78 protein-coding genes and 1 pseudogene are annotated in these 89983 nt (G+C 33.6%); 37 read left to right on the top strand and 42 right to left on the bottom strand.

Going from position 1 to position 89983, the window contains the following annotated elements; genetic code table 11:
- The 5 genes from secA to B3C18_RS08805 form a co-directional block, all read right to left on the bottom strand.
- A partial coding sequence (gene secA, locus B3C18_RS08825) for a preprotein translocase subunit SecA (RefSeq protein ID WP_291145532.1) occupies window positions 1–2387 on the bottom strand: 2387 nt, incomplete at its 3' end.
- A gap of 87 nt (window positions 2388–2474) precedes the next feature.
- Entirely contained in the window at window positions 2475–2696 is a 222-nt protein-coding gene (locus tag B3C18_RS08820) for a DUF2795 domain-containing protein (protein ID WP_007138072.1), read from the bottom strand.
- A 262-nt stretch (window positions 2697–2958) separates the two neighbouring features.
- Complete coding sequence (locus B3C18_RS08815) at window positions 2959–3528, bottom strand: cob(I)yrinic acid a,c-diamide adenosyltransferase (protein WP_056201758.1); 570 nt, start codon at window positions 3526–3528, stop codon at window positions 2959–2961.
- Between the two features lie 149 nt (window positions 3529–3677).
- Entirely contained in the window at window positions 3678–4211 is a 534-nt protein-coding gene (locus B3C18_RS08810) for a hypothetical protein (protein WP_291145525.1), read from the bottom strand.
- Between the two features lie 33 nt (window positions 4212–4244).
- A complete protein-coding gene (locus B3C18_RS08805) occupies window positions 4245–4931 on the bottom strand; it encodes an ABC transporter ATP-binding protein (RefSeq protein ID WP_291145522.1) in 687 nt (228 codons plus the stop codon).
- A gap of 290 nt (window positions 4932–5221) precedes the next feature.
- Between B3C18_RS08805 and B3C18_RS08800 the strand changes: the two genes are divergently transcribed.
- Window positions 5222–5881, top strand: coding sequence for a DUF6565 domain-containing protein (locus tag B3C18_RS08800; RefSeq protein ID WP_291145519.1), 660 nt, complete (start codon window positions 5222–5224; stop codon window positions 5879–5881).
- Between the two features lie 300 nt (window positions 5882–6181).
- Here B3C18_RS08800 and B3C18_RS08795 read toward each other — a convergent pair whose 3' ends face one another.
- The 10 genes from B3C18_RS08795 to B3C18_RS08755 all read right to left on the bottom strand — a co-directional run bounded on the left by B3C18_RS08795 (window position 6182) and on the right by B3C18_RS08755 (window position 13401).
- A complete protein-coding gene (locus tag B3C18_RS08795; RefSeq protein ID WP_291145516.1) occupies window positions 6182–6583 on the bottom strand; it encodes an XRE family transcriptional regulator in 402 nt (133 codons plus the stop codon).
- Between the two features lie 127 nt (window positions 6584–6710).
- Window positions 6711–7562, bottom strand: a complete 852-nt coding sequence (locus B3C18_RS08790; RefSeq protein ID WP_291145514.1) for an alpha/beta fold hydrolase — start codon at window positions 7560–7562, stop codon at window positions 6711–6713.
- A gap of 50 nt (window positions 7563–7612) precedes the next feature.
- Window positions 7613–8392, bottom strand: coding sequence for a class I SAM-dependent methyltransferase (locus B3C18_RS08785; RefSeq protein ID WP_291145511.1), 780 nt, complete (start codon window positions 8390–8392; stop codon window positions 7613–7615).
- A gap of 20 nt (window positions 8393–8412) precedes the next feature.
- The gene (locus B3C18_RS08780) at window positions 8413–8898 is read right to left on the bottom strand and encodes an FKBP-type peptidyl-prolyl cis-trans isomerase (protein WP_291145508.1); all 486 of its coding nucleotides are present in this window, start codon (window positions 8896–8898) and stop codon (window positions 8413–8415) included.
- A 121-nt stretch (window positions 8899–9019) separates the two neighbouring features.
- On the bottom strand, window positions 9020–10882 hold the full coding sequence (locus B3C18_RS08775; RefSeq protein ID WP_291145505.1) for an ABC-F family ATP-binding cassette domain-containing protein: 1863 nt from the start codon (window positions 10880–10882) through the stop codon (window positions 9020–9022).
- A gap of 222 nt (window positions 10883–11104) precedes the next feature.
- A complete protein-coding gene (locus B3C18_RS26020; protein WP_414655345.1) occupies window positions 11105–11323 on the bottom strand; it encodes a hypothetical protein in 219 nt (72 codons plus the stop codon).
- A gap of 35 nt (window positions 11324–11358) precedes the next feature.
- Complete coding sequence (locus tag B3C18_RS08770; protein ID WP_291145502.1) at window positions 11359–11550, bottom strand: hypothetical protein; 192 nt, start codon at window positions 11548–11550, stop codon at window positions 11359–11361.
- Between the two features lie 52 nt (window positions 11551–11602).
- Window positions 11603–12079, bottom strand: coding sequence for a nuclear transport factor 2 family protein (locus B3C18_RS08765; protein ID WP_291145499.1), 477 nt, complete (start codon window positions 12077–12079; stop codon window positions 11603–11605).
- A gap of 74 nt (window positions 12080–12153) precedes the next feature.
- Complete coding sequence (locus B3C18_RS08760; RefSeq protein ID WP_291145496.1) at window positions 12154–12963, bottom strand: SDR family oxidoreductase; 810 nt, start codon at window positions 12961–12963, stop codon at window positions 12154–12156.
- A 30-nt stretch (window positions 12964–12993) separates the two neighbouring features.
- Window positions 12994–13401, bottom strand: a complete 408-nt coding sequence (locus B3C18_RS08755) for a GlcG/HbpS family heme-binding protein (protein WP_291145493.1) — start codon at window positions 13399–13401, stop codon at window positions 12994–12996.
- A gap of 157 nt (window positions 13402–13558) precedes the next feature.
- Between B3C18_RS08755 and B3C18_RS08750 the strand changes: the two genes are divergently transcribed.
- From B3C18_RS08750 to B3C18_RS08730, 5 genes are all read left to right on the top strand, one after another.
- Window positions 13559–14467, top strand: coding sequence for a helix-turn-helix domain-containing protein (locus B3C18_RS08750; protein WP_291145490.1), 909 nt, complete (start codon window positions 13559–13561; stop codon window positions 14465–14467).
- 121 nt (window positions 14468–14588) lie between these two features.
- Window positions 14589–15020, top strand: a complete 432-nt coding sequence (locus B3C18_RS08745) for a DUF6326 family protein (protein ID WP_291145487.1) — start codon at window positions 14589–14591, stop codon at window positions 15018–15020.
- Between the two features lie 16 nt (window positions 15021–15036).
- The gene (locus tag B3C18_RS08740; protein ID WP_291145484.1) at window positions 15037–15732 is read left to right on the top strand and encodes a DUF4386 domain-containing protein; all 696 of its coding nucleotides are present in this window, start codon (window positions 15037–15039) and stop codon (window positions 15730–15732) included.
- Window positions 15733–15775: 43 nt separating this feature from the next.
- Window positions 15776–16918: a helix-turn-helix domain-containing protein gene (locus tag B3C18_RS08735; RefSeq protein ID WP_291145481.1), complete on the top strand. Its 1143-nt coding sequence runs from the start codon at window positions 15776–15778 to the stop codon at window positions 16916–16918.
- Between the two features lie 60 nt (window positions 16919–16978).
- Window positions 16979–17815, top strand: a complete 837-nt coding sequence (locus B3C18_RS08730; protein WP_291145478.1) for an alpha/beta fold hydrolase — start codon at window positions 16979–16981, stop codon at window positions 17813–17815.
- 63 nt (window positions 17816–17878) lie between these two features.
- On the opposite strand, the gene B3C18_RS08725 is transcribed toward B3C18_RS08730, so the two are convergent.
- Window positions 17879–18844, bottom strand: coding sequence for a T9SS C-terminal target domain-containing protein (locus B3C18_RS08725; protein WP_291145476.1), 966 nt, complete (start codon window positions 18842–18844; stop codon window positions 17879–17881).
- Between the two features lie 26 nt (window positions 18845–18870).
- Window positions 18871–19608, bottom strand: a complete 738-nt coding sequence (locus B3C18_RS08720) for a tyrosine-protein phosphatase (protein ID WP_291145473.1) — start codon at window positions 19606–19608, stop codon at window positions 18871–18873.
- Between the two features lie 128 nt (window positions 19609–19736).
- Here B3C18_RS08720 and B3C18_RS08715 point away from each other — a divergent pair, with 128 nt between their 5' ends.
- Window positions 19737–20924, top strand: a complete 1188-nt coding sequence (locus tag B3C18_RS08715) for a DUF5009 domain-containing protein (RefSeq protein ID WP_291145470.1) — start codon at window positions 19737–19739, stop codon at window positions 20922–20924.
- Window positions 20925–21175: 251 nt separating this feature from the next.
- On the opposite strand, the gene B3C18_RS08710 is transcribed toward B3C18_RS08715, so the two are convergent.
- The gene (locus tag B3C18_RS08710) at window positions 21176–21574 is read right to left on the bottom strand and encodes a hypothetical protein (RefSeq protein ID WP_291145467.1); all 399 of its coding nucleotides are present in this window, start codon (window positions 21572–21574) and stop codon (window positions 21176–21178) included.
- Between the two features lie 5 nt (window positions 21575–21579).
- Window positions 21580–22164, bottom strand: coding sequence for a hypothetical protein (locus B3C18_RS08705; protein ID WP_291145464.1), 585 nt, complete (start codon window positions 22162–22164; stop codon window positions 21580–21582).
- A gap of 120 nt (window positions 22165–22284) precedes the next feature.
- On the opposite strand from B3C18_RS08705, the gene B3C18_RS08700 reads away from it, so the two are divergent.
- From B3C18_RS08700 to B3C18_RS08645, 12 genes are all read left to right on the top strand, one after another.
- Entirely contained in the window at window positions 22285–23466 is a 1182-nt protein-coding gene (locus tag B3C18_RS08700; RefSeq protein ID WP_291145461.1) for a hypothetical protein, read from the top strand.
- A 30-nt stretch (window positions 23467–23496) separates the two neighbouring features.
- The gene (locus B3C18_RS08695; RefSeq protein WP_291145458.1) at window positions 23497–24660 is read left to right on the top strand and encodes a glycosyltransferase family 2 protein; all 1164 of its coding nucleotides are present in this window, start codon (window positions 23497–23499) and stop codon (window positions 24658–24660) included.
- 83 nt (window positions 24661–24743) lie between these two features.
- Window positions 24744–26102, top strand: coding sequence for a dihydrolipoamide acetyltransferase family protein (locus tag B3C18_RS08690; RefSeq protein ID WP_291145455.1), 1359 nt, complete (start codon window positions 24744–24746; stop codon window positions 26100–26102).
- 206 nt (window positions 26103–26308) lie between these two features.
- Complete coding sequence (locus tag B3C18_RS08685; protein WP_053473803.1) at window positions 26309–27079, top strand: 3'-5' exonuclease; 771 nt, start codon at window positions 26309–26311, stop codon at window positions 27077–27079.
- 92 nt (window positions 27080–27171) lie between these two features.
- Window positions 27172–27783 (top strand): fumarylacetoacetate hydrolase family protein, encoded by a 612-nt coding sequence (locus B3C18_RS08680; RefSeq protein WP_053473804.1) that lies wholly within the window; start codon window positions 27172–27174, stop codon window positions 27781–27783.
- The gene (locus B3C18_RS08675) at window positions 27783–28127 is read left to right on the top strand and encodes an Hpt domain-containing protein (RefSeq protein ID WP_053473805.1); all 345 of its coding nucleotides are present in this window, start codon (window positions 27783–27785) and stop codon (window positions 28125–28127) included. The genes B3C18_RS08680 and B3C18_RS08675 overlap by 1 nt, the downstream gene beginning before the upstream one ends.
- 195 nt (window positions 28128–28322) lie before the next feature.
- Window positions 28323–29576 (top strand): competence/damage-inducible protein A, encoded by a 1254-nt coding sequence (locus tag B3C18_RS08670; protein WP_291145449.1) that lies wholly within the window; start codon window positions 28323–28325, stop codon window positions 29574–29576.
- A gap of 71 nt (window positions 29577–29647) precedes the next feature.
- The gene (gene rpmB, locus B3C18_RS08665) at window positions 29648–29884 is read left to right on the top strand and encodes a 50S ribosomal protein L28 (protein ID WP_008468080.1); all 237 of its coding nucleotides are present in this window, start codon (window positions 29648–29650) and stop codon (window positions 29882–29884) included.
- Window positions 29885–29911: 27 nt separating this feature from the next.
- Window positions 29912–30094 (top strand): 50S ribosomal protein L33, encoded by a 183-nt coding sequence (gene rpmG / locus B3C18_RS08660; RefSeq protein ID WP_008253902.1) that lies wholly within the window; start codon window positions 29912–29914, stop codon window positions 30092–30094.
- Window positions 30095–30168: 74 nt separating this feature from the next.
- Window positions 30169–30321, top strand: coding sequence for a DUF4295 domain-containing protein (locus B3C18_RS08655; RefSeq protein ID WP_008468081.1), 153 nt, complete (start codon window positions 30169–30171; stop codon window positions 30319–30321).
- 263 nt (window positions 30322–30584) lie between these two features.
- Window positions 30585–31538: a signal recognition particle-docking protein FtsY gene (gene ftsY, locus B3C18_RS08650; RefSeq protein ID WP_291145444.1), complete on the top strand. Its 954-nt coding sequence runs from the start codon at window positions 30585–30587 to the stop codon at window positions 31536–31538.
- A 207-nt stretch (window positions 31539–31745) separates the two neighbouring features.
- Window positions 31746–32339, top strand: a complete 594-nt coding sequence (locus B3C18_RS08645; protein WP_291145441.1) for a Zn-dependent protease — start codon at window positions 31746–31748, stop codon at window positions 32337–32339.
- Between the two features lie 16 nt (window positions 32340–32355).
- Here B3C18_RS08645 and B3C18_RS08640 read toward each other — a convergent pair whose 3' ends face one another.
- Window positions 32356–33426 (bottom strand): serine hydrolase domain-containing protein, encoded by a 1071-nt coding sequence (locus B3C18_RS08640; RefSeq protein WP_291145438.1) that lies wholly within the window; start codon window positions 33424–33426, stop codon window positions 32356–32358.
- A gap of 93 nt (window positions 33427–33519) precedes the next feature.
- The gene (locus B3C18_RS08635) at window positions 33520–34038 is read right to left on the bottom strand and encodes a hypothetical protein (RefSeq protein ID WP_291145435.1); all 519 of its coding nucleotides are present in this window, start codon (window positions 34036–34038) and stop codon (window positions 33520–33522) included.
- A 377-nt stretch (window positions 34039–34415) separates the two neighbouring features.
- On the opposite strand from B3C18_RS08635, the gene B3C18_RS08630 reads away from it, so the two are divergent.
- The 3 genes from B3C18_RS08630 (at window position 34416) to B3C18_RS08620 (ending at window position 35989) form a co-directional block, all read left to right on the top strand.
- Window positions 34416–34856 carry a hypothetical protein gene (locus tag B3C18_RS08630; protein WP_291145432.1) on the top strand — a complete coding sequence of 147 codons (441 nt, stop codon included), beginning with the start codon at window positions 34416–34418 and terminating at the stop codon, window positions 34854–34856.
- Window positions 34837–35133: a DUF721 domain-containing protein gene (locus B3C18_RS08625; RefSeq protein WP_291145430.1), complete on the top strand. Its 297-nt coding sequence runs from the start codon at window positions 34837–34839 to the stop codon at window positions 35131–35133. Before B3C18_RS08630 ends, B3C18_RS08625 begins: the two co-directional genes overlap by 20 nt.
- Window positions 35134–35272: 139 nt before the next feature.
- Window positions 35273–35989, top strand: a complete 717-nt coding sequence (locus B3C18_RS08620) for a hypothetical protein (RefSeq protein WP_291145427.1) — start codon at window positions 35273–35275, stop codon at window positions 35987–35989.
- 100 nt (window positions 35990–36089) lie between these two features.
- On the opposite strand, the gene B3C18_RS08615 is transcribed toward B3C18_RS08620, so the two are convergent.
- The 3 genes from B3C18_RS08615 to bshC form a co-directional block, all read right to left on the bottom strand.
- Complete coding sequence (locus B3C18_RS08615) at window positions 36090–36509, bottom strand: nucleoside-diphosphate kinase (RefSeq protein WP_026984871.1); 420 nt, start codon at window positions 36507–36509, stop codon at window positions 36090–36092.
- A gap of 220 nt (window positions 36510–36729) precedes the next feature.
- Window positions 36730–38001, bottom strand: a complete 1272-nt coding sequence (locus B3C18_RS08610) for an acyltransferase family protein (protein WP_291145420.1) — start codon at window positions 37999–38001, stop codon at window positions 36730–36732.
- A gap of 202 nt (window positions 38002–38203) precedes the next feature.
- Window positions 38204–39793, bottom strand: coding sequence for a bacillithiol biosynthesis cysteine-adding enzyme BshC (gene bshC / locus B3C18_RS08605; RefSeq protein WP_291145417.1), 1590 nt, complete (start codon window positions 39791–39793; stop codon window positions 38204–38206).
- A 271-nt stretch (window positions 39794–40064) separates the two neighbouring features.
- On the opposite strand from bshC, the gene B3C18_RS08600 reads away from it, so the two are divergent.
- Complete coding sequence (locus B3C18_RS08600; protein WP_291145414.1) at window positions 40065–41342, top strand: MFS transporter; 1278 nt, start codon at window positions 40065–40067, stop codon at window positions 41340–41342.
- Between the two features lie 72 nt (window positions 41343–41414).
- Here the strand turns inward: B3C18_RS08600 and B3C18_RS08595 are convergent, their stop codons facing one another.
- Window positions 41415–48476: a T9SS type B sorting domain-containing protein gene (locus B3C18_RS08595; protein WP_291145411.1), complete on the bottom strand. Its 7062-nt coding sequence runs from the start codon at window positions 48474–48476 to the stop codon at window positions 41415–41417.
- A 316-nt stretch (window positions 48477–48792) separates the two neighbouring features.
- Here B3C18_RS08595 and B3C18_RS08590 point away from each other — a divergent pair.
- Window positions 48793–51013: pseudogene (locus B3C18_RS08590) on the top strand (B12-binding domain-containing radical SAM protein).
- Window positions 51014–51026: 13 nt separating this feature from the next.
- On the opposite strand, the gene B3C18_RS08585 reads toward B3C18_RS08590, so the two are convergent.
- The 4 genes from B3C18_RS08585 to B3C18_RS08570 all read right to left on the bottom strand — a co-directional run bounded on the left by B3C18_RS08585 (window position 51027) and on the right by B3C18_RS08570 (window position 54471).
- Window positions 51027–51551 (bottom strand): hypothetical protein, encoded by a 525-nt coding sequence (locus B3C18_RS08585; RefSeq protein ID WP_291145408.1) that lies wholly within the window; start codon window positions 51549–51551, stop codon window positions 51027–51029.
- 99 nt (window positions 51552–51650) lie between these two features.
- Window positions 51651–52415 (bottom strand): MBL fold metallo-hydrolase, encoded by a 765-nt coding sequence (locus B3C18_RS08580; RefSeq protein ID WP_291145405.1) that lies wholly within the window; start codon window positions 52413–52415, stop codon window positions 51651–51653.
- A 107-nt stretch (window positions 52416–52522) separates the two neighbouring features.
- Window positions 52523–53209 carry a response regulator transcription factor gene (locus tag B3C18_RS08575; protein ID WP_291145402.1) on the bottom strand — a complete coding sequence of 229 codons (687 nt, stop codon included), beginning with the start codon at window positions 53207–53209 and terminating at the stop codon, window positions 52523–52525.
- On the bottom strand, window positions 53206–54471 hold the full coding sequence (locus B3C18_RS08570) for a sensor histidine kinase (RefSeq protein ID WP_291145399.1): 1266 nt from the start codon (window positions 54469–54471) through the stop codon (window positions 53206–53208). The genes B3C18_RS08575 and B3C18_RS08570 overlap by 4 nt, the downstream gene beginning before the upstream one ends.
- A 163-nt stretch (window positions 54472–54634) precedes the next feature.
- Here B3C18_RS08570 and B3C18_RS08565 point away from each other — a divergent pair, with 163 nt between their 5' ends.
- On the top strand, window positions 54635–55048 hold the full coding sequence (locus tag B3C18_RS08565; RefSeq protein WP_256635762.1) for a DUF1573 domain-containing protein: 414 nt from the start codon (window positions 54635–54637) through the stop codon (window positions 55046–55048).
- Between the two features lie 57 nt (window positions 55049–55105).
- Here the strand turns inward: B3C18_RS08565 and B3C18_RS08560 are convergent, their stop codons facing one another.
- A complete protein-coding gene (locus tag B3C18_RS08560; RefSeq protein WP_291145394.1) occupies window positions 55106–55606 on the bottom strand; it encodes a C40 family peptidase in 501 nt (166 codons plus the stop codon).
- Window positions 55607–55800: 194 nt separating this feature from the next.
- Between B3C18_RS08560 and B3C18_RS08555 the strand changes: the two genes are divergently transcribed.
- The 4 genes from B3C18_RS08555 (at window position 55801) to B3C18_RS08540 (ending at window position 62022) form a co-directional block, all read left to right on the top strand.
- Entirely contained in the window at window positions 55801–56892 is a 1092-nt protein-coding gene (locus tag B3C18_RS08555) for an SGNH/GDSL hydrolase family protein (RefSeq protein ID WP_291145391.1), read from the top strand.
- A complete protein-coding gene (locus B3C18_RS08550) occupies window positions 56882–58261 on the top strand; it encodes a sialate O-acetylesterase (RefSeq protein WP_291145388.1) in 1380 nt (459 codons plus the stop codon). Before B3C18_RS08555 ends, B3C18_RS08550 begins: the two co-directional genes overlap by 11 nt.
- Window positions 58262–58450: 189 nt before the next feature.
- Window positions 58451–60748, top strand: a complete 2298-nt coding sequence (gene bglX / locus B3C18_RS08545) for a beta-glucosidase BglX (protein WP_291145385.1) — start codon at window positions 58451–58453, stop codon at window positions 60746–60748.
- Window positions 60749–61065: 317 nt separating this feature from the next.
- Complete coding sequence (locus B3C18_RS08540) at window positions 61066–62022, top strand: aldo/keto reductase (RefSeq protein ID WP_291145382.1); 957 nt, start codon at window positions 61066–61068, stop codon at window positions 62020–62022.
- Between the two features lie 322 nt (window positions 62023–62344).
- Here B3C18_RS08540 and B3C18_RS08535 read toward each other — a convergent pair whose 3' ends face one another.
- The 7 genes from B3C18_RS08535 to B3C18_RS08505 all read right to left on the bottom strand — a co-directional run bounded on the left by B3C18_RS08535 (window position 62345) and on the right by B3C18_RS08505 (window position 70919).
- Complete coding sequence (locus B3C18_RS08535; protein ID WP_291145379.1) at window positions 62345–63631, bottom strand: glycoside hydrolase 5 family protein; 1287 nt, start codon at window positions 63629–63631, stop codon at window positions 62345–62347.
- A 150-nt stretch (window positions 63632–63781) separates the two neighbouring features.
- On the bottom strand, window positions 63782–65017 hold the full coding sequence (locus B3C18_RS08530; RefSeq protein WP_291145376.1) for a glycoside hydrolase family 26 protein: 1236 nt from the start codon (window positions 65015–65017) through the stop codon (window positions 63782–63784).
- Between the two features lie 3 nt (window positions 65018–65020).
- On the bottom strand, window positions 65021–65575 hold the full coding sequence (locus B3C18_RS08525) for a hypothetical protein (RefSeq protein WP_291145373.1): 555 nt from the start codon (window positions 65573–65575) through the stop codon (window positions 65021–65023).
- Between the two features lie 242 nt (window positions 65576–65817).
- Window positions 65818–67008 carry an AGE family epimerase/isomerase gene (locus B3C18_RS08520; RefSeq protein ID WP_291145371.1) on the bottom strand — a complete coding sequence of 397 codons (1191 nt, stop codon included), beginning with the start codon at window positions 67006–67008 and terminating at the stop codon, window positions 65818–65820.
- 5 nt (window positions 67009–67013) lie between these two features.
- Window positions 67014–68204, bottom strand: a complete 1191-nt coding sequence (locus B3C18_RS08515) for a glycosidase (RefSeq protein ID WP_291145368.1) — start codon at window positions 68202–68204, stop codon at window positions 67014–67016.
- 25 nt (window positions 68205–68229) lie between these two features.
- On the bottom strand, window positions 68230–69621 hold the full coding sequence (locus tag B3C18_RS08510) for an MFS transporter (protein ID WP_291145365.1): 1392 nt from the start codon (window positions 69619–69621) through the stop codon (window positions 68230–68232).
- Between the two features lie 161 nt (window positions 69622–69782).
- On the bottom strand, window positions 69783–70919 hold the full coding sequence (locus B3C18_RS08505; protein WP_291145362.1) for a glycoside hydrolase family 26 protein: 1137 nt from the start codon (window positions 70917–70919) through the stop codon (window positions 69783–69785).
- Window positions 70920–71224: 305 nt separating this feature from the next.
- Here B3C18_RS08505 and B3C18_RS08500 point away from each other — a divergent pair, with 305 nt between their 5' ends.
- The 7 genes from B3C18_RS08500 to B3C18_RS08470 all read left to right on the top strand — a co-directional run bounded on the left by B3C18_RS08500 (window position 71225) and on the right by B3C18_RS08470 (window position 82283).
- Window positions 71225–72103 (top strand): helix-turn-helix domain-containing protein, encoded by an 879-nt coding sequence (locus B3C18_RS08500; protein WP_053473839.1) that lies wholly within the window; start codon window positions 71225–71227, stop codon window positions 72101–72103.
- A 309-nt stretch (window positions 72104–72412) separates the two neighbouring features.
- Window positions 72413–75610, top strand: coding sequence for a SusC/RagA family TonB-linked outer membrane protein (locus B3C18_RS08495; RefSeq protein WP_291145359.1), 3198 nt, complete (start codon window positions 72413–72415; stop codon window positions 75608–75610).
- A 12-nt stretch (window positions 75611–75622) separates the two neighbouring features.
- Complete coding sequence (locus B3C18_RS08490) at window positions 75623–77221, top strand: RagB/SusD family nutrient uptake outer membrane protein (RefSeq protein WP_291145356.1); 1599 nt, start codon at window positions 75623–75625, stop codon at window positions 77219–77221.
- Window positions 77222–77238: 17 nt separating this feature from the next.
- Complete coding sequence (locus B3C18_RS08485) at window positions 77239–78297, top strand: hypothetical protein (RefSeq protein WP_291145353.1); 1059 nt, start codon at window positions 77239–77241, stop codon at window positions 78295–78297.
- Window positions 78298–78388: 91 nt separating this feature from the next.
- The gene (locus B3C18_RS08480; RefSeq protein WP_291145349.1) at window positions 78389–79621 is read left to right on the top strand and encodes a glycoside hydrolase family 27 protein; all 1233 of its coding nucleotides are present in this window, start codon (window positions 78389–78391) and stop codon (window positions 79619–79621) included.
- A gap of 11 nt (window positions 79622–79632) precedes the next feature.
- A complete protein-coding gene (locus B3C18_RS08475) occupies window positions 79633–80598 on the top strand; it encodes a glycoside hydrolase family 5 protein (protein ID WP_291145347.1) in 966 nt (321 codons plus the stop codon).
- Window positions 80599–81191: 593 nt separating this feature from the next.
- Window positions 81192–82283, top strand: coding sequence for an outer membrane beta-barrel protein (locus tag B3C18_RS08470; protein ID WP_291145344.1), 1092 nt, complete (start codon window positions 81192–81194; stop codon window positions 82281–82283).
- Window positions 82284–82717: 434 nt separating this feature from the next.
- Here the strand turns inward: B3C18_RS08470 and B3C18_RS08465 are convergent, their stop codons facing one another.
- From B3C18_RS08465 to B3C18_RS08445, 5 genes are all read right to left on the bottom strand, one after another.
- Complete coding sequence (locus B3C18_RS08465) at window positions 82718–83623, bottom strand: N-acetylmuramoyl-L-alanine amidase (RefSeq protein ID WP_291145341.1); 906 nt, start codon at window positions 83621–83623, stop codon at window positions 82718–82720.
- 33 nt (window positions 83624–83656) lie between these two features.
- Entirely contained in the window at window positions 83657–84211 is a 555-nt protein-coding gene (locus B3C18_RS08460; protein WP_291145338.1) for a hypothetical protein, read from the bottom strand.
- A 42-nt stretch (window positions 84212–84253) separates the two neighbouring features.
- A complete protein-coding gene (rimO, locus tag B3C18_RS08455; RefSeq protein ID WP_053473847.1) occupies window positions 84254–85564 on the bottom strand; it encodes a 30S ribosomal protein S12 methylthiotransferase RimO in 1311 nt (436 codons plus the stop codon).
- Between the two features lie 164 nt (window positions 85565–85728).
- Window positions 85729–87249, bottom strand: a complete 1521-nt coding sequence (locus B3C18_RS08450) for an OmpP1/FadL family transporter (protein ID WP_291145332.1) — start codon at window positions 87247–87249, stop codon at window positions 85729–85731.
- A 50-nt stretch (window positions 87250–87299) separates the two neighbouring features.
- Window positions 87300–88301, bottom strand: a complete 1002-nt coding sequence (locus B3C18_RS08445) for a hypothetical protein (RefSeq protein ID WP_291145329.1) — start codon at window positions 88299–88301, stop codon at window positions 87300–87302.
- Window positions 88302–88402: 101 nt separating this feature from the next.
- Between B3C18_RS08445 and proS the strand changes: the two genes are divergently transcribed.
- Complete coding sequence (gene proS / locus B3C18_RS08440; protein WP_291145326.1) at window positions 88403–89881, top strand: proline--tRNA ligase; 1479 nt, start codon at window positions 88403–88405, stop codon at window positions 89879–89881.
- Window positions 89882–89983: the final 102 nt, after the last annotated feature.

Below are 89983 nucleotides of genomic sequence, written 5' to 3'. Positions count from 1 at the left end.
AAACGTTTACGAACACCAAAGTTATTTTCTTCTACTTTTTTCTGAGCACGTTCGATAGATTTAGTCATCATAGAATGCTGAATAACTTCACCTTCTTTCAATCCCATTCTGTCCATCACTTTCGCAACTCTTTCAGAACCAAATAAACGCATTAGGTTATCTTCAAGAGAAACATAAAATTGAGAACTTCCCGGATCTCCCTGACGACCAGAACGACCACGTAACTGTCTGTCAACACGACGAGAATCATGACGCTCTGTACCCACGATTGCTAAACCTCCGGCAGCTTTTACTTCTGGAGATAATTTAATATCGGTACCACGACCTGCCATGTTTGTTGCAATAGTTACAACTCCGGCTTTACCAGCTTCTTCAACGATTTGTGCTTCTTGCTTGTGCATTTTAGCATTCAATACGTTATGCGTGATTCCTCTCATTTTAAGCATACGGCTTAATAATTCTGAAATCTCTACAGAAGTTGTTCCAATCAATACTGGTCTTCCAGCTTGTGATAATTCAGTAACATCTTCAATAACAGCGTTGAATTTCTCACGTGTTGTTTTGTAGATATAATCTTCTTTATCTTGTCTCAACATACCACGGTTAGTTGGGATTTCAACAACATCTAATTTGTAGATCTGCCATAACTCTCCAGCTTCTGTAACCGCTGTACCAGTCATACCGCCTAATTTGCTGTACATTCTGAAATAATTCTGTAATGTAACTGTAGCAAATGTCTGTGTTGCAGCTTCGATCTTTACGTTTTCTTTAGCTTCGATCGCTTGGTGTAAACCGTCAGAATAACGACGACCATCCATGATACGACCTGTTTGCTCATCGACAATCATAATTTTGTTGTCCATGATAACGTATTCTACATCTTTTTCAAAAAGAGCATACGCTTTTAAAAGCTGTGTAAGAGTGTGAATACGCTCGCTTTTTACTCCAAAATCCTGGAATAATCTTTCTTTAGCTTCAGCTTCACCGTCTTTGTCCAGTTTTTGTTTTTCGATAGCAGCGATTTCAGTTCCAATATCCGGAAGTACGAAAAAGTCAGCATCTGTATCTCCTGAAAGGTATTGAATACCGTTATCAGTCAATTCTACCTGATTATTTTTTTCTTCAATTACAAAATACAAAGCTTCATCCACTTTATGCATTTCGCGATTGTTATCCTGCATGTATTGATTTTCAGTTTTTTGAAGCAATTGTTTAATTCCTTCTTCACTTAAAAATTTAATTAATGCTTTATTTTTAGGTAAACTTCTGTAAGCTCTTAATAATAAGAAACCACCTTCTTTAGTATTTCCTTCTTTGATTAATTTTTTAGCTTCTGCCAAGAAACCATTCGCCAACTGACGTTGTTGTGCAACTAAGTTTTCGATTTTTGGTTTCAATTCATTAAATTCATGACGATCTCCCTGCGGAACTGGTCCTGAAATAATAAGCGGTGTTCTTGCATCATCAATTAATACAGAATCGACCTCGTCGACAATAGCATAATTGTGTTTTCTTTGAACTAAATCGCTAGGCGAGTGTGCCATGTTATCTCTTAAGTAGTCAAAACCAAACTCATTGTTAGTTCCGTAAGTGATATCAGCATCGTAAGCTTTTTTTCTTTGTTCTGTACTTGGCTGGTGATTATCGATACAGTCTACAGATAAACCGTGAAATTCGAATAAAGGTGCTTTCCATGTGCTGTCACGTTTTGCTAAGTAGTCATTTACCGTTACTAAGTGAACTCCGTTACCAGTCAAAGCATTTAAGTATAATGGAAGTGTAGCTACTAAAGTTTTACCTTCACCCGTTTGCATTTCGGCAACTTTACCTTCGTGCAAAACCATTCCACCAATCAACTGAACATCATAGTGAATCATGTCCCAAGTGATGTCTTTTCCGGCAGCATTCCATTTGTTAGCCCAGATAGATTTTTCACCATCAATAACAATATATGGTTTTGTTGCAGAGAATTCGCGGTCTTTTGCAGTTGCAGTAACCTCGATATGAGAGTTTTCTTTAAAACGACGAGCCGTTTCTTTTACTACAGAAAACGCTTCTGGAAGAATTTCCAATAAAGTTTTTTCAGAGATTTCATAAGCTTCTTTTTCAAGAGCGTCTATTGCATCATAAATATCTTCTCTTTTGTCGATATCCTCAATATTTTCAACTTCAGCTTTTAGAGAAGCGATTTTAGCATCTTTATCTGCCCTTGCTTCTTTAATTTTTTCTTTAAAATAAGCGGTTCTCGCTCTTAGTTCGTCATGAGATAAACTCATTAAACTAGTTTCGAAAGTCTTAATTTTGTTTAAGTAAGGTTGTAAAGCTTTGACATCTTTTTGAGATTTATCACCTACAAAGACCTTAATGATGCTATTTATGAAACTCATAATTTATTTGTATTTCTTTATTATATAATATGTATTTGAACCAAAAAAAAAGCCTCTATGATGAGACTTTTTCCTTTGGTTTATTTTTTAATATTCATCCTCATTCCAAAGATAATCTTCGTCTGTTGGATAATCAGGCCAAATTTCTTCCATTGATTCATATATCTCGCCTTCGTCTTCTATTGACTGAAGGTTTTCTACTACTTCTAATGGAGCACCAGCTCTAATAGCGTAGTCAATAAGTTCGTCTTTGTTAGCAGGCCATGGCGCATCACTTAAATAAGATGCTAATTCTAATGTCCAATACATCTGTTATCTGTTTAGTTTGTGCAAAAATAAATTTTTTACTGAAAAAGACAAGTAAAATTTGATTTATTTTAATAAAATTTAAGAACGTCCCTTGTTAAATTCCAATATTTAAATTTCAAATTCCAAAAAAGGCGTTTAAAAATCAATATTTAAATTCCAAATCCCAATGTTGGAAGGTTATTTTTGTATGTTTCTAAATTCAAAAGAATTTAATTTTTTCTTTGGAATTTGGGATTTCAAAAATTTGGAATTTGCAGAAAATTTATTTTCTGGGTATCCATTTCACTTCCTCCGCTTTAAGGTCTGAGGACAACTTTCGTGCCAAGACAAAAAGGTAGTCAGAAAGTCGGTTTAAGTACATAATTGCGATTTCGGGAACGTGTTCATTATGACTTAAATGTACTGCCAAACGCTCTGCGCGGCGGCATATACAGCGGGCAATATGACAATGTGACACGGTTGGATGACCGCCCGGTAAAACAAAATGAGTCATTTGCGGAAGACTTTCTTCCATTTTATCTATTTCGTTTTCGAGTAATTCGATATCCGAGTCAATTATTCCGAGATTTTTTAAGCGGAGTTCTCCGTTTTTTAAAACTTCTTTTTCCTGCGGAGTTGCCAAAATGGCGCCTACAGTAAAAAGACGATCCTGAATTTCTATTAAAATAGTTTTATAACTCGAATCGATTTCCTGATCGCGAATTAATCCGATATAGGAATTTAATTCATCAACAGTTCCGTAACTGTCAATTCTGATATGATCTTTAGGAACACGCGTGCCTCCAAAAAGAGCTGTTGTTCCTTTATCGCCTGTTTTGGTGTATACTTTCATTTTTTTAAAAGATGCTAAGGTTCTGAGATGCTAAGATTCTAAGTTTTTCTTCTCTTTGGGTTAATCTTGTTTCTTTAGATTCTATCCCGATAGTTATAGAGACTAAGTTTGCGATGTGAATTATATAAAGGTGTTACTTGCAATTTTTATTAGTTTTCCCATTCGCCATCTTCTTCTGCTTTTTTCTTTATTCCATCAATTAATGATTTCTCATCAATTATTATTTTTTCGCCTTTATTTTTCTTGAACTCTATAAATATCATGTATAGTGTGAAATTATTCCAATTGTATAATTTGTTCACTACAATTTTTTTCTTTGTGTTTTTAAAAACTAAAGTGTATCCTTTTACATATCCTGTCTTTGATACGCTAACCTTAATTTGGATGTTTACTGTTTTAATATCAAAGGTTTCAATCCAATCATTATTGAAATTGCTCCCGAAAATATTTAATTTTTCATTATCAAATTCTATTTTATATACAAAAACTTTTGATTCATTATAGATTAAGTATAATGTCACAAATAAAAAAAAGAGAATAAAAAGTATAGAAATAATATTAAATCCAGCTTTATTTATTGGGATCAATGTAAATATTAGAAAAACTAAAATTTTAATTTTTATATCTTTTCCAAACCTTTTCCTAAATGGAATTTTTTCAGTTTCAAATGTAATTTTTTCCACAGATTTATTCGATTTACAAAAAAAAACGAATAATTATTTCGTCGTGTCACTTTCAATTAAACCATCACGCAAACGAATAACTCTGTGTGCGTAGGCAGCGATATCTTCTTCGTGAGTTACTAAAATTACAGTATTTCCTTGTGCATGAATATCTCCAAAAAGCTTCATGATTTCTACAGAAGTTTTGCTGTCTAAGTTTCCTGTTGGTTCATCGGCCAGAATAATCGAAGGTTTATTGACCAAAGCTCGGGCAATGGCAACACGCTGGCGTTGTCCTCCAGATAACTGATTTGGCTGGTGATCCATTCTGTCGGCTAGATTTACTTGTTTTAAAACCTCAGTTGCTCTCGCATTTCTGTCTGATTTTGAATATCCGGCATAAATCATCGGTAAAGCAACATTGTCTAAAGCCGTAGTTCTTGGTAAAAGATTAAAAGTTTGAAAAACAAATCCGATTTCGGTATTGCGAATTCCGGCTAGTTCATCATCACGCATTTGGCTGACATCTTTTCCGTTTAAAACATAACGTCCGGAAGTTGGTGTATCCAAACAACCTAATAAATTCATTAAAGTTGATTTTCCAGATCCCGAAGGTCCCATTAAAGCGACATATTCGCCTTTGTTGATTTCTAAATTAATTCCTTTTAAAACATAGACGATTTCATTACCAAGTACAAAATCTCGTCTTATGTCAGTTATTTTAATTAATGGATTTGCCATTTCGTTTTACAATTTTGGATTTAAAAGTACAAAACACTTTTCATAAAAATGATAAGTAGTTTAGAAATGGATTTTGTTACAAAAGCTTTTTAATAGATATGTATTAAAATAAATATGCTTTTTAAAGCAGAAACGGTTATATCATTTCCGATTGATTTTGCATAATTGTCATTATTTTATGAATTTTATAGTATTAAAATGTTTTTAAATTTTCAAACATGACAATAATGTAATTTGTTTGCTTAGCTATTTGGTAAATTTGATTATAATTAATTAAAACAATCAGTATTATGAAAAATATTCAAATGGTATTAGGAATCGCATTAATTGCATTAAGCTTTACATCGTGTAAAGATGAAAAACAAGAACAAGCTCAGAAAAAAGTTGACGCTTATGTAGCTTACGTCGATTCAGTTAAAAATGTTTCAGCAGAAAATTTAAAAGCAGACTGGAAAGCAGTTGATGCTGAATATGACAGAAGATCTCAGGAAGCTCAGGCAGCGTTAGCAGATTTAAAAGATAATTCGGCTGCGACCGAAAAAATAAATGCGAGCAAAGTTAAATATGAAGAGTTTAAAAATGAGATGACCACCGTTTTTGCCCCTCCAGCTCCAAGTCCGAAACAACAATTAAGAAACGCCTTATTTGGTGAAGGAAAAATTGGCGATGATATGAATTTTGACTGGGTAAATGCTAAAAATATTCACAGTGTTTATCAACAATTTGTTCACACTGTTGAAGATAACAAAGATAAATATTCAAGAGAAGACTGGGATGAAGTTAAACTAATGTATGAAGCACTTGACAGCCGTAAAAATACAGTTGAAAAAGAAGGACTTACATCTGAAGATAACAGAAAAATTGCCGGTCTAAAAATTAAATTTGCACCAATGTATACTGTTAACAGAATGGGTGCAAAATCTGAAGAAAATAAAGAAGCTAAAAAATAATTGTAAATATTTTGAATTAGTAAAAAATGACAATCAGAAATGGTTGTCATTTTTTTTATGCTTTTAATTTAAACTATTTAATTTAAACTAATACTTGTCACTTTTGATATACGGTTTCATTCCATTAGGAATGTTTCGTAGGTAGAAAGAATAGAGGCTAGACACGATTTACGTTCCGTAGGAACGTTTGATTTTGACATCGCTATTTTAAAATCAGGCATATCAAACGTTCCTACGGAACGTAAAACGATGATGAAAATATAATTTTCTACCGACGAGATGTTCCTACGGAACAAAGAATTATTTTCCAATTAGTTTTTCAAGCTTTGCCATCATTTCATCTTTCTCTTTCAGCATACGCTCATATAATGCAATTTTTTCTTCATGCAATTGAATAATCTTTTCAATTGGATTGTAGTTATTAATTACTAATCCAGTTGCGTGATCATGGGCGTTGAACGTACTTGCAATAACATTTACTGCCTGCTCTTCATCAAAATTTTGAAAAGCTTCAACAGGAATTTTCAAAGAATTAGAGATTTGTCTAAGCAGTTTATCTTCAATTACATCTTTTTGTTCGAGTATAGAAATTTTCTTCTGGTTCCAGTCTTCTCCCAAATCATAAGCCAAAGCTTCCTGTTTGATGCCAAGCATTTCTCTGAAGCGTTTTACGTTTCTTCCCTGATGAATTTTCTGTTCCATAATAAAAGTCTTTTTTCTAAAGGTTCAAAGATAAAGCTATCTGTGCTAAAAGTGTGAATTTCAAAGATAAAAAAACATCTTATAAAACGGCTGTTTTGTCAGATATTATATCCCAATTTAGAAAATCCTAATTCTCGAATTTTCTTAAATCTTGTAAAAAGAGTTCCCAAATGCTTTCTTTAAACTTATTTTTAAAAAAGCCAAAATGCCCAATATCTTTTACGCCAAATTCTTCGGCTTTTAAATGTGTTCTGGTGACTTGAGCGTTTTTAAATTGTGAGGCAATCCAGTTTATTGCAGGAACAGTTGCATAAAAATCATTGTCAATACTATAAGATACGATTTTGCATTTAATTTTATCATAATGCTCTTTTACATTGTCGATACAATCAAAATGATAATTTGGTTTTTTGCACCATTTTGCCCATTCCAGAGCCATTTCTTTTGGTAAATCTTCCATACGGGTAAAATGACTGGAAGGTAAATAATTGAAAATTCTGCAAAATAAAGGTATAGTAACATACCACAAGAATTGCATTTTTAGTCTTTCAAATCCTTTCCAATGAATCCAGCTTCCGGATTGTGAAACGGTCATAATTACACCGTCAAATAAATTATTTGAAGGAACTAAACCTATAAGCTGGCCGCCAATACTGTGTGTTATGATAAATATTTTGCTGTCAGGCTTTTTATTCTTGACATATTGAACCACACTTTCAAAGTCGTTTTGAGCCCAGTTTGTTGCGGTTGTAGAAAACTTTTTTAGAGATTCTGGTTTTGAATCGCCAATTCCGCCATAATCAAAGGTGAAAACAGAATAATTGTTTTTAGATAAAAACTTTGAAAAATTGTGATAATAATTTTGCTTTACTCCTGTGGCAGAAGCAATAATAACACAATTAGCATTTGGATTGTCTGAAAGAAATTCAGTTACAGCTATTGCATATTGTAAAGGTGTATCAATTTTGATTGCATTCATATAAACTTCGTATAGTAACAAATGTAATAAAAATTGTATACTGAAATTTATTAGGCGCGAATCACAAAATGTTCTTTTTCCTGTTCGTATCTAAAAAATACAAAACCCCATTGAAAAGTATCGATCGTAACTTTTACTTTTGGATAATTTTTTATAATCTCCCAGGCTTCTTCCATTTCCGGTGACCAATGTATATCGTCAAAAATCCAAACCGAATCGTTATTTATCGTTTGCAGTAAAATTTCAAAATAAGTTAAAGTTGCTTTTTTTGAATGATTTCCGTCAAAATATATTAGATCGTAACTCTTAGAATTTAGGTTTTCTGAAATTAAAAAAGATTCAAATTCTGAAATTATATTTTCGACATTTTTGCAATCAAATTTGTCTAACTGATTTTGGGCTGTATTTGCCGTATTTGGACAGCCTTCAATTGTAATAACCTTTGCATCAGTATTTCCTAATGCAAGGGCAGCAGTTGCCAAGCCTAGCGAAGTACCAATTTCAAGAATATTTTTTGGCTGAAAATAATTAGTGACGCGAAATAATAATTCAGCGCGTTTTGGAGAAATTCCGGCTGTAGATGCGATTTTAGAAATCTGTCTTCTGTTTGATTTAAAGACTTTAGAGCCTGCGCCAAAATCAGTTACTTCAATAAAATTTTTATTTTCAAGAAGCGATTTTCTATAATTTTTCAGAATCAAATATTCGCGTTTTGGCTTCTTATCATAAAAACATTTGGTAAGCAAACTAAAAACAAAAGGCGAATGAACACCATGTTCGTTTTTAGAATTCCAAAGAAATTTTAAATAAGATTTGATTTGAAAAAGCATGCCGAAATTTTGAAAATATCTTAATTAATTGATTTTAAAGTAATATCAAATACCAAAACAGATCCACCCGGAATTCCGTTGTAATCTCTGCTTCCGTAACCTAAATGCGCGGGAACTAAAAGAACGCCTTTTCCTCCCGGTTTAAAAAGTTTAATTCCTTCTTTCCAGCCTTGAATTACCTGACTTAAACCAAATGCAATACCTTTTTTATCTTCTTCTTTCGGTACGTCTTTGTCGCTTTCATCAAATACATTTCCGTTTGTAAAATAACCTTTGTAAACAACCGTTACATTTGCGTTAGCATCAGGAAATTTTTCGCCTTCCCCTGGCTCATTTATAATATAATATAAACCAGAATCTGTTCTTGTTGCAGTTAAGTTATTTTTAGCCAGGTAATCTTTAATTTCTTGTTCATTCTGAGCGGTATAATCTTTAACTTCATCTTTATCTTTAGAACAAGAAACGAAAAGAGTCAATGCTAATAATGCTGTTAAAAGTTGTTTCATATTTTATTTTTTTGAAATAATTAAATATTTTGTTTCACAGAGATTCACAAAGAAAACGCAAAGATTCACAAAAAATTTCGTGCACCTCTGTGCTTTCTTTGTGAATCTCTGTGTAAGTAGCTTATCCTTCGATTTTAGCCGAAAGTTCGAACCAACGTTCTTCTTTCGCTTCGATTTTATTGATTATGGTTTGAAGTTCATTTGCTTTCTTTTCAATATCAGCATCAGCAACTTTTCCATCAGCAAATAATTGCTCGATTTTAGTTTTTTCGATTTCTAAATCTTTGATTTCTCTTTCGATTTTTTGATATTCTTTTTGCTCATTAAAGCTTAGATTTCCGGTTGGATTATTTTGTTTCCAATCTTTCTTTTCAGCCTTGTTTTCTTCTTTTTGAGCCACATCGGCACTGTCTTCATAAGCACGGAAATCAGAATAGTTTCCTGGGAAATTTTCGATTTCGCCTTGTCCTCTAAAGATAAATAAATGATCAACAATTTTATCCATAAAGTAACGGTCGTGCGAAACAACCAATAAACATCCCGGATAATCTAAAAGAAAACTTTCCAGAACGTTAAGCGTTACAATATCCAAATCGTTTGTTGGCTCATCAAGAATCAAAAAGTTTGGGTTTTGAATTAAAACCGTACATAAATACAAACGTTTTAATTCTCCTCCGCTTAATTTTTCGACATAATCGTATTGTTTTTTCGCATCAAAAAGAAAACGTTCCAATAATTGCGAAGCCGAAATAATTTTCCCTTTTGCAAGCGGAATATATTCTCCGTATTCCTTAATAATATCGATAACACGCTGACCCGGTTTTGGGTTAATTCCAGATTGTGTATAATAACCAATTTTAATCGTATCTCCTTTTACAACTCGGCCGCTGTCTACCGGAATTGTTCCAGTAAGCAGATTTAAAAAAGTAGATTTTCCGGTTCCGTTTTTACCAATAATTCCGATTCTTTCACCACGCTGAAAATCAAAACTAAAGTTATCCAGAATAACACGGTCTTTGAATTTTTTAGAAAGTTTATGAAGCTCAATAATTTTGCTTCCCATTCTTTCCATATTAATTTCAAGCTCAACCTTATTATCTTTTCGTCGGCTTTGTGCTTTTTCTTTAATTACATAAAAGTCATCCTGACGCGATTTAGACTTGGTTGTTCTCGCTTTTGGCTGGCGGCGCATCCATTCTAATTCTTTAACAAATAAGTTTTTAGCTTTGTCAATACTAGAATTTTCAGAAGTAATTCTTTCTTCTTTTTTCTCTAAATAATAAGAGTAATTTCCTTTGTATTGGTATAATTTTCCGTTGTCTAATTCGATAATTTCGTTGCAGACACGCTCTAAAAAGAAACGGTCGTGCGTTACCATAAACAACGTAATATTTTCTTTGGCAAAATAACTTTCAAGCCATTCGATCATTTCAAGATCTAAATGGTTGGTTGGCTCATCCAGAATCAATAAATCAGGACGATTGATTAATATGATCGCCAATGAAAGACGCTTTTTTTGTCCTCCTGAAAGATTTTTTACTTTAAGTTTAAAATCTTCCAGTTTTAATTTGAATAAAATTTGTTTGTACTGCGTTTCAAAATCCCATGCATTATGCTGATCCATTCCGTCAAAAGCTTTTTGATACGCTTCTTCGTCATTTGGGTTTTCAAGCGCTTTCTCGTATGCTTCGATTATTTTAAGCGTTTCATTATCAGATGCAAAAATGCTTTCTTCAATCGTAAGTTCATCCTGCAGATTATTGTCTTGCGAAAGAAACGCCATTCTAATTCCTTTTCTCAAAACAACTTGTCCCGTATCCGGTTCGTCTAAGCCATTAATAATGCTCATAATGGTTGTTTTACCAGAACCATTTTTGGCAATAAAAGCGATTTTTTGGTCTTTGTTGATTCCAAATGAAATGTTGTCAAAAAGGACTCTTTCGCCAAATGACTTCGAAATATTTTCTACAGATAAGTAATTCATTATAATTTATTGCCTAACAAGGCTTTTTATGTTTTTAAAATTAAAGAGGTCTCTAATTAGGTCTCTAATTTTAAATAGGAGTTTAATTACGACGCTGCAAAGATACTCCTTTGAATGAAACAAAAAAAGATAGATAGACTATCTAATATTAAAACTTATGTAAGGTTAATTTAAGCTTCTTATATATTGGTTTATTTGAATAAAATAAGTGTTTCGTATTTTTTATCTCGTTATTAACCAGAGATCAAGGGATAAAGCACCACTGCCGTTGATGACAATAATTAATAATATAGAAAGAAGCATAACAAAATATTCAATTCCTTCGCCTTTTTTGTTTCCTGACCAATTCATTGCCCAGCCATCTGAAGCATGAAAAAATAATGCTCCGGTAAAAATGATAAAATTGACACCAGCGGCAATTCTTCCTAAACAGCCAAGTATTAATAATATACTTCCAATGGATTGGCCAATAATAATTAACCATGCAAGTAAACAGGAATATTTTTCGATTTCATACTGATGATGGTTTCTTTTATACCGACGCCGCCGCCTAAATCATCAAACCAGCCGAAAAGTTTTTGCATGCCGTAGGGAAATATAATAATCCCAGCCACAATTCTTAAGAAAAAATAAACATAATTTGTATCTGTTTGAAGAAGTTCAATCATAGTTATTTCATTTTAAAAGTAAAAATAAGTAATAAAACAACTTTCTTGAATGTTAGTCAGTTTTTATTCTTTTCATAATATCGGCAAATTCAATTCCATCCAGAAAAGCGACAACTTCTGTTATTTTTCCATCTTTCATTTTCATATACCATGAATAAGAAGATAAGTAAGGCTTGCCGTCCAGAGCCGTAGCTTCTCCATCCCACAATGCGATCACCATATCTTTATCTGCAAAAATATTTCGTACGGTAGGTTTTATTTTGACTTTTAATTTTTTGTTTAAAGGAATAATTACCTGATCCAGAAATTCCTGTTTTGAATTGTATGTTTTCGAATAAGGAGTAGAACCTGTGATTTCCCAGTGCATATCATCGGTAAGCAGATCGAAAAAATTAGGAGTTCCGTTGTGCCATTCCTGAAATGCATTTGAAATAATCTCCTTATTTGAAGATTCTTCGTTACTGTAATTTTGTGCATTTACTGCGTTTGAAAATATAATCATGACGAATATTGTTATTAAAAATTTCATTAGAATAGTTTTAAGATTAGTTTTTAACGAAACACAAGCCCGGAATCCCGGGCTTGTGTTTAGAATTTTGGAAATTAGATAGTATTTTCCCAGGCTTTTAACTGATGGTCTTTCAACATATCTTCGATTACTTTAGGTACAACATTTCTGAATTTCCCTTCATCAGAAGGTACAATTTCAATCATACGATCGATCATTTCTGTTGGATCCATTTTTCCTTCAGGGGTTGCGAAGAAATCATCAAAACCTTTGCGTAAATCGGCTCTTTTTGTGAAGTTCACGTCATCATCTAACCAACGGAACGGGTTGTCTGCCATTGTTTCATTATAACCAGTGTAGTATGCTCCAGGGTTAATTGTTTGAATTTTGATGCCGTAAGCTTCAAGTTCCTGCTGCATGGCTTCTGCAAGAGATTCCAAAGCATGTTTTGTCGATACATAAGTTCCCCAATTTGCAGGTGTAAACAATCCGCCCATTGATGAAGTAAATACTACTTTTCCTTTTTTACCTTCTTTTACCCATCTTTGTACAACTCCCTGAGTAAGAATTAATGGTAAAAAGACATTCACTTCATAGTTCTTTCTCACAATATCTACAGGTATTTCCCAAACCGGTCCGGCTTCACCCATTCCTGCATTGTTCCAAAGAATATCAAAATCCCATTTTAAAGCTTGTTTAATATCGTACTGATCTGTAAGATCCAGACGTTCAACTCTTATTTTGTCAGTTAAACCTAATGCAGCAACTTCTTCACGAAGAGGAGTTACCTGCGATGAAACATGAACGGTTGCAATAATGTTGTGTCCGTTTTTAGCCATTCCTATTGCAGCTCCTTTTCCAAATCCTGAACCTGCACCTGTAATTAAAATTGTTTTAGTTTCCATTGTATTAAAATTTTATTTGTTATTGATTAATTATTGAATTTGATTTAAAACTTCTGCTCCGGCTGTTGCGATTTGAAGATCTTCTGGAACTGCCCCGCCTGAAATCCCAATATATCCGATGATTTCGTTATTTTTTAGAATAGGAAGCCCGCCTGCAAAACCTACCAATCCGTCATTTGTAGCAGACATTCCATAAGTACCGGCTTCCGGTTTTAGGTATTGACCCACGTTTTCACTGCTTGTTCTGAACAAACTTGCCGTTTTTGCTTTTTTGATGGCAATGTCCATTGATCCTAAAAAAGCATCGTCCATTCTTTCAAAAGTTTTTAAATGCCCTGCAGTGTCTAAAACTGCAATGTTTGCATTAACATTTAGTTGTATCGCTTTTGCTCTTGCTTGTTGTACAACTTGTCTTGATTCGTTAAGATTGATTTCCATAATGTTATTATTTAATTTTTGTTGTTTCATTTTGATATGACAAAGTTGCGCCAGATTGAGATGGATCTTTATAGGAAAAAAATGCTCGTTTTTATGAAAATCAAACCTTTTTGATGTTGCTGTTTTTTCATAACTTTAAAAAAAATATATCCCAAAAATGAAAACAAGTTTAGACCTTAAAGAAATAGACCATCTTCGCAGTTTTCCGGAACTTACACCTATTTACAGAGAGGCGCATGATTCTAAACAAATCAAAGTGTTTAATAGGGAAGTTGAGGACTGTAGAAATTACCTGTCTGCAAACCGAAGGGATTTTTATAAAATTTTGATGATTACAGGAGGTGACGGAATTTTTACGCTAGGTCTTAATAAATATCGTATTGATAAACCAACTATTATTTTTATCCATCCTAATGATATTATTTCGTGGCAGAAAATCTCAGGTGAATCGGCGGGATATTATCTGTTATTCAAAAAAGATTTCATCAATCATCATCCCATATTGAAAGCTGCAATAGAAAGGCAGCCGCTGTTTAGCGAAAAATCGAAAAGCGTGATTTCTATTGAAGAAAATGACTTGCCTGGATTTACAAGACTTTGGGAAAGCATGTATAAGGAACAGGAAAACCAACTGGGCGATGAAGCAATTCAGGCATATATTCAATTATTAATGATTGAAAGTTCCAGAATGCTAAAATCTCCAATTCCAGAAAGTACAGGAGAAGATTATGATCATATACACCGTTTTTTCGGATTGCTGGAAGATGAGGTTTCAGGTATAAATTTTGAAAAACCTATCAGATTAAGGACAGCGCAGGAATTTGCAGATTCAATGCAGCTTCACCCCAATTATTTAAACAGGATTCTTAAAAAAAGAACAGGACAAAATGTAAGTACCCATATTAAAGGACGACTTCTCGATGAATGCAAAGCTCTTCTTTTACAAACCAGCTGGAGTTTAGAGCAGATAAGCTACGCTGTGGGTTTTTCAGACCAGCCAAATTTCAACTTCTTCTTTAAAAAAAATACTGGTTTTACTCCCAATGCCTTTAGAAGAACAACATAGTTGATTTATCCAGTAACTGGCTTTCTTGCTTTATAAAAGTGAAGTGAATACTTTTTCTTAAAAACAGCTTGTAACATTTTACGACTATCTCCGACATATTTAAAAATTTAATTCCTTAAATATGAGTGAGAAAGAAATAAACACTGGTGGTTTTGAAGATTTTAAAATAAACACAAAAATCAAACTTGCGGCATTGTGGACTTCCGTAATGTTTTGTTATATCTATGGAGATTATTTTTCGCTGTATGTTCCAAAAAAAGTCGAAGATTTTATAAGCGGAGATACATTGCTGGATTCTCCTATGAAATTATTTCTCGCAACACTTTTAATGGCAATTCCGGCCTTAATGATTTTTGCATCGGTAGTTTTAAAACCAAAAATAAACCGCTGGCTTAATCTCATTTTCGGAATTATTTATACCGCAATAATGCTGTTAATAGCGTTTACCACAACTGGAGCCTGGTGGAGTTTCTACATTTTTCTCGCAATAATAGAAAGTATTTTGACTTCAATCATATTTTGGACTGCACTTAAATGGCCAAAACAAGTTTAAATTTAAAGATAAAAACATGAATCAAGAATCAAAACTATCGTTTAGAAATACAGGAAGAGTCGCGGGTTTATTATATTTAGTAGTTGTAATAACCGGAATTTTTAGTTTAGGATATGTTCCTTCAAAATTAATTGTCTGGAGTGATGCTGCTAAAACTTTTACTAATATTGCTAATTCTGAATTTCTTTTCAGACTTGGTATTGTAAGCGGCTTAATTTGTTACACTTTCTTTTTATTTCTGCCTTTGGTTTTGTACAAGTTATTGAAACCAGTTCATAAAACTTACGCTGTATATATGGTTGTTTTAGCGATTGTAAGCGTACCGATTTCTTTTGTAAACATGCAGAATAAATTTGCAGTACTTTCTGTAATTAGTTCAGGCGGAGAAGAAAAGGATTTGGTAATGTTTTATTTAAATCAATATGATTACGGAAATTTAATTGTTCAGATATTTTGGGGACTTTGGCTGTTTCCGTTAGGATATTTAATTTTTAAATCTGCAATAATCCCGAAGTTTTTAGGAATATTATTAATGCTTGGCTGTGTTAGTTATTTAATAAATTTCTTCGGAAATGCATTGTTTTCAAATTATTCTGACCTCGGAATATCTTCGTATGTAAGACTTCCGGCAACTCTTGGAGAAATTGGAACGTGTTTATGGCTTTTAATAATGGGAGCAAAAAATAATTCAGATGCATTTTCTACAGAATAAGACAAATTTAATTATTTAGATTTGCGATTAAATAATTGTCTTTATGTATTCTATACTCAATGCAATAATTTGCGGCGCAGCTTTTTTACTAACATTTATAATTTTTGTAAATCAAAATAAGGTCAATATAAAAGCCAATCGCTGGTTTGGATCTTTTATATTTTGCATTTTTTTAATCTTACTTGAAGATGTTATTATAGATAGCAAAATACTCAGGGAAGATGATATTTTGAATCAATTAATAAATATCTCCAGTTTTGTTGTTGCTCCTATATTTTATTTAAGTGTAAGCTATTATATTGAGCCCGTTAGAAAATGGAAAATAATTGATTATTTTCATTTTTGTTTTGCCTTTCTGATTTTTACTCTGCTCATTCTTTCGTGGATAATAGACAGTAAAGCAGAACCGGAAGATATAAGTCCTGAAATTGAACAGAAAACCATAGCAATATTTAATTTTATTTTCAGTCTGTACGTTTTTATATATTGTTTTCTGGCTTATAAAAAGATTATCAAACATGAAAATACAATTCGCCTTTTAAATTCTGTTTCCGAGAATCTGGATTTAAAATGGCTTAAAAACATTATTGTCGGCGTTATTTTTATCACGATTTTTTGGATTCTGGATATTGTATTTCAAATATCCGAAGGAAACAAAACCTTTGATATTCTAACCAGTTTAATTTACTTTTTATCTATTTTCTATATCACTTATTATTGGCAGAAACAAAAAGAAATCTTCCCGTATAGTTTAGAAGAAAAGAAAGAAATAGAAACTATTATTGTTGAAACTTCTCTGCCGGAAGGCAAACGAAAACAATTATTAAATCATGAAGAATTAGAAGAACACAAAAGCAGATTATTACAATTGATGGATGCCGAAAAACCTTATTTAGACTTTGAGTTAAATTTAGTGAAACTGGCAGCTTCCATGAATATATCCACACACATACTTTCATACGTAATCAATAATGGATTTGGTGAAAACTTCTATCAATTTATAAACCGATATCGAATTGAGGAAGCCAAAAAACTTATGGCAAATTCTGAAATGGATCGTCTTAGTTTATTAGGAATTGGATTTTCTGTAGGCTTTAATTCAAAAACGGTTTTTAATACCACATTTAAAAAAGTAACTGGACAGACTCCTTCAGAATATAAAAAACAAATAGGTTCTACTTTATAAATCAGAACGACCAGCCTTTATTTTTAGGGCATTTTTGCTGAAAATTTTAATCTAAAAAAAATGAAATCAGCAAAAAACATTCTTCTAAAAATTAGCCTAAGTTTATTCTTTATATTCGTTTCGTGCGATAAAGACAGTGATAATAATACTGAAACTTTAAAAGAAACAAAAGTCGATTTAGGAACTCATAAATTGATGACTTATTCGATTATTCACAACTCAAAATATTTGGTAGTTTTAGAATCCGGACTTGGAGACGGGCATTCTGTTTGGGACGAAAAAAAAATACCAATAAAGCTAAACGAAAAATTAGATGTCGTAACGTATGACAGAGCCGGTTATGAAAAATCTGAAAAAGACTCAAAGCCAAGAAATATAAATCAATTGCGAAGCGAGTTAGAAACCGTAATTAATAATTTCTCGAATGGAAGAAAAGTTATTCTTATCGGGCATTCGCTTGGCGGAATGATTATTAGAGATTATGCTGTTAAAAATCCCTCCAAAGTTGCCGGATTATTATTTATAGATCCATCGCACGAATATTATAATCAGCTTTCGCAAGAGGAGGAAGATATGCTTTATAATCTTTGTAAAACTACTTTAGGAGCAGATTCCGGAGCAGCACGCGAAGCCAGAGAATTAATAGAAGATTCTGAATATATGGCCACACTTCCGCATTTGCCAAATATTCCTGTAATTGTAATTTCAAGCTTAAAAGTTGATGCATCTACTTCTGAATCAGATAAACAAAAATGGTTTAAGGCGCATGAATTATTAAAAGACGGAGTTTCTGATTTTACGCATATTACAACAACAAAATCAGGACATTATATTATGAATGATGAGCCAAATCTGGTAATAGATAATTTTAATTTGCTTTTATCTAAAATTAAATAAAAAATGATTTTGTGGGATTTGGTTTTAATATATCTGAGGATAAAATCGAATCCCGCAAAAGTTTTATTTATGAAGATAAGAATTAAGCAAAGCACTCAAATCTAAATAATGAATTTGCTGCGGATTATTTAGAATGGGTTTTCGAATCAAAGATTCATTGGTAATAAAATAATGAAGACCATCTTTTGTCGCAATTCCTTCTATTTGATGGAATGGAAGCTTAAGATCAATTTTTCGTTTATTTCCCGATAAAAAGTCATTGTTTTTGAAATCGTATAAAAGATAAAGAAATGATTTTCCTGTTTTAGAATAACCGCAAAGAGCTATGATTTTCTTTTCTTCAAAATATGTCGCGCCCGTAACTAAACCTTTTGTGTCAAGCGTATTTTTAAATTGTGCGATATGATTTCCGGGTTGATTGGGTAAAACGTAAATGCTGGTTTTAGACGATTTCCATTGTTTGGTAAACAAATAAATACTGTCTTTAGAAACTACAAAAGCCTCACAGTCAAAATCGGTTGAATTTGGTTTTTGTGCTGAAATATCAGTTTGGTCAGCATATTGAAATAAGATTTTTTCGATAATGGGATTTCCTTCTAAAAATGATTTTTTTTCAATTTTCAGGATATTTAAATCCGTTCGGTTTCCGCTATAATTATTTCCAAAATCTCCAATATATAAATACGAACTGTCTTGTGAAATTTCTTCCCAGTCATGATTTATAACCTGATCCAGAATGATTTTCTTTTTGATTTTCCCCAAAGAATCTAATCCGTAAATTGTTTTATCGTGATCGTCATTATGAGTCCACAATAAACCATCAAAAGCAATGAGTCCCGAAGTTTCTTTAATCGAATCGCTTAGTCTAATCGAATATTCAGGTCTTAGTTTTAAACTTTCATAAGTACAGCTTCCATCGTTTTGCACTGCATTTGGATTGTAATTTTTTGAAAGCACATCTGTACAGCCTGAAGTTTGGGCTTTGACTGAAGAAATACACAGAATAAAAAATAGTAGAATCCGTAGCATTTTTTATGCTTTAAATTGAAAAAAAATTAGAATCTAAAAAACTGATTATTGGCGATAACTTCTTTTAAGTTTTCAACCGAATCAATTTTTATTTTTTGATGTAAAGATTCGATATGATTGCTGTGATGCACATCGGTTCCTGAAAAATCATACATTCCTTTCTTTAATAAAAGCGCAGCAGTTTTGGTGATTTCGCTGCCATAATAACCCATAACAGCCAATAAATTTAGCTGAAATAAACAACCTGCTTTCTTTAGCTTTTCATATTCTTCAAAGTTATTATGAAAATATAAATACCGTTCCGGATGCGCCAAAACCGGAATATATCCCGCAAGCTGTACTTCAAAAATAATCTTATATAAGTTTAGCGGCGCACTTAAATACGATATTTCGACCAATACATAATTGTCTTTTAAAGTTAAAAGCTTTTCTGTTTTTACATGATTTTCAAACCAGTCATCCATAAAATATTCTGATGCTGCCTTAAACGGAATATTGATGTTCTGCTCTTTCAATAAAACTTCAGTTTCCTTTTGTCGGTCTAAAATATCCTGTTCAGCATTATCCCAGACAAAATGATTAATGTGCGGTGTAGTAACAAATTGAGAAATTCCCAATTCCTGAAATGCCTTTACAAGTTTTATTGTTTTTTTGAGAGATGATGCGCCATCATCAATTCCCGGAAGCAAATGGGAGTGAATATCAACATAATTGCCCGCCAGAAGGTCTTTTAAAAAAGGTTTTGATTTAAAGAATGATAGCATAAGTGCAAAAGTAAAGAATTGATGTTGTTTTTATTTCTGCTTTAAAGAAATATTGCAAAAGAAAATTTATGTAACAATGTAACCGACATTTTAGAATTATATTATATTTGATAAAAAAGTAATATTTTATGAAAATTAAAGAGAATTTATATAATCAAAGGATTATTTCGATTGACGCTTTACGCGGAATTACCATTTTTGTAATGATATTTGTAAACGAACTCGCAAGTGTCAAAAATGTGCCGCAATGGATGAAACACATGCCCGCTGATGCCGATGCAATGACCTTTGTCGATTTAGTTTTCCCAGCTTTTTTATTTATAGTTGGAATGTCAGTTCCGTTTGCCTTTAATGCCAGATTGATAAAAGGAGATAGTCCAAAAGTAATCTGGACACATACTTTAAAACGTGCTGTAGCCCTAATCATAATTGGTGTTTATATGGTCAATGCCGAATACGGTTATGATGCGACAAAAATGATAATCGCACCTGCTTTTTGGGGACTTCTGGCTTATGCAATGCCAATTCCTATTTGGAATAAATACCCAAAATATTTTTCAGTTTGGTTAAAATACATCCTTCAATATGGCGGAATTCTGGTTTTAATTACGCTCTACTTTTTATACGTTCAGGAAGAAACCGGAAAAACAGGAATCACGCCAAAATGGTGGGGGATTTTAGGCTTAATTGGCTGGGCTTATCTTATTTCGGTAATTTATTATTGGCTCGTTTCAGGTAGATTATGGGCTATGATTGCTTTTCTTGTAGTTTGTGTTGCGGCAAATTCTGCTAATTTGACAAAAGGTTTAATTATGCCGGAATGGCTGCATTTTATTGCCGGACATTTAACACATGTAACTTTAGTAACGGCTGGAATAATAATTTCACTGCTCTTTTTTGACAAGAAAATCGAAAATAAAATCAATTGGCCCGTAATAGGATTCATTGTTTTGTTTTTTGCTGTTGGCTTTTTTCTCCGCCCACATTACGGAATCTCAAAAATACAAGGCACGCCTTCGTGGACATTGATTTCTGCCGGAATTTGCAGCGTTTTGTTTTACTTTTTGTATTGGTTAATGGAAGTTAAAAAACAAACCAAGTGGAGTGAATTTTTCATGCCCGCAGCAGCAAATCCGTTATTGATTTATATTCTGCCAGGCGTTATTTATTATTTTAATCTCGCATTCAAAATTCACATTATACCAGAATATTTCCGTGAAGGAGTTCCGGGAATTATTTGGTCGCTGGTTTTCTCAACAATAATGTTATTCGTAATGAAAATCTTCAACAGGTTTAAAATTCAGCTTCATTTATAGTTTTATTAAAACCGATTTTTGTAACGCAAAGTTCGCAAAGGTTTTTTCGCAAAGTGCACAAAGTTTTTTTCTAAGTGAGTTTTTCAAACTGCAAAGTTCTCAAAGCTTTGTGTTGATAAAGCTTTGAGAACTTCAGCTAATTTTTTAGCTGCAACTTAAAAATCTTTGTGCACTTTGCGAAAAAACCTTTGCGCTCTTTGCGTTAAAAATAATTCATTCAGAGAGAACCTAAAACTTGAAACAAAAATTTCTTATCGAATTCTCTTAAACGCGATCGGCCCATTTCTTTTTTTATTGTCTACAAAAGTTCCTTCAAGTTTGTTTCCATCTTCAGACAATATTAAAGTATGCGTTCCAGCAGTTGCACAGCCTTCAATTGGTAAAGTCACATCGACGGTATACGTAATCGTATCACCTTTTCTAGTGCCAATGCCGCTTTCAACAAACTTTTGTCCCTTCCATTCTAAATAATGCGAAAAAATAACCTTCCCGTTTTGTTCAGAAATAATCGCTACAGCATTTTGAACGCCAGGATTTATATCTTCCCAAACACCATTAATATCTATTTTTTGAAGAACCGGTTTACTTTGGCTAAAGCCAAAAAATGAAAAAAATGCTGTAAAAAGTAAAAAGAAAAATCTTGTTTTCATGTTTTTTAAATTTGAACTATAACTGATTTTATTTCTAATGTCGCACCCGAAACCGGATTGTAATTCACAAAATTGAATTTACAGAGATTATTAATATCTAAAGTCTTTCCGTTTGGATCGCCGTCTTGTTTGAAATCCGTCCACGGAATTTTTATGGTTGTGAATTTTTTAGCAGAAACAGGCAAATCTATTCTTGGATGCGAGCCGCCGTGCACACATCCCGTTCCTTCAGCGTTTCCTTCACGTGCCTGCAATTTTATTAAATGCGATGATTTATACGTAATACTTAGATATTTTGAACTTTCAGACAAATTTGTTGGTTGTCCATCATTCGAATCAGATTCTGTAAGCATCACATTCAGCTCAATTTCTCCAACCGGATTATCTTTTGCTGTAACTTTAATTATGCCTTTTTCTTTTCGGATTTTATTAATTGTTTCTTGATTTTCTTGCGCCGGACCAGCAATGTACCAAGTCGAGGTTTTTACCAAATCTATATTAGAATTCGAAACTTCTTCCGCGGAAGCGAAACTTAAAATTGCAAACATAAAAAAGAGAGAACCAAGTAAAACAACTGCTTTGACTTTCATTGAAAAAGAGATTTTGATTTACTTCAAAAATAGAATTTTCTTTTTATTTATTTCAGAAGAAGCGTATATTCTGAATAAAATTTTAAATTTGTAAGAAGTTGTATCTGAAAAACTTACGTTATGAAAAATGCAAAACTTCTACTAGGTTTCTTTTTCTTTTTTCAAATGCATTTCGGCTATTGCCAAAACGATTCCATTTCAAATAACAACAAAGACATTCTGGATGTTTTGTACAAGCTTTTTAATAAAAATGATTCATTACGAAAAAATCAGGATAAAAAAATAGCCTTTTCATTACTTCCCGTTCCAATCGATGCTAATAAAAATGCCGGTTTGGTAGTTTCATTTTTAACCACTTTTTATCTCGGTGACAGCAACACGACCAAAATGTCGCAGGTTTCATTTTCGCCCTATTTTAGTTTTACCAAACAATATGTTTTTCCCATTCAAACCTATATATATACGAAGGACAATTATTGGAATTTTATTGGTGATTATCGCTATATGATTTATCCTCAGGATACGTACGGTTTGGGCGGACATAATACAGATAAAAAAATGTCAACTCTGGATTATCAGCAATGGCGTTTTTATCAATTTGCAACCCGAAAAATAATCGGAAACTATCGACTTGGACTCGGATTGTTATTTGATAATTACCAGAATATTTCTGAAGAATCATATATAGATGAAGAAACCGATTACTCTAAATATATGAACGGCGATTTTTCTAACGAAAGTTCCTTCGGAATCGCCATTCAAGGACTTTATGATTCCAGAGAAAATAATGTAAATCCTGAACAAGGTTTATATGTGGAAGCAGATTACCGAATTAATACGAGCGGAGTGGAAGGTAAAAAATGGAATTCTATTTATTTTGATGCCCGAAAATACCATTCTTTCCATAAATTTAAACATCGGGTTTTGGCTTACAGAGCTTTTTATTGGTCGACTTTTGGTGGAAAACCGCATTATTTAGATCTGCCAAGCATTGGCTGGGATCGCGACGGAAGAACCGGACGCGGCTTTACCCGAAACAGATTTCGCAGCAATGCGCTGATTTATTTTGAAACTGAATATCGAACTGATATCTCAAAAAACGGTTTTTGGGGCGCTGTATTTTTTACCAATGTTTCCTCCGTTTCAAAGTTAGATACGTATCAATTTAAAAAATGGAATCCTGCCATCGGAACCGGATTACGCATTAAATGGAACAAGAAAAACAACAGCAATTTAGTACTTGATTACGGAATTAGTAAAAACGATTGGTCATTGCGGTTAGGTTTGGCCGAAAATTTCTAACTTTCCCCAAAATCAATTACAAAAAATTCAATGCAATTATCGGTTATCATTCTTAATTATAATGTGCGTTACTTTCTGGAACAATGTGTTTTAAGTGTTCAGGAAGCAATTGCCGGTCTTGATGCCGAAATTATTGTTATCGATAATAATTCATCAGATGACAGTTGTTTGATGATGAAAACCCAATTTCCGGAAGTAAAATTGATTCAAAACCAAGAAAATTTTGGTTTCCCAAAAGGAAATAATATTGGAGTTGAACAAGCCAGCGGAAAATACATCTGCATTTTAAATCCCGACACCGTTGTTGCCGAAGATACTTTTACTAAAATTTTGGCTTTCGCCGAAGAAAAACAAGATTTAGGAATCATTGGCTGTAAATTAATTGACGGAACAGGAAGTTTTCTGCCCGAAAGTAAACGCGGCATTCCATCGCCTTGGGTTGCTTTTACCAAAATCTTTGGTTTGTATAAAGTATTTCCAAAATGGAATCTTTTTAATCAATATTATGCACAGCATTTAAATGAAAATCAAACCGGAAAAGTGGAGATTCTCGTTGGTGCGTTTATGTTTTTAGAAAAAGATTTATACCAAAAGTTAAACGGTTTTGATGAAAACTGTTTTATGTACGCAGATGATATTGATTTGTCTTACAGGGCACTTTTGCTAAAAAAATCCAATTATTATTTTCACGAAACAAGCGTCTTACATTATAAAGGTGAAAGTACCGTTAAAGACGAATTGTATATGAAACGTTTTCAGGATGCAATGAATTTTTTCTACCAAAAGCATTTTAAAAAATCATGGTTTTTTACCTTTTTTATACAAGTTGGAACCTGGTTTTTTTCATTTGTAAAAAAGTTTCAGGGAAAACCTAAAATAAAACCGTTGCCGGAAAGTTATATTTTATACTCCGAAAATGAGAATTTGTCTGAAAAGTTGGCTTCGATTTTAGAAAATAAAGTTAGTTTTTTAGATTTCAAAAAAGAAAAAATGGTAAATTCGTCGCTGATTTTAAAGGGAAAAAAGACAGAGATCATTTTGGATAATCACTATGTTTCATTCAAAAAATGTATCAATATCATAGAAACTCTTAAAGATAAGAACATTACTTTTAAGATTTTCCCTAAAAAGACAGATTTCATTATTGGAAGTAATTCTAGAAATGACAGGGGGCAAATCAGAAAAATTAAGTAAAAATTATATTAAGTGTAATTTATATTTAAAAATTTCAGTAATTTCGCAATCAGAAAATCAAAATCACCCTTTAGAATAATAATATGGCAAGATTTGAATTAAAGCTTCCTAAAATGGGAGAAAGCGTCGCTGAAGCAACCATTACTAACTGGTTGAAAGAAGTGGGAGACAAAATTGAAGCTGATGAAGCTGTACTGGAAATTGCAACGGATAAAGTTGACAGTGAAGTGCCAAGTGAAGTATCTGGAATTTTAGTTGAACAATTATTTGGCAAAGATGATTTAGTTCAGGTAGGGCAGACTATTGCAATTATCGAAACTGAAGGTGGTGATGCGCCGGCTGCAACTCCAGCTGTTGAAGCTGCTGCTCCTGCAGAAGCTGTAGAAATCGAAAAAACAATTGAAGCAGTAAAAGAAGAAGTTGCTGCTCCACAAGATTTTTCAGGATCAGAAAAATTCCTTTCTCCTTTAGTAAAAAATATTGCAAAAGAAGAAGGTGTTTCTCTTGCTGAATTAGATAATATTCAAGGTTCAGGAAAAGACGCCCGCGTAACGAAAGATGATATCTTAAAATATATAGAAGACCGCAAAGCAGGTGTAGTTCAAGCTCCAAAAGTAGTTGAACAAGCACCAAAAGCAGTGGTTGAAACTCCAAAAGCTGCTGTTGAAACTGCGAAAGCACCAGAACCAGTAGTTCAAAAAAGCCAGCAGGCAGTTCCGGTTTCTGTAAATGGCGGTGACGAAATCATCGAAATGGACAGAATGCGTAAACTGATTTCAGGTTACATGGTAGCTTCTGTACAAACTTCGGCTCACGTTCAGTCGTTTATTGAAGTTGACGTAACGAACATTGTAAAATGGAGAGATAAAGTTAAAACGGCTTTTGAAAAGAGAGAAGGCGAGAAGCTGACTTTTACACCAATTATGATGGAAGCGGTTGCAAAAGCTTTAAAAGATTTTCCTGGAATGAATATTTCTGTTGATGGCGAGTATATCATCAAAAAGAAAAATATCAATTTAGGAATGGCAGCTGCGTTACCAAACGGAAATTTAATTGTTCCTGTAATTAAAAATGCAGATCAGTTAAACCTTGTTGGAATGGCAAAAGCGGTTAACGATTTAGGAAACCGTGCAAAAGCAGGAAAACTTAAACCAGACGATACACAAGGCGGAACTTATACGGTTACAAATGTTGGAACTTTTGGTAGTGTTTTTGGAACGCCGATTATCAATCAGCCGCAAGTTGGAATTCTAGCTCTTGGAGCAATTCGTAAAGTTCCTGCGGTTATCGAAACTCCGGAAGGAGACTTTATCGGAATCCGTCAAAAAATGTTCTTGTCGCACTCTTACGATCACAGAGTTGTGGATGGCGCATTAGGAGGAAGTTTTGTAAAAAGAGTAGCAGAATATTTAGAAGCTTTTGATATAGACAGAGATTTCTAATAGATTCATAAATAAAATTTAAAACCCGAAAAATTTAAAAGTTTTTCGGGTTTTTTCGTTTGTAAGAAAAACAGAAAACCGACTTGTTTTGTTTTAATTTTAAACGTAAAATCAACAAAAAAAGCCAATTTTGGTCAAAAAAATAGAAATTTGGGCGGGAACTTTGGCTTTAAAAATTTACATTTGTAATCTTATAAAAATTAAAAATGGAATTAAAACTTAACAAACCAATTTGCTTTTTTGATCTTGAAACAACTGGAATTGACATCGGTAAAGATCGAATAGTAGAAATTTCGATATTTAAAGTTTTCCCAAACGGAAATAAAGAAAGTAAAACCTGGCTGGTTAATCCAACAATTCCAATTCCTCCACAAACTACAGCCGTTCACGGAATTACTGATGAAAAAGTAGCAAACGAACCGACTTTTGCAGAATTGGCACCGCTGGTTCATAATATGATAAAAGACAGCGATTTGGGAGGTTTTAATTCAGATCGTTTTGATATTCCGTTATTAGCAGAAGAATTACTTCGTGCCGGAGTTGATTTTGATATGAAAAATAAAGTTTCTGTAGATGTTCAGACTATTTTTCATAAAATGGAGGAACGTACTTTAAGTGCTGCTTTGAAGTTTTACTGCGGAAAAAGTCTTGAAAACGCACATTCTGCAGAAGCAGATACCATGGCAACTTACGAGATTTTAAAAGCACAGTTAGATCGTTATCCTGAACTGGAAAACGATATGAAATCATTATCTGAATTTACAACTCGTAAAAAAATCGCCGATTTTGCCGGAATGATTGCTTTTGATAAAGACGACGAGGAAATTTTTACTTTCGGAAAACATAAAGGTGCAAAAGTTTTAAAAGTACTGGAAACAGAACCAGGTTATTTTAGCTGGATTCAAAACGCCGATTTTCCTTTGTACACCAAAAAAGTTTTGACAGGAATTAAATTGAGAAAATTAAATACGAAGTAAAGGTGCTGAGTTGCTAAGATTCTAAGACGCTAAGTTTTTTTTTAGTTTTCTCAGAACCTTAGCAACTTAGCAACTTAGAATCTATACAAAGAATGAAAATAATCTGTATCGGTAGAAATTATACCAATCATATTGAAGAGTTAAAAAACGAACGTCCAGACGAACCTGTGGTTTTTATGAAACCGGATTCGGCGGTTTTGTTGAAACAGCATCCGTTTGTAATTCCGGAATTTTCTCAGGAAGTTCATCACGAATTAGAAATAATTGTGAAAATTAATAAGGTTGGAAAATATATTGAGCCTAAGTTTGCACATAAATATTATGATGATATTAGTGTAGGTATCGATTTTACTGCCAGAGATTTACAAGATAAATTAAAAGCAAAAGGACTGCCTTGGGAAAAAGCAAAAGCATTTGACGGTTCAGCAGTAATTGGAGATTTTTTACCAAAAAGTGATTTTGTTTCGCTAGAAAATCTTACGTTTGAGCTCAAAAATAATTCTGAAACAGTTCAAAAAGGAAATACAAGTTTTATGCTTTGGAAAATTGATGAATTGGTTTCTTATGTTTCTCAGTTTTTTACCTTAAAAATTGGAGATATTATTTTTACAGGAACGCCAGCAGGTGTTGCGCCGGTTAAACCAAATGATGTTTTGGAAGGCTTTTTAGAAGATAAAAAATTATTCAGAATACAAGTAAAATAATGGCTTTAAAGTATAATCTTTCGAAAGTGTATGCGCTTTCAGACAATGACCCCGAATTTGTAAACGAAATTCTAAAATTATTTGTTACAGAAGTTCCTGAGGATTTAAAACAAATCAAAGAAGGAATTAAGAAAAAGGATCATAAATACGCTTATTCGTATGCGCATAAAATTAAACCTACATTAGACTTAATGGGGTTAAATGTTGCATTTGAAGAAATCCTGCAAGTCGAAGCGTGGACAAAGGCAGAAGGAAAGAAAAAAGATATTATCGAGACTTTTAAAAGTATAAAAGTGCAGGTAAAAGACGCAATTAAAGAAATCAAAAAAGATTTTGACGTCTAAAATTCATATAATTCCGCTTTTTTAAACTGAAAAGCGGAATCATTTTCTTTATTTTATTTCAATCCATTTTTCTGGGTTTTAACTTTTTATTAAAAGATAAAAGAAATTGTCTTTTAAATTTTTCTGCCTCAAATCATTTCCGCAATCCTACTTCATAAATAAACTTATACCTTTATAAGTAAAACTTTTAATACTATGAAAGCAACAATAGTTACCATTGGAGATGAGATTTTAATTGGTCAAATTGTAGATACAAATTCAAATTTTATAGCCAAAGAACTGGATCGAATAGGTGTCGAAACTTATGAAATGATTTCAATAAGTGATGATAAACAGCATATTTTAAACACTTTTGCGCAGCTGCAAAACAAAGTTGATATTGTAATTATTACCGGAGGTTTAGGGCCGACAAAAGACGATATCACTAAAAAAACTTTCTGTGATTATTTTGACGACCAGCTGGTTGTAAATCCTGAAGTTCTGGCTCATGTAACAGAACTTATCGAAGGATTTTATAAAAGACCCATTTCGCAGTTAAATAAAGATCAGGCTCTTGTTCCGTCAAAATGCACCGTTCTTCATAATAAAATGGGAACTGCGCCGGGAATGTGGATGAAAAAAGAAAATACCGTGTTTGTTTCGCTTCCGGGTGTTCCGTACGAAATGAAATATCTGGTAGAAAATGAGATAATCCCCAAAATTGTAAAAGAATATAAACGTCCTTATATTATTCATAAAACCATTTTAACATACGGTCAGGGCGAAAGTTTAGTCGCAGAACGTATTGAAAACTGGGAAAACAATCTGCCTGAATTTATCAAATTGGCGTATCTGCCAAATCCCGGACGAGTTCGCTTGCGTATGACCGCCCGAGGAACTGATAAAGAAGAATTAGAAAAAGCAATTGAAGAAAATGTTCAGTCATTAGATGCTATAATTCATGATATTATAGTGGGTTACGAAGAAAATGAAACGATTGAAACGGTAGTGGGTAAATTGCTGGCTAAAAATAATAAAACTATTTCGACAGCCGAAAGCTGTACGGGAGGAAAAATTGCTTCGCTTTTGTCATCTGTGCAAGGAGCGTCAAGATATTTTAAAGGAAGTGTGGTTTCGTACGCAACAGAAGCAAAGGTCAATGTTTTGGGTGTTTCGCAGGATTTAATAGACCAATTTTCGGTAGTTAGTGCTGAGGTTGCAGCAGCTATGGCTTTGAATGTGAAAAACATACTAAAAACTGACTATGCAATCGCGACAACCGGGAACGCCGGTCCGTCAAAAGGAGACTCAAAAGCTGAAATTGGTACTGTTTTTATCGCTTTGGCTACACCAGAGGGAGTAATCACAGAAGAATTTAACTTTGGCCAACCACGTGAAAAAGTGATAGATAGAGCAACTATTAAGAGTTTAGAAATATTACAAAAAGAAATTTTAAAAATTGTGCAATAATTTTTTGCTACAATGGTTTATTTTTCTTTTCTTTGCACCCTGATTTTGAATAACGATAAAAGATAAGTATAATGTCAAGAGTTTGTGACCTTACAGGTAAAAGAGCGATGGTAGGAAATAACGTTTCTCACGCTATGAACAAAACTAAGAGAAAGTTTTCTGTAAACTTAGTTAAAAAGCGTTTTTATCTTCCAGAAGAAGATAGATGGATTACTCTTAGAGTAGCAGCATCTACGATAAAAACAATTAATAAAAATGGAATCACTGCTGTTTTGAAAAAAGCACAGTCAGAAGGATTTATCAAATAATCTTTTCCTAAATAAATATATAGCAAGATGGCAAAGAAAGGTAATAGAATCCAAGTAATTTTAGAATGTACTGAGCACAAGACTTCTGGTGTTCCAGGAACTTCTAGATATATTACAACTAAGAACAAAAAAAATACTCCAGACAGATTAGAGATTAAGAAATTTAATCCAATCTTAAAAAGAGTAACTGTTCACAAAGAAATTAAGTAATAATTAGAGATTTTTGTAAATCTCAATGGTTTGGCCATTAGAGTTTTATAAAAGCTTCAAATAACATTTGAATCATGGCAAAGAAAACCGTAGCATCGTTACAAACATCTTCTAAGAGATTATCAAAAGCCATCAAAATGGTAAAATCTCCTAAAACTGGTGCATATACATTCGTAGAATCTATTATGGCTCCTGAAGAAGTTGATGAATTCTTGAAAAAGAAATAATTACAATTACAATATATAGAAAAGCTACTTTCATTCGGAAGTAGCTTTTTTATTTTTTATATTTGTTTAAAATTTTATAGAAACCAATCAATTTGTGTTTTTTTTAAACATTTGTTCCCATCAGAGTCTTTATCTTTACTTGTTTAAAGAAAACAATAGAAGGATCGATGCAGTTGGGATTAAATTAAACAAAAGGCGTTCTATAAACATTAAGATTGTTTCAAAACTCTTAGAAACAGTCTAAAACTAACAATAAATTAAAAATGAGTTTTTTTAAAAAATTATTCTCTACCGAAAAAAAAGAGACTTTAGATAAAGGTCTTGAAAAAACAAAAACTACTTTTTTCTCTAAGTTAAGCAAAGCTGTTGCAGGAAAATCTAAAGTCGATGATGATGTTTTAGATAATCTTGAAGAAGTTCTGGTAGCTTCGGATGTTGGTGTAAATACAACATTGAAAATCATTGAAAGAATCGAAAAACGAGTATCTGAAGATAAATATTTAGGAACAGAAGAATTAAATCAAATTCTTCGTGACGAAATTGGCGGTTTATTATCTGAAACCAATACAGGCGAAGCAACCGAATTTGATATTCCAAAAGATAAAAAACCTTACGTTTTAATGGTTGTTGGAGTAAATGGTGTTGGAAAAACTACAACAATTGGTAAACTGGCTTATCAGTTTAAAAAAGCTGGTTATAAAGTGGTTTTAGGTGCTGCCGATACTTTCCGTGCCGCTGCAATCGATCAGTTACAAGTTTGGGCAGATCGTGTTGGCGTTCCAATCGTAAAACAAAATATGGGAAGTGACCCGGCTTCTGTAGCTTTTGATACTTTGCAGTCTGCTGTGGCTCAAAACGCTGATATTGTTATTATTGATACTGCCGGACGTTTGCATAATAAAATCAATCTGATGAATGAATTGACAAAAGTGAAACGTGTAATGCAAAAAGTGGTTGCCGATGCACCTCACGATGTTCTTTTGGTTTTAGACGGTTCAACTGGTCAAAATGCTTTTGAACAGGCTAAGCAATTTACTGCTGCGACAGAAGTAACTTCATTAGCAGTAACAAAATTAGACGGAACAGCAAAAGGTGGTGTTGTAATTGGTATTTCAGACCAGTTTCAAATTCCGGTTAAATATATTGGTGTTGGCGAAGGAATTGAAGATTTACAAGTCTTTAATAAATATGAATTCGTTGATAGTTTCTTTAAATAATTTATAATGAGTTTTTCTTCTTTTAAAAATATATCGGCTGTTGCTTTTTATTTTGCAAGCGTTATATGTTTTGTTTTAGCAAATGTTTTGAAAGATAATAGTCTTTCTTTTTATTACGTTTTATTAGTTCTTGGGATTGGTTTTTTCTTTATGGGAGTTCTTAAAAGGTTGAGAACTAAGCAATAATTTATTGGCACATTTTTGATTATGAAATACTGCTTTTTTGTTTTTCTTTTTATTGTGCTTTCTTGTACAAACGGAAAAAATGAAAATAGTAATAATCAAAAAGTAATTGTTATTCAGCCTTTAGGCAGTTTTAAAACGGAACAGGCTAAAAAGGTATTTGAAGAAATTAAAGCTATAAATCCAAAAGTAGTTTTAAGATCAAATATTTCGTTTCCTGAAAATTCCTATTATAAACCAAGAAATAGATACCGTGCTGATAGTATTATTAAAAGTCTTAAGGATAATATTGGCAAAGATTCCGTAATAGTTGGATTATCAAATTCGGATATTAGTACAACTAAAAACAGAATTAAAGATTGGGGTGTAATGGGGTTAGGTTATAGACCCGGAAAAGCCTGCGTAGTCTCAGATTTTAGATTGTCTGTCAAAAATAAAAATCAACAGTTTTATAAACTGGTTTTACATGAATTAGGTCATACAGCGGGTTTGCCGCATTGTGCAATAAAAACGTGTTTAATGCGTGATGCTGAAGGAGGAAACCCACTGGATGAAGAAAAAGATTTTTGCAATAATTGTAAAAGCTTTTTAAAATCTAAAGGCTGGCAATTGATTTAAACTTTGTGCAGTGCTTTTATTTATACAAAGCACTAATTTTTTCCCATAAAACTTTATCAAAATCAGATAGAGCCAGATTTTCATTATCTGCTGCATCACCCATTCTGATAACTACCATTTTTTTACTCGGAATTACATAAATCTTTTGATCGTTTTTTCCTAAAGCCATAAACATATCGCTTGGTCCGGTTGGAATTACGCTTCCTTGAAAAGTAAGTTGTGATTGTGGTAAATGATAAGAGCTTTTACCATTTAGCCACCATAAATAACCATATCCTAAATTAATATTTTGTGAAGTGGTTGTGGCTTCATTGAAATAGGCTTCATTTAAAATGATATTATTTTCCCATTTCCCTTTATTCAGCATTAATAGCCCAAAGCGTGCCATGCTTCGTGAAGTACTTGCAAAAACGCTGTTTACATCAATTTTTAACCAGGTACCATTCATCCCAATTTTATCTCTTAATTTAGCATTGAAATAATTTTCCCAAGTCTGCCCGCTTGCACTCGCAACAACATCTTGCAATTTTACATAAACATTGTGATAAGCCCATCTTGTTCCTGCATCGGCTTTATAGATTAGATCTGTAGGATCTACATCATCGGTTGAATCATCAAGTCCAGATGTCATAGTTAGTAAATGCTTGCAGGTAATTTTGTTTTCTTGTGCTAAAGTTTCACTTGTCCAGCCGGTGCCAATATACTGAGAAACTTTATTGTTGATATTTAGTAGGTTTTCCTGTTGAGCGATTCCTGTAACAGTTGAGGTTAATGTTTTTCCGGCGCTCGCCCAATACCAGTTTGTTGAAGCGGTATGTCCGTTAAAGTAGTTTTCTAAAACGATTCGGCCATTTACTAAAATGATAAACGATTTGGAATGTTTTAGTTCTAAGTAATCCAGAAGTGGCTGTACAGCACTTTGGTTCCATTTTAAATCGGCTATGGATTTTGTTTCCCAAGTTGTTCCGGTTAATGGAGGGAAATACATGCTTTCTGATGGAGTTGGAACCGGATCTGGTTCTGCTGAATCTTTGCTGCAGCTTATCAATAATAAGGCTGTCAGGATTGTAAAAATAGTTTTGGTCATGGCTTTTGTTTTTGGTTTGGGGTTTGACCAAAAATATGTAAAATAGTTTAATGAGTGAGAAAACTTATTTTAGATGTTTAACCATGAAGTGTTTTATTTAAGTTCCCACTTTGTGCCATCTGTAAAAACTACATAATAAGCTCTTACTTTAATAATACGGTTTGCATCTGTAGAAAAATCTTCCCAGATTTTTGAGCTTGTTTCGCCTGTTTTTAATAAATAAGCTATTTCACCAGTAGACCTGCCTTTTCCATAGAAATATCTGCCATTTGCAGGTTCATCAAATGAATTTTCGCAATACCATTCCAGTTTAATTGCCTGAATGCTCTTTTTGCTTGAATTTTTAAAGACGATTTTAATGTCTTTATGATCGGAATACTGCGCTCTCGTTAAGGTGGAAGCTACAATTGTAACTGGTGAATTTTTTGAATTTTTGTTTTGTAAAAAATCATCTTTTATGGAAGGAGTGCTATTTTCTTTTTCTTCAGGCTGATGGTAATTATTTATTTGAACATACACAGGTTTAGTGTGTGCAATGTTTTTTGGTTTTGTTTTACTACATCCAAAAATTAAGAGCAGGGTGCTTAATGCTATTATGAAATATTTTTTCATTCTATTTAATAAAAGGATTTATGTATGAAGTTTTTAATTGAAATTATCTTCTTTAAAGGAAAATGTAACTGAAATAATTTTGCTGCAAAAGTCTGATAGATTTGCCTAAAAATCTGCCATAATATGACATAAGACTGTTAAAATAGGCTTTTTTAGGGTGTGCAAATATTTAGAGAATAAAGTCTTAGAAAAATGAGATAATTATCGATTAAAATATTTCTTTTGAAATTTATAAAGTTACCTTTGTAATTCACTAAATTTCTTTTGAAAACAGGAGTTCTAGCCCTGATGGAAGCGGCATCCTTTTATGGTGGGGTTCACCATAAAAGATATAGCGGACAGCAGGAAACAGCTCCTTATTAATATTATATTTTATTATGAAAAATGCTTTTATGATTTTGGTTTTGTCGCTTTTGTTTGTAAGCTGTAAACAGGAAATAAAACCGGCAGATATTGAAAAACTAAATGGTTATTGGGAAATTGAAAAAGTGGTTTTTGATAAAGGGGAGGAAAAGGCTTATGGAATGAACGAGAACTTTGATTTTTTTAAAATTAAAGGAGCTAAAGGTACTCGTACTAAAGTAATGGCGCAGCTTGATGGAACTTTTTTAACTACTGATACTTTTGAAAATGTTTCGGTAAGATTTACGGATAAAGGTACTTTTCTGGATTATAATACCGATTATGCCAAATGGACTGAGGAATTAATCTCGATTTCGGATGAGGAGTTTGTGGTTAAAAATGATCAGAACAAAGAATATTATTATAAAAAAACGGGACCAATAAATATTTTAAACGATGGCAAAAAGACTAAATAACCAAAGTACGATTGGGGCTGTTTTACAACAAATTATTCAGGTTAATAAATTGCAGCCCGGAATGGATCAGATTGATGTAAAAGAGGCGTGGGGAAACCTAATGGGAAATGGTGTGAAAACGTATACGAGAAATGTTATTTTGAAAGGAAGCACGCTGTATGTGGAACTTGGATCGGCTGTTTTAAGAGAGGAATTAAGTCACGGAAAGTCTAAAATCGTTAAAATGATTAATGAAGAGCTTGGACGTGAAGTGGTAAAAGATGTGGTTTTGCGTTGATTAAATTGTGATTTGAAACTTAAAAATAAATTTTACACTTCCATTATGGAAGTGTTTTTTTTATGATATATTTGAGCATTAAGCATTTTTTTTATAAATGCCTGATTAATAATAAACAAATAAAAAACAAAACCAAAACATGAAAAAAGTATTACTTATTTTAACTGTATTATTTGCCTTAACTAGTTATTCACAAAAGAAAAAAGTTGCTGTTGTTTCGTTTTATACGGATAAAACAATCGATCTTTCGGAATTGGGTTTAAATGGATTGGCTGCGATAGCTGATTTAGGAAACAACCCAAATTTTAACCTTTCTCCAATTTTAGAGAAATATCACAATGCATTTTTTAATGATTATTCTAAAAAATTCCCGTTTGATTTACTTCCTGAAACTGAAGTGACTCAAAAGCCGGAATATATTGCTTTTACTCCTAAATTTGCAAGAGAAGGCGGAGAAAGCGGTACTATTATTAACTATCCTGGATATAAATATATTTATGAAGGAATGAATGGTTCTGCAAATGAAGTAGCTTCCTCTACAATGTTTAAAGAAGTTGCTGATGGTGTTTTATTTACAGAAATTCATTTTGCTGTAGTAAAAGGATTTGCTGTTGGTGGAACTGGAACAATAAAAATGAAAGCTTATGCCAGAATCGCTTTGTATGATAAAACAGGAAAAAAAGTATTTGCTTTTTCTGAAGGAGCAAACTCTAAGAAAACTGGAACAATCGTAGGTGGAGTTCCTGTTTTAAGTCTTGATAAAGTATTGCCAATGTGCGAAAGTGCATTAGAAGAGCTTTTGAAAGATCTTGATGAAAAATTGGAAAAAATTGTTAAAAAGTCAGACAAGCTTTAATCAATATTTGATATAAAAAAATCCCGTTTCATTTGAAACGGGATTTTTTTTATTATATAAGTTCAGTAATCTAAAATCTGAACTCTACAATCTAAAATTATTAGAATTGCTCTCTACCTGCAAAGTGGAATGCACCTTCGATTGCAGCGTTTTCGTCGCTGTCAGATCCGTGAACTGCATTTTCTCCAATAGAAGTTGCGTATGCTTTACGAATAGTTCCTTCAGCAGCTTCAGCTGGATTTGTAGCTCCAATTAAAGTTCTGAAATCTTCTACTGCGTTATCTTTTTCTAAAATTGCAGCAACAATTGGTCCACGAGACATGAATTCAACTAATTCTCCGTAGAAAGGTCTTGCAGCGTGAACAGCATAAAATGCCTGAGCATCAGCAACAGTTAATTGAGTTAATTTTAATGAAACGATTTTGAAACCACCATTAGTGATCATTGCTAAGATATTCCCGATGTGTCCGTTTGCAACAGCATCTGGTTTAATCATTGTAAAAGTTCTATTTGTTGCCATTTTATATTTTATTAAATTTTGTGCAAAAGTAGACTTTTTTTGTGAATTGATTTTAATAAATTCATAATTAAAACATGGTAGAATGATGTTTTAACCAAGAAAAGCTTTTTTTTAAACCATATAAGTTATAGTAGAGATGCACTGCAGTGCATCTAACACAAAGTAGGATTAAATTAAAAAAGACGCACTGCGGTGCGTCTCTACATATATGGTTAAAAATTTATACTTTGAATATTAATTTGTTTCTGTAGAATATCCACAAAATAAAAGTCCAGATACACACGTAAACTAATGCGCCGGCTAATGAAGCGGTCATTGGGTTACTGAAAAATGGTGCAATCCAAAAGCTGTATAAGTAATTTAATAAATTGATTTTTTCGCCAGTTTTATGTGGATTTTGAAGCTCAATCATTACTAATGCCTGCGGAATTATCTGCGAGGTAAAGAAAACGATCATTGGGTTTACGCCCCAAATTAAGAACGGTTTAAATCCTTTTTTATAATCTGCAATATCAATTATATAATATAAAATGGCTAAAAATGTTGTGGCTAATCCGGTAGTGTATAAAACATAACTGCTTGTCCAAAGTGATTTGTTTATTGGGAAAACAATATTCCAAAGCAAACCAGCAATGATTAAAGCAACTCCGGCAATTGCCATTTTTTGTGCTTTCTTGGTTTTAGGAGAATTTTGCTGTAATAATTGACCAATTAATAAACCGATAATTCCGTTTACGATTGACGGAAGTGTACTTAAAATTCCTTCTGGATCCCAAGTTACAGTTCCGCGATACATATGTCCTTTCAGTAAAACGCTGTCAAGCCATGATGCAAGATTTGTTCCTTTGTCTAGATTTGCGTCGCCAATTCCGGGAACAGGAATTAAAGTCATGATTGCCCAATATCCTAATAACAAAACGATTCCGGTTATGATCTGCGTTTTTTGAGATGTTTTTAAATACAAAAGCGAAACAACAAAATAAACAATTGCAATTCGTTGTAAAACTCCAGGAAGCCGCACACTGCTGTAGGCTTCGATACCGCTGTAAGCCAAAAACAGATAAATTATCAGAATTGAAAATGCTAGAATGTTTTTGATTTTTGAACTGAAATTTCCCATTAAAGCATAACCAACCCCAATAGTAATGGCAAGTCGGCCAATTAAAAGCGGAATTCCTTCAAGTCCGAACAATTGGATTTTTCCAAAAAAGTTAAAGAAAATTCCCAAACAAACCATTCGTAAAGAGCGAACTAAAATTTTGTTGAAAGTGGTGCCATCATAAAATTTATCAGGCATTGCAAGCGGAACGGCAACTCCCATTATAAAAACAAAAAACGGAAATACTAAATCTGTAGGTGTGCAGCCGTGCCATTCGGAATGTAATAATGGCGGGAAAACATGACCCCAATCTCCGGGGTTGTTTACAATGGTCATTAATAAAATTGTTAGTCCACGAAAGACATCTAGCGAAATTAAGCGTTCTTTTACCATTGGTTTTGGGTAAATTGGTTAGTTAATAATTTTAAAAATCGCTATTTGGTTTGAAATAATAATTTTGAGAAGATAGGTGGTTATTTAGTTCACAAGAATTATTACTTTATTTTTTTGCCACGAATTACGCGAATTTCCACTAATTTATATTCTTTGAATAAAAAAAAATCGTGGAAATTCGTGCAATTCGTGGCAAACTATTTTAAATTGTTATGATGTTAAAATTCATTTCTAAAGGTTTCAGTTTTTGCAGTAAAAGCGGTACTAATTGTTCACCTTTTTCCAGATAAAATTCTGAAAAATTACTTTGACGTTCCTGTAAACTATTATTTGGGAATAGTTCACATTGCAAATCGGTTATGCGCTGCAATTGATCGCTTAGTTTTCTTTTTTGTGCTTTTAATAAACGCTTTTCTAAATTTTCAAGACCTTTTGTCTGTTTCACTTCCTGAGCTTTTACAGCTCCAGAAAATGATTTATCGGTTTGATTTGCTAATTCATAAAGATATTGAAATTGGGTTTTCAATATTTCTTTTTGAGGTGTTAAATCAATTGGAAATGCAGAAATTTTGTGAGTAATCGTATTTATTAAATTTTCTTGTTTGGTAAAAAGATCGCTCCAGCTTAAGTTTAATTGATTTGCTTTTTTTTCTTGTTTTTCGGTTGCCAGAAGAACAGAGTTACGAACCAAAATCATTGGAAAAGTAATTTTTACGGCATCAAAAAAAGATTTTAATTCCAGCCAATAAGCAATTTCTCCGCCTCCGCCAATGTAACATAGATTCGGAAGAATAATTTCCTGATAAAGCGGACGCATAATAACGTTTGGGCTGAATTTTTCAGGATGATTTTCTAATTCAGAAAGAATTTGTTCTTTAGAAAAGGAGATTTTTGTGTTGTTTACAAAGTACTTATCTTCTTCAAAAATGATTCTTTCACGCAGATTATCTTCAATATAAAATAAATTAATCTCACGTGGATTTACCTGAACCGTATATTCTTTTAATTGCTCGATAGTTTCCTGAACAGCTTTGTATGAAGTCTGTTTTTCTAATTCTTCTTTTACATACGGGATAAAAGCACTTTTTAAATCGCCATCGTCAGCATCTATAATTACTAAACCATAATTAGCAAATAAACTGTTTGCTAAAAAACGTGTTGCATCTGCAAGGTTATCGTGTTTTAAATAAGCGTCTTCAAAAAGCTTTTTTAAAGTATTGGCGTTTGTACTTGAACCTAATTCTAGAGAATAAATTTCAAAGAATTCATCTAAACCTTCAGTTGAAAGTCGGCCAACTGGTCCGTTACTTTCTTTGTTCCATCTGAATTTTTTTCCTTTAAAATTAAAATAGTTTATTTCTTCAAAATCATGATCTTCTGTCGCCATCCAATAAATTGGAACAAAATTGTACGATGGATATTTCGATTTTAATTCCTTAGTAAGATTAATGGTCGAAATGATTTTATATAAGAAATACAATGGTCCGCTAAATAAGTTTAACTGATGTCCGGTTGTAATTGTAAAGGTATTTTCGAGTGCTAAAAGCTCAATGTTTTGTTTCGTTGAGTCAGAAATTTCGATGCTTTGATATTGTTTTTTTAAAGTGGCAACCAAAGGAATTCGGTTACTGTTATCAAAGTTGCCTGCTTTTTCGGCAATCTGTTTTTCGAAATTCTCTAATGTTGGAAAATTGTTGTACAGCGGTTTCAATTCTGATTTTTGATCTAAATAATCTTGTATCAATTTAGAGAAATATCCAGAAGTTTGATAGCTGATACAGTCGGTAGGCATAATTTTAAATTTATTTTTGACAGCTGTAAATTTAATGAAAATATACAGTTAAAATCGGTTTTAACTATTGCTTAAGATTGATTTTTATTTTTTGTTTTAAAGTTCCTATAATCAGCTTTTTAATTTTGAGTAAATTCAACACTGTTTAAAATGCTAAATACATGGAATTTGTTAAAAATACAGAAGTGTTTCGAAACTAATTGTCTCAAATGTGAAATATTAATAACGAAACTATATTTTTGTAAACAAAAAAAGATATACCTGAATTTGCATGGAAACAAACCTTAAAAAGAAGAACTCACTTAAACATGTTCTTTTTGGAAGCCTAATTGGCACCACAATTGAATTTTTTGATTTTTATATTTATGCCAATGCCGCAGTATTGGTTTTTCCTCAATTATTTTTTCCCGGTTCAGATTCAAAAATGGCGACTCTGGAATCTTTAGCAACTTTTTCAATTGCGTTTTTATCACGCCCGCTAGGTTCTGCCTTTTTCGGACATTATGGAGATAAAATTGGGCGTAAATTTACTTTGGTTGCTGCTTTATTAACCATGGGGATTTCGACAGTTACAATAGGGTTTTTGCCAAGTTATGCCAGTATTGGTGTTGCAGCTCCTTTACTATTAATGTTATGCCGATTTGGGCAAGGCGTTGGTTTAGGAGGTGAATGGGGAGGAGCTGTTTTATTAGCTATAGAAAATGCACCGCCAAATAAACGTGCGTGGTACGGAATGTTTCCGCAACTAGGTGCTCCAATAGGATTGCTGCTTTCGGGTGGAACTTTTTTATTGTTAACCGATTCCATGAGTAATGAAGATTTTATGGATTATGGCTGGAGAATTCCGTTTATTGCCAGTTCATTACTAGTTGTTGTTGGGTTTTATATCCGAACAAAAATTACAGAAACTCCATCTTTCGAAAATTCTAAAAAAGAGCAGGAAGAAGTTAAAGTTCCTTTTTTGACAATTGTGAAATCGTATAAAAATCAATTGATTTTTGGAACGTTTGCGGCCATCACGACATTTTTAGTTTTTTATTTGATGACTGTTTTTACATTAAGTTGGGCAACTTCAGATTTAGGGATTGTTAAAAGAAATGGGTTATTAATACAATTATTTTCGGTATTATTTTTTGCTATTTTTATTCCGGTTTCTGCTGTAGTTGCAGATAAAATTGGCCGACGTAAAATGCTTATTATAGCTACAGCAGCTATTGCGATTTTCGGATTTTTCTTTTCTTATTTTTTAAGTTCCGGAAACATTGTTTTAGTTACTACTTTCGCTTGTATCGGAATGGCTTTAATGGGATTCACTTATGGGCCTTTAGGAACTTTTTTGTCGGAGTTGTTTCCAACGAATGTTCGTTATTCTGGCGCATCACTAACGTTTAATCTAGCAGGAATTCTGGGAGCAGCTTTTGCGCCTATGATCGCAATTTGGCTAGCCAAAACTTATGATGTAAGTTATGTTGGTTTGTACTTAACGATTGCTGCAGTTATTTCTTTAGTTTCATTTTTGGTAATTAGCAAAGAGGAACATAAATTTTAAATAATAGAATTTCTAAATTTCTTGAAATAAAAAAAAAGCGCAGGTTTTTAATCTGCGCCTTTTTATTTGAAATTATCTTTTTAAACTAAAATGTCCCCTAAATTCTGTCCCGTTTAATCTTGTAACAGTAAACCAGTAATCTGAAGCTGGTTCCTGATGTCCAAGATAAGTTCCGTCCCAAGAAGCGTTTGGAACTAATTGTTTTATTAATTTTCCATAACGATCAAATATCCTAATTACTGTGTTTGGCGCTAAATAAGCGGAATCAATCGTCCAATGATCATTAAAGTTGTCATTATTTGGCGTAAAGAATTTTGGAAAAGGCAGTTCATCAACAAAATTTATACAATCGCCAATTGTTGCCTCAAGAATATTTATCGAAACTGGAATTCTGTCACTTTCGCAATTATTTATGGTTTGCGAAGCGTAATAAATAACTCCATTTTCAAGAGATGTAGATTCTGATAATGTCATGTTTGAAGAACTACTTTCGTACCATTTTATATTTTGTCCTGTAATATCAATATCTTTAATTAATGCATTTTTTTGAATGCAAAATGTCTGTGGCGAATCAGCAATTGGAATTTGAGTGTCTTGTATTTTCACAGTAACGGCAAATCTTTCACTTTCGCAGTTATTTAATGTTTGCGTTGCGTAATAAATGCCGCTTTGCAGTAAAGTTGTTTCTGATAAACTGTTTCCATTTGTTGCTGCATCATACCATTTAATAGCTGTTCCGGTTATATTAAGATTCTCAATTGTTGCAATTTCATCGATACAAAATTGTTTATTATTATTTCCAGTTGGCAGCGGAGTATTATAAACACGAACTAAAACAGGAGTTCTGTCACCTTCACATCCAATTGTTTGTGAAGCATAGTATGTCCTGTTATCTTCTAATAAAGTGGTATTTGGCAAACGGCCAGCAGAGAAATTGGTATCGTACCATTTTATATTTTGCCCAGACATTTGAATATCGGATAATTTTGCATTTTCTTTTTTGCAAAATTCTGTATTTCCATTTAATACTGGTGCAGAAGGCGTATTTACTATTGAAACAGTAATTCCGAGTCTTTGACTTTCACAGCTATTTTCTGTCTGTGAAGCATAATAAGTTTGTCCATCAACAAGATTTGTAGTTTTGGTTAATAAAGAACCATTGTTTAAAGAATCGTACCATTTTATTGCAGTTCCCGTAACCTGAAGATCTGCAATAGTTGGATTTTGTCCTGAACAAAATGGTTGATTTATATTTCCTGCTGGAGGAAAAGTAACCTGAATATTAATTGTAACAGGAACTCTTTCACTTTCACATCCGTTTATAGTTTGTGAAGCATAATATGTTGCTTTATCCTGAGCTACAGTTGTTGTAGGCACAAGTGTTCCTCCTGTTAGGTTACTGTACCATTTTATATTTTGTCCTGTAATTTGGATATCGTTTACTGTAGCATTTTTGTCAACACAGAAAGTTTGAGGACTATTTAGAATAGGCTTTTGAGTAAAACTTGTAAAAGGAGTTATGGTAACTGTAGTTGCATTTGAAACACAGCCTTTATTATTTTTTATTTTGATAAAATAAGTTGTAGGGTCAAGATTTGATTTAGTTGCAACTGTAGTCCAGCTAACACCATTATCGAAACTATACTCTGATGCAGTATTGGTAATTGTAATAGAGCCTTTAAGATTATTGCAATCGGGCTGTGTAGTTGTAAATGTAGGACTGCTTGGATAATCTGTTGGAGGATTTATAGTTGTAGATATTGAAGCAGATTCGCAGCCACTGCTATTTTTAACACGAACCATATAGATCCCAGGTATTAAATTTCCGGAATTTGGATTGGCTGAATAATTTTTACCATTGTCAAAACTATATTGATCTGCTGTACTTGTAATTAAAATTGAGCCAAAAGGATTACTGCAAGTAATAGGCTGGGTAACATTTAAAGTTGGAATTGAAGGAGCATTTGGCGCTGTTTTGATGGTTGCTTTATATGCAGCAGATGGGCAACCATTTGTGTATTTTATTCGGACAGAATAATTTCCAGGAGATAAACTGCTGGTATTATTGGTGTTCCAGGTAATGCCATCGTCAAAACTATATAGATTTGCAACTGTAGAAACCATAATGCTGCCTGTAGCCGAATTACAGCCAGTTGGGTCTGTAACTACAACTTGTGGTGCTTCAGGAATAACAGGTGCAGCTTGTATGGTTACAGGTGCAGCGAGAGAAATACAACCCGAATTGTATTTAATGATTAAATTATAGGTTCCTGCTGATAGATTAGATTTTGTATTAGATGTTCCAAACGTGATTCCGTTATCAAAACTATAAAAATCGGCTGCAGTATTAATGGAAATTGATCCTGTAAAATCGGTGCAAGTGGGTTGAGTTGTTGTAAAAACAGGAGCCGAAAGTGGCGATAATGGCGATATCGTGACTGGAGCAGCATCTGAAACACAACCTGTTGAATTTTTAATTTTTATGAAATAAGTACCCGGAGAAAGATCTGTTTTTGTATTAGAAAAAACGTAGGTCAATCCGTTGTCATAGCTGTAAGTTGCTGCATTTGTTGTAATAGTAATAGAACCTTTTGATGAGCTGCAACTTGGCTGAATAGTAGTAAAATTTGGAGCCGCAATAGTAGTACCAGAGCTCAAATTGACAACAGTTGTTGATGATACGCAACTATAAGAATCTGTTTTAATTTTAATAATATAGGTACCAGCACCAACATTTATTTTCGTTGGACTTGTTGTCCAGCTGTTTCCGTCATTGAAACTATAACTTATAGCCGATGTTGTTATGGTGATACTACCATCAGTGGCTCCACAGGAAGAAGGTTGAACTATCTTTACAGTGGGTGCGGCAGGAATAGCAGGAGGATTATATATATAGACATAATTGCCGGAAGAAGTACAGCCTAAAGTGTTTTTTATTAATACATTGTATGAGCCGTAAGTTAAATTTTTCTTTACAGGATTTGTAGTCCAATTTAATCCTCCATCAAAACTATATTGGTCTGCAGTAGAATTTACTATTATAGTTCCACTAGGAGTACTACATGTGGGTTGAATAGCACTTACATTTGGCGAAGGCAGATAATATGCATTTATGTACACATATTGTGAATTTGATATACAACCCAGTGCGTTTTTGATAAGAACGTTATAAGACGAACTTGCAGGATTTAATAAAATTGGATTTTTGGTCCAAGTGTTACCGCCATCAAAACTATAACTGTCCGCAGGAGTTGTAACGGTAATGCTTCCCCCATCTCCACAGCTGGGCTGTACTATTTTTATGTTTGGGTTAGGAAGATAGTAAGGATTAATGGATATTGATAGAGCATTAGATTTACAACCCGCAGCATTTTTTATCATAATATTGTAATAACCAGAAGTAAGTCCTGAAAGAACTGGGTTTGTTGTCCAGGTATTACCATAGTCAAAACTATAAGAACTTGCAACTGTTGCAATAGTAATGTTTCCATTGACGCCGCAACTTGGCTGGATTATTGTAAAATCGGGATTAGGTAAATAATATTCTTGCAGACTGACAGATGTATTATAAGGGTAAGATATGCAGCCAGAAGTATTTTTTACAGATAAATAATAACTGTTTGGACTTAGATTAGTAAATACAGAATTAGTACTCCATGTTCTGCCTCCATCGATACTGTATTGTGCTTCAGTTGAAGTAAAAGTTATACTTCCTCCAACACCGCAAGTAGGCTGTGTTGCTTTAAAAGTAGGAGCTGGGAGATAAAAATCTTCAAGCGATACCGAGTTGTAGTTAGAGATACAACCTTTTGCATTCTTAATCATTGGGTAATAATATCCTGCTGAGAGATTCGAAAAAACAGGATTTGTTACCCAATTATTCCCATCTATACTATAAGAACTACCGGTAGTAGTAATGGTAATACTGCCTTTTGTTCCACATCCTGGCTGAACAATAGTTGCTTTGGGCGGTGCCAGCTTCAAAGAATCCAGATAGATGTAGATGGCATTGGATATACAATCAGCTTTTTTTATCAATAAATAGTAAGATCCCTGGCTTAAATTATTAAAAATATTACTTGTACTCCAAGTTGATCCATAATCAATACTGTAATAATCTGCAGTAGTGTTGAATGTAATATTGCCAATATTTCCGCAACTTGGATTGGTAGCTGTATAGTCCGGATCAGGAAGATTTGCGCTTTTAATTGAAACACTTATAGAGTTAGAAACACATCCTAAACTGTTTTTTACTGCAATGTTGTAATATCCATAAGAAGTAAGATTTGACAAGGAAGGAGAAGTTCCCCAAGTGTAACCTCCATCAAAACTATAGAAACCAGCAGCTGTATTTATTGTAATGCTGCCAGAGGTTGTACAAGTCGGTTGAACTACAGTATAATCAGGTATATCAATATATGGATTACTTAAATAAACAGAGTTTGGATAAGAGGTACAGCCAAGCTTATTTTTTATAAGTATAGTATAAATACCAGGAGGTAATGACTTAGAATTTAGAGTTGTCCAAGTTACACCATTGTCAAAACTATAAAAATCAGATAATGAGTTGACAGTGATTTTTCCATTTGTACCACAAGTTGGCTGTTCCGAGCTAATAATTGGCGAACTCAAATAAGGTTGATATAAAGAAACATAAGATGTACCACTTATACATCCTGCACTGTTTTTAATTTTTATTTGATAACTTCCAAAAGGTAGAGTTTTAACATTATTACTAGTCCAAGTTGCACCATTATCAAAACTATAGGAATCTGCCACTGTAGTTATAGTAATGCTGCCATCTGTGCCGCAAACAGGCTGTTCTGTTGTATATTCAGGATATGAATTTGTAAAATCATTTAAATATGCGTAAGTATAATAGGAAGTACAACCTAAAGCATTTTTAATTCCTAAAGAATAGCTTCCCGCATCTAAATTGCTCATTTTGTTATTTGTAACCCATGTGGTTCCTCCATCAAAAGTGTAAAAATCTGAAAGGGTATGAATCGTAATACTTCCTTTTACATTACAAGCGGGTAATTCGATTGTATAAGTTGGAGTTTCCAACGTATTACTACTAATAAGTACATTGTTTGCCGACGAAATACAGCCTTGTAAATCTTTGGTGCGAATTTTATAATTTGCCGGTAAAAGATTATTAACAGTAGGATTAGTTACCCAAGTTGTACCATCATCAAAGCTATAATATGCAGCTGGAGTTATAATGGTAATACTGCCGGTATCTCCGCAAAATAAAGGATTGGTATAACTGTAATTTGGATACAAAGTAGAAGCCGCTGTAATGGTTACACTTTGAGAATAGGAAGTACATCCATTTACGGTCTTTATTTTTACTAAATAGATTCCAGGATATAAATTGCTTTTTGTGTTGCTTGTCTGCCAAGTTGCACCATCATCAAAACTATATTGTGATGCTGGCGAAGTTACTTTTATTGTTCCTGTGGTAGAAAAACAAGAAGGCTGCGTAATTTGCAAAATAGGAGAGACGGCGGTTTGACTTGGCTCTATAGTAACACTTGCAGTGCTGGCGCATCCAAAAGAATCTTTGACAGTAACAGAATAACTTCCTAACGAAGTTACCGTAATACTTTGTGTGGTTCCTCCTGTACTCCATAAATACGAAGCTCCTGGAGAAGAAGTTAGCACAGTGCTTCCAGAACACACATTTAAGATACCTGTAATATTAGCTGTGGGGTTTCTCACCTCTAAATCGGCAGAAATTATTTTGTAGCAAGTTGCATCTCTGCTCACTCTAACAAAAATAGAAGTACTTGAACTTGGATAACTTGTAAAATTGGAGATAGCATTCAAGTTGGACTCTGCTTCTTTGTAATTTTTGAAATAACTAAAATTTAAACCCGTTGTAGAAGGAACAATTAAAGAATTTAATGTAGATAAATTAAAATTTTCAGTTCCGTCACGGTTTGCATCACATTGGGATATTTTGGCAGTAGTTACATTAATAGTACAACTTGAAGAACAATTTAAAAAAGAAATATCCCAGCCAGGATTTGCGTCAGGATCTGTAGCAGAATCAAATGTGGTTCCTGAACATGAAGTTCCAGAAATGTTATAGTCTATTTGTACGCCTACATTATAATTAGTATTTGTAATATTTGGAAAATCACTGGATTTTAATGTAAAACAGAACTTTTTATTTGTCGTGTCTAAGCTTGAAGTAGTTGATGTACTATAAACAGATACATTATTAATGTTGTAAACATTTAAAGTGATTTTTTTTACTGATGCAGAAATTCCTCCAGAATTAGGAATCGTATAATTACCGCAAACTGAAATTGGTAAAGTTGGACAAACTTTATTTAAAGGATCAAGTTCTATAGAACCTTGCAAATTTTCTGCAGAATGTAAGATACAAACATCATCAACATACATATATCCAAAATGACCACCCAATCCACACCTTGAAGCCATGAATTCAACGGTAAATTCTTCATTGTTTGGAATTGAAGAAATGTCCAATATTCCTGATTGCCAATTGGTAGTGTATAGAGTAACAAAATCAGAATATTGACTTGGAACCTTGCTGAAAATGCAATTTTTTTCATCTCCTACCAAACAAAATTCACTAATAACTTTCTTATTTTTATCTAAAATTCGTGCTTTTACAAAAGCTTGATTATCCGTATGACTATTGTCGTATACACTTTGTATTACTGCTTTGTAGTTAAATTTTAGATAATTTTCATTATTTGTTTTAAACCTTTTACCCTGAACAATAGAACCATAGGTAGAAGAATTCTCATAATTAATTTTAAGAGCATATTGATCAAATGCTTTAATATCTCCCATATAGGGATCAACCAAATTGGCAGAAACAGTAGTTGCCATAATATCCATATTATTAGGATTATAGCGATTGATATAGGAATCGGCAGTATTACTAATCGATTGGCATTGCGTTGGACCCGGAGGGTCACCTATTGTGTAAAGAAAATTTTTAAGATAGCTGCTGCCATTTACAGTCTCATATTGTTCAAAACCTCCATTAGTACACATTTCAACCCCTTGAAGAGCAGCTGCAGTTTTTGAAGTCAAATTTACATCTTTTGAATTTAGAATTACTTTTTTTAAATCCAAGATTTCTGCTTTCATCCTTTCCTCCCTAATTTTCAAAAATTGTTTTTGTTCTTCCAAATTTTGAATTAGATGGCCGTGTTTATCTTCTAATAAATGTTTGTTAGAAGAATTCGGATTAATTTCTTGCGTAAAAACACAAGAATATTTGATAAAAACAATAAATAAGAGTAAAGTTCTAAGCTTCATTTAGTACAATTTTGTGGGCAAATATAGCCAAAAAACTATGCCAAAAAACTTAAAATATTTGGTGAAGTTATGTTAAATAATTAGGATTGATTTCTTTTGTCAAATGATTCCAAATATCCCGTATTTTTGCAAAAAATAAATTCTTTTGAAAACGAAACTTTTTGTAATTACACCGCCATTTACACAACTGAATACTCCGTATCCGGCGACGGCGTATATAAAAGGTTTTCTGAATACAAAAAATATCGAATCGGTTCAGGCAGATTTGGGAATTGATGTGATTTTAGAATTGTTTTCGAAGAAAGGATTACATGATTTGTTTCAAGTTTCAGGTTCAAAGTTTCAAGTTGTTGGAAATGAAATCTCAGACAACTCTAAACGTATTTTTGCTTTACAGGATGAATACATTAAAACGATTGATCCTGTAATTCAGTTTTTACAAGGGAAAAATCCAACTTTGGCTTTGCAGATTTGCCAGGAAGATTTTCTGCCGGAAGCTTCTCGTTTTGCACAATTAGAAGAACTCGATTGGGCCTTTGGAACAATGGGAACTCAGGATAAAGCAAAACATTTAGCAACTTTATATCTTGAAGATATTTCTGATTATATTGTAGAATGTGTCGACGAAAATTTTGGCTTCAGCCGATATGCTGAACGTTTAGGTCGAAGCGCCAATTCTTTTGATGAATTATACAATGCTTTACAGCAATATCCAACTTACATCGACTCGATTTTAATTTCAATTTTAAAAGAAAAAATAGAAGCTGTAAAACCTACATTATTTTTAATTTCTGTTCCATTTCCGGGTAATTTATATAGCGCTTTTAGATCTGCACAATGGGTTAAACAAAATCATCCTGAAATTAAAATTTCGATGGGAGGCGGTTTTCCAAATACTGAATTACGTTCACTTTCGGATAAACGAGTTTTTGAATTCTTCGATTTTATTACTTTGGATGATGGAGAAGTTCCGATAGAAGAACTTGTTGAAAATTTGTCATCCCGAGCGGAGTCGAGGGACGAGAAGCGTTTCAAAAGAACATTTCTATTAGAAAATGGAGAAGTTGTCTACAAAAACAATTCTTTAAAACACGATTATAAACAAGCTTACGTAGGAACGCCTGATTATTCAGATCTTGCTTTGGATAAATACATTTCGGTTATCGAAATAGTAAATCCAATGCATAGAATGTGGAGCGACGGACGCTGGAATAAACTCACAATGGCTCACGGCTGTTATTGGGGAAAATGCACTTTTTGTGATATTTCACTAGATTATATAAAAGTTTACGAACCCGTTGCGGCAAGTTTGCTTTGTGACCGAATGGAAGAATTGATTCTGCAAACGGGTCAAAACGGTTTTCATTTTGTTGATGAAGCTGCACCACCGGCTTTAATGCGAGCTTTAGCTCTCGAAATTTTAAAACGAAAGCTAGCCGTAACCTGGTGGACAAATATTCGATTTGAAAAAAGCTTTTCTAAAGATTTATGTTTATTGCTAAAAGCTTCCGGCTGTATTGCTGTTTCAGGAGGTTTAGAAGTAGCTTCAGATAGATTATTGAAATTAATTGACAAAGGTGTAACGGTAGAACAAGTCGCAAAAGTAACCCGCAATTTTACCGAAGCAGGAATTATGGTTCATGCGTATTTAATGTATGGATATCCTACGCAAACCATTCAGGAAACAATTGACAGTCTTGAAATGGTTCGTCAGTTGTTTGAAGCAGGAGTTTTACAATCAGGATTTTGGCATCAGTTTGCCATTGACGGCTCATAGTCCGGTTGGATTATATCCAGAGCAATTTGGCGTGACTAAGAAAGACAGAATCTAATAGGAACTTTTGCCAACAACGATATTGAATATACCGATTCAACTGGAATCAATCACGATAAATTCAGCTTCGGATTAAAGAAATCTCTCTTTCAATTTTATGCACGGAATCTGTTTTGACTATGAACTGCAAGATTGGTTCGATTTCAAAATTCCGAAAACAAAAATTCATCCCGATTTTATTTTTAATGCGCTAGAAGAACAAAACGATTTCAACACAAAACCAAATGCAAAAGTAGTTTGGCTTGGTGGAAAACCTTCGGCAGAAATCTTCACCAAATCAAAAAAAGGAAGAAGCTGGGAAATGATGTCGTCAACTTTTCATGATAAAAAAGAAAGCTTTACCATTCAAACCAGTAAAGAAGAAGGCGAATGGTTAATTGATATCTTAACAAAAATATCAATTTCGAATACCAAAAATTATACTTTTCAGGAAGTTAAAAATGATTTCGAAACTTCATTAGAAGATTTTGAATTATTTTGGTATTCGAAACCAATCAATACTTTGCGAGAGTTTGGGTTACTGGTTTTATAATAAGAAAGTTGAATTAGTTTTTTGTTACCCAATAATGAAAATCTCTTTCTAAATTGTAGGCCATTCTGTTAACACTTCTTCTAATTACAAAGTAAGGAATACCTAACATAATTGACATATGAAAAAGTAAAAACGGCAAAAAAATAAGAGAAACATTATCGCCAGTTAATATCATTCCAGTAAAAGCGATGAGATAGAAAAAAACTATAAAGGCAAAAAAGATAATCATTCTTTTTCTGAAACCAATAATTTCAGCATCAATAACTAACTTATCATTTTCCTGAATTAAATTTCCGTTTACTTTTGCAAAAGAATAACCAGTATCAAATAATCGTTTTCTCCTTTTCAAATCAAACGAATTATTTTCAATATTACCTTTGTATTCATTTCTACTGGATTGAAAAACTTCAAAAGGAACGTAACCCAAATCAGATTCATCAACATTGTTTCTAAATTTTTGAATAAAATCTATTTTTGAAACAGGTAATTGTATTGTAATATCTTTAACTAATTTTATTTTCCTTAAGAAATTATTCATCTGTTTTTGGTTGGATTAAGAGCCAAATATAGTATTAATACCGAAACGGGAAATAGCAAAACGAAACTATTTTTCAGTAAAAATAGAATGTATTTAAGATCAATAATCTACACTAGTTCCGTCACTCGGAATAGCAACTTTAGACAAAAGATTATTCTCAGTCAATGCCTTTCTTAATTCTTCACGAGTTGTTGGGCAGTGATTTAAAGCCTCAAGATGGTTGGCAAAAACTTTTCCGGGTGCAAGTGCTGTAAACTTCAAAATATCATTCATCCGCATCAATAAAGGCTGTCCAATATCCAGTCTGGCAGTTCCGCAGGCAACCGTTGCGATATCGGGTTTGAGTTCGATTAATGCTTTTTGGACATCATCTGTAAAAATAGTATCAGAACTTATATAAACCGATTTTTCGTTTGCAAGTTCAATGTAAAATCCCATTACATTTCCCATCAATTTTGCAATCCAACCGTAACCATGAAGAGCGGGGATTCCAATAATTCTTCCATCTAAAAAAGGCTGAGGTTCCCAATAATTTAAAGTCTGTACAATATTAAGACCTCTTTGTAAAAGAGTCTTTTCATCTTTTGCACTGCAGATTACAGGAATGCTTTTTCTTCTTAAAAATACTTCTCCGGCCTTATCAATATGATCTGGGTGTAAATGCGTAATTAAACAATGAGTTACATTGCTCAAAATTTCCCTGCTGTTTTTAGGCAGAGCCACTAGAGGATTGCGTTTTGGATTGTAACGAAAAATAGTAAAAGGAGCAATTGTTTTTCTCTTTCCTAACATCGGATCTACAAGAATAACATGCTTTTCTGTCTCAATAACCAATGTGGCATTTCGCAAATGATGTATTTTCATATCTGGAAAATTAGAACTTAAAAATACAAAGATTTTTCAAAATCTATTTACAGATTATTCTTTATTTTTAACAGAATTGTGATTATTTGAAAGAATACACTTTACAATTACGCTATAGAAAATCTAAAACCAATTCCGTGCAGGTTTTCAATCGAAATGCCTTTTTCGTTCGATAAAATTTTACGCAGGCGCGAAATAAAAACATCAAGACTTCTTCCCATAAAATAATCATCAGTTCCCCAAAGTGCAGTTAAAATCTGCTCTCTTTTTAAAACTAAATTTTTATTGTCAAGAAACAATTTTAGCAATTCGGCTTCACGTTGTGTAAGTCCGACTTTTTCTTCATCATTAAAAAGAATAAAATTTTTGGTGTCAAATTGATATTTTCCAATTTCATAAACCGATTTTCCGACTTTATTATTCTTTTGAGAACGTTTCAGGAAAACTTCAATTTTCAAGATTAATTCCTCAATGCTGAAAGGTTTTACCAAATAATCATCGGCACCAAGACGAAGTCCTTTTATACGATCTTCTTTTAAAGTTTTAGCCGAAAGAAAAATGATAGGAACGTCAGTATCGATTTTCCGAACTTCTTCTGCCAGTTCAAAACCATCCATTTTGGGCATCATAATATCAAAAATACAAACGTCAAAATCTTCATTTTTGAAAGTTTCCAAACCAGATTTTCCATTCGTACAATGAACCACTTCATAATTGTTTTGTTCCAAATTATCTTTGGTCAAAAACGCCAGCGTTTCGTCATCTTCGGTATAAAGTATCTTGAAATTTTTCATTTTTTATAAGGAATAGACAAAGTTATAGTAACTCCGTTTTCAGTATTATTTTCAGCTTTTATTTTCCAGTTTTGCAAACTGCAGATTTCTTTTACGTAATATAATCCCAATCCAAAACCATTTACTTCATTACTCTTTTCGTTTTGAATCCGGTAAAACTTATCAAATATATAAGATATTTTTTTAGTAGAAATTCCAATCCCGTTATCAACAAACTCCAATTTTAAAATGGAATTCTCCTCATAAATTCTAATCGTAATTTCGGGCTTTTTATTGCAGTATTTAACCGCATTATCTAAAAGATTGTAAATCAGATTTCCAAAGTGAAAAACATCTGTTTCTAATAAATATTCCTTAGAAGGGCTTTCTATAGTAATAACAGCTTCAGGATATTTTAGCTGAATATTTTCAATGGCTTCTTCAATAACCGGAATAATTAAAACAGGTTCTTTTTTTAATTCTAAAGGCGCATAGTCTGATTTTGCAATATTTAAAATCTTTTCAATATGATGATTCAGTTTATTGCTTTGATTGATAATAATCTCCGTATAAGTATGCAGTTTTTTATCGTCCTTAATAGGATTTTGTTCGCTTAAATATTTGGAAGCAATTAAAATAGAAGATAAAGGCGTTTTAAATTCATGCGTCATATTATTGATAAAATCACGCTGTAATTCAGAGTATTTTTTTTGCTGCAAAAGCGTAAAAATCGAATAAACGTAAATCAATAAAATTAAAATCAACATGATCGAAAGCACAAACCAAAAGCGCATCGAACTAAATAAATAAGTCGTTTCATTAGGAAAACGAACTGCAAAATAATAGACTAAATTTTTATGCTTCGGGAAATAAACCGTCTTTTTACATTCTGATTTTTTTTTCGACAAAGAAATATAATCGCCGTAAATCATTTCATCACTTTGGCAATTGTACATTGCATATTCAAAATCCGTCGTAATATTCATTTTTTTGAATTCTGTTTTTAGATAAAATTCTAAAATATCAGGTTCAAACTCATTATCGACATTTACAATATAATAATCATTCGAAATTTTCTGTACAGGACTTTGCGCCGGAAGTTCGTGGCTCGTTCCTTCATACAGTTTTTTTGCCACTTCAAGAAGTGCAATATGAGCTTTTTGACTCAGCTTTTTCTGCTCTATCGTAAAAGCCTCTTTTGTCCAAAGCAATTGCGCCACCAAAATACTAATAATGGCGACCAATCCCAGAACGATAATACTATTGAGTTTATTAATTTTCAAGAAAACAGACTTTTGAGAGTGTAATATTAATCAAAAATATAGTTAAAAACGGCGATTAACAAGTCATTAACAAACATTTGAAACCGCTTAACAGCGATTTCTTTTTGTCTGAAATATCTTTGTAATGTAAATATCGAACTATAAACCATTAATATATTTAACTATGAAAATCATCAAAATTTCTATGCTGGTTTTGGCTTTAAGCCTAATGTCTTTTTCAGCAATTGCTCCGGTAAAATCTTTAACAGCTGAAACAAAAATTACTGAAACAGCTTCGACAATTGTTTGGAAAACAGAAACAATCGATGTTGGAGAAATTCCACAAGGAACTCCAAAAGCAATCGTTTATGAATTTAAAAACACAGGAAAAACTGCCGTTGTAATTACACAAGTTCAAGGTTCATGCGGTTGTACAGCAACAGATTATACAAAAGAACCAATTTTACCTGGTAAATCTGCAAAAGTAACAGCAACTTACAATGCAGCAAACAAAGGCGCATTTACAAAAACAGTTACTGTAACAACAAGTGCTGAAACTGCTCCAAAAATACTTACGTTAAAAGGAACGGTTATTTAAAAATAAAGGTTAGTTATAAAGTGAAAGCTCCAGAGACATTACATATCTGGAGCTTTTTTATTTTGAAATTACATCAATACATTTATAAAAACGGTTCGTATAATGTTCTGTATCAAGAGATGTAATCGTAACCTGCTGCGCTTTTCCGGAAGAAGCGTGAATAAACTTAGAATGCATTCCGTCAGCCTCGCAAATTATGCCAAGATGACCAATTACGGTTTTGTCTTTATAGCCGTAAAAAACCAAAATATCTCCAACTTTAAAATCTTCAGGTTTTAACGCCGTTCCTAAATTTTTATATCCGCTCGAACTTCTCGGCAAGGTCATCCCAAAATTCCCAAAAACATAACTCACAAATCCAGAACAGTCAAACCCTTTTTGCGGATTACTGCTCGCATATAAATAAGGTGTTCCCAAATATTTTTTAGCAAAAACTATTATAGAGTCACGATCTATTGCCGATTGTTCTTTTCGAATTACACTTTTATTTTTCTCTTTTGAAGTAAAAGAAGAAAATAAAACAACAGAAAGGATGAAGATAATAAAGTAAGATTTCATTTTTTAAGTAAGAAAATGTTTAGTTGCTAAGATAGAACGTTATTTTTCTAAATACAGTATAGATTGTAAGAATTAGCAATTAAATGATGTGTTTACGTGGTGTTTTTTTATTACTTTTTGATGTTTTAGTATCTTTATGTTTATTAAGTTTCAAATATATTTGTGAATCGTATTTATATTTTAACAAATAAATTATGTTTCCAAAAAAAAACGCCCTTTTAATTCTGTTTTTGCTGATTTCACTTGTTTCGACATCACAAAACCAGGATACTTTTCTTTATGCGGGAAGAGTTGACAAACTTCAAAATAATCAAGTAATCTTAATAGGAACTGCATCTTCTGTATCTTTTAATTTTACAGGAAATGAATGTTCAATTTCGCTTCAAAGTGTTGATGCTTATGAACATCATAATTATATTCAGTTGGTTTTAGACGGAAAATATATTGGAAAAATCAGAATAGAAAAAGGAGCAGTTCAATCATTTTCAATAAAAATAACTTCCAATAAAAAAGAACATCATTTAGAAATTTATAAAAATACCGAAGCTCAAAGCGGGAATATTTTATTTGCCGGAACAACTGCAAAACTGACTTCAATTTCATCCAAAAAGAAAAAGAAAATCGAATTTATAGGTGATTCCATTACTTGCGGTGCGGCTAGTGATCCGTCGGATATTCCGTGTGATAAAGGCGAATATATGGATCATCATAATGGTTATTATGCTTACGGACCAAGAATTTCAAGAGAAATTGGTGTTGACTATTTAATGAGCTGCGTTTCAGGAATTGGAATTTACAGAAACTGGAACGACGAAAACAAAGACGAAGCTATAATGCCGGATGTTTATCCTAATTTGTATTTGACCAAAGATTCCTCAAAACTAAAATACGATTTTGCTTTTCAGCCTGATATTATAAGTATTGCTTTAGGAACAAATGATTTTTCTGGCGGAGACGGAAAAAAAGAACGTCTGCCTTTTAATCCCGAAAAGTATGTTTCGAATTACATCAACTTTATAAAAATGCTTTACGAACACAATCCAAATGTGCAGATTGTCATTACAAACAGCCCAATGGTTGGTGGAGAAAGAGCAGTTGTTTTTGAAGATTGTCTGAATAAAGTGAAAAACGCTTTCGCAGAAGACAAAACACATAAGCCAATTCAGATTTTCAAATTCAAACCAATGACGCCAAAAGGCTGTTCAGGACATCCTGATGTTGAAGATCATAAAGTTTTGGTAGATGAATATGCTCCATTTTTAAAAAAGCTGTTAAATGAAAAATAATATACTTAAGCTTATTTTCTTTTTTATGATTTCAAATATCATAACAGCAAATGTTACGCTTCCGAATATTTTTGGAGATAATATGGTTTTACAGCGTAATTCTGAAGTAAAAATCTGGGGCTGGGCAAATCCAAAAGAAGAAATTAAATTAGTTTCAAGCTGGAACAATCAGGAATATAAAGCCGTTACAAGTAATCAGGCAAAATGGGAACTTGTAATTAAAACTCCAGAAGCCGGCGGACCTTACACAATTTCTATAAAAGGATATAACGAAGTTGTTTTAAAAAACATTTTAATTGGAGAAGTCTGGATTTGTTCTGGACAATCGAACATGGAAATGTCTGCAAGCTGGGGAATCGAAAATGGTGATGAAGAAGTAAAAAATGCCACGAATCCGAATATTCGATTTTTTACCGTTTCAAAATCAACAGCAACAAGTCCGCAAAATAATGTATTAGGAAATTGGGTTGAATCGACTCCCGAAACCATGAAATATTTCAGCGCCGTTGGCTACTTTTTTGCTAAACGTTTACGCGAAGATTTAAAAAATGTACCAATCGGATTAATTTCATCGAACTGGGGCGGAACTCCAGCCGAAATCTGGATGCCGGAAGAAGTGATTCAAAACGATCCGGTTTTATTAGAAAATGCCAAAAAACTATACGAACAGGAATATGGTCCGCACCAACCCGGACGTGCTTATAATGCGATGATTGCTCCAATTGTTGGATTTAAAATTGCCGGAACAATTTGGTATCAGGGAGAATCAAATGTAGGTTCTTTAGTTTACGATAAAACACTTTCGACTTTGATTACTTCGTGGAGAAAAAATTGGAACGATGATTTTCCTTTTTATTTCGTTCAAATTGCACCATATAAAACAGGAACAAATAATTTCTCGAATGTTACGGTTAGAAATTCTCAAAGGAAAATTTTAAAAGAAGTTCCAAAAACAGGAATGGTTTTGACTTCGGATATTTCAGATACAATTGATATTCATCCAAAGAATAAAAAATCAGTTGGAATTCGTTTGGCAAATTTGGCTTTAGCCGAAGTTTATAAAGCAAATTCAAATTTGGTTAACGGCCCGCTTTTCAAAGAAATTAAAATCGATAAAAACAAAGTAACCGTTTCTTTTGATTATGCTGAAGGTTTGTATTTCAAAAACAAAATTTCGAATCAATTTGAAGTGGCTGGAGCCGATGGAAATTTCTTTCCTGCAGAAGCTTCAATAAAAAATAATCAGGTGATTTTGACAAGTAAAAAAGTAACAACCCCAGTAAGAGTGAGATTTGCGTGGGGAAATACAACACAGTCAGATTTGTTTAATAAAGCAAATTTGCCGGCTTCTTGTTTTATCACGGAGTGAATTGATTTTAGATTTTAGAATGTAGATTTTAGATTTTTTTGCCCACAAATTTTACTGATTCAACTGATTTGCGCAGATGTTTTTGCTCGCTTTTGTCAGGCTGAGCGAAGTCGAAGCCCCGCAAAGTTTTGGAAAAAAAACTTAGAATCTTAGTACCTCAGAACCTTAGCACCTCAAAAAAAACTAACCATGAAAAATAAAAAAATAATAATTATTGGGGTTTTGTCCCTGTTTACTGTTGGAAATATGAATGCACAAAAAAAGCCGTATTTGGATAAAAACAAAACTATTGAGCAAAGAATTGATTTGCTTTTGCCTTTGATGACATTGGAGGAGAAAGTTGGTCAGATGAACCAATACAATGGTTTTTGGGATGTTACGGGACCAGCTCCAAAAGGCGGGACGGCTGAATTAAAATACGAACATTTAAGAAAAGGTTTAGTTGGATCAATGCTGACGGTGCGCGGTGTAAAAGAAGTTCGTGCCGTACAGAAAATTGCAGTTGAAGAAACACGATTAGGAATTCCGTTAATTATTGGTTTTGATGTAATACATGGTTATAAAACGTTAAGCCCGATTCCGTTAGCAGAAGCAGCAAGCTGGGATTTAGAAGCAATTAAGAAATCGGCAGCGATTGCGGCAGATGAAGCTTCGGCATCTGGAATAAACTGGACTTTTGGCCCAAATGTCGATGTAGCAAATGATGCGCGCTGGGGACGTGTGATGGAAGGTTCGGGAGAAGATCCGTATTTGGGAAGTAAAATTGGTTACGCCAGAGTAAAAGGTTTTCAAGGTGAAACAATTGCCGATTTAGCTAAAGTAAATACCATTGCTGCCTGTGCAAAACACTTTGCGGCTTATGGTTATGTTGAAGCAGGTTTAGAATATAATATTGTTGATATTAGCAACTCTAAATTGTATAATTCGGTTTTGCCTCCTTTTGAAGCAACTGTAGAAGCCGGAGTTCGTACGTTTATGAATTCGTTTAATACTTTAAACGGAGTTCCGGCAACCGGAAATGCATTTTTGCAAAGAGATATTTTAAAAGGAAAATGGAAGTTTGATGGGTTTGTAATTTCTGATTATGCTTCGATTCGTGAAATGATTGCGCACGGATATGCAAAAGATGAAGCCGATGCAACCGCAAAAGCTGTAATTGCAGGTTCTGATATGGATATGGAATCGTATTTGTATGTTGCAAAACTAGTTGATTTAGTAAAATCAGGAAAAGTAAAAGAATCTTTGGTTGATGATGCCGTTCGCAGAATTCTTCGTGTAAAATTTGAATTAGGATTATTTGATGATCCATACAGATATTGCGATGAAAAACGCGAAAAAGCAGTTGTGGGGAGTAAAGCCAATAATGCCGGCGTTTTGGATATGGCGAAAAAATCTATCGTTTTGTTGAAGAACGATAAGAATTTATTGCCACTGAAAAAATCAGGACAAAAAATTGCTTTGATCGGCGCTTTGGCAAATGATAAAAACAGCCCGCTTGGAAGCTGGAGAATTGCAACAGATGATAATACAGCGGTTTCGGTTTTAGAAGGAATGCAGCAATACAAAGACAATCAATTGGTTTTTGAAAAAGGAGCAGATTTATTAAAACAAAAAGCAACTTTTCTAACTGAAACTGTTTTCAATACTACAGATAAAAGCGGATTTGAAGCAGCAAAAACAGCTGCAAAAAATGCTGATGTTGTAGTAATGGTTTTAGGTGAATATGGTTTCCAAAGCGGAGAAGGAAGAAGCAGAACGGATTTGAATCTTCCAGGTTTACAGCAGGAATTATTAGAAGAAATCTATAAAGTGAATCCAAATGTAGTTTTGGTTTTAAATAACGGACGTCCGTTGAGTATTCCGTGGGCTGCAGAAAACGTTCCGGCAATTGTTGAAGCCTGGCATTTAGGAACGCAAACTGGAAATGCGGTTGCACAGGTTTTATACGGAGATTATAATCCGAGCGGGAAATTGCCAATGTCTTTTCCTAGAAATGTAGGTCAGGTTCCTATTTATTATAACAAATACAGTACAGGAAGACCAACAGACAGCGATAAAAATGTTTTCTGGTCACATTATATGGATGTGGAGAAAACGCCTCAATTTCCGTTTGGTTTTGGATTGAGTTATACAACTTTTGATTATAAAAATCTGAAATTAAATAAAACTGCTTTCGCAAAAGGAGAAAAAGTTCAGGTTAGTGTTGAGGTAACAAACACTGGAAATTATGATGGAAAAGAAGTGGTTCAATTGTATATTCATGATGAATACGCAAGTATCGTTCGTCCTATAAAAGAATTGAAAGGTTTTGAATTGGTAAGTCTTAAAAAAGGAGAAACTAAAACGGTAACTTTTACTTTAACAAATAAGGAACTTGGTTTTTATGATAACGAAGGAAATTATTTAGTTGAACCGGGAACTTTTAAAATCATGGTTGGAGGAAGTTCTGATAAAGGTTTACAAGATGGTTTTGAGGTAAAAGAGTAGACGTTTTTGCCACAAAGGCACTAAGTCGCGAAGTTTTTTAATCTCGCAAAGTCGCAGAGTCGCAAAGTTTTTTTTAAAATTTAAGATTAATAGCGTCCAGCTTTAGCTGGATGAAAAATATTAACGCAATCAAAAGGGCTTTAGCCAAACTTTGTAGGTTTGGCTAAAGCCCTTTGTAACTTCCAATCTTATTCCCCTAGCTGAAGCTAGGGGCTATGTAAAAAAAATCTTTGTGACTTAGTGTCTTTGTGGCAAAACAAAAGCATTATTTTTCTAACTTTAAATTCTATTAAAACTCCAACCTTTAAACTAAAACAATGAAATATAACAGATGCGGAAGAAGCGGTTTATTACTTTCAGAAATTTCCTTAGGATTATGGCATAACTTCGGTTCAGTAGATAATTTTGAAAATGCGGAAAGTATTGCCGTAGAAGCTTTTGATAAAGGAATTACCCATTTTGATTTAGCGAATAATTACGGTCCGGTTCCGGGTTCTGCTGAGGAAAATTTTGGTAAAATATTATGGCATAATTTTCAGGGAAATCTGCGTGATGAAATTGTGATTTCTACAAAAGCGGGTTATACAATGTGGAATGGCCCTTACGGAGACTGGGGTTCGAGAAAATATTTATTATCAAGTTTAGATCAGAGTTTGAAGCGAATGAACGTTGATTATGTAGATATTTTTTATTCGCATCGTCCAGACCCAGAAACGCCAATTGAAGAAACTATGATGGCACTTGATCATGCTGTTAGAAGTGGAAAAGCCTTGTATGTTGGAATCAGTAATTATTCGGCGGAGCAGACTCGTGTTGCGGTTGATGTTTTAAAACAATTAGGAACACCTTGTTTAATTCATCAGGCAAAATATTCGATGTTAGAGCGTTGGGTAGAAAATGGTTTATTGGATGTTTTAGAAGAAAAAGGAGTGGGCTGTATTGCATTTTCGCCTTTGGCACAAGGACTTTTAACAGATAAATATTTAAACGGAATTCCTGAAAACTCAAGAGCGCATAATCCAAACGGACATTTGAAAGAAAATGAAGTTACGGAAGAACGTATTCAGAAATTGATTCAGCTGAATGAAATTGCTCAAAATAGAAACCAGTCTTTAGCACAATTGGCTTTGGCATGGCTGCAAAAAGACAAACGAATTACTTCTGTTTTAATTGGTGCGAGTTCTGTAAAACAATTGTGTAATAATATTGATTGTTTGCAAAATACAGTGTTTGCAGAAGATGAATTGAATGCGATTGAGAAAATATTAGCGTAAATATATTTTTATAAAACACATTTCACACAATGCATTTCACATAACGCATATTGTAGAGACGCACAGCAGTGCGTCTACGTCCAGTTTACGTCGTGTATATTTTTTGCGCATAAGACGCACAGCAGTGCGTCTCTACGGAAGATAGGGATGAATAATATTTTTATTTTTTAATTGTAAACGTCGGTATATTCGTTGCACATAAGACGCACTGCTGTGCGTCTCTACGAAAAATAGGGGGTGGATGATATGTTATTTATATTTTACAATATATTGAGACAGAATTTTACATGTTCTTAAATTACTTATATGGTTTAAGATTACTTTATTTTTTCAATTTCAAATTATAATCTTTTACAATTTTCAATGTCGATTTATCCGAAGAAAAAACAGAATTCAAACCTTGAGGTTCCTGCGGCGGATCTGTCGTTAACGGATCGCCGGGGTTCCATTTTCCGTCTTTGTTAACTGCTTTTCCTTCGCCGCCAAATCCCCAGAAATTTGCTGCTTGTAACGGACCGTTATTTTTTACACTTTCGGCAACTCTGCCAAAAATATAATTGTAGAAAATATCTCTATTTACAACAGAAGATCCTGCAATTAAATTTTCGTTTTCTCTCGGTAAACCAAATTCTTCAATAATAATAGGGCGTTTTAAATTGTTTGCGACTTTAATGTGATCGTCAATATATTTTCCCGCATTTTCTAAAGTTGTTGTCAGCGTTTTTTCAGCATTATCTGCTTTAAACCAATTCCAGTTTTTTGGCCAAATATGCATTGTCAAATAATCGATATTCGGATTCTGATGTGTGCGTTCAAAAATTTCCATGCTGTCATTTGAACTGTTTTTGCCTTCAGAACCAGTCGAGATTAAGTGGTTTTTGTCTAAGCTGTCAATTAAATCGACAATGTTATTTAGCCAAACTGTGAATTTTGCTTCGTTTTCTGGTGTAAAGGTTCGGGGTTCATTTCCAACCTGCCACGCCATAATGGTATTATCTTCAGTATATTTCTTTTTAGAATAGGAATTTGTTCTTCCAATAATAAATTTTACATGATTTTCTAAACCTTTCATACAAGGTTCGCAACTATGAAATTGTTCTGTATACGACATAAATTGTGGCCACGTATTGGGCGGAATCGCCGGAACCGGAATTGGACCTTTTCCATTCCATTCTAAATATTGTGACATTCCGCCAGACCATTCCCAATTGTTTGTTAAATATAAAACGGCATACATTTTACGTTTGCTCATTTCGTTGATTATAAAATCAAGTCCGTCCAGTAAATCTTCATCGTATTTTCCCTGTTCGTATTGCAGCGCCGGACGAACGGTGAAATCGTATTTCCCGCCATCGCCGCCAACTAAAATTCTTAGATTATCGATTCCGTTTTTTTGCAATAAATCCAGTTCTCTAATTAATCTTTTTCTGTCGCCCACTTTTTTGGATGCCAGTAAGCTTCCGTACCAATAATTGGTTCCAATGTAAGCGTATGGTTTATCACCTTTATAAAATTGGTTTCCTTTTACAGTAATTTTTTCCTGCGCCTGACAAGCGATTACAGAGAGAATTAAAGCAAAGCTGAGGTTTTTTAGAAATATGTTTTTCATTGTTTGTTTTTTAGTTGTGGGTGAGATGGCACACTGATTTTACTGATTTAAACAGATGAAAACAGATTTTTTTATTATTTACATTGTTTATAAAATAACCGTGAAAATCCGTTTCATCTGTGAAATCCGTGTGCCATCTAAACACAAGAATTATTTCGGCATTTCATACATTTTCGGCAGGGAATTCAATAATGCTGATTTTGTTTTGGTACTAAAAGTTTTAAAATCTGCGGCATTCGAAACCGAACCATTTGGAACATAATATCCGTCGCTGTTATTGTTCCAAAACATTACATAACTCACTTGAATATCATTTGCTGTTAAAGCGTCGTATAAATAAGTCGAAAACCAATTTGTAACTGGCGGAATTGAACTTGTAACTCTATACCCCGTTTCGGTTAAAGCGGCGATTTTTACTTTGGTTTTAGCAATGTCAGAGATCATTTTTAGTTTTGCATTGGCTTTGCCAGAACCTGTAGAGCCTTGATTAGCAAAATCTCCGTAATTATCCATTCCCAGAATATCGACATATTTATCACCTGGATATCGGCTTAAATAACTGCTTTCTGTTGTATATGAGTTGTCTGGAGAAAAGGCGTATAAAATGTTGTGAACGCCTTTTGTGTTTTTCAAATAATCAACGGTAAATTGATAGGCTTGTTTGTATTCATCGGCAGTGCAGTAATTTGCGCCCCACCAAAACCAGCTTCCGTCGAATTCATGAAATGGTCTGAAAATTATCGGAATCAATTCTCCGTTTGAGCCTTTTAAATTTAAAACTACGCTGGCTACTTTATCTAGTTTTTTCTTGTACCATTCGTGATTGGTTCCGCCCGGTAAAATACTTTTAAAAGCTGTTGCTTTTTCTTGTGTCGACATATCGGCGGCATAAAAAGATTCGTCTTTAAAAGGTTCTCTTATATGCCAGCTGAACGTGTTGATTATGCCTTTCGCGTAAGCGGCTTTAACATCGCTTGTAATTTTTACTTCTTGCTGATAAAACCAGTTATCGGCCTGATTGTTATTGTTTTTATCGGTAATAAACATAAAATCTGAACCTAAAACAGCAGGATCAAAACCTGTGTTTTTTTTGATGTCTGAATCTCCTCCGGCATCCTGATAAAAACCATTAAAAGCATCTTGCTGACCAATGGCCACGTTAGTTTGTGCCAGTCTTTTTAAGTTGTAGAATAAAGCTGTGGTTTCTTTAGTTGCGTTTGCATCAACCATATAAGTTGGTGCGTTTTGTGTTGTTAACGGATCGCTTTGTGTTGGCGGATCTACTATTATTATAGTTTCGTCTTCTTTTTCGTTATCGGAAGAACAGCTTGCAAATGCTAAAATAGATAGACTTATGCAGGCTATTTTTAATATTGATTTTTTCATCTCTTATTTTTCGGTAGTTACTGAATTTTGTTTTAAATACTCTTCTTCTAAAAGAGTGGTAACTTTTACGTCATCAAAATAAATGGTGCCGTTGGTTTGTGCGAGAGCAAGCATAATGCGGACTTTTTTTGCATCGGCTGGAATTTTTACCGTTTTTTTATAATTCGTCCATTCGGTTGTTCCTTTTACCTGGGCAAAAGTTTCGGATGTAATTTTTTTATCGGTTAAAGTTGTAAACTCTGCAATTGCTGCTCCGGCTTTGTAGGCTTCTTTTTGCTCTTCGATACTTTCAGATTTAATCCAAACGCTGAATTCCAGAGCATAAATATTTTTTGGGATGTTTATGGTTTGATCAACAGCTTTCCATTCTGCTCCCACAAACTGATTGATTGCGGCACAGCTTTTTCCTGATTTTTTATCATACGGAGTTATATAGGCCGCGTCGCTGCCGTTCCAGTTTACAAATTCATATTCAAAACCGGGGTTTTTGACAAGGTTGCCTTGTGCATTTGTTATTGTAGTTAGAAATAATAAACTAAAAAGAAAGAGTGTTTTCATAAGTAATATTTTTAATACAATTGATTGATTATTAGTGTTTAAATATCACTGAATATCATTTATAAAAGAATTTTTAACACATAGAAACATAGATTTATATTTAACTTAAAAAAAATTAAAGAAAGAAACTAGTTTCTCACACATAGCCTATGTGTACTAAATACAAGTGAAACGCCTTTGAAGACAGAGAGAAGCTATGTTTCTATGTGTTCAAATTAATTTCACTCAACGATTTTAAAGTTTTAACCTTTAATTCTCTGAATCAACTCCATACAAGCTCGGCTGTTATGATAAGGACATTTCCAGAATCCGGCTTTGTCTTTTTCTATTAAAGAATAATCTCTGTAAATTCCCCAAAACCATTCGCCATTTTTAAGATCGAGAATGTGTTTTTTTATGAATTTCCAGTTTTTAAAAACGATTTCCAGATAATCTTCATTTCCGGATAATTGATAAGCGTTGTAAAAACCAATTAAGGCTTCGGCCTGAACCCACCAATGTTTTTCGGCAATTAATTCATTTTTTTCGGGATCAAATTCATACCATAAACCTCCGTCAGTATCTAAACCTTCTTTGGTAACTTCGGCAATTTGAACAGCATGTTTTCTATAATTGGCAACTAAATTTTCATCTTCTAAAATCTCAGCACATTGCAATAAAAGCCAAGCCGCTTCGATATCGTGTCCGTATGAAATTACGTCCGGTTTTTCGATCCAGTTTTCATCAAAAAATAAACGAAGATGCCCGGTTTCGGTATTAATGAAATGCTTTTCAATTGTTTCTAATAGTTCGATGCTGTTTTTTCGAAGCGTTTCATCTTTCCATACTTTATACAAATTTGCATACGCCTCAATAATATGCAAATGCGTGTTCATTGTCTTTTTTTCGTTGGCATCTTTATCACTCAAACGCAAATCTTCAATAGGCTGCCAATTTCTTGTAAAAGCTTCAAGATAGCCTTTGTTTACAGGATCGTAACTGTGTTCCTGAATTTTAAAATATAATTTTTTGGCTATTTCTAAAGCTTTTTCATCTTTAGAAATAGCATAATATTCCGTTAAACCATAAATCGCAAAGGCTAAGGCGTAGATTTGATTTTTGGTATCTTTTGGCGTTTTATCAACATTAATACTCCAAAACAAACCTCCAAATTCAGCGTCATAAAAATATTTTGAAAGAAAATCAAAAGCTCTTTCGGCAATTTTTTTATGATTTTCTTTTTTGGTGACTTGATAACTTGACGAAAAAGTCCAAAGAATTCTTGAATTCAAAACAGCACCTTTTTCGGCATTGGCAATTAGATGATCGTTGAAATCAATCTGCCCAATAAAACCTTCGTTTTGAGTATCAAGTGTATGTTTTATCCAATAATTTAAAATAGAATCCAGCTCTGTTGTTAGTTCCGTTTTTAGCTGTTTTACAGTTGTACACACGATACTTAAATTGCGTTATTTTTTTCAATTTGATTGATGATAGTTTCTACTGAACCTGCAGAAATAAAAGTGTCTGCGGGAGTATTGATAACATAATCAACTAATTTTTCTACAGAAGAAACAGCAACGTGCATTCTTGTATCTGATGATGCGTAATAAACGTAAACAGTTCCGTCAGTATCTTCGATCCATCCGTTTGAGAATAAAACATTTGATACATCGCCAACTCTTTCAATTCCTTCTGGGCCCATAAAATGTCCGGCCGGAACGTGTGTCACTTTCGAAATATCATTTAAATCGGTCATGAACATATATAACGTATAGCGTAATCCTGCAGCGGTATTACGAACGCCGTGTGCAAGATGTAACCAGCCTTTTTCTGTTTTGATTGGGGCAGGGCCAAGACCATTTTTTAATTCGTAAATGGTATGATATTGTTTACCAAAGATGATTCTTTCTTCTTTTACAACCGGATTTGTCATATCGTCAACATATCCTAAACCAATTCCGCCGCCGCTTCCTACGTCAATAAATCCGTCTTGCGGACGTGTGTATAAGGCGTATTTTCCGTTTACGAATTCCGGATGTAAAACAACATTTCGCTGTTGTCCGGTATTCGAAATTAAGTCCGGTAATCTTTCCCAATTTACTAAATCTTTTGAACGTACGATTCCTGCATTGGCTACAGCCGAACTTGTATCGCTTTTTGGTGCTTTTGGATCTTTTCTTTCGGTACAAAAAATACCATAAACCCAGCCGTCTTCATGGTTGATTAAACGCATGTCGTACACGTTTGTATCTGGTTCTTCGGTTTGTGGAATTACGCAGGGTTTATCCCAAAACTTGAAATTATCGACTCCGTTTGGACTTTCTGCAATGGCAAAAAATGATTTTCTATCAATTCCTTCAACACGAACTGCCAAAAGATATTTCCCATTCCATTTCATTGCTCCGGCATTGAAAGCGGCATTTACTCCAATTCGTTCCTGCAAAAACGGATTTGTTTTTTCGTTTAAATCAAAACGCCAGTTCAACGGAACGTGAGATGCGGTAACAACAGGATTTTTATAACGTTCATAAATCCCGTTTCCAGCATTTTCTTCCGGAGTATTTTTTCGTTCGATTAGTGCTTTATGTTCTTTTTCTAATGCTGCTTTTCGATCCAGAAAAGTAGTCGAAGAGGTTATTGTTGTCATTTTTGATTCGGTATCTGATTTATTTTTATTTTGTTTGGTCTCTTTTTTCGTTTAAATCTTGTTCTATCGTTTGCAGTTTTTCTTCAGATAAAGGATAGAATAATATAAAAGCGACTGATATTGCGGCTGCGATTGCAGGAAGTATGCTTAACATTAATTGAATTCCGTTTTGAGTTACGGCAGTTTGTTCAACATTGGCTTGGAAACCATAATAACCTAAAAGCCATCCGGTTCCGGCTCCGCCAATGGTCCATCCAAATTTTTGTGACATGGATGAAGCTGAGAAAACTAATCCGGTTGCTCTGCGGCCTTGTTTCCATTCTGAGTAATCGGCACTATCTGCATACATTGACCAGATTAATGGGAAAATGCAGCCTGCACAAATGCTGATTAAAACCTGAAAACTCATAATTAGGAGAACATCTTCTTTTCCGAAGAAATAGAACGCTAAACTTAAAATCGAGGCAACTGCCATTGCACCAAAAAAGGTGTTCTTTTTACCGATTTTGTTGGCGATAGGAGTGGCGATAATTACGCCGATAATATTGGCAGCTTGTCCCAAAACCAAATAAATGGAAGTTGGTGTCATATGGAAATCTGTTCCAAAAAGCGTGAAATCAAAATTTACAGCGCTGCTTACATAATATTTAAAATAGTAAACTGCCGCACCATCTCTAATGGAGTTAAAAACTAAAGTCCCGATTCCGGCGCCTAATAAAATCCACCACGGTTTATTTTTTAAAAGATCTTTTAAATCTTCTTTTAAGTTTGATTGTTCGTTTTCGATAGGTTTTACTCTTTCTTTTGTGAAGAAAAAACAAGCCCAGAAAAATGCTGTTGTAATTACTCCAAAAACAATAATTGTTGCCAGCCAGCCTGTTTTAGAATTTAAGCTTCCGCCGAAATAATTTACAAGCGGTTCAATTAACCAAAGTGCCAAAAGACTTCCGCCAAAAGCAAAAACCATTCGGTATGATGATAATGTGTTTCTGTCTTTTCGGTCAGATGACATTACGCCCAAAAGTGATGCATATGGAACGTTGATTAAGGAATAAATCATCATCATTAAGGAATAAGTTACGTAGGCGTAAATTATTTTTCCTTTTTCGTCAAAGTCCGGCGTGTAAAAAGTTAAAACCCCAATTACGGCAAAAGGAATGGCAACCCATAAAAGATAAGGTCTGAATTTTCCCCATTTAGTTTTTGTTCTGTCGGCAATGATTCCAACAATTGGATCAAAGCAGGAATCCCAGATTCTGGTAATCAAGAACATGGTTCCTACAACGGCAGGTGCCAATCCGAAAACATCGGTATAGAAAAACAGAAGATACATACTAAAGATTTTCCAGAACATTGATGACGCAGCGTCTCCAAGTCCGTAACCGATTTTTTCTTTTAAACTAATTTTGTCGTGCATTGGTTATTTTTTAAAGGTTGTAAAGTTTAGTTTGGGGCAATTATTTTAATGTTTTTTTGACGCGGATAAAACGGATTTACTTCGTAAAAACGCGGATAAAAACAGATTTTATTTTTGAATTCTTTAGAACGCAGATGGCGCGGATTTTTAATTTTTAATTCTCAATTTTTAATTTTTTTTAAGTCTTTTTCAAATAAGGTTTTGTCGAGATTGTAATATTCGATGAAATCTTTTTCGCTCGTTTGACCTTTGAACGGTGCGTAATAATGCATTTTTTGCTCTTTTTCCTGCCAGCCGTGATTTCGCCATAATAAAACATAGGATATTTTATAATCGCCAATGGCTTTTGAGAAAGTTCCTGTCCACCATTTTGGGTCTGGAATTGCTTCGTAGCCCGCTTCGGCAACGGCAATTAGTTTGTGTTTTTCAAGACCTATTTCATTTAAAATTTTAAGCTGATTTTGAACTTCTGCAATAAATTTTGTTCCTTCTTTATCATTGTTGTTTTGATATGAATCGAAACTTAAAATATCTGCAAAATTATCTCCGGGATAATTGGTTAAAAAATCTTCTTTTGAGTTGAAACTTCCTGTGTTGTAAACATAGATTAAATTATGAACGCCTTTTTTCTGCAGGTATTCAAATGTAAATTTCCATGCGTTCTTAAATTCTTCGGGAGTACAATTTCCTTTTCCCCACCAAAACCAACCTCCGGAAAGTTCGTGATAGGGTCTGAATAGAATTGGAATATTTTTTCCTTTTTTATCTTTTAAAGAAAGAAGGAAATTCGCTGCTTTATCTAACCACGAAGTAAATTTTTGATGATTTTCTCCACCCGGTAAAATTGTTTTTAGAGAGTTGAGCGTGTTATCCCACGCACTTTTTCCGGTTGCGGGATTATCAAAATGCCAGCTTATCGTTGAGATTCCGCCTCTTTCATTGGCCTCTATAATATATTGTTTCATTTTGACGAAAGGAATTCCGTCTATATTATTGGCATCGTCTTTTTCTAAACCTGCAATGTCCCAGCCGTAAAGGGCAGGATAATCTCCAACAACATCTTTTATATCACTTCTTCCGTTTTCATATTTCCAGTTTACGCCGTAAGCTAAGTCGTCCTGGTGACCAAAAAGATAACCGCTTTGTGTAAGCTGATTCAGTTTTTTATATAGCGAAACGGTTTCAGGTGTTGCTTTTTTATCTGAAAGTGACAAATTCGTATTACTATTAATAGACTGCGCAGAACAAGAAGTTCCTAGTAATGCGGTGGCTAAAAGTTTAAAAAAGTATTTTTTCATTTTCGAAAATATTGTTTTTCAGTGCATTCTCAACTTCTGGTTTGAAATTGTCAACTTGCTCCTGAAACTGAATTTGTCTATTTGTAATTCGGTATTGTTTTCTTTATAAAATTATTAAAACTATAAAAAGTTTGAGTATTAAAAATGATTAATGTTTATTATTAATACTGATTTTGTAAAGTTGATAATTCTATTTTTCAAAGATAAATGTATGTTTATAGCGTAATTAATATTATTTTATCAATTATATATCATATTATTGCAGGAAAAAATCAACTGATATCATTTAAAAACAGTTTTAAGAGATGAGTACTGCTAAAAATTTTTATAGAGAAATCGCTCCGCTTTCTGCCGGAGATAGTTTTTTGGTGTTTGACAGAGTTAAAGATAGTTTTGATTTTCCGGTTCATTATCATCCTGAATTTGAGATCAATTTTATTTTAAACGGAAAAGGAGTAAGGCGAGTTGTAGGTGATAATATTGAAGAAATTGATAATGTCGAGTTGGTTTTGATTGGGCCAAATTTATATCACGGCTGGGAATTGAATAAATGTACCAATAAAAAAATACATGAAATTACGATTCAGTTTCATAATGATTTATTTCATGAATCTTTACTGGCCAGACGTATCATGAATCCAATTCGGGATATGTTTAACAGATCTATCCATGGAATTTTATTCTCTAAAAAAACTGCCGAAGAATTAACTCCAAGATTGGTAAGGCTTTCTAAATTAGATGGTATGGACTATTTCCTGGAAATTACTTCCTTATTATATGATCTTGCGAATTCGAGAAATCAACGATTACTTTCTACTTATACGGTTGATTATGATAAGTTTGATGATTACGATAAAATGAAATTGGTTTACGAATATGTACAAAAACATTTTGCTGATAAAATTACTTTAGATGATGTGGCGAGTGTTGCGAGTATGTCTATAATTTCTTTTAATCGTTTTATAAAAAAGCGTACCGGAAAAACTTTTGTCAATTATATTAATGATATCCGCATAGGATATGCCGCCCGCTGGCTTGTTGAAAAAGATATGAGTGTTTCTGAAGTGGCTTTTAAATCCGGCTTTAATAATATTGCGAACTTCAATCGTAGCTTTAAGGCTATTAAAAACTGCACACCTAGTCAATATCGTGAGGATTTTTCTGGATTAAAACGTATTTTATAGTGATACTTTTTTTGCACAGATAAATATTATTTTTAACGAAAACGTTTGATTTTTACGATTTCGTTAACTTTTCTTTATAGTTTGTAGTTGTTAAGGGTGGCTTCATTGCGAATAATTCAATATTTGCATGGTTTTATTTTATTATGTGTTTTTTTAAGGAGATATAGTAAAAATATTATCATTAAATGATGTAATACTATCGATTTGATAATCTCATCTGTTATAGATTTGTTAAATAATTTCGAAGTAAAAGTTTCCCTTACTGCTGAATTATGAATTGAACAAATTTAAACTAACCAAACACTTATTATGAAAAAACTAATGACTAACTTTATTCATTGGAACGCTAACCACAGAGCGGTTCCTCTGATTTTATTTTTGTTACTGACAAGTAATTATATTACTGCTCAGAGTAAAGTATCGGGAACGGTATCTGATGAAAAGGGTTTATCGATTCCTGGTGCCAATATTTCGATAGCAGGATCAAAGACAACAACTTCAACTGATTTTGACGGTAAATATTCTATTGATGTTCCTGCAAATGGAACTTTAGTATATTCATTTATTGGATTTAATACGCAAAGAATTGCAGTTGATGGTAAAAAAACAATCAATGTAATTTTAAAATCAAGTGCTGAAGACTTAAAAGATGTCGTTGTAATTGGTTACGGTACACAAAAGAGAAAAGATGTAAACAGTGCTATTTCCAGCATTAGTTCAAAAGATATTGAAAACCTAAAAGTTGCTTCGTTTGATCAAATGATGCAGGGTAAAGCAGCGGGGGTTGTTGTAAACAGCAATTCTGGTGAGCCGGGAAGTAACGTTTCGGTAAGAATTAGAGGGGTTTCGTCTTTAACAGGAACAAACGAACCTTTGTATGTAATTGATGGTGTGCCAATTTCAGGAGATGCAAGAAACTCATCAACTTCTGGAAGAAATGCTCAGGGAAATTCTAACTTTTCTAATAATGGTAATATCACCCAAAGCCCTTTAGCGCTTATTAATCCAAGTGATATTGAATCTATTGATATTTTAAAAGATGCTTCGGCAACTTCTATCTATGGTTCTCGTGGTGCAAATGGTGTTGTAATTGTAACTACAAAATCGGGTAAAAAAGGTACTGGTAAATTATCTTTCGAGAATTCTTATACCATAAGTAATCTGCCTAAAAGACTTCATTCTATGAATCTGCAGGAATATGCTAGACATCAAAATGCTTTATCTGCAGTATATGATCCAACTTCTTACAGACCTGAATTTGCTCATCCTGAACTTTTAGGAAAAGGTACAGACTGGCAGGATGCTATTTATGAAACAGGACTTATGAGTTCAAATCAGCTTTCTTTTTCAGGTGGTAAAGAAGGAGTGAATTATTATATCTCTGGAGGAGTTTTAAATCAGGAAGGAATTGTTATTGAATCTGGATTTAAAAGATACAATTTTAGAGCAAACATTGATGCTAAAGTAAATTCATTTATAAAAGTTGGAGTTAATGTAAGCGGCGCTATTACAGATGAAAAATTAACGCTAAACGGACAGTTTAACGGAGTTGTAGCGACTTCATTATTAGCAACTCCAGATGTTGCGGTTAGAGAACTTTCGGGAGCTTTTGCCGGACCGCCTGCTGGTGGAGCAACATCTTTTGTAAACCCTGTTGCGACTTCTTTATTAGGATCAAATACATTGGTTAGAAAAAATTACTCAGGAAATTTCTATACTCAGGTTGATATCATAAAAGGTTTGGATTATCGTTTTGAAGCGGGTGGCTATATATATGACAATTTAGGTGAAAGATTTGATCCAATGTATTCTTTAGGAAATGCAGTAAAAAGCTTTGCCAATTTATATCACAATCCTTCTACGGGTAATTCATGGAACTTAAAAAATATGCTTACGTATAGAAATACTATCGGCAGACATAATTTTACTATTCTTGCGGTTCAGGAGTCAAACAGAGCACACTGGGAAGGCTATACAATAACAGGTTATGGTTATAAAGATAATAATGATAAATCATTAGCGGCTTCTGATTTATCAAAAGCGGTTACAAGTGGAGTTTACTCAGGAACTCAGACTTTGGCTTCTTATTTAGGAAGGGTTGTTTATGACTTTGGTGATAAATACAGCGTTACCGGAGCAATAAGAACAGATGGATCTTCTAAATTTTTCGTAGGAAATAAATGGGGTGTTTTTAGTTCTGCGAGCGGTTCTTGGAAACTTTCTCATGAGGATTTTATGGAAAGTACAAGAAAGTATGTTGATAATATTAAACTTAGAGTGGGTTGGGGACAAACTGGTAATAACCAGATTGGTAATAATCTATACGATTCTAATCTGCATATTATTAATAGTACAATGGGAACTTCTTACTTGCCATCAAATACGGCTAATAAGGATTTGAAGTGGGAAACTCAGGAACAGACGAATTTAGGATTAGATTTTACAATGTTTGATTCTAAACTTTCTGCAACGATTGATGTGTATCAAAAAGTTTCTAAAGATTTCTTGTATCAGGTTCCTTTGCCAAACTTCCTTTCTGGAGGTGGTGATTATGAAGGTGGTGTAAATCCTCCGTCTTTTAACCTTGGAAGTATGAAAAACAGAGGTATTGAGGTTACACTTAATTATACACAGCAATTTACACCAAACTTTTCATGGAATGCAAGTGCAAACTTTACAAAATATGAAAATGAAGTTACCAATATGGCGGGCTTAAACATTGTAAAAACAATGGGAACGCTGGCTTATAATACGGTAACGGTATCAAGAACTCAGGAAGGTTTACCAATTGGTTCATTTATAGGTTATCAAGCAACAGGAATTTACAGAACAGACGAGGATTTATTGACGTATGGCCATGAAATTGCTGGAGGAACAAGAGTGGTGCTGAAAAACGGAACCAATTCATTATTGCCAAACTTTGTAAAAGGAGACGTTATTTATAAAGATCAAAATAATGATGGTATTATTGATACGAAGGATTTAGTTACTATTGGAAATCCAAACCCAAAATTCACTTACGGATTTACAAACAACTTTAAATACAAAAATGTTGATTTGTCTATTTTCCTTCAGGGAACTGCCGGAAATAAGCTGATGAATTTAACTCGTATGTCTGGTACTTTGAATAGTAATTTAGGAACTAATTATTTGACTGATGCTGCTGATTTTTATTCTGCGGATAATTTAGATGCTTCACTGCCTAGACCTTCTGCTTACAATGACATCAACAATGCAGTTTCGTCAAGAATTATTGAAGACGGTTCATACTTGAGAATTCAGAATGTAACTTTAGGATATTCACTTCCTTCTGACATCATCTCAAAAATAAAATTAACAAGATTGAGAATTTATGCTTCTGGACAAAACCTATACACTTTTACCAAATATAAAGGGTACGATCCTGAAGTAGGTTCTTATAATCAAGATGCATTATTATCGGGCGTTGATAATGGTCGTTATCCTGTGCCTAGACAAATATCTTTTGGTTTTAATGTTGAATTTTAATACGAAATTAATATGAAAAATATAATAAAAAGAAGTAGTGCTATAGGTTTGACACTACTGATGTTAATATCTTCTTCTTGTTCTCAGGACTTTTTAGATGTGCCTGCAGAAGGAGTACCAACAATAGGAAACTATTACGATTCTGATGTGAAACTGGATAATGCTAGTAACGGACTTTACGGAATCGTTTGGTTTAATATGAACAAAGAAGGTTTTTATGGTATTACCGATGTTATATCGGGTAATATGTATGCGGGACCTTATAACGAATTTGGAAAATTTACAGATTTGAGTTTTACGAATTCACAGTCTTTTATTGGAGATTCATGGAGATCTTGTTTTGGAGCTGTTGCAAATTGTAACTCTTATATCAATACTTTGCCGCAAAGTGTTGGTCCAGGTGTAAGCAGCGAAGCATTAAACAATGCTTTAGGTGAAATGCATTTTATCAGAGCTTTTTCATACTTCTTTTTGGTAAGATTATGGGGCAACGTGCCAATTATTGAAAACAATGCCGATTATTCTAAAAACTTTGTGATTCCAAGTAATCCTACATCAGATGTTTATACGTTTATTGAGAACGATTTGAAATTTGCTATTGCTAATTTAAGATCTAAAAACAGAGGATCTGATTATGCTGCAAATGCACACGTTTCTAGCGGTTCTGCAAAAGCGCTATTGGCAAAAGTATATTTGTATCAAAAGAAATATGAATTAGCAAGAGCTCTGGCTCAGGAAGTAATCAACAGCGGCGAGTTTAAGTTATTGGGTGGAGAAGAACTTCCAACAAAATCTTTTGCTGATTTATGGCTTCAAAAAAATAACAATAATGAAGAGTCTATCTTTTCATGGCAATGGACAGGAGCGGGAACTTATTTTGAAGGAAACTTTTCAAACACCCTGTTTGCCCCAGAGAACAGATTAGTAGAAACTTCTTATTCAGGTCAAATTGCACCGTCTCAGGATTTAATTTATAATGTTTATGAGCCGGGCGATAAAAGAAGAGCAGAAACATTTATGCTTCCTGGAGATTATTATCCAAACTTAACTTATGCACAAACACTTGCAGTAGATTCTCCAAAACTTTTAGGATATACTTTTGCAGTAGAAAATGAAGCTCAAAATTCAGGAGCTGGTTTGAAAAAGTATGTAATCGGGAAAGAGAATTTACCAATTACAGGACCATTCAATGCGCCATTTAATGGAGAAAGCAGTATGAATAGTTATATGATGCGTTATGCCGATTTACTTTTAATTCATGCCGAAGCGATATTAGGTTCACAAACCGGAAGCACTTCAGATCCTGCAGCTTTAAAATCATTTAATGCAGTTCGTAAAAGAGCGGGTCTGCCAATTAAAGCCTCAATTTCATTTGATGATATCTTTAAAGAAAGACGTGCAGAGTTAGCTTGCGAAGGAGATTATTATTTTGATTTAGGACGTTTGCCATTTGCAAAAGCAAAAGCAATTTTAGAAGCTCAAAACAGAGGAGATAAAGTAACGCCAAAACACATTACAATTTCGGCAACAAATCTTTTACTGCCTTATCCTGCAGATGATTTAATTAAAAATCCAAAATTAACAGAAGTAGCACCGTATACTTTTAAATAATTTTTAAAAATAAAAATATGAAAAATATAAAAATTGTTTCGTTAGCAGCGTGCATGGCATGGATGTTATCTTTAATGCTTTTTACTTCATGCTCAAGTGATGATAACAGTGCTGAGGCTTCTTCTGGTGCACCTGTAATAGAGTCTGTTATGCCTTCGGGATATAATGCAGATGGAACCCTTAAACCCTTAACTCCGGTAACATTAGTAGATCCTAAAAACTATTATGTAATTCACGGAAAAGGATTGCTTTCTACTAAAAAAGTATACTTTAATGACTTCGATACTTATTTCAGACCAACATTTGTAACCGATACGGATATCATTATATTGGTTGATGAAGATACGCCTTATGCAAATGCTTCAAATCAGTTAAAAGTGGTTACAGATAGAGGAACTGTTGTTTATAATTTGACAGTTGCGCCTCCGGTACCTACATTTAGTGGTTTCAATTCTATCAATTGTGCAGAAGGAGATCAGGTAATTATTAAAGGTAAATATTTCTTAAATCCTGTAGTTACTTTGGCAGAAACAGCAACACAGCCTGCAGTTCCTGTTACCGTAGTATCTTCAACTTTAGAGCAGATAGTAGTAAAAATTCCGGCAAATGCCAATCACAGATATCTTTCTGTTGCCAATATATCTGGAGCAGCCGTATCAAAAGAAGCGATAGGAACAGCCTTGTATGATGATATATTATATGGTATGCAATGGGGAGGTCCGTGGGCAGGCAAAGGCGTTAATTTTGCTTATGATAAAGATTCTTATCAAGGCGAAAAATCATGGCAGTGGGAATTTGGTCAATGGGATGGAGGAAACTGGGGCTTCAATGTCGATTTAACTCCATATAAAGCATTGCGTATTGCTATAAAAGGAACAAAAACCGGACGCGTTAATTTCAGCGTAAATGGCGGTGTAAATTATGTTTTACCTGTTACAAGTACATGGGTTTATCTTGAAATTCCTTTTAGCGATTTAGGAAACCCTACAAGTCTTACAATGCTTACATTCCAGGAATCAAATAATGATGGTGGTAATACTGTGTTATTTGATGATATAGGATTCGTATTAAAATAAATAAAATTGCTTTTTTGAGTTAGTTTAAGATATTCCCTAATTGAAAAGTTAGGGAATATCTTTTTATAATGTCTTTTTTAAATTTTATAAAATGAAGAAAATTATTTTAGGATTAGCTTTATGTGCTTCAATTTTCGGCTTCAGCCAAGGAAATACACATACACAGGCAGCAGGAAAATTTGAAGGTTTAGCCATGACGCCGCCAATGGGATGGAATTCGTGGAATACTTTTGCCACCAACATTGACGAAAAATTAGTAAAAGAAACAGCAGATATAATGGTTTCATCTGGATTGGCCGCTGCGGGTTACAATTATATTGTATTAGACGACGGCTGGATGACCAGAGAACGCGATGCAAATGGAGATTTAATTCCCGATCCTGTTAAATTTCCCAGCGGAATGAAAGCGCTAATTGATTATGTACACAGCAAAGGTTTAAAATTTGGTTTGTACAATTGTGCCGGAACGCAAACCTGCGCCGGATATCCGGGAACGCGCGGTTACGAATATCAGGATGCCCGTTTTTATGCTAAACTTGGAATTGACTTTTTAAAATACGATTGGTGTAATACAAAAGGAATAACTGCGCCAGAAGCTTATACAACCATGAGTAATGCATTAAAAACGGCTGGAAGACCAATTGTTTTCAGTCTTTGCGAATGGGGCGATAATCAGCCGTGGGAGTGGGGGAAACCTGTTGGAAATCTTTGGAGAATTTCCGGAGATATTTATCCTTGTTTTGACTGCGAATTCAAACATCCAGAAAATTGGTCGTCTTGGGGATTTATGAAAATTGCCGAAATGCGAAAAGACATTCGTAAATATTCCGGCCCAGATCATTGGAATGATTTTGACATGATGGAAGTTGGAAACGAAATGAACGATACCGAAGATAAATCGCATTTTGCTATGTGGTGTATGTTGTCGTCGCCATTATTTACAGGAAACGATTATAGAAAAATGTCAAAAGAAACGCTGGCGATTTTAACCAATAAAGAGTTAATCGCCGTAAATCAGGATAAATTAGGAATTCAGGGTTTCAAACATTCAGCAGAAGATGGTTTAGAAGTTTGGGTTAAACCTCTTTCAGATGGAAATTGGGCAGTTACTTTTTTAAACAGAAGTGAGGTTACTAAAAAAATTAATTTCGATTGGAAAAAGAATGCAATAAAAGATGTAGATTTCGGCTATGAAGCTGATTTTAATAAAACTACATTCAAATTAAAGAATCTTTGGACAAATAAAGATTCAGGAAATACGAAAAAGAATTTTACAGCAGAATTAGCTTCACATGATTGCATAACATTAAAATTGTCTCTTTAAAATTTAAATTTATGATGAGGTTTAAAAAATTAACTACGATTTTATTCTTATTAGTATGCTGCTTTTCCCAAGCGCAGTTTGTAAAAAAACATGGACAATTAAGTCTTCAGGGAACTCAGTTAGTAGATAAAAACAATGAACCCATTGTTTTGCGAGGATTGAGTTTTGGATGGCATAGTATGTGGCCAAGATTTTATAACGAAAAAGCCGTAAGCTGGCTCAAAAAAGATTTCAATTGCAATGTAGTACGGGCCGCAATGGGAATCGAACTCGGGGATTACTCCTATACTAATGATCCTCAGTTTTCAAAAGAAAAAATCGAAGCCGTAATAAACGGAGCCATTAAATCTGATATCTATGTAATTATCGACTGGCACAGTCATAATGTTAATTTAAAACAAGCAAAAGCATTTTTTGCAGAAATGTCTCAAAAGTACGCCAAGTATCCAAATATAATATATGAGATATTTAACGAACCCGATTATGAAACCTGGTGGGAAGTAAAAACCTACGCCGAAGAAGTAATACAGGTAATTAGAGAAAATGATCCCAACAATATTATATTGGTAGGATCACCGCATTGGGATCAGGATGTTGACCTTCCGGCAGAAGATCCAATTTTAGGATACAATAATATAATGTATACCATGCACTTTTATGCCGCAACGCACGGCAAAGAATTAAGAGATCGTACGGATCAGGCGCTAAAAAGAGGAACTCCTATTTTTATATCTGAATCTGCCGGAATGGAAGCTTCTGGCGACGGACCTTTAAATGTAAAAGCATGGCAGGAATATATTGACTGGATGGAATCAAAAAAGTTAAGCTGGATAACATGGTCAGTTTCAGATAAAGATGAAACTTGTTCCATTTTGCAAAAAACGGCAAAGTCAGATGGAAAGTGGAAAGATGAAGATTTAAAAGAATCTGGAATTAAGGTTCGGGAATTTTTAAGAAAATATAATACGCAAGAATAAAAAAACTCTTTTATATAATAAGGAAGCCTGTTCAAATTTGAGCAGGTTTTTTTTGTTTTATAAATCATTTTTTGAGTCTCAAATTACATCTTTATCGGTTGTTTTGAGTATTTTATTTTTGTAAGAATTTTTCGTTAAGCTTTAGCATTGTTGGATTTCGTGGGTATTTGGGGTTTGATTTTATTTTAAAATTTTATTTTTAAATATACCCCTTAAAATTATGGGGTAATATTTTTTTAAAGTGTTTTTTAGGTGTTTTTTAGTTGATTTTTGTGTTTGTATTTTTGTTTAACCCTTGTTTTTTGGTTTAAAATGCTAAAAATACGTTGTTGAATTTTCAAAAACAAAACGCTATTAATGTCAAATAACGATTATTGGCAGTTTAATTTTTGTAATCCATAATTCTTCGCTGTAAATACCAAAAAAGTACTTTCCAATTATTCTACTCATACAAAAGTTAATAAATTCGCTAATGAAAATGAAGAGGTTTTAGGGGGAGATTCAAGGTTTTAAAAAATGACTTATACTATTAAATAGATATATAAACGATTAACTAACCAAAATCAAATTAATAACTAAAAACCAATTAACACATGAAAAAAGTATTTTACATTTTAGCTGCCACTTTAACGAGTTCTTTTGCTTTTGCACAAGAGGATGAAAAAGCAACTTCACCAGCAACTACATGGGGAGGGTCTGCGGACGCTTACTATAAATATGATTTTTCTAAACAAATGAACGGATTAACGAGCTTTACCAACTCTCAGGATTCGTTTGAATTAGGAATGGCTTCGATTGAAGCAAGTCATACTTTTGGAAAAGCTTCTGTTTTTGTAGACTTAGGTTTCGGAAAAAGAGCAGGAGAGTTCTCATACAATGAAACAACAGATAAAGATATAAACGCTAAATTTTTAATTAAACAATTATATTTCACTTACCAAATTACTGAAGAATTTAAAGTTGTTGCCGGTAGCTTTGGTACACACATAGGTTATGAAGTATTAGATGCCGTAGACAATAAAAACTACAGTATGTCTTATGCTTTCTCTTATGGACCATTCTTTAATACTGGGGTTAAAGCACAATATACAGCTGGTAAATTCACTGCTATGTTTGGTATAACTAACCCAACAGATTTTAAATCAGCAATGGATGCTGGTTCTACTCAAAAAACGTATATCGGACAAGTAGGTTTTGTGGGTGATACAGGAAGTGCTTATTTAAACTTTACATCTGGAAGTACAAATCCAATTCCTGGAAGTACAATACCAGTATCAAACGAAAATAAAACTCAGTTCGATTTGACTGCTTCTAAAACAATAAGTGACAGTTTCGGACTTGGATTTAATGCAACTTACGCTAAAACGAAACATGATTTCGATAGTACTTTAGATGGTGAGTGGTTCTCATTAGTTGGATATGCAAATTATTCATTCAGCCCATCTTTGCTTTTAGCATACAGAGTTGAATATTTTGATGCAAAAGATGCTGCTCCAAGTTTAGGAACATTAACTGGATCTAATGTGTTTGCAAACACAGTTTCATTAAACTATAAAGTTGGAAAACTAACAATAATTCCCGAGCTAAGATACGACGCTGCTTCTGAAGATATTTTCTTAGACAGCGATGCTGCTCCAACAGGAGGATCATTCTTCGCTTTACTTGCTACAACATACTCTTTCTAGAGATAAAGATTGATATTTTTTTTTTTTTTGGAGCTGTCGAAACATACTAATGTTTTGGCAGCTTTTTTATTAGATTTTATTTGCCACAGATTAAAAGGATTAAAAGGATTTTTTTTCTGCCACGAATTTACTTCGTCTGTTCACTATCGCTCGAGTCACGAATTTTCACGAATTAAATTTTGCTTAATTTTTTTATATCATTACACAAAGTATCGTTAATGAAATTTCTTAACAGAAACCTTGAAATTCATTTCTTGCATACAGTTTACACCACAAATAATTAGTGAAATTCGTGGCAAATAAAACATCAACCCAAAGAGTAAAAAATCTTTTTAATCCTTTTAATCTGTGGCAAAACTTAAATTACCAGCATAAAAAAAGCCCATTTCTAAACCTTTAGAAATGCGCTTTTTATGTCTTTTAAAAACAACTATTTATTGCAGTTGTTTTTTGTATATAGAATATATCGTATCAATTGTTTTGCGATCAAGTGTTGACGTTGCATCCGTTTGAATATAATGCAATTTGAAAGCCTGAATAGCTGCAGAAAGATTCTTTGTATTATAACCAATAATTCTCAATGCAGGTTCGATTTTAAAGTCAAAAGGTGCTTCTTCAAGAACTTCATCCGGCCAGATTCCGAAACCTTTTTCGGCTAATGTTTTCCATGGAAATAAAGCACTAGGATCTTGTTTCCTTCCCGGAGCAATATCAGCATGACCTAAAAAGTTTTGAGTCGGAATATTGTAATCCTTTTTAAGTTTTGTCAACAATGCAACTAAACTGTTGATTTGTGCTTCAGTAAAAGGTTTAAAACCATTATTGTCTAATTCAATTCCTATAGAAGAAGAATTTAAATCAGTATTTTTCCCCCAAGTAGATGCTCCCGCATGCCACGCTCTTAAATAATCGTTCAGCATTTGAACTACTTTTCCATTCTCAGAAATTACATAATGAGCACTTACCTGAGTTTTAGTTTTGGTAAAAGTATTTATAGTCTGCTGAATAGAATCCTGAGCAGTATGGTGAATAACAACGAAACTAGGTTTTCTTAAGTTGAAATTTACAGTTCCAATCCATTCTGTACTAATACCGTTTAATAAAGCGGTTGAACCCGTTTTAGACAACGTATCTTTTATAATACCCAATTGCGAAGCGTAAGTAGTATCAATAATTAACGGACTTATCGACGGAATAGTTTGTGCTTCTTTACTCGTAATTTGATTTTCTAAATTCTTTAACTGCTGATCATAAGCTTTTTCAGTAGTCTTATACGGATTTGTTGAGCAAGAAGTAATGATAATTGCTAAAAACAAATAACAAAAATGTTTTTTTGCCATGGTTAGTTACATTTTATAATAGAATTAGAACAATTATTCCTGAACTTTTTCAGCTGGTTTTTCTTCTTCTTTGTCCTCTTTTGAATCTTTATCTTTTTTCTTTTTTGATTTAGTCTTTTTAATTTCCTTAAAATCAGCCATGAAATTAGTGTACTTCTCTATTTGGTCCGGATTTAAAAAAGCAGTAACTTTTTTGGTCATGCTTTCTTTTAAAGCTTTTAACTGCTCCATTTTTTCATCCTGGCTGCTGTTTTCATTTTTTATAAGAATTCCTTGTTCTCTTAAACCATCGGCAAAAACGTTTGTAATTGCAATTACCTGAAGTTCATCAAGATTTACCGCAGGTTTCATTTGCTCAACAATTTTTGCAGCTGTTTCCTCAACAGGTATTTCTTTTGGTTTGCTGGTATTGCCTTGCGGACCTCCCATCATACTTCTGTCCATACCCATTCCGCCGCCTCTTCCGTAGCCGCCTCCACCATAGCCATTGCCGTAACCATTACCATATCCGTTTCCATATTGAGCCGAAGCAAAATTGAAACAGAATAATGTAAAAACTAATATAATTAAGTTTTGAGTAGCTTTCATAAAGTTGTTTTGTCTAAGGTTAGCACTAGTTTTACGGTAAATTTAAGCAGGTTCTCCGTATAAATCAAATTCTGTAGCTTCAATTATCTTGATATTAACAAATTCGCCTGTTTTTACGTAATGTTTAGATGCATCTATTAAAACTTCATTGTCAACATCCGGGCTGTCAAACTCCGTTCTGCCCACAAAATGTGCACCTTCTTTTCTGTCAATAATACATCTAAAAACTTGTCCAACTTTTTCCTGGTTCAAATCCCATGAAATTTGCGATTGTAATTCCATAATTTCATTTGCTCTTGCTTGTTTTACATCATCAGGAACATTATCCTCTAATAAATAAGCATGTGTGTTTTCTTCATGAGAATAAGCAAAACATCCCATTCTGTCAAACTTCATTTCCTGAACAAAATCTTTTAAGATTTCGAAATCTTCCTGTGTTTCACCTGGGTATCCAACAATTAAAGTAGTTCTAATTGCCATTCCGGGAACGGCAGCACGGAAATCTTTTAACAATTGCGTTGTTTTAGCCTGAGTTGTACCGCGGCGCATTGATTTCAAAATTGAATCTGAAATATGCTGCAATGGAATATCAATATAATTACAAATCTTAGGTTCGCGTTTCATTAATTCCAAAACATCCATTGGGAAACCTGTAGGATAAGCATAATGCAAACGAATCCACTCAATTCCTTCAACAGCTGCTAATGCTTCTAACAATTCTGCCAGATTTCTCTTTTTATAAAGATCTAAACCATAATACGTCAAATCCTGAGCAATCAGTATTAATTCTTTAACGCCGTTTTTAGCTAAACCTTGTGCTTCCTTAACTAATTTTTCAATTGGCTGCGAAACGTGAGAACCACGCATTAACGGAATTGCACAAAAACTGCAAGGTCTGTCGCACCCTTCGGCGATTTTTAAATAAGCATAATTTTTAGGAGTAGTCGTTAATCTTTCTCCTAATAATTCGTGTTTATAATCAGCTCCTAAAGCTTTCAATAATTGAGGTAATTCAGTAGTACCAAAATATTGATCAACATTTGGAATTTCTTTTTCTAAATCAGGTCTGTAACGTTCAGATAAACATCCGGTTACAAAAACTTTATCAACTAATCCTTTGTCTTTCTTGTCTGCATATTCCAAAATCATGTTTACTGATTCTGCTTTTGCATTATCAATAAAGCCACAAGTGTTTATTACAATAATGTTTCCTTCATCCTTAGTTGCCTCATGAGTTACTTCTTTTCCGTTTGCACGAAGCTGACCCATAAGTACTTCACTATCATATACATTTTTTGAACACCCAAGAGTGATTACGTTAATTTTGTTCTTTTTTAAAGACTTGGTTCTCATACTTTTATAAATTGGAGTGCAAAATTACACTTTTTTATTCAAACACCGCTTGTTTCGGTTTCTTTTAGGTGTTTTTTATGAAGAGCTTTTTAATGTTTTGGGTAAAAAAAAAATCCGCCAAGTAAAAACCTGACGGAAATTTCCATTCATCTATTTAATTTTAATTACAATTCAAATAATAAAGTCAAAGAAACATTGTTCAGTGTTGAGGTAATGTTTGCTCCATCAGTAAATCCTTGAGAAAAGAAACCTTGGTTAGATTTTCTTTCTGCATAAGCATAAGCCAAGTCTAATTTAGTTGCTCCAAAGTTATAGCCTAAACCTGCAGAAAAACTATTTAAGTCTCCAACAGTGGTTCCGTTTTTATAAGGACTTCCTTCAAAACGATATCCTCCTCTAAGGCTTAATTGTTTTATTTTAAATTCAGCTCCAACTCTTAATTCGCCATTAGTGGTTAATTGATCGCTTATGTAGCCATTTGTAGTTCTAAAATCTGGATCATTTGTTGGTTTAAATTTTGCATTACTGTAGTCTTTAATGGAGTAGTCAACACTAATTAAACCTGATTTACCAAATATGTAAGCTCCACTAAAAGTAAATTTCCCCGGAGTTTGTAAAGTGTAAGGCTCGTAAACGTTTGGATAACCAGGATTTAAATTATAAAAATTCTGTACCCCGCCTGTAGCCTCTGTAGTCGTATAAACACTTTGAGATAATTCGTCATATAATTCGTACCATGTGTTTGATTCGTATGCTAATCCCAGTCTAAAAGCTTCAGTAACCTTAGCGATTGCTCCTAATTGAAAAGAGAATCCGTTACCGTAAGTATATAAATCGTTATTAAATGTTACATCAGAAATAGTTGGTGTTCCAGTAAGAGGGGCGTTGTTAAACTCATAAAAACTACTAGATCTTCTGTAGTCTGTTACATGCACATTTAAGTTTGCTCCCAAATAAATACGATCATTATATGATGTTGCAATGTTAAAACTTACCTTACTATTGTAGCCTCTTTCGTAAACATTGTTTTCTTGATAATAACTTTGTCCGGGTTGTAATCCTGGTACGTTACTTGTATATAGAGTGTTTTCTTGGTCATTTGGATTTACAGGTAGTATAATTTTTCCATTAACTCCAAATCCAGTTTGCTGTTCAAAGTAAAATTGGTCAGCGTATGGGATTTGTGTCGCATCACCTAATGGAGTTCCATTTGCATAAGATAAGAAATAATTAGCTATAGAATTATTAGGGTTTCTTCCTGCAGAGAAAGTATTGCTGTTAAAATTATTTGTATTTTCATAGCTTGCTCCAATTGCAATTTTATTCCATCCTTTATTGTTGGGATTTCTGTCTTTGAAAACAAAAACTCCACCAGCCTGATTTAGGATGAAAGAATTGTCTTTGTCTTGGGTTTCGTTACTGTTGAAATATTTTGAACCATTATTAATGTTTTGATTGCTTAATGTAATTCCAACTTGATTGTTGTTGAAAATTGCAGATCCAGCCGGATTCACGGTTGTAGCAGACAAATCACCTCCCACAGCTCCAAAAGCACCACTCATTGCTCTAAATCTTGCAGTTCCGGTTATGTTATCTTGTGAATATCGTAAAGCATCAGAAACATCCTGAGAGTGTGAGACGCTGACAGTTAGTCCTGTAATTAAAAGGAATAATATTTTTTTCATTTGGGTAGATTTTTAAATATATAAACTAGATGTGGAAAAGAAGGAAAATGTTACCTTCTTCCACCTCCACCTCCGCCGTATGATCTTCCACCGCCGCCACCGCCGCCGCCAGATGATCTCATGCTTCCGCCGCCTCCGCTGTTCATTGAGCGTGATGGGCTAGGAGAGTAGGTTCTCGAAGTACTGCCGTTGTTACCATTGCTGTAACTTCTTGTGTTAGTAGTTGTGCCTGATCTTCTGTTAGAGTAATCGTAGCTGTTACTTTGACCTTGAGAATAACTTCTTCTGTTTGTAAATGTTGGACTGCCAGAATTGTAAGTTCTTCCGTTTACAGCAGAGCTTCTTCTGTAATCAGAATAACCATTAGATCTGTTAGTGTAGCTTCTGTTTGTTGTATAGCTTCCTCTGTTAGTGTAGTTTCTGCTGTTTACAAAGTTTCTATTTGTAGCATAACTTCTGTTTGAAGCGTAGTTTCTGCCTCCGTAGTAAGCTGCAGATCCTCTTCTTCCATAGCTGTAAGCGTAGTTACCGTAGTAACCGCCGCCCCAGTATCCAGGATAACCCCATCCAGGTCCCCAATATCCAGGGTATCCCCAAGCGTAACCAGGATATCCCCAGCCGCCGCCCCAATAACCGCCGTATCCCCATCCGTATCCGTAATAAGGGTATCCCCATCCGAATCCTAATGACCATGTTGGGTCAGAATAAACGTTTACTGAAACATCTGAATTACTGCTTCCCCAAGCTGGGTAAGAAGCTACAGCAGCTGTTTGCGTGCTGTCGCTTTCAGAATAATTACCATAATTGTCTACATCTGTAAAAATTTCAGTAGGCTGGTTATCATCTTGCAGTGACTTGAAGTAGTCTTTATATTGATTGTTTGCGTTTGTGGTATTTGTTTGAGCATATCTGTTGGTAGAATTACCATATACTCCATCATTATCATTATATGAAGTGTTTTGGTAAGAACCACAGGATACTGCTAGAAAACTCAGTAATCCAATTAAGTAAAAAGAACTTGAGTTTTGGCGGAGAGTAATATAAGTTTTCATATCTGTGGTGTTTTTTATTGTTGCACATTACAAAAATAGTTAGTTTTGTCAAACTATTTAGTTAAAATTATTAAAACAAAATTTGTGCCAAACTATATAATATGAGTAAGAACCTTACTACGCGATCAGAAGATTATTCTAAATGGTATAATGAGCTGGTTGTCAAAGCAGATTTAGCTGAAAATTCAGGAGTTAGAGGGTGTATGGTAATCAAACCATACGGATATGCAATTTGGGAAAAAATGCAGGCAGAGTTAGATAGAATGTTTAAAGAAACAGGACATCAAAATGCTTACTTTCCTTTATTTGTTCCTAAAAGCATGTTTGAAGCTGAGGAGAAGAATGCAGAGGGATTTGCAAAAGAGTGTGCTGTTGTAACACATTATAGATTAAAGAATGATCCAGATAAACCAGGGAAGCTAATAGTTGACCCTAATGCTAAATTAGAAGAAGAACTTATTGTTCGTCCTACGAGTGAAGCAATTATCTGGTCTACATATAAAGGATGGGTTCAGTCTTATAGAGATTTACCTTTATTAATTAACCAATGGGCGAATGTGGTTCGTTGGGAAATGCGTACACGTTTATTTTTAAGAACTGCCGAATTTTTATGGCAGGAAGGACATACGGCTCATGCTACAAAAGCAGAAGCTATAGAGGAATCTGAAAAAATGATGAATGTATATGCTGATTTTGCAGAAAACTTCATGGCGATTCCGGTAATAAAAGGTTTTAAAACTGAAACAGAACGTTTTGCCGGTGCAGATGAAACCTATTGTATCGAAGCGTTAATGCAGGACGGAAAAGCATTACAGGCTGGAACTTCTCACTTTTTAGGTCAGAACTTTGCAAAAGCTTTTGATGTGAAGTTTGCAAATGCCGAAGGAAAACAAGAATATGTTTGGGGAACTTCTTGGGGAGTTTCTACCCGTTTAATGGGAGCTTTAGTAATGACACATTCTGATGATCAAGGATTGGTATTGCCTCCGAACTTAGCGCCAATACAAGTTGTAATTGTTCCTATTCATAAAACAGATGAACAACTGGCTGAAATTACTACAGCGGTTAATGAATTGGCTGCTAAATTGAGAAAGCTTAAGATTTCGGTTAAATATGATGACAGAACGACACAAAAACCAGGATTCAAATTTGCTGAATGGGAGTTAAAAGGTGTTCCTGTTAGAATTGCTGTTGGACCAAAAGATTTAGAAAACGGAACTTTTGAGGTTGCAAGACGTGATACATTGACAAAAGAAGTTGTTTCCGGAGACGGAATTGTTAATTATATAAATGACTTGTTGGAGCAAATTCAAACAGATTTATTTAATAAAGCATTAGACTATCGTAATACGCATATTACGGAAGTAAATAGTTTTGAGGAATTTAAAGAAATTTTAGAAGGAAAAGGTGGTTTTGTATCTGCTCATTGGGATGGAACTGCAGCAACCGAAGAAAAAATAAAAGACTTGACAAAAGCGACGATTCGCTGCATTCCTTTAGATGCTGTAGAAGAGGCGGGAACCTGTGTGTTTACTGGGAATCCTTCATCAAAAAGAGTGCTTTTTGCTAAGGCGTATTAAAAATTTTTAATTTTTTTTGCATCAAGTATTGTACATCTTAAAAATAGTTGTATTTTTGCATCCGCATTAGAGAAACACGGTCCGTTCGTCTATCGGTTAGGA

It is taken from the genome of Flavobacterium sp. UBA7680 (genome assembly GCF_002482975.1).
In the GTDB taxonomy this organism is placed as follows: Bacteria; Bacteroidota; Bacteroidia; order Flavobacteriales; family Flavobacteriaceae; genus Flavobacterium.
Note: the sequence above shows the minus strand (reverse complement) of the source record. Positions and strands in the feature narration are given on the sequence as shown.

Excerpts from the sequence above, each read along its gene's own strand:
- B3C18_RS08530 (WP_291145376.1), bottom strand. The coding sequence starts at position 65,017 with ATGAAAAAATCAATATTAAAAATAGCCTGCATAAGTCTATCTATTTTA.
- B3C18_RS08515 (WP_291145368.1), bottom strand. The coding sequence starts at position 68,204 with ATGACAACAATAACCTCTTCGACTACTTTTCTGGATCGAAAAGCAGCA.
- B3C18_RS08640 (WP_291145438.1), bottom strand. The coding sequence starts at position 33,426 with ATGACCAAAACTATTTTTACAATCCTGACAGCCTTATTATTGATAAGC.
- B3C18_RS08490 (WP_291145356.1), top strand. The coding sequence starts at position 75,623 with ATGAAAAATATAATAAAAAGAAGTAGTGCTATAGGTTTGACACTACTG.
- B3C18_RS08690 (WP_291145455.1), top strand. The coding sequence starts at position 24,744 with ATGGCAAGATTTGAATTAAAGCTTCCTAAAATGGGAGAAAGCGTCGCT.
- B3C18_RS08600 (WP_291145414.1), top strand. The coding sequence starts at position 40,065 with ATGGAAACAAACCTTAAAAAGAAGAACTCACTTAAACATGTTCTTTTT.
- B3C18_RS08625 (WP_291145430.1), top strand. The coding sequence starts at position 34,837 with ATGGCAAAAAGACTAAATAACCAAAGTACGATTGGGGCTGTTTTACAA.
- B3C18_RS08710 (WP_291145467.1), bottom strand. The coding sequence starts at position 21,574 with ATGAAAACAAGATTTTTCTTTTTACTTTTTACAGCATTTTTTTCATTT.
- rpmG (WP_008253902.1), top strand. The coding sequence starts at position 29,912 with ATGGCAAAGAAAGGTAATAGAATCCAAGTAATTTTAGAATGTACTGAG.
- B3C18_RS08485 (WP_291145353.1), top strand. The coding sequence starts at position 77,239 with ATGAAAAATATAAAAATTGTTTCGTTAGCAGCGTGCATGGCATGGATG.
- B3C18_RS08785 (WP_291145511.1), bottom strand. The coding sequence starts at position 8,392 with ATGCTTTTTCAAATCAAATCTTATTTAAAATTTCTTTGGAATTCTAAA.
- proS (WP_291145326.1), top strand. The coding sequence starts at position 88,403 with ATGAGTAAGAACCTTACTACGCGATCAGAAGATTATTCTAAATGGTAT.
- B3C18_RS08765 (WP_291145499.1), bottom strand. The coding sequence starts at position 12,079 with ATGAAATTTTTAATAACAATATTCGTCATGATTATATTTTCAAACGCA.
- B3C18_RS08775 (WP_291145505.1), bottom strand. The coding sequence starts at position 10,882 with ATGAATTACTTATCTGTAGAAAATATTTCGAAGTCATTTGGCGAAAGA.
- B3C18_RS08495 (WP_291145359.1), top strand. The coding sequence starts at position 72,413 with ATGAAAAAACTAATGACTAACTTTATTCATTGGAACGCTAACCACAGA.
- B3C18_RS08610 (WP_291145420.1), bottom strand. The coding sequence starts at position 38,001 with ATGGTAAAAGAACGCTTAATTTCGCTAGATGTCTTTCGTGGACTAACA.
- B3C18_RS08700 (WP_291145461.1), top strand. The coding sequence starts at position 22,285 with ATGAAAAATGCAAAACTTCTACTAGGTTTCTTTTTCTTTTTTCAAATG.
- B3C18_RS08755 (WP_291145493.1), bottom strand. The coding sequence starts at position 13,401 with ATGGAAATCAATCTTAACGAATCAAGACAAGTTGTACAACAAGCAAGA.
- B3C18_RS08670 (WP_291145449.1), top strand. The coding sequence starts at position 28,323 with ATGAAAGCAACAATAGTTACCATTGGAGATGAGATTTTAATTGGTCAA.
- B3C18_RS08525 (WP_291145373.1), bottom strand. The coding sequence starts at position 65,575 with ATGAAAACACTCTTTCTTTTTAGTTTATTATTTCTAACTACAATAACA.
- rimO (WP_053473847.1), bottom strand. The coding sequence starts at position 85,564 with ATGAGAACCAAGTCTTTAAAAAAGAACAAAATTAACGTAATCACTCTT.
- B3C18_RS08505 (WP_291145362.1), bottom strand. The coding sequence starts at position 70,919 with ATGAAAAAATACTTTTTTAAACTTTTAGCCACCGCATTACTAGGAACT.
- B3C18_RS08555 (WP_291145391.1), top strand. The coding sequence starts at position 55,801 with ATGTTTCCAAAAAAAAACGCCCTTTTAATTCTGTTTTTGCTGATTTCA.
- B3C18_RS08550 (WP_291145388.1), top strand. The coding sequence starts at position 56,882 with ATGAAAAATAATATACTTAAGCTTATTTTCTTTTTTATGATTTCAAAT.
- B3C18_RS08565 (WP_256635762.1), top strand. The coding sequence starts at position 54,635 with ATGAAAATCATCAAAATTTCTATGCTGGTTTTGGCTTTAAGCCTAATG.
- ftsY (WP_291145444.1), top strand. The coding sequence starts at position 30,585 with ATGAGTTTTTTTAAAAAATTATTCTCTACCGAAAAAAAAGAGACTTTA.
- B3C18_RS08735 (WP_291145481.1), top strand. The coding sequence starts at position 15,776 with ATGTATTCTATACTCAATGCAATAATTTGCGGCGCAGCTTTTTTACTA.
- B3C18_RS08655 (WP_008468081.1), top strand. The coding sequence starts at position 30,169 with ATGGCAAAGAAAACCGTAGCATCGTTACAAACATCTTCTAAGAGATTA.
- B3C18_RS08480 (WP_291145349.1), top strand. The coding sequence starts at position 78,389 with ATGAAGAAAATTATTTTAGGATTAGCTTTATGTGCTTCAATTTTCGGC.
- B3C18_RS08500 (WP_053473839.1), top strand. The coding sequence starts at position 71,225 with ATGAGTACTGCTAAAAATTTTTATAGAGAAATCGCTCCGCTTTCTGCC.
- B3C18_RS08805 (WP_291145522.1), bottom strand. The coding sequence starts at position 4,931 with ATGGCAAATCCATTAATTAAAATAACTGACATAAGACGAGATTTTGTA.
- B3C18_RS08445 (WP_291145329.1), bottom strand. The coding sequence starts at position 88,301 with ATGAAAACTTATATTACTCTCCGCCAAAACTCAAGTTCTTTTTACTTA.
- rpmB (WP_008468080.1), top strand. The coding sequence starts at position 29,648 with ATGTCAAGAGTTTGTGACCTTACAGGTAAAAGAGCGATGGTAGGAAAT.
- B3C18_RS08720 (WP_291145473.1), bottom strand. The coding sequence starts at position 19,608 with ATGCTATCATTCTTTAAATCAAAACCTTTTTTAAAAGACCTTCTGGCG.
- B3C18_RS08620 (WP_291145427.1), top strand. The coding sequence starts at position 35,273 with ATGAAAAAAGTATTACTTATTTTAACTGTATTATTTGCCTTAACTAGT.
- B3C18_RS08740 (WP_291145484.1), top strand. The coding sequence starts at position 15,037 with ATGAATCAAGAATCAAAACTATCGTTTAGAAATACAGGAAGAGTCGCG.
- B3C18_RS08685 (WP_053473803.1), top strand. The coding sequence starts at position 26,309 with ATGGAATTAAAACTTAACAAACCAATTTGCTTTTTTGATCTTGAAACA.
- B3C18_RS08510 (WP_291145365.1), bottom strand. The coding sequence starts at position 69,621 with ATGCACGACAAAATTAGTTTAAAAGAAAAAATCGGTTACGGACTTGGA.
- B3C18_RS08580 (WP_291145405.1), bottom strand. The coding sequence starts at position 52,415 with ATGAAAATACATCATTTGCGAAATGCCACATTGGTTATTGAGACAGAA.
- B3C18_RS08560 (WP_291145394.1), bottom strand. The coding sequence starts at position 55,606 with ATGAAATCTTACTTTATTATCTTCATCCTTTCTGTTGTTTTATTTTCT.
- B3C18_RS08705 (WP_291145464.1), bottom strand. The coding sequence starts at position 22,164 with ATGAAAGTCAAAGCAGTTGTTTTACTTGGTTCTCTCTTTTTTATGTTT.
- B3C18_RS08730 (WP_291145478.1), top strand. The coding sequence starts at position 16,979 with ATGAAATCAGCAAAAAACATTCTTCTAAAAATTAGCCTAAGTTTATTC.
- B3C18_RS08695 (WP_291145458.1), top strand. The coding sequence starts at position 23,497 with ATGCAATTATCGGTTATCATTCTTAATTATAATGTGCGTTACTTTCTG.
- B3C18_RS08465 (WP_291145341.1), bottom strand. The coding sequence starts at position 83,623 with ATGGCAAAAAAACATTTTTGTTATTTGTTTTTAGCAATTATCATTACT.
- B3C18_RS08635 (WP_291145435.1), bottom strand. The coding sequence starts at position 34,038 with ATGAAAAAATATTTCATAATAGCATTAAGCACCCTGCTCTTAATTTTT.
- B3C18_RS08780 (WP_291145508.1), bottom strand. The coding sequence starts at position 8,898 with ATGAAACAACTTTTAACAGCATTATTAGCATTGACTCTTTTCGTTTCT.
- B3C18_RS08595 (WP_291145411.1), bottom strand. The coding sequence starts at position 48,476 with ATGAAAGCAGAAATCTTGGATTTAAAAAAAGTAATTCTAAATTCAAAA.
- B3C18_RS08745 (WP_291145487.1), top strand. The coding sequence starts at position 14,589 with ATGAGTGAGAAAGAAATAAACACTGGTGGTTTTGAAGATTTTAAAATA.
- B3C18_RS08540 (WP_291145382.1), top strand. The coding sequence starts at position 61,066 with ATGAAATATAACAGATGCGGAAGAAGCGGTTTATTACTTTCAGAAATT.
- B3C18_RS08475 (WP_291145347.1), top strand. The coding sequence starts at position 79,633 with ATGATGAGGTTTAAAAAATTAACTACGATTTTATTCTTATTAGTATGC.
- B3C18_RS08575 (WP_291145402.1), bottom strand. The coding sequence starts at position 53,209 with ATGAAAAATTTCAAGATACTTTATACCGAAGATGACGAAACGCTGGCG.
- B3C18_RS08750 (WP_291145490.1), top strand. The coding sequence starts at position 13,559 with ATGAAAACAAGTTTAGACCTTAAAGAAATAGACCATCTTCGCAGTTTT.
- B3C18_RS08460 (WP_291145338.1), bottom strand. The coding sequence starts at position 84,211 with ATGAAAGCTACTCAAAACTTAATTATATTAGTTTTTACATTATTCTGT.
- B3C18_RS08715 (WP_291145470.1), top strand. The coding sequence starts at position 19,737 with ATGAAAATTAAAGAGAATTTATATAATCAAAGGATTATTTCGATTGAC.
- B3C18_RS08725 (WP_291145476.1), bottom strand. The coding sequence starts at position 18,844 with ATGCTACGGATTCTACTATTTTTTATTCTGTGTATTTCTTCAGTCAAA.
- B3C18_RS08470 (WP_291145344.1), top strand. The coding sequence starts at position 81,192 with ATGAAAAAAGTATTTTACATTTTAGCTGCCACTTTAACGAGTTCTTTT.
- B3C18_RS08820 (WP_007138072.1), bottom strand. The coding sequence starts at position 2,696 with ATGTATTGGACATTAGAATTAGCATCTTATTTAAGTGATGCGCCATGG.
- bshC (WP_291145417.1), bottom strand. The coding sequence starts at position 39,793 with ATGCCTACCGACTGTATCAGCTATCAAACTTCTGGATATTTCTCTAAA.
- B3C18_RS08585 (WP_291145408.1), bottom strand. The coding sequence starts at position 51,551 with ATGAATAATTTCTTAAGGAAAATAAAATTAGTTAAAGATATTACAATA.
- B3C18_RS08800 (WP_291145519.1), top strand. The coding sequence starts at position 5,222 with ATGAAAAATATTCAAATGGTATTAGGAATCGCATTAATTGCATTAAGC.
- bglX (WP_291145385.1), top strand. The coding sequence starts at position 58,451 with ATGAAAAATAAAAAAATAATAATTATTGGGGTTTTGTCCCTGTTTACT.
- B3C18_RS08645 (WP_291145441.1), top strand. The coding sequence starts at position 31,746 with ATGAAATACTGCTTTTTTGTTTTTCTTTTTATTGTGCTTTCTTGTACA.
- B3C18_RS08790 (WP_291145514.1), bottom strand. The coding sequence starts at position 7,562 with ATGAATGCAATCAAAATTGATACACCTTTACAATATGCAATAGCTGTA.
- B3C18_RS08535 (WP_291145379.1), bottom strand. The coding sequence starts at position 63,631 with ATGAAAAACATATTTCTAAAAAACCTCAGCTTTGCTTTAATTCTCTCT.
- B3C18_RS08795 (WP_291145516.1), bottom strand. The coding sequence starts at position 6,583 with ATGGAACAGAAAATTCATCAGGGAAGAAACGTAAAACGCTTCAGAGAA.
- B3C18_RS08615 (WP_026984871.1), bottom strand. The coding sequence starts at position 36,509 with ATGGCAACAAATAGAACTTTTACAATGATTAAACCAGATGCTGTTGCA.
- B3C18_RS08770 (WP_291145502.1), bottom strand. The coding sequence starts at position 11,550 with ATGATTGAACTTCTTCAAACAGATACAAATTATGTTTATTTTTTCTTA.
- B3C18_RS08815 (WP_056201758.1), bottom strand. The coding sequence starts at position 3,528 with ATGAAAGTATACACCAAAACAGGCGATAAAGGAACAACAGCTCTTTTT.
- B3C18_RS08680 (WP_053473804.1), top strand. The coding sequence starts at position 27,172 with ATGAAAATAATCTGTATCGGTAGAAATTATACCAATCATATTGAAGAG.
- B3C18_RS08630 (WP_291145432.1), top strand. The coding sequence starts at position 34,416 with ATGAAAAATGCTTTTATGATTTTGGTTTTGTCGCTTTTGTTTGTAAGC.
- B3C18_RS08450 (WP_291145332.1), bottom strand. The coding sequence starts at position 87,249 with ATGAAAAAAATATTATTCCTTTTAATTACAGGACTAACTGTCAGCGTC.
- B3C18_RS08675 (WP_053473805.1), top strand. The coding sequence starts at position 27,783 with ATGGCTTTAAAGTATAATCTTTCGAAAGTGTATGCGCTTTCAGACAAT.
- B3C18_RS08760 (WP_291145496.1), bottom strand. The coding sequence starts at position 12,963 with ATGGAAACTAAAACAATTTTAATTACAGGTGCAGGTTCAGGATTTGGA.